This is a genomic window from Microbacterium hydrocarbonoxydans, assembly GCF_023715885.1.
Classification (GTDB): Bacteria; Actinomycetota; Actinomycetes; order Actinomycetales; family Microbacteriaceae; genus Microbacterium; species Microbacterium hydrocarbonoxydans_C.
In genome coordinates, this window is sequence record NZ_JAMBOY010000005.1 from 170,675 (window position 1) to 268,719 (window position 98,045).

A 98,045-nucleotide genomic window follows, 5' to 3' on the forward strand; every position below is an offset into this window, starting at 1 on the left:
CGCCGGCCGGAAGCGGCGCAGCGCCGACTCCGGGGATTCCGGACACCCAGGCCCCTCCCGCCGCGGGCGTCACGATGCGCTCGGCCAGACCGAGCTCGGTCACCAGCGCCCGCACGTGCCCGCCACGCGTGGCATAGCTCTCGGCACCCGCGTCCAGCACCACACCGTCGAGCTCCGCCCGGCGGATCGCGCCGCCGACCGCATCCGACGCCTCCAACAGCGTGACGCGCATGCCGACCTTGACGCACTCGCGGGCCGCGATGAGTCCGCCGACGCCGCCGCCGATCACGACGACATGGCGGTGCGATGCGCGTTCGGCCAGTTCCGCGGGTTCGGGATGGGGTGTCTGATCCGAGGGGGCGGGCTCGTGGCTCATGCCTTCAATCCTCCCACCGCCGCCTGAGCGACCCGTCCGCGAGGGCCGTGGATTCACGCCTCGGCCGGTGCGACCTCACCCCGCCCTGATCCGCGCTTGCGGATCTCGCGCAGCACGATCTGCTCCGGGCACACGGTCGAGAGGAAGTCGCCGACCGACAGTGCGAGCCGTTCGCCGACCAGCGAGTAGAGGATGCGGTTCGCGTCGCGCCGTTCGGTGACGAGGCCCGCCTGACGCAGCACCGAGAGGTGCCGCGAGATGGTGGGACCGCTGGCCGAGAATCGCGAGGCGATCTCGCCGGCCGCGAGCTCGCCTTCCTTCAGATCCTGCAGGATCTGTCGGCGCGTCGGGTGTGCCAGCGCGGCGAAGATGTCGGACGCGCTATCTGTCATGGTTGCAATATAGCACTCCTGCTAGATAGTGTTTAGCCCAAGAGCTAATGAGCGAAGGAGTGCATCATGCGAGTCGCCATCACAGGAGGCACCGGATTCGTCGGACGCCACCTCGCCGAGCGCCTGCCGGACGCGGTCGTCGTGTCTCGTCGCACCGGAGTCGAGATCGACGACGTCGATGCTCTCGCGGCGGCGTTCGCAGGGTGCGAGGTCGTCGCCCACTGCGCCGGGATCAACCGGGAGATCGGCGATCAGACGTTCCGTCGCGTGCACGTCGACGGCACCCGCGCGGTGGTCGAAGGCGCTCGACGGGCGGGCGTGCGCCGCATCGTGATGGTGAGCTTCCTCCGGGCCCGCCCGGACTGCGGCTCCGGGTACCACGAGACGAAATGGGAGGCGGAGGAGATCATCCGCGGATCCGGCATCCCGCACACGATCCTCAAGTTCGGGATGATCTACGGCCCCGGTGATCACATGGTCGATCACGTCACGCGAGCCGTGCGGAGCCTGCCGATGTTCTGGACAGTCGGATTCCGGGAGCGCACGGCTCGTCCCGTGCCGCTCGACGACGCCGTCGATGTGCTCACGGCCGCCATCGAGGGCCGCATCGCGGAGCCGACCGTCGCCGTGATGGGCGCCGACGAGGTGACGCTCGGCGAAGCCATCCGTCGTATCGCCCGCGTCGCGGGACGACGACCGGCGTACGTACCCGTCCCGCCGTGGATGATCCGGATCCTCGCGCAGCTCGTCGAATGGGTCATGGTCGTGCCGCTCGTCGCCAAGGCGCAGGCGCGGATGCTGACAGAGGGCGTGAGCGAGGCGGCACCGCCCGCGCCCGAGCTGCCCCCCGACATCCGCCCCTCCCGCTCCTTCACCGACGAGCGGATCCGCGCGGCCATGCCCGACGGGCGCTTCACGCTCGACGACCTGCGGATCGTCCGCCGGCTGCGCGGCTCTGCTCGAGCGACGAGCTAGCGTCGCGATCAGAGCGAGTGGGCGAGCTCCACGATGCGGGTGAGCTGGTCGGGATCGGTCTCCGGCGGCACCCCGTGTCCGAGGTTCAGGATGTGGCCGCGCGCAGCGCGACCGCGCTCGACCACGTCGCGGACGTGCGCCTCGAGCACCGGCCACGGCGCCGACAGGAGAGCAGGATCGATGTTGCCCTGCAGCGAGGTGTCGGACCCGACCAGTGCGGCCGCCTCGTCCAACGGCATCCGCCAGTCGACGCCCACCCCGTCGGCGATGCCGCCGAGGCGCATGTCAGCGAGGAACGGACCGGTGCCGACGCCGAAATGGATGGTCGGGATGCCGATGCCATCCAGCGCGGTGCGTGAGTGCGGGGCCACGAAGGCGAGGTAGTCGGCGCGGCTCAACGAACCGGCCCAGGAGTCGAAGAGCTGGACGACGGAGGCCCCGGCGTCGCGCTGGACTTCGAGGAACCGGCGGGAGACGCGGGCCAGCCAGCCCGCGAGGCGGTTCCAGGCATCGGGATCGGCGTGCATCATCGCCCTGGCTCGCAGGTGCTCCTTCGACGGTCCGCCCTCGACGAGGTAGGCGGCGAGGGTGAAGGGTGCTCCGGCGAAGCCGATCAGGGGCGTCTCGCCCAGTTCGGAGGTGACGATGCGGACCGCCTCGGCGACGGCGTCGCCGTCGAGTGACGCCGGGTCGATCGCGGTGATGCGGTCGACGTCAGCCGCGGTTCGGATGGGGTTCGCGAAGACCGGGCCACGACCGGGCTCGATCTCGACGTCGACACCGGCGAGGCGCAGCGGGATCACGATGTCGCTGAAGAACACAGCCGCGTCGACGCCGTGTCGACGCACCGGCTGGAGCGTGATCTCGGCGGCGAGGTCGGGCGTGAGGCAGGCGTCGAGCATCCTCGTCCCCACCCGGAGTTCGCGGTACTCGGGGAGCGACCGACCCGCCTGCCGCATGAACCAGACGGGGGTGCGATCGGGGCGGGGACCGGTGAGGGCGCGCACCAGGGGGGCGTCGGAGAGGGCCATGCATCCATCCTCCCATCCCCTGCGACGGCCGACCTGTGCGCGGGGAGGGGTAGACTGATGAGGTGCTGCTGTGTGTCACGGCGAGTCACAAGACCGCCTCCTTCGAACTGCTCGAACGCTTGAGCCGCACCCCCGACGACGTCGCCTCCACCGTGGTGGACACTGCGTCGTGCGTGCAGGGTGCGGTCGTCCTCGCGACGTGCAACCGGTTCGAGGCGTACGTGGAGATGGACGAGCCCGTCACGGCGGCCGGCGCCATCGGCGTCGAGGCCGTGCTCGAAGCGGTCGAGTCGGCCACCGGCATCAGCACCTCCGAACTCGACGGCGCCTACGAGGTGCACTCGGGACGCCGCGTCGCCGAGCACCTCTTCTCCGTCGCCTCCGGGCTCGAATCGGTCGTGTCCGGCGAGGGCGAGATCGCCGGCCAGGTCCGCCGGGCTCTCAAGGCCGCCCGCAAGGAGGGGACCACCTCCCCCGAGCTGGAGCGCCTCTTCCAGCGAGCGAGCCAGGCCCAGCGCAAGGTCAAGAACGTCACAGCGCTCGGCCGCGCCGGCCGATCGCTCGTGCGTCTGGCTCTCGAGCTCGCCGACAGTCGTATCGCCGACTGGTCGGCCGAGCGCGTGCTGCTCGTCGGAACCGGCGCCTACGCCGCCGTCACCCTCGCCACGCTTCGCGAGCGCGGCGCCGTCGACATCTCCGTCTACTCGCCCTCCGGCCGTGCGGAGAAGTTCGCCGCAAAGCACGGCATCCGGCCCGTCGCTGCGGCCGACTACGCACGCACCGCTGCGCACTCGAGCCTGCTCATCACCTGCACCACGGCGACCGAGCCCGTGCTGACGCCCGCGCACCTGCAGGCGCCGGCAGGTATGGCCGCAGCCGGTTGCCCGGTCGGCTCGCACAGCCAGTTGGTCATCGACCTCGGCATGCCGCGGAATGTCGACCCCGCCGTCGCCTCGCTCGAGGGCGTGGCACTGCTCGACCTCGAGACCATCAGCCTGCACGCGCCTCTGGAGGAACTGCAGGCGACGGATGCCGCGCGCACCGTCGTCCGCGAAGCCGCCGACACGTTCCACGTCGTCGGCAGTCGGCAGAGCGTGACGCCGTCGGTCATCGCCCTGCGGTCGCACATCTTCGCTCTGCTCGACTCCGAGATCGAACGCGCCCGCGCCCGCGGAGACGAAGACGGCAAAGTCGAGCAGGCGCTCCGCCACCTCACCGGAGTGCTGCTGCACACGCCGACCGCTCGGGCGCACGAACTCGCCGCGTCGGGCCGCGCGGACGACTTCGCGGTCGCTCTCGAAACGCTGTACGGCATCGAGCCGGTGCAGCCCGCGCAATCGGCGTTCGACGACGACGCGGCAACCGCCTGACCGCTTCTGCACAGAGTCCGCTTTCGCGGATTCTCCACAGCCGGCGCGCTCGCGCGCCGTTCGAGGTCTCGCGCCATCCGGATGCTTCATATCGTCGCACCCATGACAAGCGCGGCCGATCCGCGCAGACTGGGAGGATGCTCGTGTCGCCGGACCTGATCGGGATCATCGTCTCCCTCGCCGCTTTCTGCGCGACCGTGCTCGGCAGCGTCCGCATCATGCTCGCGCGGCAGACAGCCGCTCTCGAAGATCGCTTCAACCGCATCGACGGACGGTTCGAGAAGGTCGACGGCTGGTTCGAGAAGATCGACGCGCGGTTCGAGAAGATCGACGCGCGGTTCGAGAAGGTCGACGAGCGGTTCGAGAAGATCGACGCGCGGTTCCTGCATCTCGAGGAGAAGTTCGACGACAGGTTCGTGCGCATCGAGGAGGAACTCTCCCAGGTGAAGGTGGCGATCGCTCGTCTCGAAGGCCCCCTTCCCCGACTGCAGAGACTCTGACCGGGCTACTCGGCGAGCTTCGGATCGCCCTGCCACACTGGAACCATGGCTCTTCACATCACCGGAGACACCGCCGCCGACGCTCTCCTCACCGACAACCCCCTCGCCCTGCTCGTCGGCATGCTGCTCGACCAGCAGGTGCCGATGGAGACCGCCTTCGCCGGTCCCCTCAAGATCGAGCAGCGCACGGGCGCGGCGGATGCCGCCTCGATCGCGCACATGGACCCCGACGAGTTCCTGGAGGCCTTCAAGGCGACGCCCGCCGTGCACCGCTTCCCCGGTTCGATGGCGACGCGGGTGCAGACCCTGTGTCAGGACCTCGTCGACAACTGGGGCGGCGACGCGGCGGCACTGTGGACCGAGGGAGACCCCGACGGCCCGGAAGTGCTGAAGCGGCTGAAGGCCCTGCCCGGATTCGGCGAGCAGAAGGCCAAGATCTTCCTGGCGCTGCTCGGAAAGCAGTACGGCTTCACCGGAGCGGGATGGCGCGAAGCCGCAGGCGCCTACGGTGAGGACGGCTCTTTCCGCAGCGTCGCCGACATCGTCTCACCCGAGTCGCTGGCCAAGGTCCGTGAGCACAAGAAGGCCATGAAGGCCGCCGCCAAGGCGGCCAAGCAATGAAACCCACGGGCGACGATGTCGCCGGACTGATCGCGCGAGCGAAGCCGGCGATCCGGCGACGGGATGCCGAGACTCTCACCGCCCTCATGCGGGAGGTTTCGGGACGAGAACCGCAGACCTGGGGCACGATCATCGGGTTCGGCTCCTGCCACTACCGCTACCCCACCGGGACGCAGGGCGACAGCGGGCTCCTCGGCTTCGCACCGAGGGCGGGAGCGACGACGATCTATCTGTTCGAAGGCACCGACGCCCATGCCGAGGCGCTGAGCGCGCTCGGGCCGCACACGACCGGTGCAAGCTGCCTCTACATCAAGGACCTGGAGGCGATCGATCTGGACGTCCTGCGCGGCATCCTGGAACGCTCGCTCGCATGGATGGAGGCGGGCGGCTCGACCCAGGCGCAGATCATCGTCACGGGTTAGCCCGAGAGGAACGGTCGGCTCGGACGGCGATCCATCGCCCTCAGCGCAGCACCTCCACCAGCGCCACCCACGACACGACGACGGCCGACACCACGGCCAGGACGCAGCCGACGGCGGCGAGGTACATGCCGCTGGGATGCTGCCACAGCACGGCTGCGCCCGCAGCGAGATACGCGACGATCGGCAGGAATCCGACGACGTATTTGAGCGGCTTCGCACGATCGGCTGGGCTCGGATCGCGCGCGATGAGCCAGGTGGCGTTCGCCTGGAACGCGGCGGCGATCAGCGTCGCGATGATGGTGAGTGCGCCGAACCAGGTGTCGTCTATTCCCGGCACGAGCCCGAGAGCCGACACAGAGAGGGCGAGGAGCAGGGCAGCGATGCCCGCGAGAAGCCGCGCCGTCAGCGTTCGCGACGTGACGATCTCCGAGATGTTGACGCTCGCTGCGACGATGACGAGGCCTGCGAGAGCGGCGGTGGCGCCGACCATCGCGACGTGGAACTCGCTCCACTGCTCGATCACGGACATGGGGTCAGCATAGAACCCCCTCGCATCCGCGGACGCGAGGGGGTTCGTCGACTCCGAGGAACGGCGGGCGAGTCAGGCGCCCTTGAGTCGAGCGGCCAGGTAGTCGTGCAGCTCGTCGATGCCGACGCGCTCCTGAGCCATGGTGTCGCGGTCGCGCACGGTCACGGCCCTGTCGTCGAGCGAGTCGAAGTCGACGGTGACGCAGAAGGGCGTGCCGATCTCGTCCTGACGACGGTAGCGGCGGCCGATCGCGCCGGCGTCGTCGAAGTCGACGGCCCACGAGCCGCGCAACGTGTCGGCGACCTCACGTGCGAGGGGCGACAGGCGCTCGTTGCGGCTCAGCGGCAGCACCGCAGCCTTGACGGGAGCGAGACGCGGGTCGAGCTTCAGGACCGTGCGGACATCGGTGCCGCCCTTGGCGTTGGGCACCTGCTCCTCGACGTAGGCGTCGACGAGGAAGGCCATCATGGCGCGGGTCAGACCGAACGACGGCTCGATCACGAAGGGCGTGTAGCGCTCGCCCGACGCCTGATCGAAGTACGTCAGGCTCTGACCCGACGCCTCGCTGTGGCTCGACAGGTCGTAGTCGGTGCGGTTGGCGACGCCCATGAGCTCGCCCCACTCCTTGCCCTGGAAGCCGAAGCGGTACTCGACGTCGATCGTCCCGGCCGAGTAGTGCGCGCGGTCCTCCTCCGGCACGTCGAACTGGCGCATGTTCTCGGGGTCGATGCCGAGGTCGATGAACCAGTTCCAGCATGCCTCGACCCAGTGGTCGAACCACTGCGGCGCCTCGGCCGGAGGGGTGAAGAACTCGATCTCCATCTGCTCGAACTCGCGCGTGCGGAAGATGAAGTTTCCCGGCGTGATCTCGTTGCGGAACGCCTTGCCGACCTGGCCTATGCCGAACGGCGGCTTCTTGCGGCTCGCCGTCAGCACGTTCGAGAAGTTCACGAAGATGCCCTGCGCGGTCTCCGGACGCAGGTAGTACAGGCCCGACTCGTCGTCGACGACGCCGAGGTAGGTCTTCACGAGCCCCGAGAAGTCCTTCGGCTCGGTGTACTGACCCTTGGTGCCGCAGTTCGGGCAGGGGACGTCGGCGAGGCCGTTCTCGGCCTTGCGACCCTTGCGCGCTTCGAAGTCCTCGATGAGGTTGTCGGCGCGGAAGCGCTTGTGGCAGTGCAGGCACTCGACAAGCGGGTCACTGAACGTCGCGACGTGACCAGACGCCTCCCACACGCGCTTGGGCAGGATGATGCTCGAGTCGAGACCGACCATGTCGCCGCGTCCGCGCACGAACGTCTGCCACCACTGCCGGCGGATGTTCTCCTTGAGCTCCGTGCCGAGGGGTCCGTAGTCCCAGGCCGACCGCGAGCCGCCGTAGATCTCACCCGCCTGGAAGACGAACCCGCGGTGGCGGGCAAGGGCGATGACCTTGTCGAGACGGGACTGTTCGGCCACGGTGGCTCCAATGGTCGGATGCGGTGGAGAAAGCCCGTGAGCACGGGCACTCCAATCTTATCCGCGCCGGATTATGCCCGTGTGAACAGGTACCCGCGCTCCACGTCGAAGCCCGCGATCTGCAGGCCGCTGCCGAGCAGCCCCTCCATCTGCGCTCGCAGTCGCGTGCGCCACTCGTGGGCGGCGGCGGGGTCGGAGTCACGCATCGCCTCGATGTCGGTCGGGATCTCGAGCGTCTCGACCACGAGCTCGGATGCCGGCGGCTTGGCGATGTCGGCGAGCGCCCACTCCACGTCGAGGCGGTCGCTCTCGTCTCCGGCATCCCCTCCGCCGAAGATCCCGTACCGGTTCACCGAGTAACCGGTCACCCGGGCGCCGAGCACGGAGAGGAAGAAGTGCGCGTTTCGCGCGACGAGCGGGTCGTAGGTCCAGGTGATGCGGCCGACGTCGCGCGAGAACGCCCACTGTCGCTGGTGCTCCTTGAGCTCCCGCCCCCAGCCGCGTCCGCGGTACTCGGGCAGGAGAGCCGTGATGTGCGAGTGCATCGCGCGGCGTGCCGGGGCGCCGAAGAACGCGATCGACGCACCGACCATCCGCTCCTCGCCGCCCTCTCCGTCGAAGAGTCCGACGACGTAGTTGCCGGACTGCTGCAGCGCGCGCAGCGTCCCGGCGTCGATGACGCGCTCGGGGCCGCGGATGGAATCCAGCAGGCTCTGCGCGTCGATGATGAGTTCTACGGTGTCGAGGTCACGGATGGTTCGCACGCCACCAGTCTGCCCCTCTCCGGCGCGATAGCGGAATCCGACGCCCGGGGGAAGACGCTGCCGAGGCCTCGGCCCCGGGCGTACCGTAGGGGAATGGCGACACGAGACACGGCGACGACGGCGTCCGACACCCGGTTCTTCGGCCAGCCGTGGGCGCTGGTTCACATCTTCGGCGTGGAGATGTGGGAGCGCTTCAGCTTCTACGGCATGCAGGGCATCCTGCTCATCTACCTCTACTTCTCCGTCACCGAGGGCGGGCTCGGATTGTCGAAGGCGGTCGCCGGCGGAATCGTCGGCGCGTACGGCGGCTCCGTCTACCTGGCGACGATCCTGGGGGCGTGGATCGCCGACCGCATGCTCGGCTCTGAGCGCGTGCTGTTCCTCAGTGCGATCGTGATCGTCGCCGGCCACGTGGCTCTCGCGCTCCTGCCCGGCTTCCTGGGTGTCGGCGTCGGTCTCGTGCTCGTCGCCCTCGGCTCCGGCGGACTCAAGGCCAACGCGACCTCGGTGGTCGGCACGCTCTACAGCGCCGACGACGTCCGTCGCGACGCCGGTTTCTCGCTGTTCTATCTCGGCATCAACCTCGGCGCGTTCCTCGGACCGATCCTCACCGGCATCCTGCAGTCGACCCTCGGCTTCCACTACGGGTTCGGTCTCGCGGCGATCGGCATGACGCTCGGGCTCGTGCAGTACTCCTTCGGACGCAAGGCCCTGCCCGACGAGGCGCGGCGCGTACCCAACCCGCTCCCGCGTCGCCGCTACCCGCTCGTGGCGGTCATCGCTGTGGCGGCGGTCGTCGCCGTCGCGGCGCTCGTGCTGCTCGGGGTCATCAAGGCCGACAACCTCTCGACGATCGTCATCATCGGCACGGTCGTCGCAGCGATCGCCTACTTCGCCGTCATCCTCGGCAGCCGCCGGATCGACGCCACCGAGCGCTCGCGGGTCTGGGCCTTCCTGCCGCTGTTCATCACGAGCGTCGCATTCTGGTCGCTCTACCAGCAGCAGTTCACGGTGCTCACGGTGTACTCCGACGAGCGCCTCGACCGGAACCTCTTCGGCTTCGAGATGCCCGTGTCGTGGGTGCAGTCGATCAACCCGGTCTTCATCATCATCCTGTCCGGAATCTTCGCGGCGATCTGGACCCGGCTCGGGAAGCGCCAGCCGTCGACGCCGGTCAAATTCGCCTTCGGCGCGATGATCATGGGCGCCGCGTTCCTGCTGTTCCTGTTCTTCGCGAACGGCAGCGCGAACTCCACGCCGCTGCTCGCGATCGTCGGCATCCTGCTCGTCTTCACCATCGCCGAGCTGCTCATCTCGCCGGTCGGGCTGTCGGTGACCACGAAGCTCGCGCCGAAGGTCTTCCACACGCAGATGGTGGCGCTGTTCTTCCTCTCGGTCGCGCTGGGCACGGCGATCTCGGGGTGGCTCGTGCGCTTCTACGATCCGAAGAACGAGGTGCCCTACTTCTCGATCCTCGGTCTGATCGCCATCGCCGTCGGCGCAGGGCTGCTGCTGTCGGTCAAACCGGTGCTGAAGCTCATGAAGGGCGTCAGCTGAGAGCATCCGTCCGGGCGATCGGGTCCGGGTGGCCAACACCGCCGATAGCCTGAAGGGATGGGAGAGACCGACGATCGCGCGCGCAGGAGACTCTCCCGAAAGGTTCCGCGCTGGGCGATCGTCGCAGTGCTGGCCTTCGCCGGTCTCTGCTCGTCATTCATGTTCACGCTCGTCGTGCCCCTCCAGGCGGAACTCCCCCGCCTGCTGAACGCCTCGCGCGAGGACACCACCTGGGTGGTCACCATCACCCTCCTCGTCGCCGCGGTCGCGACGCCGATCTCCGGACGCCTCGGCGACATGTACGGCAAGCGTCGGGTCGTGATCGTGCTGCTCGGTCTGCTCATCGTCGGCTCGCTGATCGCCGCCCTCTCCGGCTCGATCGTCGGCGTCATCATCGGCCGGGCGCTGCAGGGCGCCGTCACCGGAGTCGTCCCGCTCGGCATCGCGATCATGCGCGACGTGCTGCCGCCGGAGCGCCTCGGCACGGCCGTCGCACTCATGAGCGCGACCATGGGCGTCGGAGGCGCGATCGGGATGCCGGTCGCCGCACTGCTCGCAGAGAACGCCGACTGGCACTGGCTGTTCTGGCTCGCCGCCGGACTCGGCGCCGTCGGTCTCGTGCTCGTGCTGCTCGCCATCCCCGAGGACGTGCTGCGTTTCCCGGGCCGCCTCGACGTGCTCGGCGCCATCGGGCTCGCGATCGGCCTCACCGGCATCCTGCTCTTCGTCTCCCGCGGCGCCGAATGGGGCTGGACGGCCCCGCTGACTCTCGCGAGCATCATCGGCGGCGTCGCCGTGCTGCTGACCTGGGGCTGGTACCAGCTGCGCACAGATGACCCACTGCTCGACCTGCGCGTGGCCGCCCGTCCCGCCGTGCTGTTCACGAACATCGCCGCCATCGGCATGGGCTTCGCGCTGTTCGCCTCGAACGTCACCTTCCCGCAGCTGCTCGAGATGCCGGTCGCGACAGGGTCGGGCTTCGGCCTCGACATGGTGTCGGCGGCGCTCGTGGTCATGCCGGCGGGTCTCGTGATGATGGTCATCTCGCCGCTGTCCGGGTGGCTCGAACGCACCGTCGGACCCCGGCCGCTCTTCACGGTCGGCGCGGTGGCGATCGTGCTCGCCTACGTGTTCGTGCTGCTGTGGTCGAGCGAGGTCTGGCACATCCTCGTGGCCAACCTCCTGATCGGCGTCGGAATCGGCTTCACGTTCGCCGCGATGCCGATGATCATCATGCGCTCCGTGCCTGCGAACGAGACCGGCGCCTCGAACGGTCTCAACGCGCTCTTCCGCTCGGTGGGAACATCGAGCGCCTCCGCGGTCATGGGCGGCGTGCTCGCGGCGATGAGCGTCGACGTCGGTGGGGTGGCGGTGCCCGCCCGCGACGCGTTCGCCGTCTGCTTCTGGCTCGCGATCGCGGCCGGCATCGTCGCGGTCGTGCTGTCGCTGTTCATCCCGCGGCAGCGTGCGACCGAGCAGCACCCGTCGCTTCCGGGTTGATGCCCGAGGGCGGACGGAGTCCCGCTGCGCGTCGCAGCGTTCGCGTCACAGCACCCGCGGGTCGGGGTCACCGGAGCGCGGCGGGCGCAGACGCGTCGGGATCGGCCAGGGCAGCACGTACTGCTGCGTCGGGGGACGGTTGACGTCGCCGAAGTCGTCGATCTTGACCACGATGCGACCGGGTGCGGCCCCGTCGTCTGGCGTGACCTCGAGGATGCGCACCCGCAGCGGTCCGCCCGCCTCGTCGTCGAGCACCCAGGGATCGGCGAGCCAGGCGATCCCCCGGTCGTCGAGAGCAGCCTCGGCGTCGAGCCAATCGGTCGGGTCGGAGCACACCCGACCGAGCACGTCGACAGCGACCCAGGCGTCGCCGGAGGGGCGGATCCAGCCCAGCAGCTCGCCGTCGTCTCGGCGATGCGGGGTCCAGTCGGTGCGCGGCATCCCTCGATGCTAGCGAACCGGTGTCGCCGGGCGCCGGTCGTGCCGGCGGGGGCTAGTGCGTATACTCCATGAGCTCGACCCCGAGCACGCGGAAGGCGTCGTGCGCCCGCAGCCGGTGGGTGATCGAGAGGTCGTCGAAGCACACGATCAGCGAGTAGGCGACGCCCGCGCGCGGGCCCGCGAGCACGCCGGCCTCGGCACGCACACCGCGGTCGCGGCCGGTCTTGTTGATGAACAGCAGGCCGTGCGCGTCGTGGTCGTGGGCGAACGGATCGAGGCCGGTAGAGGCAGCGACCAGGCTGAGGTCCTGGTTGAGGCTGAGCCACTCCGACACCTGAGCGCTCACGGGCGCCCCGACGACCTGCGAGTTCACGAGCGCCGAGAAGAGGCCCGCGAACTCCCTGGCCGAGCCGACCGCGACCTGCGGGGCGTCGTCGGGGCCGCGTTCGTCGCGGAACCGGTCGAGAAGCGCCGTACGGCGCAGGCCGAGGTCCTCGATGCGCTGCCGCACACGGTCATGGCCGACGCGGGTGAGCAGCGCGTTGACGGCGATGGGGTCGCCGGCCGTCGCCGCGAGCACCGCGAGGTCTTCGAGCGGCAGCGCAGGGGCGTGCAGATGACGCCACACCCCCGAGGTCGAGACCGAATCGACCGCCGACCGGTCGACGATCTCGAGCGGGTCGAGCGCACCCGACTCGAACGCCGCAGCGACCTCGATCAGCAGCGGGACGACTCCGAGACCCGCGACCGGCATCGTGACGTGATCGTCGCCGGCCAGCACGTGCACATGACTGTCGAGATCGACGACGTGCACCGAGACCTGGGCGCCCGCGTCCGCGAGCTGCTCCAGTGCCCGGAGCGTCGACGTGAACGAACGGCGCCCCTCGGCAGCGCGCCGCGGCAGGCGGCGTCCCGCTCGCTGGGAGCGGCGCAGCGAGGCCAGAGGAGGCCCATCGAGAGGCTCGGGAGCGCCCACGCGTGATCCTTACAGGGGGTCGGATTGGCGGGATGCCGGGGGCTCGCGGCCTACGGCACGGATATCGTAACCCCCGGGGGTGAGGATGCCCTACAGACGACGATGATCGGTCACGAGAACGTCACATGCCGGACGGCAGGGCACCCCCTCCCGGGGCGATCCGGTCGCGCGGAGCCGCACGACGTGGAAGTCACCAGATGGTGACGCGGGAGTCCTCCGGCAGCCACAGCGCGTCATTCTCCGTCACGCCGAACGCCTGGTAGAACGCGTCGATGTTGCGCACGATCTGGTTGCAGCGGAACTCGTTGGGCGAGTGCGGGTCGATCGTCAGCAGTCGCAGCGTCTCGGCCTCACGGCTCTTCTGCTGCCACACCTGCGCCCAGGACAGCAGCAGCCGCTGCACCCCGGTGAGACCGTCGATGACCGGTGCCTCGGCTCCGCCCAGCGACAGCTCGTAGGCCTTGAGCGCGATGCCGAGACCGCCGAGATCGCCGATGTTCTCGCCGATGGTCAGGGCCCCGTTCACGTGGTGCTCCGCGTCGAGGCCCTCGGGCACCAGCTCGTCGTACTGCGAGATCAGCGCCGCGGTGCGCTCCTCGAATGCCGCGCGGTCGGCATCCGTCCACCAGTCCTCGAGCTTGCCGTCTCCGCCGTACCGGCTGCCCTGGTCGTCGAAGCCGTGGCCGATCTCGTGTCCGATCACGGCACCGATCCCGCCGTAGTTCGCCGCCGCATCGCGCGAGGCGTCGAAGAACGGGTACTGCAGGATCGCCGCCGGGAACACGATCTCGTTCATGAGCGGGTTGTAGTACGCGTTGACCATCTGCGGCGGCATGTACCACTCGGTCCGATCGATGGGTGCACCGACCTTGTCGACGTTGCGGTCGTGTTCGAAGATCGCCGCGCGGCGGACGTTGCCGAGCAGGTCGTCGCGATCGATCGTCAGCGTCGAGTAGTCGCGCCACACCTCGGGGTGACCGATCTTCGGAGTGAAGGCGTCGAGCTTCGCGAGAGCGCGCTCGCGCGTCTCCGCCGTCATCCACTCGAGGTCGGTGATGCTCTGCCGGTACGCCTCGATGAGGTTCGCGACGAGCTCGTCCATCGCCGCCTTCGCCGTCGGCGGGTAGTGCCGCTCGACGTAGACCTTGCCGATCGCCTCGCCCAGCGCCCCCTCCGTGACCGAGACGCCGCGCTTCCACCGCTCGCGGATCGTCGGTACGCCGGTGAGCTCGGTGCCGTAGAAGGAGAAGTTCTCCTGCACGATCTCATCCGTCAGGTACGGCGCGGCGGCGTGCACGACCTGGGCGCGCAGCCAGGCCTTCCAGTCGTCGAGGCGGTCGGCGGTGAGCAGCGTGCCCAGTCCCTCGAGGAAGCTGGGCTGGTAGACGACGGCCTCCGCGAACGCGTCGGGGTTGGTCGGTGCCACGGCCTCGCGCCAGGGCGTGAGGTCGACGCCCACCAGCGACTGGATCTCGTCCCAGGTCTTGAGGTTGTAGGTGGCGACCGCGTCGCGGCTTCGGACGTTGTCCCAGTGGTGCGCGGCGACCTCGCCCTCGAGGGCGATGGAGCGTTCGGCCTGCGTCGCGGCATCCGCGACCCCGGCCAGGGCGAGCAGACGCTCGAGGTGAGCGCGGTAGGCCGCGCGCGTTCCCTCGAAGGTGTCGAGACGGTAGTAGCTCTCGTCGGGCAGCGAGAGCCCCGACTGCACGAGGAACGGCACGTACCGCTCGGGGTTGCCGGGATCGGGCTCGATGTAGAGGCCGATCAGGTGGGCGCGCCCGTCGCGGTCGTACGCGCCGACGGTGCGGAGGAATGCCGAGACGTCATCGATCGCGTCGATCTCGGCGAGCGTGGCGGCCAGAGGCGAGACACCGGCCGCGGCGATGCGCTCGGTGTCCATGAAGCTCGCGAAGAGATCGCCGATCTTCCGGGCGAGGGTGCCCTCCTCGGCATCCTGAGACTCTTCGATGATGGTGCGGACGTCTTTCTCGGCCTGCTCGGCGAGGAGATGGAACGAGCCCCACCGCGCCTTGTCGCCGGGGATCTCGGTGCGCGCGAGCCACGCTCCGTTGACGTGGCGGTACAGATCGTCCTGCGGACGGATGTCGGAGCTGAACTCGGAGGTCTCAAGGCCAGAGGGAAGCACGTCGGTCATGCGACCAGCCTATGCGGGCCGCCGACATCGGCGGCGGGCACGTCGTTCAGTCGGGCCGATCAGCCTTCCGACGAAGGCGGAACCGGCGCCGACGCGGCTCGTCGGATGCGGGCGCGGATGCTGTGGCGGAGCGTGCTGCGCGGCGCTCGCGCCACGCCGCGACCTCGGCATCGACGTCGCGCGGGGCCGTGACCACGGGCGGGCCGCCCTGCAGCTGGCGGCGAGCCTCGATAACCCTCCGGTTGAAGTCCTCGAGCACGGAGCGCACGTCGTCCTCGCGTCCGAGCAGATCGAGCTGGGCGTCGAGCTCGCGATCCTCGGTGCGCAGCATGATCGCGGGTGGGCCGAGCCCCGTGAGGTTCTCGGTCTCGATCTTGCGACGGATCCACCAGTCCGGATCGTGGTGCGCCCCCAGCCCCTCGATCGGCTTGCCCGCACCGGGCAGGTCGTCGAAATCGCCGCGGCGGATCGCGACCTGGATCGCCGACTCGATGAACGCCGCCCGGTCGACAGCCGCGGCTGCGCCGGGAGTCGTGGCGACCCGGGACTCCTCGTCCCCCTCGTCGGCCTGCCTCTGCGCGCGGTACCTCGCCGCGGCCTCGCGTGGATCGGTCATGGCGCACCTCCGTGCCTCCGGTCCTCTCCACCCTAGAACGCGGAGCACGCGCTCGGGCCGGGCGTCGGTGGCACCCCATAGGCTCGGAGGATGACCGGGCGCACCCTCAACCGCGAGATCCTGCGGCTCGCGGTTCCGGCGCTCGGGGCGCTGATCGCCGAGCCCGCCTTCCTCATCGTGGACGCCGCGCTCGTCGGCCACCTCGGGACCACACCGCTCGCCGGTCTCGGCATCGCCGGGGCCGTGCTGCAGACGATCGTCGGCCTCATGGTGTTCCTCGCCTACTCCACGACGCCTGCCGTCGCTCGGCACTTCGGCGCCGGCCGTCCCGGCGACGCCGTCTCGGTCGGCGTGAACGGCATGTGGCTCGCACTCGCTCTGGGCGCGGTGCTCGCCGCCGCGGGTGCTGCGTCGTCCCCCTGGCTCGTGTCGCTGTTCGGTGCGAGCGAGGCCGTCTCCGAGCAGGCAGGCGCGTACCTCGTCGTATCCATGTGGGGTCTCCCCGCGATGCTGATCGTGTTCGCCGCGACCGGCCTGCTGCGCGGGATGCAGGACACGGTGACGCCCCTCTGGATCGCCGGCCTCGGCTTCGGCGCCAACGCGCTGCTCAACGTCGTGTTCATCTACGGTCTCGGCTGGGGCATCGCCGGGTCGGCCGCCGGTACCGTCGTGGCCCAGTGGGGCATGGTCGGCGCGTACGCGCTGGTCGTCCGACGGCTGGCCGCGAAGCATCGGGCGTCGCTGCGCGTGCAGCGCGAGGGTCTCGGACGCACGGCGCGCTCGGGCGGCTGGCTGTTCCTGCGCACCGTGAGCCTGCGCGTCGCGCTGCTCGCGACGGTCGCCGTGGCGACCGGAATCGGCACGTCGGAGCTCGCGGGCTGGCAGATCGTCTTCACGATCTTCTCCGCAGCCGCGTTCGCCCTCGATGCCCTGGCCATCGCCGCGCAGGCCCTCATCGGCAAGGAGCTGGGCGCGGGCGACGAGCAGCAGGTGCACCGGGTCCTGCAGCGCACGGTCGCGTGGGGCGTGTGGTTCGGCGTGATCGTCGGCGCGGTCATCGCGGCGCTCTCGGGGGTGCTGGGCATCGTGTTCACGGGCGACACGGCGATCGCGACCCTGGTGCAGCCGGCGCTGCTCGTGCTCGCGGTGGCGCAGCCCATCGCCGGAGTGGTGTTCGTGCTCGACGGCGTGCTGATGGGGGCGGACGACGCCCGATACCTCGCGATCGCCGGCGGGCTGAACCTCGTGCCCTTCCTCCCTGCCCTCTGGATCATCGCCGCGACCGGAGTGAGCGGCGCGGCCGGGCTGATCTGGCTGGCCGTCGCGTTCTTCGGGGTCTACCTCCTGGCACGTCTGGCCACGCTGGGATGGCGCGTGCGCTCCGGGGGTTGGGTGTCTGCGGGCGCCTGAGCGCAGCATCTCCTCCTGCACATGTCCGCCGCGCACAGCGCCTTCCACACTCCCCGAAGTTTTCCGGGATACAGCGTCCGCACGGCTCGCGCCGCCCCGCATCATCGAGGGACACTGAAGGGATGCTGGGGATGAACGAACCACAGGTGTGGACACTGATCGGCGTCTTCGCGGCGGGGATGTGCGGCACGATCACTCTGATCGTGACGATGTTCGCGCGCATCATGAAGACGGAGTTCGCGAGCGTGCGGAACGAGTTCGCGAGCGTGCGGAACGAGTTCGCGAGCGAGTTCGCGAACGTGCGCACCGAGATCGCGAGCGTGCGCACGGAGATGACTCTCGGCTTCGAGGCCGTTCGCGCGGAATTCCGTGCCGTGCACGGCCGCATCGACACCCTGGATCGCGACGTCAACGCGATCTACCGCCACCTCTTCGGCATCGACCGCAGCTGACCGAGGTCGCCGTCGCCGAGGCCGGGGTCGCCGCTCAGACCGCGTGCCTGCGGCACCACTCGTACATGATCACGGCGGCCGCGGCACTGGCGTTGATGGAGCGCGTCGAGCCGTACTGAGTGATCTCGACGTGAGCGGATGCCGCGGCGAGCGCCTCGTCGGAGAGTCCAGGGCCCTCCTGCCCGAACAGCAGCACGCACCGCGAGGGCAGGTCGGCACGGTCGACCGGCACAGCGCCGTCCACGTTGTCGACCGCGATGATCGGCAGCTCCTGCGTGCGCGCCCATTCGGTGAAGCCCTCCACGTCGTCGTGGTGCACCACATGCTGGTAGCGGTCGGTCACCATGGCGCCGCGCTTGTTCCAGCGTCGGCGGCCGATGATGTGCACCGTGTCGGCCAGGAACGCGTTCGCGCTGCGCACGATCGACCCGATGTTCATGTCGTGCTGCCAGTTCTCGATGGCGACGTGGAACGGGTGCCGACGGGTGTCGAGGTCGGCGACGATGGCCTCCAGGCGCCAGTAGCGGTACCGGTCGATGACGTTCCGGGTGTCGCCGGCGGCGAGCAGGTCGGGATCGTACTGCTCACCCTGCGGCCATGCACCCTCTCCGCCGGGCCAGGGGCCGACGCCGTAGCCCGGCTGGGGCGACGCCCCGTCGTCGGCCGATCCGCGCGGCGCGGGGTGCTCGGAGAGGGGCTGCACGTCCATCACGCCAGGGTATCCCCGCGCTACCGAGTCGATATTTAGGGGCGCCGAAATATCCGCTACGATTTCGGCATGCCTAAAAATGACGTCCTCGAGACGCCGTCGTCGCGCGTGGCCCCGTCCCGCAGCCTGTGGCTGCTGGGCCCCGCCCTCGTCGCCGGAGTCGCGTATCTCGATCCGGGCAACGTCGCGAGCAACATGACCGCAGGTGCCCAATACGGGTACCTGCTCGTCTGGATCGTGGTCGTGGGCAACGTCATGGCCTGGCTCATCCAGTACCTCTCGGCGAAGCTGGGCGTGGTGACCGGGCAGAGCCTGCCCGAGGTGATCGGCACGCGGATGCGACGCGCCTGGGCCCGCCGCGCGTACTGGCTGCAGGCTGAGCTCGTCGCCATGGCCACCGACCTCGCCGAGGTCATCGGCGGAGCCGTCGCCCTCAATCTGCTGTTCGACGTCCCGCTGCTGCTCGGCGGCCTCATCACAGGCGCGGTCTCGATGGTCCTGCTCGGCGTGCAGAGTCGGCGCGGTGCCCGTCCGTTCGAGTTCGTCATCATCGGCCTCATGGCCATCATCACGGTGGGCTTCGTAGCCGGCCTGTTCATCGCTCCTCCCGACGGCGCGGCCGTGGTCGGCGGTCTCGTTCCCCGCTTCGAGGACACGGGCTCGGTGCTCCTCGCCGCCTCCATCCTCGGGGCGACGATCATGCCGCACGCGATCTACGCCCACTCGTCGCTCACCCGCGACCGCTTCGGCTCCGCCACCGCGCACGCGCCGACCGAGGCGGCGCGCACCGAGAGCTCGCGCATCCGTCGTCTGCTCACCGCGACCCGGTGGGACGTCTCGATCGCGATGCTCATCGCAGGGTCGGTGAACCTCAGCATCCTGCTGCTCGCGGCGGCGAATCTCGCCGGCGTCGAGGGGACCGATTCACTCGAAGGAGCGCACGCCGCGCTCGCCGCCGGTCTCGGCCCCGTCGTCGCGACGTTCTTCGCGGTCGGCCTCCTCGCCTCGGGCCTGGCATCGACGTCGGTGGGCGCGTACGCCGGCGCCGAGATCATGCACGGACTGCTGCGCGTGCGGATCCCGCTCCTCGCCCGACGGCTGGTGACGCTGATCCCCGCCCTGGTGATCCTGGGTGCCGGAGTCGACCCGACTCTCGCGCTCGTGCTGAGCCAGGTCGTACTGTCCTTCGGCATCCCGTTCGCGCTCATCCCGCTCGTGGCACTGACCGCCCAGAAGCGCACGCTCGGCGCGTGGGCGAACCGGGGGTGGACGACCGCCGCCGGGGTGATCGCCTCCGTGCTCCTGATCGCGCTCAACGGCGCACTGCTCTGGCTGGTTCTCACAGGAGCTTGAGCCGCCGACCGTGCAGAGCGCTCTGCCGGCTCGCCGCCGACGATTAGGCTCGATGACATGTCTGCCGATTCCGCGCGCCGCACCGTTCGCATCCTCACCTGGATCGGGCTCGCGACCGGCGTCATCAGCGGCCTGCTCGTCGCCTTCCCGAAGGCGCTGCCCGTCGGCGGCCCGTGGGTGCAGCTGGCGCTCGGCGTCGCGACGCTCGTCCTCGCCTTCCGCGCGCGCAAGACCGGCATCGCCGAGGTCGAGGGCTTCGACGGACGGCTCTCGCTGTTCGCGGCCCTGCTCGGGTTCCTCGTGGTCTTCTTCGCGGGTCAGGTGGCCTTCGGCATCCTCGTCGCGGTCGCCAATCCCTGACCTCTGAGCGCCCGAACGGCCTCGCCTAAGCTGGAGCGGTGGCATCCCCGGCAGCAGACGACTACCTGAAGACGGTCTACGCGCACACCGAGTGGCAGGACGCGCCGATCACGCCGTCGGTGCTCGCCGCGAAGCTCGGCATCGCGCCGTCGTCGGTCACGGAGATGGTGAAGAAGCTCGCCGCCGCCGGTCTCGTCTCCCACGTGCCCTACGGGGCGGTGCGATTGACGGATGCCGGAACCCGGCGCGCGCTCGCCATGGTGCGGCGTCACCGACTGATCGAGACGTGGCTCGTACAGGAGTTCGGCTACGGCTGGGACGAGGTGCACGACGAGGCCGAGGTGCTCGAGCACACGATCAGCGACCGCCTGCTCGAGGGCATCGACGAGCGCCTCGGGCGCCCGCGGTTCGACCCCCACGGCGACGCGATCCCGGATGCGGATGGCAACGTCGACCGGGAGCCGTTCGTGCTGCTCGCGGACGCCCCGGCCGGTCACACCGGTCGAGTCCTGCGCGTCGACGACCGCGACCCCGAGCTGCTGCGCGCCCTCGATGCTCTCGGTCTGGTCGTCGCCGCGACGGTCGAGACGACGGCCTCCGGAATCCGCCTCGACGGCGCGGACGTCGAGCTCCCCGATGGAGCAGCCGACGTCGTCTGGCTGACCGCCTAGACCGGTTCGGGCAGCCCGCAGGCTGTCACCTCGCGGCAACACTCGCCCAATAGGCTGTGCACATGGGACACCGCGACGACATCGAGTGCTGGCTGACCGACATGGACGGCGTGCTCGTGCACGAGAACACCGCCATTCCCGGCGCGTCCGAGCTGCTCGCCGGATGGGAGCAGAACGAGATCCCGTACCTGGTCCTCACGAACAACTCGATCTTCACGGCGCGCGACCTGTCCGCCCGGCTCCGGGCCAGCGGCCTCGTCGTGCCGGAGGAGCGCATCTGGACCTCGGCTCTCGCCACGGCGGACTTCCTCAAGCAGCAGCTGCCCGGTGGGTCGGCGTTCGTCATCGGCGAGGCGGGCATCCTCACCGCCCTGCACGAGGCCGGCTTCATCATGACGGAGACGACCCCTGACTTCGTCGTGGTCGGCGAGACGCGCAACTACTCCTTCGAGGCCATCACGAAGGCCATCCGTCACATCATCAACGGCTCGCGCTTCATCGTCACGAACCCCGACGCGACCGGGCCGTCGGCCGACGGCGTGCTTCCGGCGACCGGCGCCATCGCGGCGCTCATCACCAAGGCGACGGGCAAGGAACCCTACGTCGTCGGCAAGCCCAACCCGATGATGTTCCGGTCGGCGCTGAACAAGATCGGCGCCCACTCGAAGAAGACCGGCATGATCGGCGATCGCATGGACACCGACATCGTCGCAGGCATCGAGGCCGGCCTGCACACGGTGCTCGTGATGACCGGCATCAGCGACGAGGCCGAGATCGAGAAGTACCCGTTCCGCCCCGACGAGGTCGTCGACTCGGTCGCCGACCTGCTGCCCACCGTCACCGAGTCGATCCCGACGCTCGACGAGGACTGACGTGGGCGCGCTCGACGACGGCGAACGGATCTCGGCGGCGGATGCCGCGGCCTGGCGCGCGTGGCTCGAGCAGAACCACGACCGCACGGCGGGCGTCTGGCTGCTGAGCGTGCGAGGCCGCTCGACGGGGGTCGGCTATGACGACGCCGTCCGGCAGGCGCTGTGCTTCGGCTGGATCGACGGCCCGGTGCGCACCTTCGACGACACGACCGTCGGACAGTGGTTCAGTCCACGCCGACGAGGCAGCGGATGGGCGGCGACGAACAAGGCCCGCATCGCCGAGCTCGAAGCGACGGGGCAGATGGCGGCGGCGGGGATCCGCGTGCTCGAGGCCGCACGCGCCGACGGGTCGTGGACCGTGCTCGACGGCCCCGAGGCGGGCATCGAGCCGCCGGAGCTCGCGGCGGCTCTGGATGCCGTGCCAGCCGCGCGCGACAATTGGGACGCGTTCCCGAAGTCCGTGAAGAAGTTCGGCCTCACGCACATCGCGATGGCGAAGCGACCGGAGACCCGCGCAGCGCGCATCGCCAAGATCGTCGCGGACGCGGCGGAGGGAAGGCGCCCGTGAACCAGTCCGACCTGCTCTTCCTGACCATCATCGCGATCATGTCGACGTCGCTCATCGTCCTCGTCGTGCAGCTCGTGCGCTCCCGCCGCCGCGGACCCGACGGCGGCGAAGGCGACGGCCGCGCCGGCTGGTGGGAAGGCCCCTGGGACGACGACGACCGCAAGCGCTGACCCGGCGGTCGCACGACTCAGCCCAGCGTGAGACTCCGCACGGACTCCACCGGCTCCGGCATCCGCAGCGGACCCCGTCCGGGCGTGATCGTGCCGAGGATGCGTGCCCCGCGCGCTCCCGTGCCGCCCGGCGTCACCGCAGGCACGCCGTGCATCGTGCACCATCCGATGAGGGCGAACAGGATCGCCTCCTTGCTGTCGACGGGCGCGCCGAGTTCGTCGGCGAGCACGACCTCGACACCCGGGAGCGCGTCGCGGAGCCCCTGCAGCAGGAGAGGGTTGTGGCAGCCGCCGCCGGAGACGGCGAGGAAGCTGATACCCACGGCGCGCACGTCCTGCGCGACCGTGCGCACCGTGAGCTCCGTGAGTGTGCGCACGAGGTCGGGGCCTGAGATCTCGCGCCCCTGCCGGCGTGCCTCGTCGACGTGGGCGCGCACGTATTCGAGGTGGAAGTGCTCCTTGCCCGTGCTCTTCGGCGCCGGAAGCGCGTAGTACGGGTCGGCGAGCAACGCGGCGAGCAGTGGATGGTCGACCGTTCCCGTTCGCGCGATCGCGGCATCCGCGTCGTAGCCGCGCGGGTCGAGTCCCTCGGCGACGACGACCGCGTCGACGAGCGCGTTGGCGGGTCCGATGTCGTAGGCGACGAGACCATCGGGTCCGACCACGGTCATGTTCGCGATGCCTCCGAGGTTCACGGCTGCCGAGACACCCGCACGGTCCCGGAGCAGCAGCTCGTCGAGGAACGACACCAGCGGGGCGCCGTGACCGCCGACGGTGATGTCGCGGACGCGGACGTCCGACACGACCGGAGCACCGACGCGCTCCGCGATCCAGGCCGCCTGGCCGAGCTGCAGGGTGCCGAGCGCATGGTCGCCATCCACCCAGTGGTAGACCGTCTGGCCGTGCGTGCACACGGCGTCGACTCCGCCGACCGCCTCGGATGCGGTTGCGGCGACCTCGGCGAACGCCTGGCCGATCAACGTGTCGAGCTCGCACACTTCGGCCAGCGTGGTCTGCGCGGGAGGGAGGGCGGCGACGAGGCGGGCGCGCAGCGCGGACTCGTACGGGACGCTGTCCTCGTGGAGCACGATGCCGTGCAGAGCGCCCGCCTCCTCACGGAAATCGACGACGGCCACGTCGATGCCGTCGTGCGAGGTGCCGGAGAGCAGTCCGAGTACGCGCATGAGTGTCCTTCCCGCGGCATTGGTTGATCCGAGCCTACGCGGAATTTGTTAAGGATGTAGACGGAACGTCACGGCCTCTCCTGCACATGCCTGGCTCATCATGGGTTCCTCCCCTGCTCGGTCAGGTGAGCCATGGGGCCGCACCGGCGGTCGGCGGGTGCCAGCTAGCATTCTGCGAAACCCGTCAGAGCCTCGTCAGAATAGGAGCATGTTCGTGTCCGCAGAGATCATCGCGGTCGTGCTCAGCGCGGTCGGCATCGTGGTGACACTTGGCACGAGCATGTTCATCGGCTTCGCCTGGTGCGTGCGTCGGACGGATGCGGTCGAACGGAGGCTCAACGACCGGATCGACGAGGTCGAGCGCAAGCTCAGCGCGCGGATCGACGAGGTCGAGCGCAAGCTCAGCGCGCGGATCGACGAGGTCGAGCGCAAACTCAATGACCGGATCGACGACGTCGAGCGCAAGCTCAGCGCGCGGATCGACGAGGTCGAGAGAAGTCTCACCGACCGGATCGACGCGGTGGGACACGAGACCACAGAGGTGAAGGTCGCCGTCGCCCGCCTCGAAGGTCCGGTGCCGCGCCTGCTCACCCGCACCCGCTGACCGGCGCTCCGAGTGCGCGAGTGCGTCAGCGCAGCACGAGCGCGGCGGCTCCGATCAGCGGCCCCTCGTCGCCCAGCCCCGACCGCACCACGCGGGTGCGACGGGAGTACTCGTGCGCGGCGCTCGCTGTCAGAGCCGCCTGCACCAGATCGATGTAGTCGGCCGACACTCGGGAGAACCCGCCGCCGATCGCGACGACATCGAGGTCGACCAGGGTGGCCGCGTCGGCCAGCGCCTGCCCGACGGCCGTGGCCGACCGTTCGATCGCCGCCCGAGCGACCGCGACACCCGCCGCAGCATCCTTGGCGAGATCCTCGCCGGTCGACCCCGTCCAGCCCTGCTGCTGCGCCCACGCGGCACTGGCCGGTCCGGAGGCGATCTCCTCGAGCGTGAGCCCGCCCTCGCGGCGAACCTGGCCGAGGTGCCCGGCGTTGCCGGTCGCCCCCGGGATGTATGCGCCGCCCACGACGAAACCGCCGCCGACACCCGTCGACACGACGATCGACAGCGACGCTCCGGCACCCTGTGTCGCCCCGAGCCACGACTCCGCGAGCGCGAGGGCGCCCCCGTCGTGGCCGAGCACCGTTCGCACGTCGACTCCGCGGATCGCGGATGCCGCAGTGTGCACGGATGCCGCGAGGCCGTAGCCACGCGCGAGCGGCATGTTAACGGGCAGGATCGCGCCGGCGGCGCGGTCGATGGGTCCGGCGCTGCCGACACCGGCGCCGACGAGCTCGGCATCCGCCGGCAGCGGCGCGAGGGCGTGCGAGACGACCGCGGCGACCGCGAGGTCGAGCGAGGCGAAGGTCGCTTCACGACCGGTGGGCTGGCGGCTGCGGCTGCCGTCGACGAGGGTGCCGTCCTCGCGGACGAGGGCGGCCTCCATCTTCGTGCCGCCGATGTCGACGGCGAGCGCGTAGCGGGTCACTGGGGGTCGAGCCCGAGGTCGTCGAGGTCGAAGGCGGCTCGCCATTCGAGCCCCTCGGCTTCGATGGCTGCCTGTGCACCGGTCTTGCGGTCGACGATCACGGCGACAGCGACGACCTCGGCGCCCGCCTTGCGAAGGGCTTCGACCGCCTTGAGCGCGGACTGCCCGGTCGTGGACGTGTCTTCGAGCACGACGACGCGCTTGCCCTTCACGTCGGCACCCTCGATCTGACGGCCTCGGCCGTGGTCCTTCGGCTCCTTGCGCACGACGAAGGCGTCGAGGGGACGATCCGTCGTGACAGAGGCGTGCAGCACCGAGTTCGCGATCGGATCGGCACCAAGGGTCAGCCCGCCGACGGCTGCGACGTCGAGATCGGCGACGAGGTCGAGCATGATCCGTCCGATGGCCGGCGCGGCGCGGTGGTCGAGCGTGAGCTTGCGCATGTCGACGTAGTACGTCGCCTTCTTGCCGCTGGAGAGGGTGAAATCGCCGTGGAACACCGCCTCGTCGGTGATGAGATCGAGGAGTGTCTGGCGGTCTGCGTCGAGTGCGGTCACGGCATCCAGTGTAGGAGGCACGCCCTAGGCTTGACGCATGCGCTTGGCCACCTGGAACGTCAACTCCATCCGCACCCGCGTCACCCGCACCGTCGAGTTCGCCGTCAGAGAAGACATCGACGTGCTGGCGATGCAGGAGATCAAGTGCAAGCCGGAGCAGTTCCCCTACGGCCCGTTCGAAGAGGCCGGGTATCACGTCGAGGTACACGGACTCAATCAGTGGAACGGCGTCGCGATCGCCAGTCGCCTGCCGATCACGGACGTGCGCACCTCCTTCGACGGGATGCCGGGCTTCGCTAAGGGGCACGAGGGACCGGATGCTCCGCTCGAGGCCCGAGCGCTCGGCGTGCTCGTCGACGGCGTACGCGTGTGGAGCCTGTACGTGCCCAACGGCCGTGCGCTCGGAGATCCGCACTACGCCTACAAGCTGCACTGGCTCGAGGAGCTCAAGAAGTCGACGGCCGCCGAACTCGCCGCGAACCCCGATCTGCCGCTCGCGCTGGTCGGCGACTTCAACATCATCCCGTTCGCCGAGGACAACGGCGACCCCGACATCGTCGAGGGCGTCTCCACGCATGTCTCCCCGCCTGAGCGCGCGGCGTTCTTGGCTCTCGCCGACGCCGGTGTGAGCGACGTCGTTCGGCCGCTGCTGCCCGAGGGGTACACGTACTGGGACTACCAGCGCCTCAAATTCCCCCGCAACGAGGGCATTCGCATCGACTTCATCCTCGGCTCGAAGACGCTGGCCGATGCGGTCACCGGCGCGGCGATCCACCGAGAGGAGCGCAAGGGCGAGCAGCCCAGCGACCACGTGCCCGTCGTCGTCGAGCTCGACGGCGGCCGTCTCGGAACGGGAGCCGCTCACGACGACGACGACCTCCCGATGATCTTCTCCTGACGATCGTGTGACCGTGCGCCTCATCGCGACCGATCTCGACGGCACGCTGCTCACGTCCGCCTCGGAGGTGAGCGCACGCACGAGGGCGGCTCTCGATGCGGCGCGGGAGCGCGGTATCCACGTCGTCCCTGTGACCGCCCGGCAGCCCATCGGTCTGCGGGCGATCGCGTCCGGCGCCGGCTTCGACGGCTGGGCGCTGTGCAGCAACGGGGCGTATGCGACGCACCTCACCGAGGGCGGGATGCTGTTCGCCGAGGAGCTGCCGGCCGAGACGATCCGGACGCTGGCTCAGGCGCTGGGCGACAGCATCCCCGATCTGCTGTTCGCGAGCGTACGCGAGGGCGGGGAGTCGTTCGTGGCGCAGCACGGCTACGCAGCGATCGCCGACCTGTCGGATCACAAGCGCGACCCGTCGACGATGGGGGGCGTCGACCTCGCCGAGGTGCTCGACGCTCCGAGCCTGAAACTCGTGATCCGGCATCCGGAACTCGCTCCCGCTGCCGTCTTCGATGCCCTGCGGGGCCTCGGACTGTCCGGCTTCGAGGTCACGCTGTCCGGCGCCCCGTTCGTCGAGGTCATGGCCGAGGGCGTCACCAAGGCGACGGGACTCGCGCGGCTCTGCGAGCACCTCGCGATCGACCGCGCCGATGTCGTGGCTTTCGGCGATGCGCTGAACGACGTCGAGATGCTGCGCTGGGCCGGTCACGGCGTCGCGATGGCGAACGCCCAGGATGCTGTGAAGGATGTCGCCGACGAGACGACCGCCTCGAACGACCACGACGGCGTCGCCCGGGTGATCGAGCGGATGCTCTCGTCACCCTGAGGTTCTACTCCTCTGCGCCCGCCGTCGCCGTGACCGTCATCGTGGCGCGGGCGAGCGTCACACTCGACGCGAAGAACTGCAGCAGCGGCGACGTCACACGCTGGTCCGCGGGGAACTCCGGCACATCCACGGCGGTGACCGTGATCCGGTACTCGTGGGTGCCGCTCGGCGGGGCCGCACCGATGAACCGGGCGAGGCCGGAATCGTTGGGAACCTGCACCGCTCCGGCGGGGAGACCGGCGCCATCCTCGGTGCCCGCGTTCTCGGGCAACGACGTCACGTGGGCGGGAATGTTCGCGACGGTCCAGTGCCAGAATCCTGAGCCGGTCGGAGCATCGGGGTCGTACACGCTGACGATGAAGCTGTCGGTCTCCTCCGGGAACCCCGCCCAGCTGAGCTGAGGCGACACGTCCCCGCCGCCCGGCACGCCGAAGAGACCCGACCGCTGCGGCAGCGCCAGTTCTTCGCCCTCGTCGACCGTTTCGCTCGTCAGCTCGAACGACGGGACCGGGACGGCCGACGCATCCGTCGCCGCCGACTCGCTGGGACGATCCGCGGGCGGCGTGACAGCACCCGGCGCCGCACAGCCGCCCAGGAGGAGGAGACCCGCGACGCTGAGCGTCGCTGCGAACCGGGGCACGACGCGCGTCGTGGGGATGGAAGTGAATGCCATGGGAGAGCTCCTTGATCGAGTGATCCCGGAGAGTGTCTTCCGGGGACGATCGAGACAACCCGTCATCGCACCGCGGCTCTTCCATATACCGATATAGGACGTTTCGGTTCGCGATTCAGTCCTCGAACGTGTCGACCGCTGGCGTCCGGTCGGTGCGACCGTAGCGGAGGAGCGTCACGCCCTCGGCATCCGTGACCGGGGGCTCGAGCAGCTCGAGCACCGAGGGCAGGGCGTCGTCGCGGAACACCTTCTTGCCGGCCCCGAGCAGGATCGGGTACACCCAGAGGTTGAGCTGGTCGAACAGCCCCTCCGCGAGGAGGGTGTGCACGAAGTCGATGCTGCCGATCACGTGCACCTCGTGGTGGCGGGCGCGCAGCTCGGCGATCTCGCTCGCCAGGTCGGATCCGACCCGGGAGCTGCCCTGCCACTCCAGTGGGAGGTCGGCGTCACGGGTCGCGACGTACTTCGGGACGCGGTCGAACAGTCGCCCGATCTCGCCGGAGGGGCCGTCGGTGTGCTGCGGCCAGTACGCGGCGAAGATGTCGTACGTGCGGCGACCGAGCAGCAGGGCGTCCAAGCCCGCCATGCCCTTCGCGACCTCGACGCCCATTCCCGACGCCGGGTAGCCGGCCTGCCAGCCGCTGAAGGCGAAGCCGCCCGACGTGTCCTCCCCCACGCCGCCCGGGCCCTGGGCCACGCCGTCGAGAGTCGAGAAGAGGTCGATGAGAATGCGTCCGGTCATGATGGTGCTCCTTTGCACGAGGGAAGAGCGGAACTATACGGTGAGGGCTGCGCCGAGCGGCGCGATGTGGAACGTGCGCGCGAACGACTCGAGGTTCGAGACGTCGCCGCGTACGACGGCGAGCACGTCCTGCGCGATCGCTTCATCCGGCGTGATCTCGCCGGCGATCACGCGACGGATGCCGGGGCCGGCGACGATCACGGCATCCGGTTCTCCCTCCGGCTGACGTCCGTCGACGGGTGGCCCGGGCGGAGCAGGTGGCGCGATCTGCGCGACGACGAGATCACCGCCGCGCACCGAAGCGCGGAGCGCGACCTCCCCGACGTGCAGCTCGTACTCGGCGTCGTCCGCGGCATCCGCCTGGAACGCCGTGCGCAGGGCCATGGTGAGCGAGTCGGGCGTGATGACGTCGCCTTCCCCCGGATCTCCCATCGTCTGGAAGCCCCAACGCCCAAGCGCGAGGACGACGGACTCGAGCGCCTGCCCGTACGGGGTGAGCTCGTAGGCGAGACCGCGCCGCAGCGGGATGCGGCGTACGACGCCGCCGTCCTGCAGTTCCGTGAGCCGGGAGGACAGGATGTTGGTGGGAATGCGCGGCAGGCCCTGCTTGAGGTCGGTGTACCGACGGGGTCCGACGAGCAGGTCGCGGACGATGAGCAGCGCCCACCGCTCGCCGATCAGCTCGACGGCCGTCGTGACCCCGCAGTACTGGCCGTAGCTGCGCGCCGCCATCAGGATGCGGCGTTCTGCTCCGCGGCGTGATCGGCCACGTGGTCGGGGCCGTTCTCGGCGGCCTCCGGGGTCATGTAGAGGAAGCCGAGCGAGTTGCCGTCGGGGTCGTCGAGGTCGCGCGAGTACATGAAGCCGTAGTCCTGGGCGGGCCGCGGCTCGACGCCGCCGGCGGCGAGACCCTTCTCGAGGATGGCGTCGACCTCGTCGCGCGAGTCGCGGCTGAACGAGACCGAGACCTGCACGACCTCGTTCGGGTCGGCGATCGGCTTGTCGGTGAAGGTCTGGAAGAACTCGCGCTTCAAGACCATGAAGTAGATGTCCTTCGACCAGACGACGCACGCGGCGTTCTCGTCGGTGAAGTTCGGGTTGATCTCGCAGCCGAGAGCCGTGTAGAACGCCTTGGCACGCTCGAGGTCGGTGGTGGGCAGGTTGACGAAGACACTGGTCACGATGACTCCTTTGTCGTGGGTGATGATGCTCGATGCTTGCAAAAAGCAAGCATGGTTGTCAAGAGCAACTCAGCTGTCGCGAGAGCGTCGCGTCCCCACGGCCGCCAGCACACCGGCGCCGGCCGTGAGAACGGCCACCACGCCGAGCCCGACTCCGTGAACGGATGCCGTCGCCACGGCTCCCGCGACCAACGGGCCGCCCGCGTCACCGAGCTCGCGACCCAGCTCCGCGCTGCCCATCGTGCGCCCCATGCGCTCGGGCGGGGTGGAGGCGGCGAGGTGCGAGAACGCGACGGGCGTCGCCGTCCCCACCCCGAGTCCGACGAGCAGGGCCGTCGCGATCAGCGCGGCGGGATGATGTGTGATCGCCGACAGCGCGATGCCGACCGCGATGAGCAGCAGCCCGCCGACGGTGCCGCCGCGCACCGAGATCCGGCCTCGGTCGTGCGCCGAGCCCACCAGGGGCTGTGCCACGCTCGACGCGACAGCCAGCACCGTGACGATCGCCATGCTCCACACGGTGTCGAGCCCGGCCTGCCGACCGAGCAGCGGCAGGAACCCGACCGCCACGGCGAGCGCCCCGGTGGTCGCCGCCAGCACAAGGGTCGGCACGAGGAAACCGGGAGCGACGAGCTCGCGTCCGAGGTCGAGGAGCGTCACGCGCTTGCGGGGCAGCACGGGAACGTGCGGCACGGAGACGGCGACCCACGCCGCGGCGCCGAGACCCAGCGCGGCGAGCGCCCAGAACAGCGCGGGGAGCCCGCCCCACACGACGAGCACGGCTCCGAGCAGCGGACCGAGGGCGTAGCCCAGGCTCTTCCATGAGCCGTAGCGGCCGAAGTGCTTTCCGCGCGTGGCGTCGTCGGTCAGCCGCGCGACAGCCGCGGACGACGAGGGCGAGAAGGCCGAGGCCGCCGCGCCCTGTCCGAAGCGCCCGATCACCAGCCCGACCATCCCCGGCACCACAGCGCCCACCACCGAGAACGCCGCGAAGGCGAGCAGACCGCCGATGATCACGGGCCGAACGCCGACGCGATCGCTCAGCGCACCGAACAGCGGCTTGAGCAGTACCTCGGCCAGGTCGTACAGCGCAAGCGTGAACCCGAAGGCCAGGAGCGTCCACCCGATGTCGTCGGTCTCCGCGCCGAGTGCGGCGGCGATGCCGTGCGCGCCGAAGGCCGTGGTGAAACCCGCGAGGTACAGGGGAGCGAGGCGCGGCGCGGAGGTCACGCTCGATTGTCGCAGGCCGGACGGGATCCGTCGTGCGGGGGATGCCGCGGCATCCGTCCGCCCGTACGGTGGGAGGATGCCCGCCGCGACGTTCACACGCACGCCGAGCGCCCGCGAACAGCGCGCCGATCTCGTGCTCGCCGCGATCATGTTCGTCGGCGCCGTCCTCAGCGGGGCACTGTCGACGATCTCCGAGATCTACGGCGACACCCGCGCCGAGCCGTGGACCGCCCTCGTGTACGCGGCGGTCATCACCGTGCCACTCGCTTTCCGTCGGCGTTTCCCGGCTCCCGTGGCCGTGGTCGTGTGCGTGGCCTACTTCACCGCGGTCTCCCTGCAGGTACCCGAGATCTACGTCGGCAACATCGCCATGTTCGTGGCGCTGTACACGGTCGGCGCGTGGATGAACGAGCGCAGGGCGGCGATGATCGTGCGCGTCGCGATCATCGTCGGCATGTTCGTCTGGTTGCTCATCACGATGTACCGCGAGGCGATCGCGCAGGCCGATGAGGCCGAGGTCGCCGCCGGTCTGATGTCTCCGTACGTCGCCTTCATGCTCATCCAGGTGCTGCTCAACGTGCTCTACTTCGGCGGCGCCTACTACTTCGGGGACCGCTCGTGGAACGCCGCGCAGGCCCGCGAGATCCTCGAGCTGCGCACGGCCGAACTCGAACGCGAGCGCGAGGTCACCGCCGCGCAGGCCGTGGCGCTCGACCGGGTGCGCATCGCGCGCGAGCTGCACGACGTCGTCGCCCACCACGTGTCGGTGATGGGCGTGCAGGCCGGCGCCGCGCGGCTCGTGATCGACCAGGATCCGGAGAAGGCGCGCGGCATCCTGTCCGGCATCGAGGGGTCGGCGCGCGATGCGATCCATGAGCTGCGGCAGCTGCTCGAGACCCTGCGCACCCCCGGAGGCGACAGCGCCGAGCCGGCGTCGACCGTCACGCTCGACGACATCGCCGACCTTGCCCGGGCGTCGTCAGAGGCCGGGCTGCGCACCGACTACGCCGTGATCGGCGACCCGGTCGCGGTGCCGTCGGTCGTCGCCGTGAACCTCTATCGCATCGCGCAGGAGTCGCTGACGAACGCCCGCCGGCACGCGGGCGTCGGCGCCACCGCCGACGTCAGGGTCCGCTACGACGCGGACGCCGTCGAGGTCGAGGTCGTCAACACCGGGCGGGCGGTCGCCGCCCTCCGCCCCGGACTCGGCCAGCTCGGGATGCGGGAGCGCGCCGCCGCATCGGGCGGCACCCTCGAGGTCGCGCCGCGCAGCACCGGCGGCCTGCGCGTGCGGGCGCGGGTGCCGCTCGACGGCCCGGTCGCGAACCTCGATCAGGCCGCCGCCATCGATCGGAAGGACGCTCAGACATGACCTCGGATCAGACCCGCGTGCTGCTCGTCGATGACCACGCGATGCTGCGCGCCGGCTTCCGCACCATCCTCGACAGCCAGCCCGACATCACGGTGGTGGGCGAGGCGTCGACCGGCGCCGACGCGATCGCGCAGGTCAGGGCGCTGCGGCCCGACGTCATCACGATGGACGTGCAGATGCCCGACATGGACGGCATCGAGGCGACCCGCCGCATCGTCGCCGACCCGACCATCGCGGCCGCCATCGCGATCATCACCACCTTCGATCGCGACGACTACCTGTATCAGGCGCTGGATGCCGGGGCGAGCGGCTTCCTGCTCAAGAACGCCGGAGCGGAGGATCTCATCGCCGCGGTCCGGGCATTGGCCGCCGGAGACGGCATGCTCGCGCCGGAGGTGACGAGGCGCGTACTCGCACGGTTCGCCACGGCATCCGACTCCCCGCGGTCCGTCGACGCCGCCGGTCTGCGCCCCGCGTCCTCGGCGCCGGCCACAGCGGCACCTGCTCTCAGCGAGCCGCTCACCGACCGGGAGGCGGAGGTCCTCTCGCTGCTCGCCGACGCCCGCACCAACTCCGAGATCGCGAGCGCGCTGTTCATCGGCGAGGCGACCGTGAAGACGCACGTCTCGCGCATCCTGCAGAAGCTCGGCGCCAGGGACCGCGTGCAGGCGGTCGTCCTCGCCTACCGCCTCGGGCTCGCCTGACGCGCCCGGCGCGCCTGTGCGCCCGGTCCGACCCGAGGTGCTCGGGGCGCCTCGCGGCATCCCGCTACTCTCGGAGTGTGCTCGCCCGCCCGCCTCGATCCGACCAGCCCGGGTCCACCCTGGCCCGACCGGTCCTCGCCGGAATCGTCACGGCGCTCGTCGGCTTCACGAGCTCCTTCGCGGTCGTGCTCACCGGGCTCGCCGCAGTCGGCGCATCCCCCGCCGAGGCGGCGAGCGGATTGCTCGCCCTCTGCCTCACGATGGGCCTCGCGTGCATCGTGCTTGCCTGGCGCTACCGCATGCCGATCACCGCCGCCTGGTCGACGCCCGGCGCAGCACTCCTCGCGGCGACCGGCGCCGTCGAGGGCGGCTGGCCCGCGGCGGTCGGCGCGTTCCTCGTCGCCGCGGCGCTCATCCTGCTCACGGCGCTCTGGCCGGCGCTCGGTGCGCTGATCGCCCGGATCCCGCCGTCCATCGCCCAGGCCATGCTCGCCGGCGTACTGCTGCCGCTGTGTCTCGCGCCCATCACCGGACTCGTCGCCGATCCCTGGGGAGTCATCCCGGTCGTGGTGACCTGGCTCGTCTTCGCCCGTCTCGCCCCCCGGTGGGCCGTGCCGCTCGCCTTCGTCGCCGCGGCCGTCGTCGTGGCCATCTCGCTCGTGCAGTCCGGTGCGCCCGTGGATGCCGGCCTGCTGCTCCCTCGCGTCGAGCTCACCGCTCCCGTCTTCACGGTGGGCGCCCTGGTCGGCATCGCGCTGCCGCTGTTCATCGTCACGATGGCCTCGCAGAACGTGCCCGGCGTCGCGATCATGCGCAGCTTCGGCTACGAGGTGCCATGGCGGCCGGCCATGCTCGTGACCGGCGTCGGCACCGCGGCGGCCGCTGCCGCGGGCGGACACGCGATCAACCTCGCCGCGATCAGCGCTGCGCTCGCGGCATCTCCCGAGGCCGACCCCGATCGCGGGCGCCGATGGATCGCCGGGGTGTCGACGGGCGCGTCGTACCTCGTGCTCGGCGCGTTCTCGGCGGCGTTCGCCGCGCTCGTGCTCCTCGCGCCGGATGCCGTGATCCCCGCCGTCGCCGGGCTCGCCCTCTTCGGGGCGTTCGGCTCTTCGGTGCAACAGGCCATCGACGATCCCGGCGAGCGCATCCCCGCCGTGGTCACGTTCCTCGTCGCGGCATCCGGTATCGCCGTACTCGGGGTGAGCGCGGCGTTCTGGGCGCTCGTCGCCGGACTCCTCGTGCGCGGAGCGCTGCACATCGGGCGCCGCGGCCCGGCAGGTTAGCGTGGACGCGTGACCCTTCCGCCGCCCGCCGCCCCGTCGCCGCGCACCCCGGCCGGGTTCTTCGACGCCCGGGCCCTGACGGAGCCGGTGAACCCCGCAGAGATCGACGCGTTCGCCCGCGCGCACCGACGGGCGAATCCGACGACCGCCGGACAGATCGTCACGTGGGTGTTCGTGATCATGGCGCTGCTGCTGATCGTGCCGGTGGCCGGCGTGCTGCTGCTGGGGATCGGGTACGCGATCGGCAGGGACGGCGGCGTGCTGCTCGGCGGTCTCGTCGGTCTGCTCCTGTTCGGCGGTCTCATCGTCGGCGTGATCGCGCTCGTGCGGCGCGCGAACCGGCAGCGCACGCTCACCCGCTTCCGGCTGTCTCGCTTCGCCGCCGCGAACGCGATGACCTACCTCGACCGGATCGACGCACCGCCGCTGCCCGGGCTGATCTTCCAAGCCGGGTCGGGCCGGATGTCGACCGACGTCCTACGCGGCACCGCGCCCCGGTTCGTCGAGTTCGGCAATTACCAGTACACGACGAGCAACGGCAAGCAGAGCCAGACGCATCGGTGGGGGTACGTCGCGGTGAAGCTCGACGTGCCGCTGCCGAACATCCTGCTCGACGCCCTGGGCAACAACACCCTCGGCAGCAGCCTCGCGGGGGCGTTCCGCCGCGACCAGCGACTCTCGCTCGAGGGCGACTTCGACCGCTACTTCTCGCTGTACTGCCCCGAGGGGTATGAGGTCGACGCGCTCTATCTGTTCACCCCCGACGTGATGGCGCGCTTCGTCGACCATGCGGCCGAGCTCGACGTCGAGATCGTCGACGACTGGCTCTTCCTCTACACGAAGCGCGAGGCGTCGACGCTCGATCCCGCCACCTGGGCGTGGCTGTTCGGAGCTGTCGGCGCGCTGCTCGTGAAGCTGGATCAGTGGGCTCGCTGGCGCGACGAGCGGCTGCGCGGGCAGGCGGCGCCGGCAGGGCCGGCAGGGTCGGCGGGGTCGGTCATGCCGTCTTCGCAGGTTCCCGGCGCACCCGCCCTCCCGTTCACCGCTCCGGCGATCGTGCTCACCCCTCCGCCGGTCGGCGTCGCACCGCCCGGCCGGCGCCTGCGGCGGCGCAGCCCGTGGATCGTCGTGGGCATCGTGCTCGGCGCGGTGTTCCTCGTCACGACGGCGCCGTTCGCCCTCGGCATCCTCGTGATGCTGACCTCGCGGTGAGCGCGCCGCTTCTCGGGTGGAGGATGGCGTCCGCCGCGCGGTGGACCGGCGCCGCCGGCTCCCCACGACGATCCGCCGCACGGGGGATGCCGCGTCCCACACCCCCGCCCTAGCGTGAAGGCATGACAGGACAGCTCGCACTCACCGGCATCACCAAGAGCTACGGCTCTCGGCGCGTGCTCGACGACGTCTCGTTCGAGGTGGCCCCCGGCCGCCTGACGGGTTTCGTCGGCGGCAACGGCGCAGGCAAGACCACCACCATGCGGATCGTCCTCGGGCTGCTCTCCGCCGACGGAGGCACCGTGGCCCTCGACGGACAGTCGCTCACCGGGGACCAGCGCAGCCGCTTCGGCTACATGCCGGAGGAACGAGGGCTCTACCCCAAGATGAAGGTGCTGGAGCAGATCGTGTACCTCGCCCGGCTGCACGGCTTCAGCAAGCCGGATGCCACGGCCCGCGCGACCGCGCTGCTCACCGAACTGGGACTCGAGGAGCGCCTGAACGACACCATCGAGTCGCTGTCGCTCGGCAACCAGCAGCGCGCGCAGATCGCCGCCGCCCTCGTGCACGACCCCGAGGTCCTGATCCTCGACGAGCCGTTCTCGGGACTCGACCCGCTCGCCGTCGACGTCGTCGCGTCGGTGCTGCAGTCGTCCGCGGCCAAGGGAGCGTCGATCCTGTTCTCGTCGCACCAGCTCGACGTGGTCGAGCGGCTGTGCGACGACCTCGTGATCCTCGCGGGCGGGCAGATCCGTGCGGCGGGCTCCCGCGACGGCCTGCGGACCGAGCACGCCGGCAACCGCTACGAGCTCGTCTCCTCCGGGGATGCCGGGTGGCTGCGCGCCGAACCGGGCGTCACCGTCGTCGACTTCGAGGGCGGCTACGCCCTGTTCGACGCCGACGGCCCCGAGACCGCGCAGCGCGTGCTGCGCACCGCCGTCGAGCGCGGCGACGTCGCGAGCTTCGCGCCGAAGCATCCCTCCCTCGCCCAGATCTTCAAGGAGGTCATCCAGTGAGCACGCCAGCCCCCTTCCGCCGCCCCGCCCGGTCGAGCACCCAGGCCTCGATGATCTGGCTCGTCGCCGAACGCGAGATCGGCTCGAAACTGCGGAGCAAGGCCTTCCTGATCTCCACCGGCGTGCTGCTGCTCATCGCGCTCGCCGGCATCGTGATCGGCGGCTTCGCGAGCAAGAACGCCGCCGCGGAGTCCATGCCCGTCGCCGTGACGTCCGAGACGGCATCCGTCGTGTCGGCCCTGCCGAACGTCGAGGCCACCGAGGTCGCCGACACCGCAGCCGCCGAGGAGCTGCTCCGCTCCGAGAAGGTCGACGCGGCGGTCGTTCCCGGCGAGGGCGCGACCGGACTCACCGTGATCGCCCTCAAGGACGCCCCGAGCGGACTCGTGTCGGCGCTGTCGCAGGCGCCCGAGGTGCAGATCCTCGAGCCGGCGACCACGAACCCGCTGCTGCGGTACTTCATCGCCATCGCGTTCGGTATCGTGTTCATGGGCGCAGCGGCGACGTTCGGCGGCACGATCGCGCAGAGCGTGGTGGAAGAGAAGCAGACCCGCGTGGTCGAGATCCTGCTGTCGACGATCTCGTCGCGCACCCTGCTCGCCGGCAAGGTCATCGGCAACACGATCCTCGCGATGGGGCAGATCCTCGCGCTCGCGGCGATCGCCACGATAGGGCTCACGGCCACGGGTCAGAGCGAGGTGCTCGCGACGCTCGGGGCCCCGATCATCTGGTTCGCGGTGTTCTTCCTCTTCGGGTTCATCCTGCTCGCATCGATGTTCGCCGCTGCGGCCTCGATGGTGTCGCGTCAGGAGGACATCGGATCGACGACGACCCCGATCACGATGCTCATCATGGCGCCGTACGTGCTGGTGATCGTGTTCAACGACAACCCGTTGGTGCTCACGATCATGTCGTACGTGCCGTTCTCGGCGCCCGTAGGCATGCCGATGCGCCTGTTCGTCGGGGAGGCGCAGTGGTGGGAGCCCCTGCTGAGCCTCGTGATCCTGCTCGCGAGCTGCGTGGCGGCGATCGCCGTCGGCGCGAAGATCTACGAGAACTCGCTGCTGCGCATGGGCACCCGGGTCAAGCTGGGCGAAGCGCTGCGCGGCTGAGCATCCGCTCCTGCGCTGCTGCGTCGACGCCCCTGCCCATTTGCCGAGACCTTCCCCGCGCCGAGACCTACCCCGCGCCGAGATCCCCTGCGCCGAAGCCCACCACCCCCGTCGAGACCCACCACCCCCGACGTCTGCGGTGGTGGGTCTCGGCGCTCCCGGTGGGTCTCGGCGGGAGAAGAGCGCGGCGTCAGGGGGGTGTCAGGGGGTGGGCGTCAGAGCACGCCCTCGGAGAGCGTCGTCGGGTTGCCGAAGCGGTGGTTCGTGATCGACACGGCCTGCTCGTGCAGGAACGGCAGCATCTCGACCCGGCCGGCGCCGGTCACGGCGTGCGACCACACGGCCATGTCAGGGGTTCCGCCCAGAGCCTCGAACAGCGCCGCGGCGTCGCCGCCGACGAGACGCACGCGACGCCAGCTGTGCTCGGACTTGGCGGCGGCCTTGGCGTAGCGCTTCACCCATGCCGCGTCCTTGTCGCTCGACACGGTCACACCGGCAGCGCGGAGCGCCTTCTCCACGCGGGAGGGCAGTGCAGCGGCCGACACCGTGAACGGGCTGCCGCTGCGCAGGGCGGCGGCGATCACCCGGATGCCGTCGGCGAGCGTCGCACCTTCGGCGATGCGCACGTCGACCTCGACCGGACGGTACCGGAACACGTTGCGCTCGACACCGAGACCGGACTTGTCGGAGGTGACGCCGAACTCGGAGGTCCAGGCGCGCTCGTCGGAGGCGGCTGCGCGGTGCAGCCACTCGATCTCGACCGCGTCGAGATCGGCCGCGGCGGCGCTCAGCACCGACTCGACCACGGGCGCGGTGGCCGCGCCCGGAGCGGCGGCGGGCAGCTCGGCCGGAGCCCAGTCGCCGAGACCGAACAGATAGTTGGGTCCACCGGCCTTCGCGCCGGCGCCGACGGCCGAGCGCTTCCAGCCGCCGAACGGCTGCCGCTGCACGATCGCCCCGGTGATGCCGCGGTTCACGTAGAGGTTGCCCGCCTCGACCCGGTCGATCCAGGTGGCGACCTCGTCCGAGTCGAGCGAGTGGATGCCGGCGGTCAATCCGTAGTCCACGGCGTTCTGCAGGCGGATGGCCTCGTCGAAGTCCTTCGCGCGCATGATGCCGAGCACCGGACCGAAGAACTCCGTCATATGCGTGGTCGACCCGGGCGCGACGCCGGTCTTCACACCCGGCGTCCACTGCCGCCCCTCGGCGTCGAGCCGCTTCGGCTCGACGAGCCACCGCTCACCCTTGTCGAGCGTCGTGAGCGCGGTGAGCAGCTTGCCGTTCGCCGGCTCGATGATCGGGCCCATCTGTGTCGCCGGGTCCTCGGGCAGGCCGACGCGCATCGAAGTCACCGCGTCGACGAGCTGGCGCTCGAAGCGCGCGGAGTCGGCGACCGACCCGACGAGGATCGCGAGCGATGCGGCCGAGCACTTCTGCCCCGCGTGCCCGAAAGCGCTGCGGGCGACGTCGGCGGCGGCGAGGTCGAGGTCGGCCGACGGGGTCACGATGATCGCGTTCTTGCCGCTCGTCTCGGCGAGCAGCGGCAGATCGGAGCGGAACGAGCGGAACAGCTGCGCCGTCTCGTACGCACCCGTGAGGATCACCCGGTCGACCGCAGGGCTCGCCACGAGCTGTGTGCCGAGGTCGCGGTTCGCCAGGTCGACGAGAGCGAGCAGCTCACGGGGCACCCCGGCCGCCCACAGGGCCTCGACCATGACGGCGCCGCAGCGCTGGGTGAGCTTGGCCGGCTTGATGATGACGCCGGAGCCCGAGGCGAGGCCGGCGAGTACGCCGCCTGCGGGGATCGCCACGGGGAAGTTCCACGGCGGGGTCACGACCGTGACCTTCGACGGCACGAACTCGGCCCCCGTGATGTCCTCGAGGTCGAGCGCCCGCTCTGCGTAGTAGTGCGCGAAGTCGATGGCCTCGCTGACCTCGGGGTCGGCCTCGGCAATGGTCTTGCCCGCCTCGTGCGCCATGATCTCGATGAGTTGAGCACGACGGGCGGAGAGCTCGTCGCCGGCACGGTGCAGGATCTCGGCGCGCTCGGATGCCGGGCGCGCGGCCCACTCCTCGGCGGCGCTCTGCACGGTGGCGAAGACCCCGTCGAGCTGCGCCTCTGCCTCGACGCGCGCGGCGGCGATCGCGTCCAGACCGAGGGTCGAGCCGATCGACCGCTTCAGGATCTCGCGGCCCCACGCGCGGTTCGCGGCGATCGCCGGGTCGGTGTCGGGCTGGTTGTGGAAGCCCGTCGTCACGGCATCCGTCCGCTCTTCGGCCGCGCGGTTCTGCACGCGGTTCGGCGACGGCACCGCCGGGTCTGCCACGAGCGCGGCGAGAGAGCGCTCGAAGCGCTCGCGCTCGCGGGTGAGCAGCTGCGGGTTCGAGGCGAGCTCGAACACGGCCGACATGAAGTTCTCGGGGCTGGCGTTCTCTTCGAGGCGGCGCACGAGGTAGGCGATCGCGACGTCGAACTCCGCCGGATTCACGACCGGCGTGTAGAGCAGCAGGCGGCCGACGTCCTTGCGGACGGCCTCGGCCTGACCGGTCGCCATGCCGAGCAGCATCTCGTACTCGACGGCCTCCGTCACGCCGCGGGACTTCGCGAGCAGCCAGGTGTACGCGATGTCGAAGAGGTTGTGGCCCGCGACGCCGATGCGCACGGCATTCAGTCGTTCCGGCGTCATGGCCCAGTCGAGCACGCGCTTGTAGTTGGTGTCGGAGTCCTGCTTGGTGCCGTAGGTGGCGAGCGGCCAGTCGTGGATCTTCGAGTCGACCTCCTCCATCGCGAGGTTCGCGCCCTTGACGACGCGCACCTTGATCGGGGCGCCGCCCTTCGCACGGCGCACGGCGGCCCATTCCTGCAGACGCTGCATCGCGGCGAGCGCGTCCGGCAGGTAGGCCTGCAGCACGATGCCGGCCTCGAGGCCTTCGAGACCCGGCTGGTCGAGGATGCTGGTGAACGCCGCGATGGTCAGGTCGAGGTCCCGGTACTCCTCCATGTCGAGGTTGATGAACTTCGCCTTACCCTTGGCCTCCGCGTCGGCGGCGAGGCGGTAGAGCGGGGTCAGCTTCTCGACGACGTCGGCGACGGCCTCGTCGAAGGACCACATCGACAGCTGGCTGACGACACTCGAGACCTTGATCGACACGTAGTCGACGTCTTTGCGCGCGAGGAAGTCGTAGGTGCCCTGCAGACGGCGGCCGGCCTCGCGCTCGCCGAGCACCGCCTCGCCGAGGAGGTTGAGATTCAGTCGGTTGCCGGTCTTGCGCAGCTTCGCGATCGCAGGACCGAGCTTCGAGGGCGTCGCGTCGAGCACGAGGTGTCCGACCATGGCCCGCAGCACGCGGCGTGAGATCGGCACGACCACACCGGGAAGCTTCGGGGCGAAGAACCCGCCGGCCTTGATCGCGGCGCGCAGGTATCCGGGCAGCAGCGTCGGGGTGATGTCGGAGAGCTCGGCCAGTGTGCGGCCGGCGACGCCGAGGTCTTCGGGGCGCATGACGCCGTCGACGAAGCCCACCGTGAAGGCGAGGCCGTTCGGGTCCTTCAGCACCTCGGAGAGACGCTGGGCGGCCGGCTCGACGGGGTGAGTCTCGCTCTCGGCGAGCCAGCGCTGCACGAGCGCGGCGACCTCTTCGGTGCTCGGGGTGGTGGCGGTGTCGGCGGCGACAGTCATCGGGGACCTTCCAGGGGGATCGCGCGTCCGGGTGCGCGCGGCTCGATCATTCTCAGACGGCGCAGTAGGCTACGTCTATCAACCGATTCGAGTGCTGACCGTTCACCCTGGCTGAACGATCACCGATGACGCGAAGAGACCGGATGCTGGACGTCAACCGCCTGCGGATGCTCGTGGAGCTGTCGCGCCTCGGTACCCTCTCGGCCGTCGCCGACGCCCTCTCCTACAGCAAGGCGACGGTGTCGCAGCAGCTCGCCGCGCTCGAGCGCGAGGTGGGCGTCGCGCTGCTGCGCCGGGTCGGCCGCGGAGTCCAGTTCACCCCGCAGGGCACCGTGCTCGTGACGGAGGCCATCGGCATCCTCGACCGCCTGGAGCAGGCCGAGGTCGCGGTCGCCGAGTCGCTCACGGAGGTCACGGGGACCGTGCATCTCGCGGTGTTCCAGTCGACGGCACACTCTCTGCTCCCCGGAGCGCTCGCGGCGCTGCGTGCCGAGCACCCGTCCCTCCGGGTCGAGGTCACCGAGAGCGACCCCGAGACCGGTCTCGTCGGCGTCTCGAGCCGGGACTTCGATCTGATCCTCGCCGAGCAGTACCCCGGCCGCACGCGCCCCCTGCACTCCGACCTCGATCGGGTCGCGCTCGCCCACGACGCCATCGCGCTCGCCAGACGGCCGGGCAGCCCGTCGGAAGCGGATGCCGTCGCGGCACTGTGGTCGACGCGTGACGAGCCCTGGGTGCTCGAACCCGCCGGCACGGCGTCGCGCGCGTGGGCCGAACAGCTCTGCCGCACCGCGGGTTTCGAGCCGGACGTGCGGTTCGAGGTCGCCGACCTCACCGCGCACGTGCGCCTCATCCGAGCCGGGCTCGCGGTGGGACTGCTGCCCGAGCTCGTGTGGGCGGGCGAGACACCGACCGTCGACCTGTCACCCCTTCCCGACGAACCCCGGCGCGAGATCTTCTCCTCGGCGCGGCGGGTCTCAGCGGCCTCCCCGTCGATCCGCGCGGTGCGGCGGGCGCTCGCGTCGACGGCATCCAGCAATCTGCTGGACTGACCGGGGCCGATACCGCGGCTGCGCGGCATCCGAGGCATCGTGCGACATCCTCGGCCGTCACAGAACGTCACGGGAATATGCGGACGCATGCAGTCGTTGGCACCCTCGTACACGGACGACGGAGTCCGGATCCGACTCCTGTTGAAAGGCACTTCCGTGAGCACTCCCGTGATCGACCGCACCGCCCCCACCGAGCACCCCGTCCTCGAGGTGCTCGCCGGCCGCTGGAGCCCCCGCGCCTACGACGCGCAGAACGACATCGACGAGGCCAAGCTCGCGACCGCCCTCGAGGCAGCGCGCTGGAGCCCTTCCGCCAACAACTCGCAGCCCTGGCGCTTCATCGTCGCCCGTCGCGGCACCGCCCTGCACGCTCAGGTCGTCGACTCGCTCGTCGGCTTCAACCAGACCTGGGCGCGCAACGCCGCCGTGCTCGTCGTCGCGATCGCCGAGACCGCGACGGCCGACGGCACGCCCCTCACCCACGCCTTCTACGACCTCGGCCAGGCCGTCGCGCACTTCTCGGTGCAGGCTCACCACGACGGTCTCGTCGTGCACCAGATGAGCGGGTTCGACCCCGAGGTCGTGCGCGAGTTCGCCGACCTCGAGGAGCGCTTCGTGCCGGCCACCGTCTTCGCGGTCGGCGAGTTCGGCGATGTCGAGTCGCTGCCCGAGGTGCTGCAGGAGCGCGAAGTCGCCCCGCGCATTCGTCGCCCGATCGACGAGACGGTCATCCTCAGCGCCTGAGCGAAGTCCCGTCTCGTCGTTTCCGCCGCCGCACACGCGCGTCGAGACCCCACACCCGCGCCGAAACCCCATCCGAGCTACGTAGCTCAGATGGGGTTTCGGCGTTTCCGTAAGGTCTCGGCGGAAAGCGCGAGCAGGACACGCAGGATATGGATGCCGCGTCAGCGCCCGATGGCGCGGCGGCGCACTGCCTCGAGCAGCTCGAGATCGATCTCGACGTGATGCTGCGCGATCCGCCCGGCATCCTCCGCCCGCCCGTCGACGATCGCGTCGACCAGCTCCGAGTGCTCCCTCGCGGCACGCTCCTCCATCGCCGGGCGACTGTCGGAATCGCCCCACAGATGGGCCGGCGCCACGATCGTGAAGCGTCGCTCGTGCTCGCGCACCACCTCCGACAGGGTGTCGTTGTGCGCCGCGGCGATGATGGCGAGGTGCAGCAGGCTGTCGGCGTGCTGGCGCGCCGCGCCCGTCTCCGCCTCGGAGAAGTCGTCGAGTCGCGCACGCATCAGGACGATGTCGTCCTCCGTGCGATTCACCGCCGCGAGTCGCGCGATCGCGCCGTGCAGATGGGTGCCGGCGATCGCGGCATCGACGAGCTGCGGCCACTGCTCCTCGAGCCAGCGCGTCACGGCCGCCGCCTCCGACGTCGGCCATTCCTCCCGCACGAAGGATCCGCCGGTGCGGCCCCGCTGCTTCTCGAGGATGCCGCGGGCGACCAGACGTTCGAGCGCTGCCCGCGTCGTGGTTCGGCCGACGCCGAGCGACACGGCGAGGTCGCGCTCGGCCGGCAGCCGCGTCCCGGGCAGGAACTCTCCGATCGCCACGGCCGTCACCAGCCGGTCGGTGATGCGGTCGATCAGGGTGTCGTCGGTCTCCGTCATATCGGTTCCAGTGTTACATCGATGTGAAATCACGACGGAATGGTTTACTCACAGACCATTTAGGTCCACGATGTCCTCATGCATCGTCGCGAATCCACTGCCCCGTTCCGTGATGGTTTCACCTGGTACCGGGTCACCGAGCCCGATGAGCCTCGGGACCTCGCCCCGCTCTTCGTCCTGCACGGCGGTCCTGGCATGGCGCACGACTACGTCCGCGCTCTCGAGGCTCTCGCCGACCTGACCGGGCGAACGGTCGTCCACTACGACCAGATCGGCTGCGGGCGCAGCTCCCACCACCCCGATGCGCCCGTGGAGCACTGGACGCCGGCACTCTTCGTCGACGAGTTCCATGCGCTGCGCGCCCATCTCGGCATCGACGAGTATCACGTGCTCGGTCAGTCGTGGGGAGGAATGCTCGGCGCCGAGATCGCGGTGCGGCAGCCCGACGGCATCCTCAGCCTGCTGATCTGCAACTCCCCCGCATCCATGCCGCTGTGGACGAGCGAGGCCGCGCGGCTGCGTGCGGAGCTGCCGGTGGCGGCGCGCGAGGCGCTCGACCGGCACGAGACCGACGGCACGATCGACCACCCCGATTACCTCGCGGCGACCCAGGTGTTCTATGAGCGTCACGTGTGCCGCGTCGTGCCCACGCCGCAGGACTTCGTCGACAGCGAGGCGCAGATGCTCGACGACCCGACGGTCTACCACACCATGAACGGCCCGAACGAGTTCCACGTGGTCGGCACCCTGCGCGACTGGTCGGTCGTCGACCGTCTCGAACAGGTGCTGTCCCCCACCCTCGTGGTCGCCGGCGAGTTCGACGAGGCCACCCCCGCGACGTGGCAGCCGTTCGTCGACCGCATCCCGAACGTGCGCTCTCACGTCTTCCCCGGCGCAAGCCACTGCGTCCACCTCGAACAGCCCCGCGAGTTCCTCCGCGTCGTCGCGGACTTCCTCGCAGACCACCCGTGACCCGACAGGAGAGACGATGACCACCACCGCATCCGGAGACCAGCCGAGGCTGGAATCGTTCGGCTACAGGCAGGAGCTCAAGCGCTCCGTCTCGACCGTCGACCTCGTCGTCTACGGCCTCGTCTTCATGGTGCCGATCGCGCCCTGGGCGATCTTCGGCGTCGTCTTCAACGAGTCGAAGGGCATGGTGCCCCTCGTCTACCTCGTCGGCCTGATCGCGATGATCTTCACCGCCCTCGGCTACGCGCAGATGGCGAAGTCGTTCCCGCTCGCCGGTTCCGTGTTCTCCTACGTGGGTCGGGGTACGCATCCCGTGGCCGGATTCTTCGCCGGGTGGTCGATCCTGCTCGACTATCTGCTCGTGCCGACCCTGCTCTACGTGTTCGCGGCCTCCTCGATGCGCGGCATCTTCCCCGACTCACCCGAGTGGCTGTGGGCCATCCTCTGCGTAGCCGTCAACACGGTCATCAACGTGCTCGGCATCGGCTCGATCACCGTCGCGAACCGCATCTTCCTGGCGATCGAGCTGGTCTTCGTCGCGATCTTCGTCGTGATCGCCGTCTCCGCCCTCACCGGCGACACCATCGCCGGCTCGTCCTTCTCGCTCGCGCAACTGTGGGACCCGGCCAAGGTCGACCCGCCGCTGATCGCCGCCGCGCTGTCGATCGCGGTGCTCAGCTTCCTCGGTTTCGACGGCATCTCGACCCTGTCGGAGGAGACGACCGGCAGGAGGAACCCGGCCGGTCGGGCGATGGTCATCGCGCTCTTCATCGTCGCCACCCTGTTCATCCTGCAGACCTGGCTCGCCAGCGCTCTGGCCGCCGGCACGATCGCCTTCGATGAGGACACGGTCAACAACGCGTTCTTCTCCATCGTCGCGCAGGCTGCGGGCAGCGGATGGGCGACCGCGTTCCTCGCCGTCAACGTCGTCGCCGTCGGCATCGCGAACGCGATCGCCGCGCAGGCCGCCACGTCGCGCCTGCTGTACTCGATGAGCCGCGACCGACAGCTGCCGCGGTTCTTCTCGAAGATCAACGCGCGTCAGGTACCGGTGTACGCGATCCTGGTGGTCAGCGCCCTGAGCGTCGTCCTCGTGCTGTTCTTCGTGGGACAGATCGGAGTGATCTCGTCGCTGGTCAACTTCGGAGCCCTGTTCGGATTCCTCCTGCTGCACGTCGCCGTCTTCTGGCACTACATCGTCCGCAAGCGCTCGACCAACTGGCTGCTGCACCTCGTCGTGCCGCTGTGCGGGTTCCTCATCATCGGGTACGTGCTGGTCAACGCCTCCGTCGAGGCGAAGGTCGGCGGAGTGATCTGGCTCGCCGTCGGTGTCATCGTGTTCGTCATCTTCCGCATCCGCAACGGCGCGAATCCCGAGATACTGTCGGAGCACGCGGCCACGAGCGAAGGGAAGACGGAATGACCGGCATCGACCACTTCCTCGGCAAGGAGCTCGGCCGCCCGGGATTCCGTGCCGACGTCGATCCGGTGCTGCGCATCGCGGCCGGTACCGGGGAGCGGATCGGCTTCGAGACGGATGACGCGGTCTACCGCGAGCTCCACGATCACGGCGACCTCGGCGCCCTGACGGCGCCGATCAACCCCGTCACCGGTCCCGTTCGGGTCGAGGGCGCACACCCCGGCGACGCGCTCGCGGTGACCGTCCACGAGATCCGCCTGAAGGAGTGCGGATGGTCGGTGAGCCTCCCCGGCACGGGCGCACTGCGTCACCGCATGGGAGACGCGGTGCTCACCCGGCGCATCACGATCGACGAAGCGGGCGTGCACCTCACGGATCGTCACCTGGTCGCTCCGCGGCCGATGATCGGATGCATCGGCACGGCACCGGCATCCGGCGTTAACTCGACCGTCATGCCCACCACCGCGCTCGGCGGGAACATGGACGTCACCGAGGTCGCGCCCGGCTCGACCGTCTACCTCCCGGTCGAGGTCGAGGGCGCCCTGCTGTCGATCGGCGACATCCACGCGATCATGAGCGAGGGCGAGTCGTCGTTCGTCGCGATCGAGGCGGAGGGCATCGCCGTGGTGAGCGTCGACGTGATCCCGGGGCTCGCGCTGCGGGCTCCGCGCATCGAGACGCCGGACTCGTGGCTGTTCGTCGGACTCGGCGATCCCGTGCAGGAGAGCATCACGCGCGGCTATGAAGACGCCTACGATTTCCTCGTCGGCGACCACGGGTGGGACCGGATGGATGCGTTCGCGGTGATGAGCGCCCTCGTCGACTCGAAGCTGGGCGGACCGACGGGGTCGAGCGATCCCGACCCGCTGCATCCGTTCGCGGCGGTCGGGGCAGTGACGCTGCACCGCGTGCCGAAGTCGGTTCTGTAGCCGCGCCACGCTCCCGTCGCGATTTGTCAGGAACACTGCGCGGCTGCTGCGACCTAGACTCGTCGGCATGGCAATTCTGCGCAGGATCAAGTCGGTCGAGCAGTCCATGGCCGAGACTCACGACGAGAAGCGCTCGCTCAAGCGCTCCCTCGGCGTCTGGGACCTCGCCGTCATGGGCGTCGCGGTGGCCGTCGGCGCCGGCATCTTCTCGGTGGGCGCCGAGGCGTCGGCGAGGCACGCCGGCCCCGCGGTGATCATCTCGTTCGTGATCGCCGCGGTCGTGTGCGGCCTGGCGATCCTCTGCTACGCGGAGTTCGCGTCATCCATTCCCGTGGCGGGATCCGCCTACACGTTCACCTACTCGACGCTGGGCGAGTTCCTCGCCTGGATCATCGGCTGGGACCTCATCCTCGAGATGCTGATGGCCTCGGCCGTCATCGCGAAGTACTGGGGCGTGTACCTCGGCGACGCGGTGTCGCTGTTCGACCTCGACATCCCCATGACGCTGCAGCTCGGGCCACTCGCCTTCGACTGGGGTCCCGTCGTCATCGTCGCGATCTTCACGACGCTCCTCGCGCTCGGCACCCGACTGTCGAGCCGGGTGAACAGCGTGTTCACGGTCATCAAGGTCGCGATCGTGCTGTTCGTCATCGTGGTCGGCTTCTTCTTCGTCAACGGCGCGAACTACACCCCGTTCGTCCCGCCGGCACAGGAGGGCGCCGCATCCGAGAGCGCCTGGACGCAGTCGCTGTTCTCGTTCCTCACCGGCGCCGACCCGACGCTGTACGGCGTGTTCGGCATCCTCTCCGGCGCCGCGCTCGTGTTCTTCGCGTTCATCGGCTTCGACGTCGTCGCGACGAGCGCGGAGGAGACCAAGGACCCGAAGCGCACGGTGCCCCGCGGCATCATGCTCGGACTCGTCATCGTCACGGTGCTCTACGTGCTCGTCGCCATCGTCATCACGGGCATGGTGTCGTACACCGAGCTCGCGAAGCTCGACGAGCCGTCGCTGTCGAGCGCGTTCGAGCTGGTCGGCGCGACCTGGGCCGCTCAGGTGATCGCGATCGGCAGCCTGGTCGGACTCACGACCGTCGTGATGGTGTTGCTCATGGGTCTCGCCCGCGTCGTGTTCGCGATGAGCCGCGACGGCCTGCTCCCCCGCTCGCTGAGCGTCACCGACGCCAAGCGCGGCACGCCCGTGCGCATCCAGCTCATCGTCGGCGTGATCATCGCGATCATCGCGGGCTTCACCGACGTGCAGGTGCTGGGCGACATGATCAACATCGGCACCCTGTCGGCCTTCGTGCTTGTGAGCATCGGCGTGCCGATCCTGCGCAAGTCCCGCCCCGACCTCGAGCGCCCGTTCACGGTGCCGCTGTCGCCGTGGCTTCCCTGGATCTCGGCGATCGCCTGCTTCTGGCTCATGTTGAACCTGAGCACCGAGACCTGGGTGCGGTTCGGCGTCTGGCTGCTGGTCGGCATCGTGATCTACTTCGCGTACTCCCGGCGCCACTCGATCATCGGTCAGGAGCTCGAACGCGACGCGATCACGGCGCGCGGCACCCGCCTCTGACCCAGGGCGCCGCTCACCCCGGGCGCCCCACCCCGGGCGCCTCACGCAGAGAAGGAGATCTCACGCAACGAAGGAGGATCCACAGGATCCGGTCCTTCGCAGCGTGAGATCTCCTTCGCCGCGCGCGCGACGTGCGGCCTCAGTCGTCGAGCAGTTCCGCCTCGATCACGTCGTCGTCGTCCCCCTCGGGGGTCGGCTCCGGGGTCGCGGCCGTGAGCACGAGCCCCGACCCGTCGGCAGACACGTCGACTCGAACCGTGTCGCCGTCGTGCACGCCGCCCGAGAGCAGCGCCGTGGCGAGCTTGTTCTGCACCTCGGTCTGGATGAGCCGCCGCAGCGGGCGCGCACCGAACACCGGGTCGTAGCCGCGCTCCGCGAGCCACGACCGCGCATCCGGCGTGACCGCGAGCGAGAGCCGGCGGTCGTGCAGCCGGTCGTGCAGCTGGTCGACCGAGAGCTCGACGATCTGCGCGAGGTCGTCCTCGCTCAGCGCCTGGAACATCACGACGTCGTCGAGACGGTTCAGGAACTCCGGTCGGAACGCCTGCCGCACGAGAGCCATCACCTGGTCGCGCTTCTCGTCTGGCGACAGCGTCGGATCGATGAGGATCGGCGAGCCGAGGTTCGACGTGAGGATCAGGATGACGTTCGAGAAGTCGACCGTGCGCCCCTGGCCGTCGGTCAGCCGACCGTCGTCGAGCACCTGCAGCAGCACGTCGAAGACCTCGGGATGCGCCTTCTCGACCTCGTCGAGCAGCACGACGCTGTATGGACGACGCCGCACGGCCTCGGTGAGCTGACCGCCCTGCTCGTACCCGACGTACCCGGGAGGGGCGCCGACGAGCCGCGACACCGAGTGCTTCTCGCCGTACTCCGACATGTCGATGCGCACCATGGCGCGCTCATCGTCGAAGAGGAAGTCGGCGAGCGCCTTCGCGAGCTCGGTCTTGCCGACACCGGTCGGGCCGAGGAACAGGAAGGATCCCGTCGGGCGACCGGGGTCGCTGATGCCCGCGCGGGAGCGGCGCACGGCATCCGACACCGCCTTCACGGCGTCCTTCTGACCGATCAGGCGACGACCGAGCTCTCCTTCGAGGTGCAGCAGCCGCTCGCTCTCGCCCTGCAGCAGACGTCCGACCGGGATGCCGGTCCACGCCGCGATCACGGCGGCGATGTCCTCGTCGGTGACCTGCTCGTTGACCATCCGTCCCTCGGTCGACACCGTCTGCTCGGCCTGCTCGGCCTCGGCTATCTCGCGCTCGAGGCGCTTGATGGTCTCGTACTCGAGCTTCGAGGCACGCGTGTAGTCGGCCTCGCGCATCGCGAGGTCGCGCTGGGTGACGGCGTCGTCGAGCTGCTTCTTGAGCTCTCCGACCCGATTGAGTCCCTGGCGCTCGCGCGCCCACCGCGCCTCGAGCTCGGCGAGCTGGGCCTCCATGCCGACGAGCTGCTCGCGCAGCGCGCCGAGGCGCTCCTTGGACGCGGCGTCCTTCTCGCGTTTGAGCGCGAGCTCCTCGAGCTTCATGCGGTCGACCTGGCGCTTGAGCTGGTCGATCTCGACCGGCGACGAGTCGATCTCCATCTTGAGCCGCGACATCGACTCGTCGATGAGGTCGATCGCCTTGTCCGGCAGCTGCCGCGCGGGCAGGTAGCGGTTCGACAGCGCGGCGGCCGCCACGAGGGCGCTGTCGGAGATCGTGACCCCGTGATGCGCCTCGTACCGCCCCTTGAGCCCGCGCAGGATCGCGATGGTGTCCTCGACAGAGGGCTCGCCGACGTACACCTGCTGGAAGCGGCGCTCGAGCGCCGCATCCTTCTCGATGAACTCGCGGTACTCGTTGAGCGTGGTGGCGCCGATCAGGCGCAGCTCGCCGCGGGCGAGCATGGGCTTGAGCATGTTCGAGGCCGCGACGGATCCCTCGCCGCCGCCCGCGCCCATGAGCACGTGCAGCTCGTCGATGAACGTGATGACGCGGCCGTCGGACTCGGTGATCTCCTTGAGCACGCTCTTCAGGCGCTCCTCGAACTGACCGCGGTACATGGCACCGGCCACGAGCGCCGAGATGTCGAGCGAGACCAGTTCCTTGTCCTTGAGCGACTCGGCGACGTCACCGGCGACGATGCGCTGCGCGAGGCCCTCCACGACGGCGGTCTTGCCGACGCCCGGCTCGCCGATGAGCACCGGGTTGTTCTTCGTGCGCCGGGTGAGCACCTGGCTCACGCGTCGGATCTCGCTGTCGCGGCCGATCACGGGGTCGAGCTTGCCCTGGCGGGCGCGGTCGGTGAGGTTGATCCCGAACTGCTCGAGGGCGGACTGCTGTTCGTCGTTCTGCGGGGTGCTCTGTGGGCCTGGCATCTGTTCCTCCTGAGGAGACTCCTTGTCGTCGCGTGCCCCATCCAGAAAGTTGAGTGGGGATGACTCAAGTTTAGCGCACCGCGACGGCGGCGTCCAGGATCGCCCGTGCGACCTGGCGTTTCGTTCCCGCCGCTGACGCCACGACGGCCCCCTCGCCGCCCACGATCTCGACGGCGTTGTGCGCGACTTCGAATCCGTGCCCGGCGTCGGCGAGGTTCACGGCGAGAAGCTCGACGCCCTTGCGCTCCCGCTTCCGGCGCGCCCGATCGAGCCGTTCCTCGGGATCCTCCGAGGTCTCCGCGGCGAACGCGACGATCACCTGTCCCGTCGGAGCTCGCCCGGCCGCGCGCGCCTCTGCGAGCGCGGCGACCACGTCCTCCGTCTCGACCAGCTCGATCCGACCCAGCCCGCCGAGCTCCTTCGTGAGCTTCTGGTCGGAGGCCTCCGTCGGTCGGTAGTCCGCCACGGCGGCCGCCATCACGACGACGTCCGCCGCGACCGCGGCATACTTCATGGCGTCCGCCATCTGCGCTGCCGTGCCGACGTGCACGACCTCGAGCTGCGGATGCCGCGCCACGGCGAGCACGTCGTCGGAGACGTTCGCGGCGACCAGCGTCACGGTCGCGCCCCGGGCGGCGGCCTCTGCGGCGATGGCTGCGCCCTGCCTCCCGCTGGAGCGGTTGCCGAGGAAGCGGACCGGATCGATGGGCTCGCGCGTACCGCCCGCCGAGACGACGACGTTCAGCCCGTCGAGGTCGCGCGGTGCGCGGACGTCGAGCACCGCAGTGAAGATCTGCTCGGGCTCGGCCATCCGCCCGGGCCCGCTGTCGCCGCCGGCGAGCTCACCCTCCGCCGGGCCCACCAGATGGAGGCCGCGGCCGACGAGGGTCGCGATGTTCGCCTGCGTCGCGGCGTTGCGCCACATCTCGGCGTGCATCGCGGGCGCGAGCAGCACCGGCGCCTCGGTCGCGAGCAGCGTGGTGCCGAGGAGGTCGTCGGCGATGCCCGCCGCGATCTTGGCGATCGAGTTCGCGGTGGCGGGGGCGACGACGACGAGGTCGGCGTTCTGCCCGAGCGCGACGTGCCGGACGCGCGCGACGTCGTCGTGGACGCTCGTCGTGACCGGATGCCGACTGATCGCCTCCCACGTCGGCAGACCGACGAAGCGCAGCGCATCGTCCGTCGGCACGACCGTGACGTCGTGCCCGGCTTTCGTGAGCAGCCGCACGAGATGCACGGTCTTGTAGGCGGCGATTCCTCCGGTGACTCCGACGACGATGTTCACGGTTCGATTCTGCCCCACGGGATCAGTCAGACGGCGGGCATCCCCGAACCCCGACCTAGACTGGCACCGTGTGCACGGTGGTGATCGATGTGGCGGATGCCGCGAACGCCCGCCTCCTCGCGGTGCGCGACGAGGACCCGGAACGGGCGTGGGACGCCCCCGGCGAATGGTGGCCGGAGAAGTATCCCGGCGTCTCCGGCATCCGCGACCGACGCGCGGGCGGTGCCTGGCTGGCGGTGAACCCCGCGGAGCGACGACTGGCCGTGCTCCTCAATCGCGCCGACGTGGCCGAGCTTCCCGACGAGCTCGCGCGGTCACGCGGCTCGCTGGCGTTGGAGTCGGTCATGGGCCGCTCTCCCGAGGCGCCGCTGCCGATGCACGGCTTCAACCTGCTCGAGGTAAGCCCTGACGGCTCGCACCTGCTGAGCTGGGACGGCGTCGAGTTGCGCGAGACCGCGATCGATCCGGGCATCCACATGGTCGCCCACGACGACCTCGACGATCCGGAGACGCCGCGCATCGCGACGTGGCTGCCCGAGTTCCGCGCGCTGGGTCCGGCGGCCGACAGCGCCGACTGGGCCGCGGAATGGACGGCGCTGCTCGGGGTGTCCGCCCGGCTCGACCCGGAGGACGACCGGGCGATCATCCGCGACAACAGACCCTACGGATTCCCCACGCAGTCACTGCTGTACTCGACGGCGACGGTGACACCGGAGGGCGTCGAGCTCGACTATCGGGCGCTGCCGAGTCCCGGCCACTGGGAGTAGCCGGGAGCATCGCGCCCTTTCCGGTCAGGCCGCCGACGGCTCCGGATCGGCGCACGAGAAGCGCGCGCGGTACGCGGTCGGCGTCGTGCCGAGCACGCGGGCGAAGTTCTGTCGAAGCACGGCGGCCGAACCGAACCCGGATTCCTCGGCGATGCGGTCGAGGGGCAGATCGCTGCGCTCCAGCATCCGCTGCGCATGCAGCACCCGCTGTCGAGCAAGCCACGCGGCGGGCGTCGCCCCGTACTCGGCCTTGAAGCGACGGGCGAAGGTGCGCGGTGACATCAATGCACGAGCGGCGAGCTGGTCGACGCCGAGGTCTTCGGCGAGGTGCTCGACCGCCCAGTCGGCGACCGCAGCGAGCGAGTCGTTGGGCACCACCGGGATGGGGCGGTCGATGAACTGCGCCTGACCGCCGTCCCGCTGCGGGGGGACGACCATGCGGCGGGCGATGCGGTTGGTGAGCTCGGCGCCGAGCTCCAGACGCAGCAGATGCAGACAGGCGTCGATCCCGGCGGCCGTGCCTGCGCTCGTGATGATGTGTCCGTCCTGCACGAAGAGCACGTCGGGGTCGATGTCGATCTGCGGATACATGTCGGCCATCACGTCGGAATAGCGCCAGTGCGTGGTGGCCCGGCGACCGTCGAGCACGCCCGCCGCCGCGAGGATGAAGGAGCCGCTGCAAACGGTCAGGACCCAGGCGTCGCGCGCGACGGCGTCGCGAGCGAGATCGATGAGCCGCGGATCGATGGATGTCCACGACGACGCGGGCACCGGGCAGAAGACGACGAGGTCGGCCTCGTACGCGAACGACAGATCGTGTTCGACGTTGACCGAGAATCCCATCGTCGATGCCACGGCGCCCGGCTGTGGCGCGACGACGCGGAAGTCGAAGTTGGGCACTCCCGAGTCCGTGCGGTCGAGCCCGAACGCCTCGCAGGCGACCCCGAACTCGAACGGCGAGAACCCGTCGTGGATCACGCAGGCGACGGTCTTCATGGCGACTCCTCGAGTTGGCAGTAATCGTACGGATCAAGTCTATTCTGCCACTCGTGGCGGATCAAGACCGGTCGTAGCGTTTCTGCCATGTTCACTCTCCTCGCACTCCTCGCTCTCGTCATCTGGGCGGTGATCGCCACCGTCGTGGAACTGCGTGGTGACGGGTACCGTCACCAGCCGACCGACTGGCGACAGGTCGCCGGCCGCGACGCCATCGACGACGCGCACTCCGGTCACGCCTATCGTTGACCACTCGGCGTGCGCGGCGTCCCATCCGATGCGCCGCAGGGCTACGCTCGTGACCATGAGCGAGCCGCAGCAGCAGCCACCCCCGCCCACGCAGGGAACTCCCCCGCACCCGCAGGGTGAGCACTACCCGCAGCCGGGGCAACCCCAGGGCCGGCCGGGACCCGCTCAGCAGTACGGTCATCCCGGTCAGCCGTACGGCCAGCCGAATCAGGCCGCGACATACCCGGGAAGCGCGGCATCGACCGCTTCCCCCGCACTCGCAGGCGGTGGGCTCGGACGCGTGGCCTTCATCGTCGCACTCGTCTCGCTCGCCAGCGGGGTGCTCGTCGCGCTGAGCCTGCCGATCCTCATCAGCGCGGTCGATTTCAGCGCCGCGCTGTACGGAGCATTCGCCGCGGTGGGCAACGGGCTGGTGCTGATCGTTGCCATCGCCGCGCTGATCCTCGGGATCGTCGCCGTGCGACGTCCCGGGCGGCAGCTCCTCGCCGGAATCGCGATCGGCATCGCCGCGTCGGAGATCCTCGGCATCCTCATGTCGTGGGTGTCGAACCTCGCGCTCACTCTGACCTACCGCTGACCCGGGAGCCCTCCATGTCCGATCCGTATCAGCAGAATCCACAGGCTCCCCGACCCGGAGCGCAGCCGCCAGGGCAGCCCCACGGCTATCCGCCCGAGAGTCACCGGTATCCGCCGTACCAGGGCCAGCAGCACCAGGGCCAGCTGTACCAGAGCCAGGGCTACCCCACTGCCGCTTCGGCGCCCCGCACCATGGCCGGCGCACTCGGACGCATCGCGTTCATCGTCGCGCTGGTGGCACTCGGCATCCGTCTCTTCTCGACGCTGCTCTCGCCGTTCCTGTACACCGGCGACTACTACAGCGTGTGGATGGGCCTGACGAGCGTGATCGGGTTCATCGTGTTCCTCGCCGACGCGGGAGCGCTGGCGGTCGGGATCGTCGCCCTGCGCCGCTCGGGCCCGTATCTGCAGGCCGCGATCGCGGTCGGTCTCGCGGGAGCATCCTTCGTGGGATACCTCGCAACCGGCCTCTCCGGGGTGTTCTCCTGGCTGGCCTATTGAGCGAGCACGCGCTCGTACACCTCGATCATCGCGGCGGTCCGCGAGGACTGCCGGAAGGCCTCGGCCACCTCGCGTGACGGAACGGGGGCGATCCCGGCAGCAATGTCGGATGCCGCGCGCTGCAGTGTCTCGACCAGTCCGGCGCGCCGCTGCGCCTCCGTGCCGGCCGCGCCGGGGACGGCCCAGAGCCCGCCTCCGAGCTCCGCGGCGATGTCGGGATCGCTGATGATCGACGGCGTACCGAGGGTCGCGGCCTCGAAGGGCGTCATGCCCTGCGTCTCGAAGCCGATCGACGTCTGCACGAGCGCATCAGCCGCGGCGATCCGCGCGAGCGTCTGCGGATAGCTGAGCCGGCCGACGAAGCGGACGTGCGGAACGCCCCCGACGATCTTCTCGGCGGCGCCGCGCTGCGCCCCGCCGCCGATGACCTCCAGGTCGGCCTCGACGCCCGAGTCCACGAACGCCTCGAGGAACGGCAGCAGGCGCTTCTCCGGGCTCATCCGACCGAGCCACACGAACCGAGGGCGTCCCGGCTCGCGGTGCGCGGGCGCGGTGTCGAGGGTCTGCTCGCGGATGTCGTCGTCGATGCCGTTCCAGACGACGTCGACGGGCGAGAAGACGCCGTGCTCTTCGAGCCGACGAGCGAAGTGGGTCGACGGCGCAGTCACGGCATCCGCTCCGCTGGCGAGTCCGCGCAGGAACGCCCAGCCGTCCGACCCGCCGACGGGTTCGGCGACTCCGCGCAGGGCGACCCGCCGCCACGCGTTGAGCACCGCGAGAACGGGGCGATGCAGCGGGGTCACGGCGGCGATGCCGACGTCGACGCGGTTGTGCATGGTGTGCACGACCGGGATGCCGTGACGAGCTGCGAAACGGTGTCCGATGAAGGCGCCCCAGAAGTCGGCCTGCACGTGCACGAGGTCGACCGGCGGACGCCGCGTGAGGGCGCGGTCGAGCGTGCGGTCGGTCGCGCGGCCCGGCCACGACATCGAGTACTCGCGGTCGACGGTGATCGGGATCGACGGGAGGTCGACGTTCGCGGGGTCGGGCGTGCGCGCGGCGCGGGGGCCGTGCATGCGCGGCGCGACGACCGTGACGGTGTGCCCCGCGCGTTCGAGGAACTCGCGCTGCAGCCGCATCGACACCTGGGCGCCGCCGAGGGAGTCCAGGTGCTGATCGCCGAAGAAGACGACGTGCATGACGGGCCGCTACTGCGGCAGCGGCTCGTCGCGGTACAGCGCCTCGAAGGTGTCGAGGGTGCGGTTGATGTCGTGGATGACGACGCCGTCGAGAGACGCCTGCTGCATCCGCTCGTACTCGGCCCGGTCGGAGGTGAGGACGTCGGTGAGGCGCGCCGCGAGAGCATCCGCGTTGCCCGGCTCGAAGAGGTAGCCGTTCTCGCCGTCGTGCACGAGGTGCGGGAGGGCGACCGCATCGGCGGCGACGATCGGCAGCGCCGAGGCCATGGCCTCCATGGTCGCGATCGACTGCAGCTCGGCGATCGAGGCGATCGTGAAGACCGACGCCCGCGACAGGAGGGCCCGCAGCTCCTCATCGGTCGTGCGGCCGTGGAAGGTGACGCGGTCGGCGAGGCCGAGCTGCCCGGTGAGATTCTCGAGCTGCTTGCGCTGGTCTCCGCCGCCCACGATGTCGAACGTGACGTCGAGCGCCGGGTCGAGCTTGGTCATCGCCTGCAGGATGACCTCGACCTGCTTCTCGGCGGTGAGACGACCCACGAAGACGATGCGGTTCTTCTCGCGGGGGCCGATCACCGGGGTGTACTGGGTGCGGTCGATACCGCAGCTGACCGGGATGACGTCGTGCACCGCGACGGTGCGCTCGAGGAAGTCGGCGGCGCGTCGCGTCGGCGTCGTGATCGCGCGGGTCAGGCCGAAGGTGCGCTTGGCGTCGGCCCACGCGAAGCGCAGCACGAGGTCGTCGATGAACTTCGGCATCGTGGTGTGGTCGAGGATGTTCTCGGCCATCACATGGTTGGTCGCGATCACCGGGATGCCGCGCTGGTGCGCGATGCGGGCGAGGCCGCGGCCGATCACGATGTGCGACTGGATGTGCACGACGTCGGGCTGCACCGCATCGAGCACCTTGCGGGCATAGTGCTTGGAGCGCCACGGCCACACGAAGCGCAGCCAGTCGTGCGGCGCCCAGCGCACCGACGGGAGGCGGTGCACGGTCATCGGCTCACCTTCGATCACCTCGGTGCGTGCCGGGGTGCGCCGATAGGCCTGGTTGGGGGCGACGACGTGCACGTCGTCACCGCGCTGCACGAGCCCCGCGGCGAGGCGCTCGGCGAATCGCGCCGCTCCGTTGATGTCGGGCGAGAAGGTGTCGCAGCCGATCAGGATGCGCAGCGGACGCGACCCGTTCGTGGGGGCAGCGGCGGATGCGGCGTCGGAAGCGCTCGTCGGATCGGAGGGAGAGGAAGACATTCTGCCTATCGGTCTGGCGGCCAGGAAGCCCGATCTGGGCGGTGGCCACTCTACCCGAGGGGTCTGATCGCGCCGCCGAGGCGGGCCGGGCGAGGGCGGATGGGATGCCACGGCCGGCCTGCGCCTGCACAGGTTCACCCCGTACCGTGGGGTCATGCGACTGACAGCCGACGCCGACCCGCAGCTGTGGATCCCCGTGACCGACTCCCTCGGGTGGAAGGGGCGCCGTCACCGCAAGGCCGCCATCAGGATGCTGCTCGGCCAGGCGAACGCCGCGCTCGGGGCGAGCGAGCGCCCCGGGTCCCGCTTCGGGGCGTGGGCGATGAGCCAGGCGGCGCCGATGCTCATGCGCCGAGCCGACGGCCGTGTTCTCGTGTGGACGTGGAAGGCGGATCCCGAGCTCGTCGTGGCGATGGCGACGGTGCAGGTGCTGACACCGGACGTCCGGATCGCCCGGGCGTCGATGCCGATGGACTACGACGACACGCAGTCGTTCTCGAGCCGGTGGCTGGGCGCCGGTGAGAAGCTCGTCGTCGCGATGCCGCCGTCGCCCGCGACACCGCCCTTCGCCACCTACACGTGGGACACGGGCACTCATCTCATCACCGTCACGGCGGTCTGCAGCGACCGCGAGCGGTTCGGAACGCTCGACGGCTCGCTCGACGACCTCGCGCGCAGCGTGCGGATCGCGGACGAGCTCACCGGGGGCGAGTCGCCGGAGGTGCTCCGTCTCGGACCGGCGTGAGCCGCTCGCATATCGTGAAGTAAGGTAATCATGTAGTAGACTCACGGACATGGAGCCGCTACTCGTCGACCGCCTGCTTCTCATCGGCGAGTTGTTCCAGAAGGACATGGAGCGAGCGTTCGCCGGCACCGACCTCACCACGGCCCGCGTGCACCTGCTCTGGACGGTGCACCACAATGGCCCGTCCACGCAGCAGACGCTCGCCCGGTTGTGCGGGGTCTCGCCGCGGAACATCACCGGGCTCGTCGATGCCCTCGTGGGCTCGGAGCATGTGCGACGGACGCCGCATCCGAGCGATCGACGTGCGGTGCTCGTGGAACTCACGGAATCGGCGCGCGACCTCATGGCGCGGATGCAGCGGGAGCATGCCGAGCTGAACGAATCGCTGTTGCGCGCCGTGGCCCCGGGCGATCGCGCGGCGGTCGCCCGGGGCCTCGCGGCGATCAGCTCCCACCTCGAGACGCTCGTCACGGACGCGGCGGCCGCTGAGGGATCTCGGGACGGAGGTGCGGGATGACCTCGCACGCCTCGCAGCTGACTCCGCCCACTCGGCTCGCCCGCGTCGGCATCCTGCTGCGTCGTGCGCTCATCAGCGAGATCCGGGTGTACACGAGTATCGCTCGCGCCGTCGCCCGCCGTCCGGCGATCGCGCCTGGCGCGACCGGGGTGGCGTTCCATCGCCCGGTGTTGACCCTGCTGTTCATCTTCATCGGATTGTCGGCGGTGGAGATCCCGATCATCGACCTGATCGTCCACCAGTGGCCGGCGGTGCGCATCACGATGCTGGTCCTCGGGATCTGGGGCGTCACCTGGATGCTGGGACTGCTCTGCGCGATGCTGATGCGACCGCACACGGTCGGTCCGGAGGGGGTTCGCGTGCGGGGCGGCCTGGAACTCGTCGTACTCCTGCGCTGGGACGACATCCGATCGGTGGCGATCTCGCGTCGCGTGGATGAGCCGAAGCAGCCCCGAGTGATCGGAACGGAGTACGCCGAGCGCGTGCAGTCGGAGACCAACATCGAGATCGAGTTGGAGCGAGAGGTGGCGATCCGTCTTCCCGGCGCACACCCTCGCGGCGGAATCCATTCCGTCGATCGTGTGCGGCTGTGGGCGGACGACCCGAAGCTCTTCCTCGACGCAGCCCGGCCCTTCCTGCTCGAAGCATCCTGACGACAAGACGAGTGGCCGGCGCACACGCATCATGCCGACCTGGCCAGTGGTGGAGCGCTGTGGGTGGGGGTGTGCCATCGTCGGGTGGGGTCCCACCAGGCGGGTCCGCGGACCTGGGGGACGCCGTTGTTCATGCGGATCTCCCACCCGGAGGTGGGGAGGGAGCGGTGGTGCCACCAGCACAACGGGACGCCGTTGTCGGTGGAGGTCGGCCCGCCGCGGGCGTGTTCGGTGACGTGGTGGATCTCGCACCACGCCGCCGGAACATGACAGCCGGGGATGAGGCATTCGGTGTCGCGGGCGATGATCGCCCGCCGCTGATGCACGGTGAACACCCGGTCCGTGACGGTGATCCCCACGATCCTTCCCTGATCGACCACCACCCGTTGGATCACCCCGGAGCACGCCGTGTGCGCGGCCGCCGTGGTGGGGATCGTGGCATCCGACCCGGGCAGCCGCGCCCGCCCGGTGTTCCCCGCTAGGTCTGTCGCATCGACCGTCACGACCAGCGTCGGCGCGGCCCCACCCAGGGACGGCATGTCCTGGTGTCGGGCCGCGATCCCCACCGCCGCCGCGAACGCGTCATGACGTCTCTGGGCGTGCGTGCGGGAATCGACCACCGCACGCGGATCAGAGTTCCACGGATCCAGCGGGACGGCATCACCCGACTCGGCACCAGCACCATTCGCCGTGTTCCCGTCCTCGCCCGGCGACGGGGTGAACCTCACCCCGGTCGGGTGGGGTGGGCCGTCGACTTTCGGGTTGAGCATCGCATCCAGTACCGCCTGCAGCTGCGCTGCCGCATCCGGGAGCAGGTGCCCGGTGATCCGGTGCAGACCCTGGTGCAGGCGCCCGATCGTCAGGCCGCGACGCTGGAGTGCGTACTGGTCGTCCAGCTCGGGGCCGTCCGGGTCCAACACCACCGCGATCTGCTGCGCCACCCGCCCCAGATCCTCCGGCAACACCCCCGGACCCCGCGCCGGTTCCCCCGACACACCTGTGCTCTCATCGTCCTCGTCTTCGAGGTCACCAGCGTCGTCCTCGTCGTGACGGCCGCGGGCGGTATCGGCGAGGAACGCATCCGCCGCCAACCGCTCTTCCGCCCCGATCCGGTCATGAATCCGCTCCACCGGGCCCGTCGCCGCCACCACCCCCGCCACCCCGATCACCCCGTCCAACAGGGCGTCCCGCACCGCCGGCCACCGCGCCGGCAACCACTCCCCCGACACCAGGCTCGACTCCCGCCGCACCAGCCCCGCCGCCTTCACCACCCGCCCCGCACCGGCCCCATCGACCAGCAGGGCGCGCTGCACCAACTCCTGCGCGCTGCGACACCCCGCCCCGTGCGCAAGATCGACCGGGTTCGTCGACCCGAGCGTCTCCACCACCACCGCCTCCACCCGCCGCAACACCGCACCCGCCGCCTGCAACACCCGCACCCGATCCGTGTCAGACAACCCCGCCAGGGTGTCGTCGGACAGCACCGCATCCAGGTCGCACGCGACCTGAGCGAGTACGTCGGCGGGGTGGGTCATACCCTCATCCAACCCCGGGCCACCGACATTCACGCGGGTGAAACCACCAGAAACGGACCAGGTCAGAGGCGTATTCCAAAACACCGGAACACGGTGCGAACGGCGAGGGGAGAAGGCCTCAACGAACCAGAGACCTCACCGCGTTTCGTCTCGCTCCGCTCGCTCAACGACCCGACACGAAACCACATTTCGTCTCGCTCCGCTAGCCCAACGACCGATGGGGTGGGTTTCGTCTCGCTCCGCTCACTCAACGACCGGAACCCCACCACGTTTCGTCTCGCTCCGCTCGCTCAACGACCCTCGAAGGAGGTCCGTTCGCGCAACGACCCGGGATCGGAGCAACAACGGAGGGTAGACCTCGGGCTAGGCGAGTCCGCGCTCGTCGAGCCACCGCTTCGCCACCAGCACCGGGGCCCGCACGAGCCAGGCGTCGGCGATGAGCTCCGCGAGGCGGTCGCGATCGATCGCATCCAGCCGCACGAGAAGCCCGGAGTAGCCGTCGAAATGCGGGATCGAGAAGAGGATGCCGGGCTCGGCCGCGAGTAAAGCCTCTTTCTCCGCCAGACTGCCGACCCGCACGGCGAGCACCGGGCCCTCCGGCCACGCGGCTCCGAGCGCGGCAAGCTGCCGCAGGTCGGCCGCGCGGGGACCACGGATCCACGCGATCTGGCCGCTCGACAACCGCCACGCCGGCTCCCCGGTGTGGCCGCCCACCCGCTCGGTCACACCGGGGAGCGCGAGCGCGATCGCTCGCACGTCGTCGATGGTCGCCATGTCGCCATCGTCCTCCCGCAGAGCGGTCGCCACAACAGCCCGTCACACACGCACGCGTGAAGCTCACACACGCGTGCGGGGAGACGGCTCAGCGCGCGATGCGCAGCGTCCGCACCTCGAACGGTCGCAGCGACAGCTCGCCACCCACGCGAGCATCCTCCAGCGGATCCTCGATGAGCGACACCTCGCGGATCTCAGCGTGCTCGAACCCGACGGTCAGCGACCCCGTCGTTCGGCGACCCAGCGCCTCGTAGAGCCGAACGATCACGTCGCCCGACCCGTCGTCGGCGAGTTTGACGCCCGAGACGACGATGCCCTCTCCCTGCACCGACACGAGCGGCTCCACCTCGCGCGCACCGCGCACGACCGTCGGCACGGAGTTCAGCGCGATGCCCTCAGCGGTGGCGATCTCGGCATCCGCTCCGATCACGAACCCGATCTCGATCTGATGCGGCCCGTGATCCGTGTCGGGATCCGGGAACCGCGGCGCCCGCAACAGCGACAGGCGCACGGTCGTGGTGACGGCATCACCCTCGACATCGCGCGACGTGTCGTAACCGTAGATCGAGTCGTTGACGAGCGCGACCCCGAAGTCCTGCTCGCGCACGAGCACGAAACGGTGCATCGACGCCTCGAACTTCGCAGCCTCCCAGCTGGTGTTCGTGTGTGTGACGCGCGCCTGGTAGCCGAACTGCGTCTCGGCCTCGGTGTGCGACGCCTGCACGTCGAGCGGGAAGGCGAGCTTCAGCAGCTTCTCGGTCTCGTGCCAGTCGACATCGTTGCGCAGGTGCACGGTGCGCGACCCCGGGGCCAGCACGATGGTCTGCTCGATGCGGGACTGCGAGAACTCGCGCACCACCCGCACCACGGCTGCGCCGTCGACGACGGACGCCGAGATCGACGCCGCCTCGGTCAGGTCGGTGACGCTGTTGCGGTAGTAGCGGTCGATGTCCCACGCGTCCCACATGTTGGGGAAGTCCTGGTGCAGTTGGAAGAGGTTCGCGGCACGTCCCTCGGCGACGGCCTCTCGTCCTGTGGCCTTGTCGACCGCCGACACGATCAGGCCCTCACCCGATACGAGCACCGACACGAGGTCGTTCTCCAGGCGCCAGCCGCCGGCCTCCTCCGTGAGCGACGTCGGGGCGGCAACCGGTTCGGCGACCCAGGCCGCACCGAGCGCGCGACCCGAGCCTGCGCCGACGGAGCTCGGCGTGAACCGCAGCTCGCGATCGCCCTCGCCCGCGAGCGACCGCCGCGCGGCATCCGCGATGTCCTGCGCATCCGAGAGCACGCCGGTCAGCACCTCGACGGCCTCGCGATGCACCCAGGCGATCGAGGTGCCGGGGAGGATGTCGTGGAACTCGTGCAGCAGCACGGTCTCCCACAGCCGGTCGATCTCGCCCTTCGGGTACGCGGCGCCGGTGCGCACGGCATCCGTGGCCGCCCAGAGCTCCGCCTCGACGAGCGCGTGCTCCGCCCAGCGGTGCAGCGCCTTCGTCGCGTGCTGGCTGGTGAGCGTGCCGCGGTGCAGCTCGAGGTAGAGCTCGCCGACCCAGACCGCGGGGTTCGCGATCTCGGCGCGCGCCTTCTCGAAGAAGGAGTCAGGATGCTCCCACTCGACGCGCGCGCTGCCCTCGAGGTCGCGCAGGCGCTCAGCCTTGCCGGTCATCTCACGTGTCGTGCCGCCACCGCCGTCACCCCAGCCGACCGGGGCGATCGACCGCGACGAGACGCGGTTCTCCTTGAACTGACGGGAGGCCTTCGCGACCTCCATGCCGCTCAACTGCGAGTTGTAGGTGTCCATCGACGGGAAGTGCGTGAACATCCGCGAGCCGTCGATGCCCTCCCACAGGAAGCTGTGGTGCGGGAACACGTTCTGCTGGTTCCAGGAGATCTTCTGCGTGAAGAACCACGCGAATCCGGCGCGACGCATGAGCTGCGGCAGCGCGGGCGAGTATCCGAAGCTGTCGGGGAGCCAGACGCCCCTCGATCGGATGCCGAACTCGCGCTCAAAGAATCGCTGACCGTATGCGAACTGACGCACCAGCGACTCGCCCGACGGCATGACGGTGTCGGACTCGACCCACATGCCGCCGAGCGGCAGGAAGCGCCCGTCTGCGACGGCGGCCTTGACGCGCTCCCACACCTCGGGGCGGTGCTGCTTGAGCCACGCGTACTGCTGCGCGCTCGACATGCCGTACTGGAACTCGGGCTGCTCCTCGATCAGCGAGGTCATCGACGAGGTCGTACGCGCGACCTTGCGGATCGTCTCGCGCACCGGCCACAGCCAGGCGGAGTCGATGTGCGCGTGGCCGATCGCCGAGATCTGGTGCGCGCTCGCCTCGGCCGGCGCGGCGAGGACGCCTTCGAGACGGGCGCGGGCGTCGGATGCCGTCTCTGCGATGCGCTGCAGGTCGAGCACGTCGAGCGCGTCATCCATCGCCTGCAGGATGCGCATGCGCCGCGGCGATGTCGGCGCGAGTTCGGCCTGCAGCTCGTACAGCACTTCGAGATCGAGGGAGAGGTCGAACACCTCCTGCTCGAAGACGGCCAGGTCCATCCGCCGCGAGCGGTACAGCCGCTCCTTCGAGGAGGTGCGGATGTCGCCCTCCTGCGTGGGCAGGAAGGGGTGGTAGTCGAGGAGCACCGGGTTCGCGGCCGCCTCGAGGTACAGCTCCACGGGCTCGTCGCCCCGGGCGGTCTGCGCGATCGGGACCCACTGGTTGCGCGGGTTGATGCTCTTCACGGGAGAGCCGTCGGGGCGGTAGACGAGCGCCTCGCACTGGAACCCGGGCATGTTGATGTCGAAACCGAGGTCGATCACGGCCTCGACCCGGCGGCCGGCCCACTCCGCCGGCACGCTGCCGGTGAGGCGGAACCAGGTGGTGCCCCAAGCCGGACCCCACATCTCGCCGACCGCGGCCGGCTCGAAGTCGAGGGCGAGTCCCTCGGTCGGGGCGATCGGCTCCCCGGGCAGTTCGTGCTGTGCGATCTCCAGCGGCACGGAGGCCGAGTGGATGGCGGGTCGGATCCGCTCTTCCAGGACGCGCTTGACGCGGCCGACGGTGAGCGAGGTGTCGTCATGCATTGGGTCAGTCTCCGAGCTCGACGGTGAGAGGGGGCGGGGTGACGGCGAGGGGGAATGCGCTGCCGTCCGACGATGCTATCGGATTTACTAAAGCGATCTAGCATCCGTGTCCTTCCGGTGTCGCCACTTCTTCCTGCGGGCTAAACCGATCAAGTAGGGTGAGGGACTATGAGCCCGGCGAAACGCGTCACGATCGCCGATATCGCGCGCATGGCCGGCGTCTCGCCCGGCGCGGTCTCGTTCGCCCTCAACGGCCGTCCGGGCGTGAGCGAGGAGACGCGGCAGCGCATCCTGGCGATCGTCGAGGAGAACGGCTGGCAGCCCAGCTCCGCGGCGCGTGCCCTCGTCGGCGCCCGCGCGAACACGGTCGGTTTCGCCCTCGCGCGCCCCGCCCGCTCCCTCGGCTCCGAGGCGTTCTTCACCGACCTCATCGCCGGCATCGAGTCGCGACTCTCCGAGAGCAAGGTCAGTCTGCAGCTGCGGCTCGTCAGCGGCATCGCGGAGGAGATGGAGGTGCACCGGCAGTGGCGCTCGTCCAATCAGGTCGACGGCATCATCCTCATCGACCCCCGCGACGACGACCCCCGCGGCGAGCGCATCACCGCTCTCGACGCCCGCGCCGTCATGATCGGCTCGAAGCCGTCGCCCGAGGGCGCGGTGCCCAGCGTGTGGATCGGCGACGACGCGGTGGCGGAATCCCTCTTCTCGTACCTCGCGGCTCTCGGCCACGAGCGCATCGCCTACGTGGCGGGGCCTGCCGAGCTCGAGCACACGCGACTGCGTGCCGAGGTGCTCGAGCGGATGACCGCCGACGGGATCGCGGGCGAGGTCATCACGACCGACTTCTCCCCCGCGCGGTCGTCGGCCGTGACGCGCACACTCCTCGCCCGGCGGCAGCGCCCGACCGCGATCGTGTACGACAACGACGTCATGGCCGTGGCCGGACTCCGGGTCGCCCAGGAGATGGGCCGCCGCGTGCCGCGCGATGTCTCGCTCGCGTCGTTCGACGACTCCGTCATCGCCGGGCTCATCAACCCGTCGATCACCGCGATGACGCGTGACACGTTCGAACTCGGCGAACGCGCCGCCACCCTGCTGCTGCAGCAGATCGAGGCGGGCGCGAACCTGCCGAGCGTCGAGGGGCCGACGCCGACGCTCACGGTGCGCGAGAGCACGGCTCCGCCGGCGCCCACGAACTGACCGGGCGATCGCCTCAGGCCTGCACGACGGTGTTCACCGAGCCGTAGCGCTCCACCCCGCTCGCGGCGAGATCGGGACGGATCAGATGCCGGATGCCGCGGGCGTCGAGCGCCGCCGCATCGAGTGCGTCGACCGACGTGACCAGAGCGGGGTCCAGTCCGCTCGTGCAGGCGTCCACCCACGCCTGGAACACCGCGCCGCCGGGGCTGAGGGCGGCCCTGCTCACCGGCACCTCGCGTTCGTCGACCTCGACGACGATCGCGGTGTCGCGCGTCGGCGCCGCGGTGCGCCGGCGCAGCTCGGGGATGAGCTCGGCGAGGCGACGGCCGATCGGCTTCGCCGCGCCCGCCTGATCGACGAGTCCGAGGGAGTACTCCAGCTCGGGGAAGTCGCCGAGCTCGCGGCTCACGTCGTGCGAGCACCACCAGGTGATGCCCCACAGGTTCTCGGTGCGCGCCGCCGAGCGCACCGTCGCCTCGAGGAACCCGGGCATCTCGTCGTCTGCCAGACAGTTCGAGGGCGCCCCGACCTCCTGCAGCCAGATCGGTCGATCGCCGTCGGTCGCGAACGCGCGGGAGAGCTCGATGAGGTATTCCGCGTGCCGGTCGGAGGCCACGGATCGCCCGCCGTACCGCTGCGCGGTGCCGTTGAAGATCCAGGAGTGGATGGTCGTCATGGCGCCGAGGCGCGACGCGTGCGCAGGCGTGAAGCCGTGCCCGTCCATGTACCAGACGGCGTCGTACTCGCTGTGCACATGCGGCAGGCCGGGGGCCGCCTGCTCGGCGGCCGACAGCAGGGCCTCGATCCATCCCCCCGCCTCGTCCTGCGTCACCGGCCAGGGCGACGGGTGGGTATGCGCGGAGAACTGGTTGACCTCGTTGCCGAGGGTCAACCCGAGGAAGTTGGGGGCGTCGCCGAGCGCACGACCCAGGCGGTCGACGAGCGCGACCTGACCGTCGAGCGCCCTGGCGTCGGTGAACATGTTCTTGTCGTGCCACGTGAACAGCCACGACGGCACGAAGTCGAAGCTCGACAGGTGCCCCTGGATGACGTCGACGCTCGCGTCCATCCCGAACTCCGCGGCGATGTCGACCATCGCCCGCACGTCGTCGACGGCCTTGGCGCGGATGAACGTGCGGTTCGGCTGCAGCACCGTCCACAGCGGGAACACCCGGACGTGATCCAGCCCGAGCTCGGCGAGCGCCGCGAAGTCGCGACGCACGTCGTCGGGGGTGAAGTCCAGCCAGGAGTGCATCCAGTCCTTCGACGGCGTGTAATTCGCCCCGAACCTCAGGGGAGCATCGAGGGCGCCGCGCTGCGTCATGAATCCGGACCTTTCCGACGGTGTCCTCCGGCGAGGACGGGATCGGACCACTATAACGCTTGAGCAACATCGCGCATACCATCGCCTGAGTGACGGCATGCGACCGCTAGAGCAAGCCTTGACACGCGACGTTTCGGATGGTTTTATCTGCTAAAGCGCTGTAGTCCGATGACTGGACCCGCGCCCTATCGCCCGCCTCGAGGAAGAAGCACGATGAGAGTTCCGACACGCATTGCCACGGTGGCAGCCTTCAGCATCGGCGTCCTGGCGCTGACGAGTTGCACGGGAGGCGGGGGCGGCGGGAGCGATTCCGGCCCGATCGACACCTCCGGGGAGCTGAGCGGAACCATCCAGTTCCAGACCTGGTCGCTCAAGAACGAGAAGTTCACCCCGTATTTCGAGGACATCATCGACGCGTTCGAGGAGGAGCACCCCGACGTCACTGTCGAGTGGCTCGACCAGCCGGGCGACGGCTACCAGGAGAAGATCCTCAGCCAGGCCAACGCCGACACCCTGCCCGACGTGCTGAACCTGCCGCCGGACATCGCCTACCCGCTCGTCGCCGCCGGCAAGCTCCTCGATGTCAACGAAGCCGATGCCGACCTGAAGGACGCGTACAACACCGGCGCGTGGGAGTCGTACAGCCAGTACCCGGGCGTCGACGGCACCTACGGCCTCCCCTGGTACCTCTCCAGCGACGCCTCGTGGTGGAACCTCGCGCAGCTCGCGCCCTACGGCGTCACGGAGGACAACCTGCCCACCACGGTCGACGAACTGCTCACCCTCGCGAAGGACGTCGCGTCGGAGTCGGGCGGCAAGGTGCAGCTGCTGTCGTCGATCCCCGCGCTCGACACGTTCACATCGGCCGGCATGGAGGTCATCGACGACGAGGGCGAGTTCGTCTTCAACACCGACGAGGCCGCAGAGATCATCCAGGCCTACGCCGACGCGTACGCCGCCGGTGCGATGCCCGCCGAAGCCCTGACCGGCGACTACGGCGGGAACGCCGAGGCGTACATCCAGGAGAAGGTCGCCTTCACCACCGGCGGCACCGGCTTCACCACGGACCTGCAGAAGGACGCCCCGGCGCTCCTCGAGAACACGGTCGCGACGCCGCGCCTCGGCATCCCTCCCCTGTACGTGCAGGGGCTGAACGTCTCGGCCGACTCCGACAACAAGTCGGCGGCTCTCGCGTTCGCCGAGTTCGTGACGAACGAGGAGAACCAGATCGCGTTCTCGTCGCTCGCCGTCGGCACCGCGCCGGGCACCGCCTCGGGCGGTGACACCGTGGTCGAGAACATCTCATCGTCGGTCACCGACCCGAAGCAGCTCGCCGCGATCGACACGGTGTTCACCGCGATGCAGGATGCCAAGGCGATCCCGTTCCAGTGGACGTCCGACATGGCAACGTACATGACTCAGCAGATCGCGCTCGCCATCAACGGCGAAGCAGATCCGAAGACGCAGCTCGACAAGATCGTCGAGTACGCCAACGCGAACCGGGTGGACCAGTAAGCATGAGTGCGGACACCGGCATCCGGAAACGGGTAGGCGGAATCACCTCGCATCGGTGGTTCACGCCCTGGCTCCTGCTCGCCCCCGCCGTGATCTGGGTGCTGGTGTTCGCACTCTGGCCGTTCCTCAACACCGTCGTCCTGAGCTTCACCGACGCCAAACCGCTGCGCACGCCCGAGTTCGTCGGCGGCGCGAACTACGAGCGCATGTTCGGCGACGAGATGTTCTGGAACGCCCTCACCACATGCCTCATCTACGTGGTGGTGTGCGTGCCGCTGCTGACGATCCTGCCGCTGCTGCTCGCCCTGCTCGTGCAGAAGAAGCTGCCGGGCATCTCGTTCTTCCGCACCACCTTCTACTTCCCGGTGATCGCGTCCGTCGTGGTCGTCGCCCTGATCTGGACCTGGCTGTTCGACAGCCGCGGCATCATCAACCAGACGCTCGAGTTCCTGGGTGTCGTCGACAAGCCGGTGGCGTTCCTCGTCGACCGCTGGCTGCTGCTCGGCTGCGCCATCCTGCTCACGGTGTGGAAGGGCCTCGGCTATTACATGGTCGTCTACCTCGCCGCGCTCGGGAACGTCGGCAAGGAGCTGCACGAGGCGGCGATGCTCGACGGCGCCGGGTCCTTCCGCCGGTTCCTGTCTGTGACGATCCCCTCGGTGCGCGGCGCGATGCTGCTCATCTCGGTGCTCATCGCGGTCTCGGCCATGCGGGTCTTCGCCGAGCTCGACGTGCTGTCGAAGAGCACCGGCGGCCCGGGCGGCTACGACATATCGCTCGTGATGCTGATCCGCCAGGTCGGGTCGGGCCTCAACGGCAACATCGGCTACGCCTCCGCGATCAGCGTGGCGCTGTTCCTCCTCACCCTCATCCCGCTCGCCGCGATCGCCTTCATGAATCGCGAGAAGAAGGCGAAGGTCTCCGCATGAGCATCCTGGCCCGGCCCCGCACCGAAGACGAGCGCACGGCAGACGATGCCGCGCCGCCGTCGCGCGAGCGCATCTTCCGCCGCCGTGGTTCGGGAGACTTCAGCAAGCCGACGCTCGGCGGGCTGATCGGCCGGTACGCCCTGCTCGTGTTCGTGCTGTTCCTCGTGATCGGCCCGTTCGTGTGGCAGCTGTCCACCTCATTCAAGGGGCCGCAGGAGAACATCTACTCCTTCCCGCCGAACCTCATCCCCCGTGAGCCCACGCTCGGCCACTACGCGACCGTCGCCGACATCGTGCCGGTCTACCTCTACGCCTGGCACTCGCTGCTCGTGTCGGTCGGCACCGTGATCAGCAACGTCGTGCTGGCGACCTTCGCGGGCTACGCACTGGGGTGCATGCGCTTCCGCGGCAAGTGGATCGTCATGGGCATCCTGCTGTCGACCCTGCTCTTCCCCGGCGAGGTCACCGTGACGAGCAACTTCCTCACCATCCGCGCGCTCGGCCTCGCCGACACCCTGTGGGGCGTGTTCCTGCCCGGAGCGATCAGCGCCATGAACGTGCTGCTCGTCGCGACCGCGTGCCGCATGATCCCCAAGGACGTGCTCGACGCGGCGACGGTCGACGGTGCGACGACCTGGCAGCGCATCCGCCACATCGTGTGGCCGAACATCCGAGGCATGGTCTCGGTGGTGGCGATCTTCGCCTTCATCGGCGCGTGGGACGACTACCTCTGGCCGCTCATCGTGCTGTCCGACCCGTCGAAGTACACGCTCACGGTCGGCATGGCCTACCTGAACAGCAGCTTCTCCGTGGACCCGCGGCTCATCGCCGCGGGCACCATGATCGCCCTCGTGCCCATCGTGATCATGTTCTCGTTCACGCAGCGCTTCTTCTTCAAGGGCGTGCAGGAGGGGGCGGTCAAGGGGTGAGCTCCCCGCAGCTCACCCCGGACCGCGGGCCGGTCGACCCGCCGTCCTCGCGACCGCTGTCGGGAGTGCTCCCCGCACCGGTCTTCGCGTTCAGTTTCGACCCGGCCGGTGGCGAGAAGCGCGTCGACATGCCCGACGTCGACGCGATCACGATCACGATCACCGAGGACACGGTCCTGCACTGGGCCTTCTACGCCGACGGAGCGGATGCCGCGCTCGCGCCGCACGCCGCGCTCGCCGTGTCGGTCGACGTGCGGCTCGACGACGGCAGCCGCCTCGCCGACGACTCCGCGGTGCGCGACCGCTACGGCTTCGCGGTCACCCCGGAGGCGCAGTTCGCCGCGCGCTGGAGCATGCCCGAGCAGTGGAACGCCGACACCGTCTCGCTCGCTCCGCTCGCCGGGCGACGCGGCACGGTCGAGGTCGTGCTCGGCGCGGAATCGCTCGTCGGCAGCGAGGCTCTGCCCGCGCGGGTGACCGGATTCGTCCAGGTGCTCGTCGAGGAGCGCGTCGCCGCGGCCTCCGATCTCCCTCCGGTCGAACGGGTCGACACGCGTCGTGGCACGCACTCGGGTGACCGCTTCTCACGCGGCAACACGATCCCGGCGGTGGCGCGCCCGCACGGCTTCACCTTCGTGACCCCGGCGACCGACGCCGCCGACGCACGCTGGCCGTACCGCCCGTTCGTGCACGACGACCCGCAGGGCCGACGCCTGGAGGCGCTGCAGTTCTCGCACCAGCCGAGCCCGTGGATCGGCGATCGCTCGGTGCTGCAGCTCATGCCGTTCTCCGGTGCCCCGGCGTCGCAGCACGCCACCCGCCGTCGCTGGATCGTCGCCGGGTCGGAACGCGCGAGGCCGCACGAGTACACCGCCGAGCTCGCCGACGGGCACGGCAGCCGCATCCGCGCCGAGATGACGGCGACCGTGCACGGGGCCGCATTCCGCGTCCGCAGCGGCGACGCCGATGAGCGCGTGGGGTTCGTGATCGACCAGCTGACCGACGAGGGACGCCTCGACGAGATGGATGCCGACGGCTTCAGAGGCTGGATCCCCGAGGGCTCCGAGGAGTGGGGCAACGCGCCGCGCTGCTACTTCGCCGGCCGGGTGGTCGAGGGCGCGGCCGAGCGCGGGCGCCTCGACGACGCCGATCGCGGACGGGTCGCAGGCTTCGTCGCTAGTCGCGGATCGCTCGAGGTGCGCGTGGCCGTGTCGTTCCTGTCGATCGAGCAGGCCGAGCGCGCTCTCGCCCTCGAGCTCGACTGCGCGATGGGGTTCGACGAGCTGCGCGGCGAGGCCGCGGCATCCTGGAACCGGCTGCTCGGCCGCGTGACCATCCCACCCCAATCCGACGCCGACGCACCGTATCGCGCGCTCGCCGACGAGGAGGTCCGGGCGCGGATCGCCGCCGCCCTGCACCGCATGCACCTGTATCCGAACACGGCCGCCGAAGAGACCGGATCTGCCGACGCCACTGCGTCCGCCTTCGCCGACGTATTCACAGCGCGCGAGCCGTTCGGCGAGACGCGCACGAGCGCGCCGGTCGTCTCGGGTGAGCTCGTCGTCAACAACGGCTACTGGGACACGTATCGCACCGAATGGCCGGGCCTCGCGCTGCTCGATCCGGCGCTCGCCGGGCGACTGCTCGACGGACAGCTCGCGCAGTACCGCCGTGGTGGATGGATGGCGCGGTGGAGCGCGCCGGGGTACGTCGACAGCATGGTGGGCACGTCGAGCGACCAGATCTTCGCGGATGCCGCGCGCTGGGGCGTCGGGTTCGATCGACGCGCGGCGTTCGAGAGCGGCTGGCGCAACGCGTGCGAGCCCGGGCCGGACGCGCGTCGCGGCCGGAAGGGCATCGACCGGGGTCGGTTCACGGGGTACATCTCATCCGCCGTGCCGGAGGGCATGAGCTGGAGCATCGAGAACGCCGTCAGCGACGCCGCCCTCGGCCACCTCGCCGCGCAGCTCGCGTCCGACCCGCAGACGTCGACGACGGATGCCGCGCGCTACCGCGCCTTCGCCCGCTACTTCGCGAACCGTGCGCTGTCGTACCGCGCGCTGTTCGACCCCGAGACACGGTTCTTCCGCGGCCGCGACGACCGGGGAGCGTTCTCGTCCGAGCCCTTCGACCCGCGCACCTGGGGCGGCGACAACATCGAGACGAACGCCTGGGGCATGTCGGTCGGCGCGGTGCACGACGGCGACGGACTGGCCGACCTCTACGGCGGTCGGGCCGGACTGCGGCAGCACCTCGACGCGCTGTTCGCCGAGACCGAGACCGCCGATGAGCGGTTCGGCGGGGCGTACGGCACCGTGATCCACGAGCAGAGGGAGGCCCGCGCTGTGCGCGCCGGTATGTGCGGCATCTCCAATCAGCCGGCGCACCACATCCCCCTCATGTACGCGTTCACGGATCAGCCGTGGCGGGCGGCCGAGATCGTGCACGAGCTGGCCGCGCGCCTGTTCGCCGGCGCGCATATCGGGCAGGGCTTTCCCGGCGACGAGGACAACGGCGAGATGAGCGCGTGGTGGCTGTGGGCCGCGCTCGGACTCTATCCGCTCGAACTCGCCTCGGGAGTGCTGCGCATCGGCTCGCCGCTGCTCGACGACGTCCGCATCGACCGCGGCGACGGGTCGACCCTGCGCATCCGGTCCCACCGCAGCTCGCGGGGCGCGCACGTGCTGCGTGAGGCCCGGCTCGACGGCATCCCACTCGCCACAGCCGAGCTGCCCGTCGACGCCCTGGCCGGCTCCGCCCCCGCCGACATCGTGCTGGATTTCGTGTTCGACGACGATCCCGAGAGCTGGCTCGGAGAGATCACGGAGACGGATGCCGCGCCGTGGCGCCCCGACCTCACGGCGATCGAGGGTGTGCCGCTCGCGTCGGAGGGCGTCCGCCACGCGGAGCGCGCGTTCGACGACGGCGACCCGGGCGGCGCCGACGGGGTCGCGCTGCACCCGGGCGAGTGGATCGGCTGGCGATTCGCCGAGGCGCGGGCGGTCAGTGACGTCTCGGTCACGACGGTGGCCGCGGCATCCTCGACCGCGCTCGTCTGGGAGGCCGCGACGACGAGCGGCTGGGAGCGGATCGCCGTCACCGCCGAGACGGAGCTCCCACCCGACCGCACGACGCCCTTCACCCTCGCCGCACGCACCGTGACCTCGGCGCTCCGCGTGCGGGCGGAGGCCGAGGTCACCGTGCGTCAGCTCGAGCTCTTCGATCTGGGCTGACGGGCTGGAGCCCGCTCAGTGCGGGGCGTACACCGTCGCCTCGCCCTTGATCGCCTCGGTGATGCCGGAGAGCAGCGACGACTGGTTCGTCGCGGTGAGGTTGTACGCGACGTAGACGCCGTAGCCGTCGGCTGCCGTGCGCTGGGCGAAGTCCGTCGCGGTCGTCGCGCTCACGGTCGAGAGGTCGACGGCCGCGGCGCCGATGCGCGAACGGTCGTCGAGCCCGGGGACCGTGGGAGCGTCGTAGGTCGGGTAGTACGGGTTCCACGCATAGTCGAGCGTCGCGCTCACGTCGAAGGCCCCGAAGTCCGTCGTCGTGTACGACGGTCCGATCGCGTACAGCGTGATGAGCTTGTCGGGTCCGAGGCGGTCGCGCAGGGCCGACGCCACCCACCCGAACGACTGGGCGTTCGGCTGCGGCGTGCCGTTCGCGCCGTACTGGCTCCACTCGTCGTCGAAGTCGATGCCGTCGAGTCCGTAGGTGGTCACGGCGTCGGCGAGCTGGGCGGCGAAGGCGTCGGCCTCGGCGTACGTCGAGAAGTTCGCGAAGCCGGCGCCCTGGTGGTTGCCGAGCACCGAGAGCAGCACCTTTGTGCCCTGCTCCTGCAGCGGACGGATCTGGTTCTCGGCATCCTGCAGCGTCTCGGTGACGCGCTCGTTGAAGTGCAGGTACGCCTTCTCGCCGTCGTAGTTGATGTTGGCGGCGAAGATCATCGCGAGGTCGACGGCCGGGGCGCCCGAATCGGCGAGCTGGTAATCGGCGACGTTCGCTAAATCGTTCGAGTTCACCTCGACGTAGACCGCGAGATTCGCGTCGGTGCCTGGAGCCTCGTCTGCTGCGGCCGACGAGGCGGCCACACCTCCGACAGCAGCGATAGCGAGCGCAGCGGATGCCGCGAGGCATTGCCGGATCAGGGAATGACGGGGGTTCGGCTGACTCATGGTGGAGCTTCTCCTTCGGCGTCGTTGTCGATCTCGCGCCGCGTCGATGCGGCGTGCCGATGACTATATCGCTTAAGCGAGAGGCTCGAAAGGGGGTCGCGCACGCGGCGAGAGAGGGGCGGGTGCCGCAGCATCCGCCCCTCCCGTCTCGTTCAGATCGTCGCGATCCGCTCAGATGTTCACGTCGCCCACGAGGTTCACCTTGATCCCCATCCCCGCGAACATCGCGGCCTTGGCGATGAGAGCCTTGTCGGCGGTCTCCGCATCGGGAGCGTAGACGGTCTGCGCGTGGTTGGCCTTGTGGCGGGCCATGAACTGGTCGCGCGAGATGCCGTGCAGCACGACGTGCGCGATCGGCCACTCGGGATTCGTGTCTTCCTTACGGCGCCGCGTCTCCTCCTCGGGCAGTTCGACGACCGAGCCGCGGAAGATGTCGGCCTGCAGCATGCCGTCGGCGATGAACACCCGCGACAGCACGACCTCGCCCGGCTTCGAGACGCCGTTGATCGTGGCGCCGCCCGCGGGGAAGAACACGTGTCCCTGCCGCCACCCCTCGGCGTTCTGCCAGCCGCCGAGATGCGAGGCGGGAACGGATCCCGAGATCTCGTAGACCCACACGAACTGCCCGTCGTACTCCTCGCCCCAGCGCACGTCGTGCAGGGTGTTGTCCGGTACGAGCCCCATCGCACGCCACACCCGGTCGGTCACGAGCGCGTCGACCGCGACACCCTCGTCCGCCTCGTTGAAGTGCGGGAACGCGCGCCCCTCGTGCAACACCCGCGAGCCGTCGCGGGAGGTGACCGGCGGGCGCTCGGTCGAGTTGAGGATGCCCTCGGCGAGATCGGAGGCGGGTACGAGGTCCTTGAGGCCCTGCTGATACTGGATGCCGACGGCGTCCAGTCCGAAATCGTCGGCGATGCGGAGAGCGGCGATGTACATCTTCAGCTGCCACTGCACCTGCTCGCGGGTGAGCTCGGTCGCGGCGTCCTCGCCGTACCGGAAGGTCATGCCGCGGTCGATGAGCCAGTCGTAGGCGGCGTCGGCCTCGGCATCCGTCACCCGCAGCATCTCGGCGTACAACGCCGACTGCGACAGGCGCTCCTTGTAGATGCCGGTCTTGTTGAGCAGCTCGTCGTCGAAGATCGCGTTGTACATGCCCATGCAGCCCTCGTCGAAGACGCCGATGATGGCCTTCTCCGCGAGCAGCTCGGCGGCGAGCGCTTCGCCCAGCTGCTTCTCGGGACTGTCGGGCAGCGCGGGCAGCGGCCGCACGTGCGAGGCATCGTGGGTGATGGTGCCGGTCTCGGTCCACTCGCGGATGCCGTCGCGGAACCAGTCGTCGGTGAAGTCGACCGACCAGATCGTCGAGTACGGCTTGTCCATCTTGGTCAGGCCCGCGTTCAGGCCGAGCAGGCCGACGAGACCGGGCCAGTCACCCGCGAAGTTCGCGACCGTGAGGATCGGGCCTTCGTGCGTGCGGAGCCCCGCGAGCACGTGGTGCGAGTACTGCCACACGGCCTCGGCGACGATGAGCGGGGCGTCGACGGGGATGTTCTTGAACACCTCGAGGCCCATGCGCTGGCTCGAGATGAAGCCGTGGCCGGTCTCGGGATCGACGTCGTTCGCGCGGATCACGGTCCAGCCCAGGTCGCTCAGCACACCGGTCACACCGGCTTCGAGCTCGACCTGGGACGGCCAGCCGGCGGTGTTCGCCGACTCGCGCAGATCGCCGGAGGCGATGAGGTACGCGGTCTTCGGGGCGGATGCCGGGCGCGATGCCGGTGCGGGCAGGGTGTAGGTGGTCATGATGCCTCTCGGGTGGTGCGGGTGGTGGTGCTGTCGCCTGTGCTGTCGAGACGGCCGCGGCGGGTCATCCCGGCGCTTCCCTCTGGACGGCCGCGAGCTCGTGCGCGACGTCCGCTGTCTCGCGGTATAGGCGGACGTAGCGGTCGAACAACTCGTCGTAGACCTCGCGGCGCGACTCGTCGGGGCGGATCGTCTCGGTCACCGGATTCCATGCGGTGATGTCGGGAGCCGCGCCGTCGGCCGTCGCGACCGCGGCGAGGAAGGCGGCGCCGTAACTCGCGCCGATCGTCGTCGCCGGCACCTCCTGCACGAGGCCCGTGACGTCGGAGACGATCTGCAGCCACAGCCGCCCCTGCGTCCCGCCGCCGACCGCGACGATGCGGCGGATGTCCGCACCGGCTGCACGCATCGTTTCGACGTTGTGTCGCACACCGAGGGCGGTCGCCTCGAGGGCGGCGCGGTAGAGGTCGCCGCGGGTGTGGGCGAGCGTCAGCCCGGCGATGATGCCCCGGGCATCCGGGTCCTGGATGGGGGTGCGCTCGCCCGCGAAGTACGGGAGCATGAGCAATCCGCGCGCCCCGGCACCGGATTCGGTCGCCTCGGCGAGCAGCTGCGGGTAGTCGGCGCCGGTGAGGTCCTTGAGCCATGCGGTGAGGGCGCCCGAGGTGGAGAGACCGCCCGCCAGGTTCCTCGTGCCGGCGAAGGCACCGGCCGTGGTCCACATCGAGGGCGTGCGCAGCGTCTCCTCGCCCGTCGCGACGAGGAACATGGTCGTCCCGTACATGAGCATGAGGTCGCCGATCTCGTGCGCCCCGACGCTGACGGCCTCGGTCCATGCGTCGATCGTGCCGGCGATCACGGGAGTGCCTTCAAGGATGCCGGTGGCATCCGCAGCGGCTCGCGTGACGCCGCCTGCGACGCCGCCGGCCCAGAGCAGCGGCGGCTGCTCGATTCCGGGCGCGTACCGCTGCCACCACTCGTCGTGCCACGCCTCGCGCTCGATGTCGTAGAGCGGCGACGTCTGACTCGCGGACTGGTGGTCGAGCACGTAGGCGCCGGTCAGGCGGCGGGCGAGCCACGAGGCCGGCATGTAGACGCGGCGAGCGCGCTGCCAGGTATCCGGTTCCTCCTCGGCCACCCAGACGAGCTTCGGCCCCCCGGCCTGCGAGGTCAGCGTCGATCCGCCGATGCGCGTGATCTCAGGCTCGCCCAGCTCGGCCGTCATCCGTTCGATCTGCGCCGTCGCGCGGGTATCGACCCCGTAGAGGATCGCCGGGCGGACCGGGCGATCGTCATCGTCGGCGAGGAGGATGCAGGGACCCATGCCACTCACGCCGATGCCGACGATCTCGGCATCGGGAGCTTCGGCGAGGAGCTCGCGGGCGATCGCGACGAACTCGTCCCACCACACGTCGCCGTCCATCTCGACCCACCCGGCGCGGGGGCGGGAGACCTCGTGCGACCGGGTCGCGGTGGCGATGATCGCGCCGTCGGCATCCACCAGCACGCCCTTGCTGCTGGATGTACCGATGTCCACCCCGAGGGTGCAGCGCATGGCGTCCTCCTTGAAACCCCGACTGGTGATCGTGCAATCCTTCGCCACGTTGCGCGAAATCGATTTCAGACTACACGCGCGCTCGGTTGTCCTGCACCGCGGTTGCCGATTGACGACCTCTCCACACGCCGCGAGGGAAGCGCGCGGCTGACGACGTCGACGACCGGAATACCGTGACAATCTGGGCTTTCACTCGCAGAATGGAGCCGTGGAGATGACCGAACCTCAGACGTGGACCGTGATCGGCGTGTTCGCCGCGATGATGCTCGGCGGGATGACCCTCATGACCTCCCAGTTCAGCCGGGTGATCCGCGCCGAGGTCGGCGGCCTCCGCAGCGAGATGCTCGGCGAGCTCCACGGGTTCCGCGGCGAGTTGAACGGATTCCGCGGCGAGGTCAATGGGCGCCTCGACGTCATCGAGAGCCGCCTCACCCGCGTCGAGTCGAAGGTCGACGACCTCGACACCGAGCTGACCAATCTGGCGACGCGCTTCTGGAAGTCGCAGTAGCCGGAGATCTCCGGCGCGGAGATCAGTCGCGACCGCCCCTGGCCGGCTGGACCTCGCTGCGCAGCACCACGGTCCGCGCGGGCTGCGTGTCGCCGCCGATGCGCTCGAGAAGCATGCGCGCCGCCGTGACACCCATGTGCCGAGCGGGGAGCCTCACCACCGTGACCGCACTCGGCGAGAGGGTCGTGAACGGCAGCGATCCGATCACGGCGACCCCCACGCGCGGCGGGGTGAGCCCGCGTTCCGTCAGCACCTGGATCGCGCCGACGCCGATGAGATTGTTGCCGGCGACCACGGCATCCGGCGGCTGGGGCAGCGCGAGCAGCTCCTCCATCGCCGCGCGGCCTCCCTCCACGCGAAAGGATGCGAACCGCGCGAGCTCGTCGACGTCGAGGTCGGGTTTCACGCCCGTCAGCGCCGCCCGCCACCCGGCGGCTCGCTCGGCCGCGGTGTCGATGTGCTCGGGGCCGCCGATATAGGCGATGCGCCGGTATCCGGCGTCCCACAGCTCCTTCGCTGCCGACATCCCCGCCGCCCGGTTCGCCATCACGACGCCGTCGACGTCGTAGGCCGTACCGCGGTCGACCGCGACGACCGGACGTCCGGTGGCGAGGATCGGGTCCAGTCTGCTGCTCTCGTCGGCGGTCGCGATGATGACGCCCGACATGTGCTCGGCGATCGCGATGCGCAGGTACGTCGCCTCCTTCTCGATCTGCGAGTCGGAGTTGCACAGCACCACCGAGTAGCCGGCCTCGGACGCGACATCCTCGACGCCGCGAGCCATCTCGGTGAAGTACGGGTTCTCGATGTCCGGGATCACGAGAGCGATCACCTCGGAGCTCTGTCGCCGCAGCGACCGCGCCATCCGGTTGGGCGTGAAACTCAGCTTCGCCGCCGCGTCGCGCACCGCGGCCACCTTGTCGTCCGACACGCTCGTGCCGTTGAAGACGCGCGAGACCGTGGCGGGAGACACTCCGGCGAGTTCCGCGACGTCGTAGATGGTGGCCATTCGAACCTCAGGACAGTGACCCGATGTGCCGGATCTGAAGCAACAGTAGCGCGGTGCGTCCGGCGTCCGGTCGCGCGAAGGGGCGGACCGACCACGTCGACCCGCCCCTCCGACAGCATCCGCTCAGCCGGCTGTGGCGTTCTCGTACGCGCGCATCGCGGCCTGCTGCGCGTCGGCGAGAGCCTCCTCCGGCTCCTTGTCGCCGAGCAGCGCGGCGGTGATCGCGTTGTTGAGCTCGTTCTGTATCTCCTGCCCGGCGGGCGAGGACCCGAACGACTGACCGTACCCGACGACGTCGTAGAACGTCGAGATGACCTGGTCGAAGCCGGCGTTGCCGGTCTCGGTCACGAACTGGTCGCGGATCGCCTGGTCGGACGCCGGCGAGCCCGTGAACAGGCCGGTGTTGAGCCCGCCGTCGTCCGTCAGCGTCTGCGCGCGGGCCTCCCCCGCCGCCATCCACGCGTCGTCCGAGGTGAGGTTCACCATCCACGCGCACGCCGCCGCCGGGTTCTTCGCGCCGACCGGCACCACGAACGCCGTGCCGGATGCGACCGAGAACGGCTCGCCGTCCTTGTCGCGGAACGGCACGGCCTCGATGTCGATCTGATCCGCGTACGGTCCGAGTACGTTCGGGTACCACTGCGCGTTGACCTGCGCGCCGACCTGGCCCGCCACGTACTGGTTGTTGTCGCCGAAGGTGTCGAACGAGTCGGTGAAGCTCTTCACCGCGGCGAAGCCGCCCTGCGCGTCGGTGATCTGCTTCAGCAGTTCGATGCCCGCGAGGTTGCTCGGGTCGTCGAGCGTCGGCGCCCCGTCTTCGTCGTTGAGCTGTCCGCCCATCGCGAGGATCCAGAGCCCACCCTGCCCGGTCGGGACGGGGTCGAAGCCGAGGCGCGACGGCACGCCGCCCGATTCCTGGTAGATCTTGCCGATCGCCTCGATCAGACCGTCGGGGTTCGACGTGTCGAACTGATCGGGTGTGACGCCCGCCTCGGCGAGCACCCTCTTGTTCACGATGATGGCCGGCGGCTGATAGAACTGCGGCACGGCCCAGACCTCGTCGTCGTACGTGACGTCGTCGACCACGAACGGGTACCAGTGGTCGCGGGGATCGACGTCCTGCGCGGCGAAGCATTCGTCGAGCGGCATGATCAGCCCCTGCGCGGCGTAGGTCGTGACGTAGCGGCGGTCCATCTGCACCACGTCCGGTACGTCGCCGCTCGCGATGCGGGTGGTGAACTTCTGCGCGTCGAACGCCGTCGCGTCGAGGTCCACCTCGACCTCGCCGAGCTGCTCGGCCGCGTAGTCGACACGGGACTGCCCCACGTCGTCGGCGTTCTCGAAGCCCCACGCGTTGAGGGTGCCCGCGGGCTCGGCGTCGAAGTCGGCATCCGCGCCGCCCTCGCCCGCACCTCCTCCGCTGCAGCCCGCGAGCACGATGGCGGATGCCGCGGCCATGGCGGCGAATCCCAGGATGCGCTTGCGCATGTCATTCCTTCTTTCGGTTGCTGTGTGTCGTCGTATCGGTCGATGGACGTGTGGTCACGGTCAGCCCTTCCGCCCCTGCGTGGCGACGCCCTCGATGAAGTAGCGCTGCCCGAAGGCGAAGAGGATGAGCATCGGCAGGGTCACGATCAGGGACGCCACCATGACGTACTGATAGTCGCCGTGACCGCCGGCCGTCGGGCTGTACTTCGTCATGGCGTAGGCGATGCCGAGCGGGGCCGTGAACTCGTCGACGGAGCCCGCGTTCAGGTAGATGAGGGCCGCCTGGAGGTTGTTCCAGCTCGCCTGGAACTCGAACAGGAACACGATGATGAACGACGGGATCGACAGCGGCATCGCGATCCGCCAGAACAGGCCCCAGTAGCTGGCCCCGTCGAGACGCGCGGCTTCGAAGAGCTCGCGGGGCAGCCCCAGGAAGAACTGCCGTTGCAGGAAGATGTAGAACGCGGATCCGAAGAGGTTCATGCCCCACAGGGGCACCCACGTGCCCAGCATCCCCGTCTCCTTCCAGATCAGGTAGATCGGGATCATCGTGACGGCGCCGGGCAGCATCATTGTGGCCAGGACCAGCCCGAAGAGCATCCCGCGGCCGGGGAACTTGAAGTACGCGAACCCGAAGGCGACGATCGAGCTCGAGATCGCGACGGTGCCTGCGGCGAGGAGGGCGATAGCGATGCTGTTCCACATCCAGCTGAGGAGGGGGAGCTGGTTCCAGACCTCGATGTAGTTCTCGGGGATGAACGTCTTGGGGATGAGCGAGTTGTCGAAGACCTCGCCTCGGGGCTTGAAACTCGCCGCCAGGAGCCACACGAACGGATAGAGGAACAGGAGGCCGAACCCGATGAGGATGACGGCGAGGACGATCCGCACTGCGAGAATCTTCGGCTGCGACACCGCGCGACGCAAGCGCGACCGCTTCGGCACCGTGACGGCGCGAGTCTCGCTCTCGAGGATGGGCTCGGCGGCGGGAGGCAGCTGCCGCAGTGAAGACGACATCAACGGTCTCCCTCGTAGTAGACGAATCGGTTGCCGACCTTCACCTGGATGACCGTGATGATCATGATGATGACGAACAGCAGCCAGGCCATCGCCGCGGCGAAGCCGAAGTTGAACTGGCGGAAGGCCTGTTGGAAGAGGTAGATCGCGTAGAAGAGCGACGCTTCGGGCGACGAATTGCTCTGATCTCGCCAGAACAGCAGGTAGGCCTGATCGAAGATCTGGAAGGCGGCGATCGACAGCACGATGACGTTGAAGAACATCGCGCCGGAGATCATCGGGAGCGTGATCGAGAAGAAGCGTCGGACCGCCCCCGCGCCGTCGATCGACGCGACCTCGTAGAGCTCGGTCGGCACATTCTTCAGCGCGGCGAGGAAGATCACCATCGTGCCGGCCACGGTCCACAGGGTCATGATGACGATGCTCGGCTTCACCCACGCCGGGTCGACGAGCCACTGCGGACCCTGGATGCCGAAGAGGCGCAGGAACTGGTTGATCGCGCCGGAGTTGCCGTTCAGCAGCAGGAAGAACACCGCGGCGGTCGCGACCGCCGGGGTCATCTTCGGCAGGTAGTAGAGCGTGCGGAAGATGCCCGCTCCCCGGCCGACGCGGTTGAGCAGCAGCGCGAGGACGAGCGCGAAGATGATCTCGAGCGGCACCGCCATGACCACGTAGAACAGCGTGTTGGCGAGCGCAACGCCGACCCGCGGGTCTTCGAACAGCTGCTCGTAATTGGCAGTGCCGATGGGGCGGGCGGTATTGGTCGCGAGGTTGTAGTTGCTGAACGAGATGTACAGGCTGTACGCCATGGCTCCTGCCGTGAAGATCAGGAACCCGATGATCCACGGCGAGATGAAGAGGTATCCGGCCAGCGCTTCGCGCTTGTTGTAGTGCTGCTTCAGTGCAGGACTGCGGCCGTGGCGACGGGTGCCGCGCTCCCGACTGCGGGCGCGCGACGGGGAGGATACTGACATGGGCGTGAATCTAGAAGCGGTTCTCCCTTTTCCGCGCGGGGCTTGCTTCTTCTCGCACAGTGTGATTCCGACCCTCCTGCCCGTCGATCCGCGTCGTACTCCGTAGACTCGCCGGATGGGCGACGCGCGACCCGACGCGCGTCGAGGGAGGGACGACGGCCACAGTGAGGGCACGAGCGGTCTTCGGCGTGCTGCGCCTCGCCGCGGCGAGCGTGTGCATCGTCGCCCTCGTTCATCGGATGTTCTGGGGGCTCAGCTCTGCGACGATCGCCGGAGAGAACTTCTTCGCCTATCTCACGGTGCAGTCGAACTGCGCACTGGTCGGCGTGCTCCTCGTCGGCGCGGTGCTGGCGTTCCGGAGGACGACGGACCCGCGATGGTTCACGGTCTCGCTCGCACTCGTGCTCACCTGGACGATCACGGCCGGCCTTGCGTTCGCGCTGATCGTCTGGCAGGCCGGACTCCGCGGCATCCGCGTCGACGTGCCGTGGTCGGATCAGGTGCTCCACTTCTACCTGCCTGCATGCACCGCCGTCGCCTGGGTGCTCACACCCGGCCACCGCGGTGTGCCGTGGTGGGTGGTGCCGACCGCTCTCGCCTTCCCGCTCGCCTGGGGCGGCGTGACCCTGTGGCGGGGGCCGATCGTCGGCTGGTACCCCTACTACTTCCTCGATCCACGACAGGTGTCGGGGCCGCCGGAGTTCCTCATCACGAGCGGAATCGCGCTGGCGATCTTCGCGGCGGTGGCGTCGGTCATCGTGCTCGTGAGCCGGATGCGCCGACGGGGACACGACCGACCTCCGGTCTGACCCGCGCCTGCGCGGTCAGGGCGTCGCGAGGAACGGTGCGAGCGAGGCGATGGCCGCCTCGAGCGCCTTCTGGTCGTCGAGCTCTGCGAACTCGCCTGCCGCGTCACCGCCGAGGATGCCGACCACGACACTCTCCCCGGTCTCGGCCGAGAGATCGAACCATGTGCGGATCAGCGCGTCACCACCCACGACATGCCACACCGTCGGCACGGCGGCGTCGGGATCCTCGGGGGCGGTGGCGGCGAACGGAGATTCGTCGAACCGCATCCAGACCGTCTCGATCCGACCCATGCCGATTTCGGCGATCGCACCGCGCTGCGCGAAGGGCAGCGCGGGGGCGAACTCCAGGCCCTTTCCCTGCAGCACTCCGAGCGGGACCGTGATGACGGCCCTGTCGAACGAGAGCGACTCTCCCGTGGCGATCCTCAGGCTGAGACCGGCGTCGTCGTAGGCGACGCGAGAGATCGGAGACGAGAGGCTCACCTTCGCGCCGTCCAGCAAGTCGTCGACGATCGCGCCGAGGTCGCCGAGGGGAGCGATGAGCTCTGACGGGGGCAGAGCGGGCGGGAACCAGGTCGACGCCTCGCCGGCATCGGAGCCGGAGAAAGCCGCCACCGTGGCGAGCAGTGCGACGACGCCGGGATCCTCGAGATCCACGCCGGCCTCGGATAGGGCGTCGACGAGGGCGATGTCGGTCGGCTGCTGCTGTCCTGCGGCGATCGCCGCCTGCACGGGTTCGGTCGACACCGGCTCGATGCCTCCCTCCGCCGATCGCCAGAGCGGAGTACCGAGCGTCGTCGAACGGATGTCGAGGCGGGTGAGCAGCGCGGCCATCTCGCTGTCGGCGGAGGCGAGGAGCCACCCGCCCAGCTGCGCGGGAACAGGCCACTGCTTCTCGTCGACCACGGACTGCACCCGCCCGCCGACCCGGTCGCGTGCTTCGAAGACCGTGACCTCATGACCGGCTTCGACGAGCCGCGACGCTGCTGCCGCGCCGGCCAGTCCCGCGCCGATCACCGCGATCCGCTCACCGTCGCCTGCCAGCCGGAGAAGGTCGTCGGCAGCTCGGTCGCCCGACCGGAGGGCCGCATCGATCGTGCCCGGCGCCTCGGCGTCGGTCGCCTCACCGGCGAAGAACAAGCGGTCGTCGACGGGGACGGCCAGCGCCTCGCGAGCGCTCTGCTGCGTGCCGGCGGGCGTGTAGCTCGCTGCTCCCCGCGAGAACGGGTCGCTCGTCCACGCGCTGCGTACGAACGCGGAGGGCGTGATCGCACCTGCGGTGGGCGTGGGCGTCGGCGTCCGGGTGGGCGTGGGAGTGGGCGCCGGCTCAGGCGTGCAGGAGGAGAGAATCACTCCCAGGACGCCGGCGCCGGCGCCGATCAGCAGAGTGCGACGCGTCATCCTCATCGTGTCGCAACGATACCGCGCCCGCTGCGTCGCCGTCTGCCGACCCGAGGAGGTCAGCGGATCACGAGTTCCGGGGTGATGAGCGCGTGCGCCTCACCGGACTCCACCCGCCGTGGGGAGACCACGTCGCCGGTCGGCCCCATGAGGAGCTGCAGCACGGCCTCCGCGACGTCCTCGGGTCGCTGCTCGACGCTGGAGAATCCGAGCGCCTCGGCCGTGGGCGTGTTGTCGAATCCGATCACGGGTATCCTGACCCCGGCGTCGGCGAGCGCGAGCAGAGCGCCGACGGCGAGCGCATCGCTCGCGCAGACGATGGCGTCGGCTCGAGCGTCGTCGCTCAGGACGGCGGCGACGGCGTGCCGCGCACCCTGCACGGAATCCTCCGACACGATGCGGGTGCCCTGCGCCCCGGCCCCGTCGATCGCCTCCCGCCATCCGCGTTCCCGGTCGTCACCCGTCCCGGAGCCCGACGGCCAGCCGAGGAAGCTCACGAATGCTCCGCGTTGCAGCGCGTGCTCGGTCGCCGCGCGCGTGCCCGCCGCGCCGTCGACGTCGACCCACAGATGCGTGGGGTCGGCGATATCGTCGTCGCCCCAGGGTCGGCCGAAGGAGATGAAGGGCAGGCCCACGGCATCCAGCCTTCCCACCCGCTGGTCATCGCGCACGGTGCCCGTGATGATCGCGGCGTCGATCTCCGACCCCTCCCAGAGCTCTGCGAGCCGGGCGAGCTCCTCCTCCGGGGTGCGGGCCGCGTAGACCAGCATGCGCATCCCTCGCTCGCTGGAGCGGTCGGTGATCGCGTGGACGAACCGGTCGAGCACGACGCCGGAGACCCCGCCGAGGTACGGATCGAGGCGGATGCCGATGGTCGAGCTCCGCCGCAGGCGCAGCCTGCGGGCCGCCGCATGCCGGCGATACCCGAGCTCGTCGATCGACGCGAGCACGCGCTCCCGGGTCGCGGGCTTCACGATATCGGGCGTGTTCAGCACGTTCGACACGGTCTGCCGGGAGACGCCGGCGTGCGCAGCGACGTCCTCGACCGTCGGAGCCTTCGCCATCCCAAACCTCGATCCCGCGGGCTTGACACGTCCAGTCCGCGCGACCTAGCGTATGGCATGCGTAGTTTGATCGTTCAAATTTCTGCGCGAGACGCCCTCATCAAAGGAGAGAGAGACATGACACGGCACAACACACGCGCCCTCCTCGGCACCGGGGCGGTGCTGCTCACCAGCACGCTCGTGCTCACGGGATGCGGCTCCGGCTTCTCCGGCGACGAGCCGGCGGGAGACTCCGAGGGGCTCACCTCCTCCGACGACGCGCTCACCGTGCTGATCGGGTCGTCGGGCGACGCCGAGACCGAGGCCGTGCAGTCGGCGCTCGACGCCTGGTCGGAGGAGTCGGGCACCGACGTCGAGCTCCAGGTGGCGAGCGATCTCGCACAGGAGCTGTCGCAGGGCTTCGCGGCCGGCGAACCCGCCGACCTCTTCTACCTCGCGCCCGAGCAGATGGCGGGCTACGCGTCGAACGGCTCGCTCCAGGCGTACGGCGACGAACTCGCCAACAAGGACGACTTCTACCCGTCGCTGGTCGAGAACTTCACGCTCGACGGCACGTTCTACTGCGCGCCGAAGGACTTCTCCACGCTCGCGCTCGTGATCAACACGCAGATGTGGACGGAGGCCGGACTCACCGACGCCGACCTGCCGAAGACGTGGGACGACCTCGCATCGGTCGCCCAGAAGCTCACCACCCCGGAGCACGTGGGGCTCGCGTTCGGCGCCGAGTACCAGCGGGTCGGCACGTTCATGGCACAGGCCGGCGGCGGACTCGTCGACGACGGAACCGCGATCGCCGACGATCAGGCGAACGTCGACGCGCTCGACTACGTCAAGACGCACCTCGGCGACGGCTCCTTCGCCTTCGCGAAGGACATCGGCGCGGGCTGGGGCGGCGAGGCGCTCGGCAAGGGACTCGCGGCGATGGTGATCGAGGGCAACTGGATCACGGGCGCGATGGCGAACGACTTCAGCTCGGTCGACTACACCGTCGCGGAGCTTCCGGAGGGCCCCGGCGGCCAGGGCACCCTGCAGTTCACGAACTGCTGGGGCATGGCGGCCGACAGCCCCAACCAGCAGGCCGCGCTCGACCTCGTCGAGTACCTGACGAGCGCCGACAGCCAGCTGGCGTTCTCGAAGGCCTTCGGCCCGATGCCGTCGATCACCTCGGCCGCCGACCAGTGGACGAGCGACAACCCCGACCTCGCACCGTTCCTCGCCGGTGCGGAAGACGCGCAGTTCCCGCCGAACCAGGACGGAGCGGCCGATGTGATCGCGGACTTCAACGCGCAGATCGAGTCGCTGAAGACGGGTGACCCCGCGCAGATCCTCGGGACCGTGCAGTCGAACCTCGAAGCGATCGTCGAGTAATCATGGCGGTGCAGGCCACGCCTCGCCGCGGAGGGGCCTCCGGGCTCCGCCGCGGCGAGGCCGCAGCCGGATGGCTCTTCACGGCGCCGGTGATCGTCATCCTCGGGGTTTTCCTGCTCGTTCCCGTGCTCATGGCCCTCTGGGTGAGCATGTCGGACTGGGCGGGGCGCGGCAGCCCCCTCTCGCCGTCGGTGTCGTTCGTGGGCGTCGAGAACTACTCCGCGGTGCTCGCCGACGGCGGTCTCGCGACCAAGGACTTCGGCACCGCCCTGCGCAACAACGCCTGGTACGTGCTGCTCGTCGTCCCCCTGCAGACCGCCATTGCCCTCTTCCTCGCGGTCTTGGTGAACCGCGCCGTGCTGCGCGGCCGCGGATTCTTCCGCACCGCCTACTACTTCCCCTCCGTCACCAGCTCCGTGGCGATCACCGTGCTGTGGCTGTTCCTGTTCTCGGCGAGCGGCGCGGTGAACAGCGTGCTCGCCTGGTTCGGCGTCAACGGTCCGAACTGGTTCAACGACCCCCGCGGCATCCTGCACCTCGCTCTCAGCGGAGTCGGGGTCGACGCCGGCCCCGCCGCGCTGACCGGTGGCGGCATGCTCGGCATCTCCTGGTGGGAGTGGCTCGCCGGACCCTCGATCGCGATGAGCGCGTACATCCTCATGGCGATCTTCACGACCTCCGGCACGTTCATGCTGCTGTTCCTCGCCGGCCTGCAGAACCTCGGCGCCGACGTCGACGAGGCCGCCATGATGGACGGCGCGAACGGCTGGCAGCGGTTCTGGCGCGTCACGCTCCCCCAGCTGCGCCCGACGCTGTTCACCGTGCTGACCCTCGGCCTCATCGGATGCTGGCAGGTGTTCGACCAGATCTACACGGGCACGCGCGGCGCCCCGAGCAAGACCACGCTCACGCCCGCCTACCAGTCGTACAAGACCGCCTTCACGGACCAGGAGTGGGGCCAGGGCGCGGCGATCGCCTTCATCCTCTTCGTCATCATCGTCGTGTTCACGCTCCTGCAGCGCTGGGTCCTGCGCGACCGGCCGGTGTCGCGCCGTCGGATCCGCGCCTACGAGATCACGACGAAGGGAGGTGCGTCATGAGGCTCTCCTCGAAGCAGCTCACCTGGCAGATCGTGCTGTACGCGGTGCTGATCGTGCTCGCGCTGATCTACATCTACCCGTTCCTCATCCAGGTGTTCACGAGCTTCAAGACCGACGAGGATGCCGCCTCCTCGGGCGTGAATCTCCTCCCGGAGTCGTGGACCTTCGCGGCCTACGAGCGCCTGTTCGCGAACTCCGACTTCCCGTCCTGGTTCGTCAACAGCGCGATCGTGACGATCTTCGTGACCGCCGGTCGCGTGTTCTTCAACTCTCTCGCCGGCTACGCGCTCGCCCGTCTGCGGTTCCGTGGTCGCGGAGTCGTGTTCGCCGCACTCGTGGCCGTCATGTCGGTGCCGACCGTCGTGCTGCTGATCCCGAAGTTCCTCGTGATCAATCAGCTGGGCATCTTCAACTCCTACGCGGGCATGATCCTGCCGCTGCTCGTGGACGCGGCCGGCGTCTTCATCATGAAGAACTTCTTCGAGTCGATCCCGGTGTCGGTCGAGGAGCAGGCCCGCATCGACGGCGCCGGCACGTTCCGCATGTTCTGGTCCGTCGTGCTGCCCATGGCGACCCCTGCCCTCATCACCATCGTGATCCTGTCGTTCCAGGGCTCGTGGAACGAGCTCAGCCACTTCATCGTGTCGACCAACGATCCCGCCCTGACGACCCTGACGAAGGGCGTCGCGTCCCTCGCGAGCGGGCAGCTCAGTCAGGGCACCCAGTACCCGCTCAAGCTGGCGGCGGCGCTCATCATGACGATCCCCGTCGCCGTGATGTTCTTCGTCTTCCAGCGCCGAATCATGAATTCCACCGAAGGAGCCGTCAAGGAATGACCGACCGCCCTCACCTCCAGCCCCTGCTCGACGACGCCGTCATCGTGCTCGACGCCCCCACCCAGGTCTGGTCCGATCGCGCAGGGCGGATCGGGACCGCACCGATCCACGGGGTGTTCCACGGCGACGTCCGGCACATCGCCGGGATCGACATCTCGGTGCGCGGAACAGCTCTCGAGTCGATCGGATACTCGTCGCCGACACCGCGGCACGTGCGCTTCACCGACCTGCTGCGCGGACTCGATGACGCGGGGGCCGACCCCAAGGTGCGGCTCGACAGGGATCGCACGGTGACGGCCGGTCGGTTCGCGGAGACGCTGCGGTTCTCCTCGCACCTCGAGGATGCCGTCGAGGTCGCCGTCGAGGTGCGCGTGCGACCCGATTTCGCTCCGATGCAACTCGTCAAGGCGGGCGAGGACGGGGGTCAGGACTGGACGTGGGACGGCGAGCGCTGCCGCTCGGGCGAGGCGTCGTTCGCTCTCTCGGCTCGGGGCGCCGAGGTGTCGACGGACGGGCGCGATCTGGTCGTCGCCTGGCGTGCGACCATTTCCGCGCGCGGTGCCGTCGAGCTGTCGTGGGAGGCCGACCTCGACGACTCGAGCCTTGTGGTCACCACGCCGGCGCGCGCCGCCGACACTCGCCATGTCGGCACGGGCGCCGATCCTCGCGCCGCCCGCTGGCTCGACCGCGCGACCGCCGATCTCGACGCGCTGCGCCTCGCGCTCCCCGACCACCCGGCTGACGCCTTCTACGCTGCGGGCGCCCCGTGGTTCTTCACGCTGTTCGGGCGCGACTCGATCTGGGCGGCGCGACTGGCCCTCGCATCCGACCCCGCGATCGCGGGTTCGACCCTGCGGGTGCTCGCGCGGCTGCAGGGGACTGCGGTGAATCCGCACACGGCCGAGGCGCCCGGCAAGATCGCGCACGAGCTGCGCAGCGCCGAGCTCTCACTGCCGGGCGAGGGCGTGCTCCTGCCGCCGCTGTACTACGGCACGGTCGACGCCACGCCCCTGTGGGTGTGCCTGCTCGCCGACGCGCGGGACGCGGGGATGCCGGAGCATGACCTGCGTGAGCTCGTTCCCGCCCTGCGGGCCGCCCTGGACTGGATGGTCGTGCACGGCGACGCCTCGGGCAGCGGGTTCATCGACTACGCCGACGAGACCGGCCACGGCCTGGCGAATCAGGGGTGGAAGGACTCGGGCGACTCGATCCAGTGGCGCGACGGACGGCTCGCCGAGGGCCCGATCGCCCTCAGCGAGGTGCAGGGCTACGCCTACGAGGCTGCGGTTCGTGGGGCGGCGCTGCTCGACGAGCTGGGCGAGCCGGGCGGCGACGCCCTGCGCTCGTGGGCTGCGGACCTGCGTACGCGGTTCCGCGCAGCCTATTGGGTGACGACGCCCGAGGGCCGGTACCCGGCCATCGCGCTCGACGCCCATGGCGCCGCGGTCGACACCCTCACCAGCAACATCGGCCACCTCATCGGGACCGGTCTGCTCGACGCCGACGAGGAGCGCGCGTGCGCGGAATTGCTCCTCGGCACGTCGATGTCGAGCGGCTACGGCATCCGCACGATGTCGACGGATGCCGCAGGCTACTGGCCGCTCAGCTATCACGGCGGCAGCGTCTGGACGCACGACACCGCGATCGCCGTGCACGGGATGCGGCGGGCCGGTCTCGTGGACGAGGCCCGGCACGTCGCCGGCCAGCTGCTCGATCTGGCGGAGGGCTTCGACTACCGCGTTCCCGAGCTGCATTCCGGTGAGCCACGCGTCGCCGGAGGCGCTCCGGTGCCGTATCCCGCCGCGTGCCGCCCGCAGGCCTGGTCGGCTGCGGCGGCGGTCGTGACCGCCGCGGCGCTGCGCTGACGGGCGGGGTCGTCGTCAGCGGACGGCGATCCCGTCCTTCCAGACGCGGTCCACCAGGGGCACGCCCGGGCGGTAGGCGAGGTGGATGCGCGTCGGTGCCTTCAGCAGCACGAGGTCGGCCCGAGCTCCCGGGGCGATGATCCCGACGTCGTCGCGCCGCAGCGCCCTCGCGCCGCCCGCTGTCGCGGACCACACCGCCTCGGCCGGGGTCATGCCCATGTCGCGGACCGCGAGGGCGACGCAGAACGGCATCGACGAGGTGAAGCTCGACCCCGGGTTCGTGTCGCACGCGAGCGCGACTGTCACGCCCGCGTCGATCAGCCGCCGGGCGTCCGGGTACGGCTGGCGCGTCGAGAACTCGACCCCCGGCAGCAGGGTGAGGACGGTGTCGGAGGCGGCGAGCGCGGCGACGTCGGCGTCCGTCAGGTAGGTGCCGTGATCGACCGAGGCCGCACCGAGCTCGACCGCGAGCCGCACGCCGTCGCCCGGTCCGAGCTGGCTCGCATGCAGGCGGGGTCGCAGCCCGCGCGCGATCCCCGCGTCGAGGATGCGGCGCGACTGCGCGACCGTGAACGCACCCGTCTCGCAGAACACGTCGATCCACCGCGAGTACGGGGCACAGGCGTCGAGCATGTCGCCGCAGACGAGGTCGACGTACCCCTCGGAATCGTCGGCGTATTCTGCAGGGACGACGTGCGCCCCCAGGAACGTCACCTCGGGCGTCACCTCTGCGGCCAGGCGCACGAGTCGCTCCTCGTCGGCGACCGAGAGGCCGTAGCCGCTCTTGATCTCGACCGTGGTGGTGCCCTGCCCGAGCATCTCGTCGAGGAACCCGCGCAGGCGCGCGCGAAGCTCGTCGTCGGTGGCGGCGCGCGTGGCCGCGACGGTGGAGCGGATGCCGCCGGCGGCGTACCGCTGCCCGGCCATGCGCGCCTCGAATTCGGCTGCTCGGTCCCCTCCGAACACGAGGTGGCTGTGGCTGTCGACGAAGCCGGGGATCACGGCCCGCCCCTCGGCGTCGACGACCTCGTCGGCATCCGGCGCGTCGTGCGGCGAGCCGACCCAGGCGATCCGGTCGCCCTCGACCAGCACCGCCGCGTCGCGCATCGTGCCGCACGGGTCGCCTGCGCGTCCTGATCCGCTGACGTCGTCCCGATCCGCCGACGCATCCGCCGAATCAGACCGCAGATCGGGGCCGCGTCCGCGAATCGGGTCTGCCGGCGAGCCGACGTTGGTCGTCAGCTCCCCGATGCCGGTGATCAGCGTCGTGTTCACAGCATCGGCACCGTCAGGCCGCGATCGCGGGCGATGTCTCGGGCGTGCTCGTATCCGGCATCCACGTGCCGCATGACGCCGGTGCCGGGGTCATTTGTCAGCACGCGCTCGAGCTTCTCTGCGGCGAGCGCGGAGCCGTCGGCGACCGTGACCTGACCGGCGTGGATCGACCGGCCGATGCCGACTCCCCCGCCGTGATGCAGCGACACCCACGATGCGCCGGACGCGGTGTTCAGCAGGGCGTTGAGCAGCGGCCAGTCGGCGATCGCGTCGGAGCCGTCCTTCATCCCTTCGGTCTCGCGATACGGGGAGGCGACGGAGCCGGAGTCGAGGTGGTCGCGACCGATCACGATCGGCGCCGAGAGCTCCCCGGAGGCCACCATCTCGTTGAACTTCAGGCCGGCGAGGTGCCGCTCCTTGTAGCCCAGCCAGCAGATCCTCGCCGGAAGCCCCTCGAAGTGGACCTTCTCGCCCGCCTTCTCCAGCCAGCGATGCAGCGCGGCGTCCTCCGGGAACAGCTCGGCGATCGCGCGGTCGGTCCTGCGGATGTCCTCCGGGTCACCCGAGAGGGCGGCCCAGCGGAACGGGCCCCGCCCCTCCTCGAACTGGGGGCGGATGTACGCGGGCACGAACCCCGGGAAGTCGAAAGCCCGCTCGAAGCCGCCCAGCTGCGCCTCCGCCCGGATCGAGTTGCCGTAGTCGAACACCGCGGCACCGGCATCCTGGAACCCCACCATCGCCGCGACGTGCGCGGCCATGGACTCGCGGGAGCGACGCGTGAACTCCTCGGGGTCGCGCGCGGCCTCCGCCCTCCAGTCGGCGATCGAGACGCCGACGGGAAGGTAGGCGAGCGGGTCGTGCGCACTCGTCTGGTCTGTGACGATGTCGATCGCCACGCCGCGTCGCAGCAGCTCGGGGAACACCTCGGCCGCATTGCCCACGATGCCGACCGACAGGGCCTCACCCGCTTGCTTCGCGGCGGTGACGCGGGCCACGGCGGCGTCGAGCTCGGTGGTGTACTCGTCGAGGTAGCCGTGATCGACGCGTCGTGCGAGGCGGGTCTCGTCGACGTCGACGATCAGGACCACTCCCTCGTTCATGGTCACGGCGAGCGGCTGCGCGCCGCCCATGCCCCCGGCACCGCCCGTGAGGGTCAGCGTGCCCTGCAGCGAATCACGACCGAGCGAGCGGGCGACGGCGGCGAAGGTCTCGTACGTCCCCTGCAGGATGCCCTGCGTGCCGATGTAGATCCATGATCCGGCGGTCATCTGTCCGTACATGGTGAGTCCGAGCTGCTCGAGCCGCCGGAACTCCGGCCAGGTCGCCCAGTCGCCGACGAGGTTCGAGTTCGCGATCAGCACCCGTGGCGCCCACTCGTGGGTACGGAACACGCCGACCGGCTTGCCGGACTGCACGAGCAGGGTCTCATCGGGCTCGAGCTCGTCGAGGGTGCGCACGATCGCGTCGTAGGCCTCCCAGCTGCGAGCCGCACGCCCGGTCCCGCCGTAGACGACGAGATCCTCCGGATGCTCGGCCACCTCGGGGTCGAGGTTGTTCATCAGCATCCGCTTCGCCGCCTCCGCGCCCCAGCTCTTGGCCGTGCGCTGGTCACCGCGCGGCGCGCGGATCGCGCGGTCGGATTCGGTGGCGGTCGTGGTGGTGGTCGTGTCACTCATGGGCATGCTCCTTCGCGATGCGGGCCACGGCGCCGGACTGCACCAGCGCGGTCACGGCCTCCATGTCGGGTGAGAGGTAGTGGTCTGGTCCCGGCCCGGCGGCGACGGTGCGCACGAGGTCTCGCACCGCCCCGGTCGCCGGCCCGGCCTGGAGCGGTGCGCGCAGGTCGAGGGCCCGCGCACCGGTGAGGATCTCGATGGCGAGTACGCGGCCGAGCCCGTCGATCGCTCGACGCAGCTTGCGCGCGGCCGCCCATCCCATCGACACGTGGTCCTCCTGCATCGCCGACGACGGGATGGAATCGACGGATGCCGGCACCGCGAGCCGCTTCAGTTCGGAGACGATGCCGGCGGCGGCGTACTGCGCGATCATGAGTCCGGAGTCCACCCCGACCTCGTGGGCGAGGAACGGCGGGAGCCCATGACTGCGAGCGGGGTCGAGAGCCCGGTCGGTGCGGCGCTCCGACACCGAGGCGACATCGGCGACCGAGATGGCGAGGAAGTCGAGCACGGCGGCGACCGGAGCTCCGTGGAAGTTGCCGTTCGACTCGATCCGCCCGTCGAGGGTGATGACGGGGTTGTCGATCACGCTCATCAGCTCGCGGTCGGCGATGAGCGTCGCGTGCGCCATGGTGTCGCGAGCGGCGCCGTGCACCTGCGGCGAGCAGCGCAGCGAGTAGGCGTCCTGCACCCGGCCGTCCTCCGGCCCCTTGTGGCTGTGCACCAGCGGCGAGTCGCTGAGGAACGAGCGCAGATTGCGGGCGGACTCGGCCTGCCCGAACTGCGGCCGCAGCATCATGAGGTCCGCGGCGAAGACGGCATCCGTCCCGAGCTGGGACTCGATCGACATCGCAGCGGCGATGTCGGCCGTCAACATCAGCGCATCGAGGTCGTGCAGCGCGAGCGAGAGCATGGCCAGCATCCCGTCGGTGCCGTTGATGAGGGCGAGACCCTCTTTCTCGACGAGCGTGACGGGCGCGATCCCTGCGGCGGCGAGGGCTTCGGATGCTGGGACGAGGTCGCCGTCGGCGGTGCGGACGTCACCCTCGCCCATCGCCGCGAGTGCGATGTGCGCGAGCGGCGCGAGGTCGCCGGAGCAGCCGAGCGAGCCGTACTCACGGACGACCGGCGCGATCCCCGCGTTGAGCAGAGCGGCGTAGGTCTCCACCACGACGGGGCGCACCCCCGTGCGCCCAGACGCCAGCGTCTGCAGACGGAGGAGCTGTAGGCCGCGCACGACCTCGCGCTCGACCTCGGTGCCTGTGCCCGCAGCATGGGAGCGGATCAGGCTGGCCTGCAGCTGACGACGACGATCGGCTGCGATGAACGTCGTCGCGAGAGCGCCGAAGCCCGTCGACACCCCGTAGTGCGGATTCGGATCGGCGGCGAGTCCGTCGACAACCGCTCGAGTCTGCCGCACCCGGTCGAGGGCTTCTGGCGCGAGGACGACGGCCGCTTCGTTCCGGGCGACAGCGACGACGTCGGGGATCGTGAGCGGGGCGGCGCCCACGACGACGGAGGAGGAAGAGCGCATGGTTCGATTCCACACCCGCGCCGTGGCGTCAGAGAGCGCTCCATGGCATCCTGTGTCTGTGATCTCAGACATGTCGGGCGGACGCGAGCGCGGCTCTGGTGCGCAGGTGCCGGCGGCCGACAACACACTGCGGATGCTGCGCTATCTCGCCGGACGACCGGCGCCGGTGGCCGCCTCAGCGATCGCGCGGGACCTCGCTCTTCCCCGCTCCACGGTCTACCACCTGCTCACCACGCTCGCCGAGCACGGCTTCGTCCTGCACCTCGCCGAGGAGCGCCGGTGGGGTCTCGGCACCTCGGCGTTCGAGCTCGCGGGCGGCTACGCGAGGCAGCAGCCCCTCGCCCGTCTCGGCCGCCCTCTCGTCGCCGCGCTGTCCGACCGCCTGGGCGAGAGCGCGCATCTCGCTGTCATGAGCGGGGGCGACGTCCTCTACATCGTGGAGGAGCGAGCGCCGCGGCGCCCCGCGCTCGTCACGGACGTCGGGGTTCGGCTTCCCGCACACCTCACCGCGTCGGGCCGCGCGATGCTCGCCGCACTCCCCCGGGAGCAGGTGCGCGCGCTGTACCCGAGCGCCTCGGCGTTTCCCGACCGCACCGGACTCGGACCTCGTACACCACGCGAGCTCCGCGAGGTCCTGCGCACCGTGCGCGCGCGCGGCTATGCGACGGAGGACAGCGAGATCGCCGACGGGCTGCGCAGCGTCGGCGCGGTCGTTCGCGACCACGCCGAGTGGCCGATCGCAGCCGTCGCCGTCACCTGGGCGGATCCCGCGCTCGATGAGGGCGTGCTGGCGGAGGCCGTGCGGGAGACCGCAGCGGTGCTCGAGTCGCGCCTGCACTGATGCGCGGTACGCCGTGGAGCGCGACGACCGCGTTAACGCAGAGAAGCCACCCAACTCTGGGTGGCTTCTCTGTCTAAAAGGAGTCCGGCGGTGTCCTACTCTCCCACAGGGTCCCCCCTGCAGTACCATCGGCGCTGTGAGGCTTAGCTTCCGGGTTCGGAATGTAACCGGGCGTTTCCCTCACGCTATGGCCGCCGAAACACTATTGATGTTTCAATCGTTGCATAACGACATAAGTCTTAGTTATGCGGTTCTCGACCGTACATCGAGAACCACTCAGTGGACGCAAGCACCAACGAACGGTGTGTTATCAAGTCATCGGCTTATTAGTACCAGTCAG

The 98,045-nt window shown here is 69.8% G+C and carries 91 protein-coding genes and 1 rRNA gene (1 of these 92 cut by a window edge); 49 read left to right on the forward strand and 43 right to left on the reverse strand.

The window, feature by feature from the left end; all coding sequences use genetic code 11:
• Together M3195_RS14115 and M3195_RS14120 are read right to left on the reverse strand one after the other, a co-directional pair.
• A protein-coding gene (locus tag M3195_RS14115; RefSeq protein WP_251588541.1) for a protoporphyrinogen/coproporphyrinogen oxidase crosses the window boundary here: on the reverse strand, positions 1 to 376 show its start. It extends 1,133 nt beyond the left edge of the window; only the first 376 of its 1,509 coding nucleotides appear in the window; the start codon lies at positions 374 to 376; its stop codon lies beyond the left edge, outside the window.
• A 53-nt stretch (positions 377 to 429) separates the two neighbouring features.
• A complete protein-coding gene (locus tag M3195_RS14120; RefSeq protein ID WP_251588542.1) occupies positions 430 to 768 on the reverse strand; it encodes a metalloregulator ArsR/SmtB family transcription factor in 339 nt (112 codons plus the stop codon).
• A 66-nt stretch (positions 769 to 834) separates the two neighbouring features.
• Here M3195_RS14120 and M3195_RS14125 point away from each other — a divergent pair, with 66 nt between their 5' ends.
• Positions 835 to 1,743 (forward strand): NAD(P)H-binding protein, encoded by a 909-nt coding sequence (locus M3195_RS14125; RefSeq protein ID WP_251588543.1) that lies wholly within the window; start codon positions 835 to 837, stop codon positions 1,741 to 1,743.
• A gap of 8 nt (positions 1,744 to 1,751) precedes the next feature.
• Here M3195_RS14125 and hemE read toward each other — a convergent pair whose 3' ends face one another.
• Positions 1,752 to 2,774, reverse strand: coding sequence for a uroporphyrinogen decarboxylase (gene hemE, locus M3195_RS14130; protein ID WP_251588544.1), 1,023 nt, complete (start codon positions 2,772 to 2,774; stop codon positions 1,752 to 1,754).
• A 62-nt stretch (positions 2,775 to 2,836) separates the two neighbouring features.
• On the opposite strand from hemE, the gene M3195_RS14135 reads away from it, so the two are divergent.
• The 4 genes from M3195_RS14135 to M3195_RS14150 all read left to right on the forward strand — a co-directional run bounded on the left by M3195_RS14135 (position 2,837) and on the right by M3195_RS14150 (position 5,687).
• Positions 2,837 to 4,144 (forward strand): glutamyl-tRNA reductase, encoded by a 1,308-nt coding sequence (locus M3195_RS14135; protein ID WP_251588546.1) that lies wholly within the window; start codon positions 2,837 to 2,839, stop codon positions 4,142 to 4,144.
• Positions 4,145 to 4,281: 137 nt separating this feature from the next.
• Complete coding sequence (locus M3195_RS14140; RefSeq protein WP_251588547.1) at positions 4,282 to 4,644, forward strand: response regulator; 363 nt, start codon at positions 4,282 to 4,284, stop codon at positions 4,642 to 4,644.
• A 45-nt stretch (positions 4,645 to 4,689) separates the two neighbouring features.
• Complete coding sequence (locus M3195_RS14145; protein WP_251588549.1) at positions 4,690 to 5,265, forward strand: HhH-GPD-type base excision DNA repair protein; 576 nt, start codon at positions 4,690 to 4,692, stop codon at positions 5,263 to 5,265.
• Entirely contained in the window at positions 5,262 to 5,687 is a 426-nt protein-coding gene (locus tag M3195_RS14150) for a DUF1801 domain-containing protein (protein ID WP_251588550.1), read from the forward strand. The genes M3195_RS14145 and M3195_RS14150 overlap by 4 nt, the downstream gene beginning before the upstream one ends.
• A gap of 40 nt (positions 5,688 to 5,727) precedes the next feature.
• On the opposite strand, the gene M3195_RS14155 is transcribed toward M3195_RS14150, so the two are convergent.
• The 3 genes from M3195_RS14155 to M3195_RS14165 form a co-directional block, all read right to left on the reverse strand.
• Positions 5,728 to 6,216, reverse strand: a complete 489-nt coding sequence (locus M3195_RS14155; protein WP_251588551.1) for a hypothetical protein — start codon at positions 6,214 to 6,216, stop codon at positions 5,728 to 5,730.
• Positions 6,217 to 6,288: 72 nt separating this feature from the next.
• Positions 6,289 to 7,674 (reverse strand): glycine--tRNA ligase, encoded by a 1,386-nt coding sequence (locus tag M3195_RS14160; protein WP_251588552.1) that lies wholly within the window; start codon positions 7,672 to 7,674, stop codon positions 6,289 to 6,291.
• A 71-nt stretch (positions 7,675 to 7,745) separates the two neighbouring features.
• Positions 7,746 to 8,438 (reverse strand): GNAT family N-acetyltransferase, encoded by a 693-nt coding sequence (locus M3195_RS14165; RefSeq protein WP_251588553.1) that lies wholly within the window; start codon positions 8,436 to 8,438, stop codon positions 7,746 to 7,748.
• 93 nt (positions 8,439 to 8,531) lie between these two features.
• On the opposite strand from M3195_RS14165, the gene M3195_RS14170 reads away from it, so the two are divergent.
• On the forward strand, positions 8,532 to 9,995 hold the full coding sequence (locus tag M3195_RS14170; RefSeq protein WP_251588554.1) for a peptide MFS transporter: 1,464 nt from the start codon (positions 8,532 to 8,534) through the stop codon (positions 9,993 to 9,995).
• 57 nt (positions 9,996 to 10,052) lie between these two features.
• Complete coding sequence (locus M3195_RS14175) at positions 10,053 to 11,495, forward strand: MFS transporter (RefSeq protein ID WP_251588556.1); 1,443 nt, start codon at positions 10,053 to 10,055, stop codon at positions 11,493 to 11,495.
• 45 nt (positions 11,496 to 11,540) lie between these two features.
• On the opposite strand, the gene M3195_RS14180 is transcribed toward M3195_RS14175, so the two are convergent.
• The 4 genes from M3195_RS14180 to M3195_RS14195 form a co-directional block, all read right to left on the reverse strand.
• A complete protein-coding gene (locus tag M3195_RS14180; protein WP_251588558.1) occupies positions 11,541 to 11,936 on the reverse strand; it encodes a hypothetical protein in 396 nt (131 codons plus the stop codon).
• Positions 11,937 to 11,988: 52 nt separating this feature from the next.
• Positions 11,989 to 12,912: a serine hydrolase gene (locus tag M3195_RS14185; RefSeq protein WP_251588560.1), complete on the reverse strand. Its 924-nt coding sequence runs from the start codon at positions 12,910 to 12,912 to the stop codon at positions 11,989 to 11,991.
• Between the two features lie 190 nt (positions 12,913 to 13,102).
• The gene (locus M3195_RS14190; protein WP_251588561.1) at positions 13,103 to 15,067 is read right to left on the reverse strand and encodes a M13 family metallopeptidase; all 1,965 of its coding nucleotides are present in this window, start codon (positions 15,065 to 15,067) and stop codon (positions 13,103 to 13,105) included.
• Between the two features lie 46 nt (positions 15,068 to 15,113).
• Positions 15,114 to 15,683 carry a DnaJ family domain-containing protein gene (locus M3195_RS14195; protein ID WP_251588562.1) on the reverse strand — a complete coding sequence of 190 codons (570 nt, stop codon included), beginning with the start codon at positions 15,681 to 15,683 and terminating at the stop codon, positions 15,114 to 15,116.
• 90 nt (positions 15,684 to 15,773) lie between these two features.
• Here M3195_RS14195 and M3195_RS14200 point away from each other — a divergent pair, with 90 nt between their 5' ends.
• Together M3195_RS14200 and M3195_RS14205 are read left to right on the forward strand one after the other, a co-directional pair.
• Positions 15,774 to 17,093, forward strand: a complete 1,320-nt coding sequence (locus tag M3195_RS14200; RefSeq protein WP_251588563.1) for an MATE family efflux transporter — start codon at positions 15,774 to 15,776, stop codon at positions 17,091 to 17,093.
• A gap of 131 nt (positions 17,094 to 17,224) precedes the next feature.
• Positions 17,225 to 17,545 (forward strand): hypothetical protein, encoded by a 321-nt coding sequence (locus M3195_RS14205; RefSeq protein ID WP_251588564.1) that lies wholly within the window; start codon positions 17,225 to 17,227, stop codon positions 17,543 to 17,545.
• 34 nt (positions 17,546 to 17,579) lie between these two features.
• On the opposite strand, the gene M3195_RS14210 is transcribed toward M3195_RS14205, so the two are convergent.
• Positions 17,580 to 18,254 carry a TrmH family RNA methyltransferase gene (locus M3195_RS14210; RefSeq protein ID WP_251588565.1) on the reverse strand — a complete coding sequence of 225 codons (675 nt, stop codon included), beginning with the start codon at positions 18,252 to 18,254 and terminating at the stop codon, positions 17,580 to 17,582.
• Between the two features lie 69 nt (positions 18,255 to 18,323).
• On the opposite strand from M3195_RS14210, the gene M3195_RS14215 reads away from it, so the two are divergent.
• The 6 genes from M3195_RS14215 to M3195_RS14240 all read left to right on the forward strand — a co-directional run bounded on the left by M3195_RS14215 (position 18,324) and on the right by M3195_RS14240 (position 22,248).
• Positions 18,324 to 19,607: an Nramp family divalent metal transporter gene (locus tag M3195_RS14215; RefSeq protein ID WP_251588566.1), complete on the forward strand. Its 1,284-nt coding sequence runs from the start codon at positions 18,324 to 18,326 to the stop codon at positions 19,605 to 19,607.
• A 57-nt stretch (positions 19,608 to 19,664) separates the two neighbouring features.
• Positions 19,665 to 19,967 carry a hypothetical protein gene (locus M3195_RS14220; protein WP_251588568.1) on the forward strand — a complete coding sequence of 101 codons (303 nt, stop codon included), beginning with the start codon at positions 19,665 to 19,667 and terminating at the stop codon, positions 19,965 to 19,967.
• Positions 19,968 to 20,005: 38 nt separating this feature from the next.
• Positions 20,006 to 20,638, forward strand: coding sequence for a metal-dependent transcriptional regulator (locus M3195_RS14225; protein ID WP_251588569.1), 633 nt, complete (start codon positions 20,006 to 20,008; stop codon positions 20,636 to 20,638).
• Between the two features lie 62 nt (positions 20,639 to 20,700).
• Positions 20,701 to 21,510, forward strand: coding sequence for an HAD-IIA family hydrolase (locus tag M3195_RS14230; RefSeq protein ID WP_251588570.1), 810 nt, complete (start codon positions 20,701 to 20,703; stop codon positions 21,508 to 21,510).
• Between the two features lies 1 nt (position 21,511).
• Positions 21,512 to 22,078, forward strand: a complete 567-nt coding sequence (locus M3195_RS17145; protein ID WP_251588571.1) for a YdeI/OmpD-associated family protein — start codon at positions 21,512 to 21,514, stop codon at positions 22,076 to 22,078.
• The gene (locus M3195_RS14240) at positions 22,075 to 22,248 is read left to right on the forward strand and encodes a hypothetical protein (protein WP_251588572.1); all 174 of its coding nucleotides are present in this window, start codon (positions 22,075 to 22,077) and stop codon (positions 22,246 to 22,248) included. Before M3195_RS17145 ends, M3195_RS14240 begins: the two co-directional genes overlap by 4 nt.
• 17 nt (positions 22,249 to 22,265) lie before the next feature.
• Here M3195_RS14240 and M3195_RS14245 read toward each other — a convergent pair whose 3' ends face one another.
• Entirely contained in the window at positions 22,266 to 23,432 is a 1,167-nt protein-coding gene (locus M3195_RS14245; protein ID WP_251588573.1) for an anhydro-N-acetylmuramic acid kinase, read from the reverse strand.
• Positions 23,433 to 23,640: 208 nt separating this feature from the next.
• Here M3195_RS14245 and M3195_RS14250 point away from each other — a divergent pair, with 208 nt between their 5' ends.
• Entirely contained in the window at positions 23,641 to 24,036 is a 396-nt protein-coding gene (locus tag M3195_RS14250) for an apolipoprotein A1/A4/E family protein (protein ID WP_251588575.1), read from the forward strand.
• A gap of 25 nt (positions 24,037 to 24,061) precedes the next feature.
• Here the strand turns inward: M3195_RS14250 and M3195_RS14255 are convergent, their stop codons facing one another.
• Together M3195_RS14255 and pyrE are read right to left on the reverse strand one after the other, a co-directional pair.
• Complete coding sequence (locus M3195_RS14255; protein WP_251588577.1) at positions 24,062 to 24,964, reverse strand: ROK family protein; 903 nt, start codon at positions 24,962 to 24,964, stop codon at positions 24,062 to 24,064.
• Complete coding sequence (gene pyrE / locus M3195_RS14260) at positions 24,961 to 25,521, reverse strand: orotate phosphoribosyltransferase (RefSeq protein ID WP_251588578.1); 561 nt, start codon at positions 25,519 to 25,521, stop codon at positions 24,961 to 24,963. The genes M3195_RS14255 and pyrE overlap by 4 nt, the downstream gene beginning before the upstream one ends.
• Positions 25,522 to 25,558: 37 nt before the next feature.
• On the opposite strand from pyrE, the gene M3195_RS14265 reads away from it, so the two are divergent.
• Both M3195_RS14265 and M3195_RS14270 read left to right on the forward strand, forming a co-directional pair.
• Positions 25,559 to 26,419 carry an exodeoxyribonuclease III gene (locus M3195_RS14265; protein WP_251588580.1) on the forward strand — a complete coding sequence of 287 codons (861 nt, stop codon included), beginning with the start codon at positions 25,559 to 25,561 and terminating at the stop codon, positions 26,417 to 26,419.
• A 13-nt stretch (positions 26,420 to 26,432) separates the two neighbouring features.
• A complete protein-coding gene (locus M3195_RS14270; protein ID WP_251588581.1) occupies positions 26,433 to 27,242 on the forward strand; it encodes a Cof-type HAD-IIB family hydrolase in 810 nt (269 codons plus the stop codon).
• 4 nt (positions 27,243 to 27,246) lie between these two features.
• On the opposite strand, the gene M3195_RS14275 is transcribed toward M3195_RS14270, so the two are convergent.
• The 5 genes from M3195_RS14275 to M3195_RS14295 all read right to left on the reverse strand — a co-directional run bounded on the left by M3195_RS14275 (position 27,247) and on the right by M3195_RS14295 (position 31,068).
• Positions 27,247 to 27,915 carry a YbhB/YbcL family Raf kinase inhibitor-like protein gene (locus tag M3195_RS14275; RefSeq protein WP_251588582.1) on the reverse strand — a complete coding sequence of 223 codons (669 nt, stop codon included), beginning with the start codon at positions 27,913 to 27,915 and terminating at the stop codon, positions 27,247 to 27,249.
• A 115-nt stretch (positions 27,916 to 28,030) separates the two neighbouring features.
• The gene (locus M3195_RS14280; protein WP_251588583.1) at positions 28,031 to 28,657 is read right to left on the reverse strand and encodes a dihydrofolate reductase family protein; all 627 of its coding nucleotides are present in this window, start codon (positions 28,655 to 28,657) and stop codon (positions 28,031 to 28,033) included.
• A gap of 33 nt (positions 28,658 to 28,690) precedes the next feature.
• A complete protein-coding gene (locus M3195_RS14285; RefSeq protein WP_251588584.1) occupies positions 28,691 to 29,389 on the reverse strand; it encodes a winged helix-turn-helix transcriptional regulator in 699 nt (232 codons plus the stop codon).
• A complete protein-coding gene (locus tag M3195_RS14290; protein WP_251588585.1) occupies positions 29,389 to 29,838 on the reverse strand; it encodes a VOC family protein in 450 nt (149 codons plus the stop codon). Before M3195_RS14290 ends, M3195_RS14285 begins: the two co-directional genes overlap by 1 nt.
• A 69-nt stretch (positions 29,839 to 29,907) precedes the next feature.
• Positions 29,908 to 31,068, reverse strand: coding sequence for an MFS transporter (locus tag M3195_RS14295; RefSeq protein ID WP_251588586.1), 1,161 nt, complete (start codon positions 31,066 to 31,068; stop codon positions 29,908 to 29,910).
• A gap of 76 nt (positions 31,069 to 31,144) precedes the next feature.
• Between M3195_RS14295 and M3195_RS14300 the strand changes: the two genes are divergently transcribed.
• The 6 genes from M3195_RS14300 (at position 31,145) to M3195_RS14325 (ending at position 37,770) form a co-directional block, all read left to right on the forward strand.
• Positions 31,145 to 32,440, forward strand: coding sequence for a sensor histidine kinase (locus tag M3195_RS14300; RefSeq protein WP_251588588.1), 1,296 nt, complete (start codon positions 31,145 to 31,147; stop codon positions 32,438 to 32,440).
• Positions 32,437 to 33,144 carry a response regulator gene (locus M3195_RS14305; protein ID WP_251588589.1) on the forward strand — a complete coding sequence of 236 codons (708 nt, stop codon included), beginning with the start codon at positions 32,437 to 32,439 and terminating at the stop codon, positions 33,142 to 33,144. The genes M3195_RS14300 and M3195_RS14305 overlap by 4 nt, the downstream gene beginning before the upstream one ends.
• A 77-nt stretch (positions 33,145 to 33,221) precedes the next feature.
• Entirely contained in the window at positions 33,222 to 34,430 is a 1,209-nt protein-coding gene (locus M3195_RS14310; protein WP_251588590.1) for a benzoate/H(+) symporter BenE family transporter, read from the forward strand.
• 9 nt (positions 34,431 to 34,439) lie between these two features.
• On the forward strand, positions 34,440 to 35,642 hold the full coding sequence (locus M3195_RS14315) for a hypothetical protein (RefSeq protein WP_251588591.1): 1,203 nt from the start codon (positions 34,440 to 34,442) through the stop codon (positions 35,640 to 35,642).
• Positions 35,643 to 35,764: 122 nt separating this feature from the next.
• The gene (locus tag M3195_RS14320) at positions 35,765 to 36,658 is read left to right on the forward strand and encodes an ABC transporter ATP-binding protein (RefSeq protein ID WP_251588592.1); all 894 of its coding nucleotides are present in this window, start codon (positions 35,765 to 35,767) and stop codon (positions 36,656 to 36,658) included.
• A complete protein-coding gene (locus M3195_RS14325) occupies positions 36,655 to 37,770 on the forward strand; it encodes an ABC transporter permease (protein WP_374209328.1) in 1,116 nt (371 codons plus the stop codon). Before M3195_RS14320 ends, M3195_RS14325 begins: the two co-directional genes overlap by 4 nt.
• A gap of 215 nt (positions 37,771 to 37,985) precedes the next feature.
• Here the strand turns inward: M3195_RS14325 and M3195_RS14330 are convergent, their stop codons facing one another.
• Positions 37,986 to 41,450 carry a bifunctional proline dehydrogenase/L-glutamate gamma-semialdehyde dehydrogenase gene (locus tag M3195_RS14330; protein WP_251588593.1) on the reverse strand — a complete coding sequence of 1,155 codons (3,465 nt, stop codon included), beginning with the start codon at positions 41,448 to 41,450 and terminating at the stop codon, positions 37,986 to 37,988.
• A gap of 143 nt (positions 41,451 to 41,593) precedes the next feature.
• Here M3195_RS14330 and M3195_RS14335 point away from each other — a divergent pair, with 143 nt between their 5' ends.
• Together M3195_RS14335 and M3195_RS14340 are read left to right on the forward strand one after the other, a co-directional pair.
• Positions 41,594 to 42,502 (forward strand): LysR substrate-binding domain-containing protein, encoded by a 909-nt coding sequence (locus M3195_RS14335; RefSeq protein ID WP_251588660.1) that lies wholly within the window; start codon positions 41,594 to 41,596, stop codon positions 42,500 to 42,502.
• 156 nt (positions 42,503 to 42,658) lie between these two features.
• Positions 42,659 to 43,246 (forward strand): nitroreductase family protein, encoded by a 588-nt coding sequence (locus M3195_RS14340; RefSeq protein WP_251588594.1) that lies wholly within the window; start codon positions 42,659 to 42,661, stop codon positions 43,244 to 43,246.
• 161 nt (positions 43,247 to 43,407) lie between these two features.
• Here the strand turns inward: M3195_RS14340 and M3195_RS14345 are convergent, their stop codons facing one another.
• The gene (locus M3195_RS14345; protein WP_251588595.1) at positions 43,408 to 44,127 is read right to left on the reverse strand and encodes a FadR/GntR family transcriptional regulator; all 720 of its coding nucleotides are present in this window, start codon (positions 44,125 to 44,127) and stop codon (positions 43,408 to 43,410) included.
• Between the two features lie 78 nt (positions 44,128 to 44,205).
• Between M3195_RS14345 and M3195_RS14350 the strand changes: the two genes are divergently transcribed.
• The 4 genes from M3195_RS14350 (at position 44,206) to M3195_RS14365 (ending at position 49,021) form a co-directional block, all read left to right on the forward strand.
• Positions 44,206 to 45,099, forward strand: coding sequence for a proline iminopeptidase-family hydrolase (locus M3195_RS14350; protein ID WP_251588597.1), 894 nt, complete (start codon positions 44,206 to 44,208; stop codon positions 45,097 to 45,099).
• A 16-nt stretch (positions 45,100 to 45,115) separates the two neighbouring features.
• Positions 45,116 to 46,522, forward strand: a complete 1,407-nt coding sequence (locus M3195_RS14355) for an APC family permease (protein WP_251588598.1) — start codon at positions 45,116 to 45,118, stop codon at positions 46,520 to 46,522.
• Positions 46,519 to 47,448: an acetamidase/formamidase family protein gene (locus M3195_RS14360; RefSeq protein ID WP_251588599.1), complete on the forward strand. Its 930-nt coding sequence runs from the start codon at positions 46,519 to 46,521 to the stop codon at positions 47,446 to 47,448. Before M3195_RS14355 ends, M3195_RS14360 begins: the two co-directional genes overlap by 4 nt.
• A 67-nt stretch (positions 47,449 to 47,515) precedes the next feature.
• Positions 47,516 to 49,021: an amino acid permease gene (locus M3195_RS14365; protein ID WP_251588600.1), complete on the forward strand. Its 1,506-nt coding sequence runs from the start codon at positions 47,516 to 47,518 to the stop codon at positions 49,019 to 49,021.
• Between the two features lie 139 nt (positions 49,022 to 49,160).
• Here the strand turns inward: M3195_RS14365 and M3195_RS14370 are convergent, their stop codons facing one another.
• Together M3195_RS14370 and coaBC are read right to left on the reverse strand one after the other, a co-directional pair.
• The gene (locus tag M3195_RS14370) at positions 49,161 to 51,377 is read right to left on the reverse strand and encodes an ATP-dependent Clp protease ATP-binding subunit (RefSeq protein WP_251588601.1); all 2,217 of its coding nucleotides are present in this window, start codon (positions 51,375 to 51,377) and stop codon (positions 49,161 to 49,163) included.
• A gap of 70 nt (positions 51,378 to 51,447) precedes the next feature.
• Positions 51,448 to 52,662, reverse strand: coding sequence for a bifunctional phosphopantothenoylcysteine decarboxylase/phosphopantothenate--cysteine ligase CoaBC (coaBC, locus tag M3195_RS14375; protein WP_251588602.1), 1,215 nt, complete (start codon positions 52,660 to 52,662; stop codon positions 51,448 to 51,450).
• A 68-nt stretch (positions 52,663 to 52,730) separates the two neighbouring features.
• Between coaBC and M3195_RS14380 the strand changes: the two genes are divergently transcribed.
• Positions 52,731 to 53,429, forward strand: a complete 699-nt coding sequence (locus tag M3195_RS14380; protein WP_251588603.1) for an NRDE family protein — start codon at positions 52,731 to 52,733, stop codon at positions 53,427 to 53,429.
• Between the two features lie 24 nt (positions 53,430 to 53,453).
• On the opposite strand, the gene M3195_RS14385 is transcribed toward M3195_RS14380, so the two are convergent.
• Positions 53,454 to 54,425 carry a helix-turn-helix domain-containing protein gene (locus M3195_RS14385; RefSeq protein ID WP_251588604.1) on the reverse strand — a complete coding sequence of 324 codons (972 nt, stop codon included), beginning with the start codon at positions 54,423 to 54,425 and terminating at the stop codon, positions 53,454 to 53,456.
• Between the two features lie 87 nt (positions 54,426 to 54,512).
• Here M3195_RS14385 and M3195_RS14390 point away from each other — a divergent pair, with 87 nt between their 5' ends.
• From M3195_RS14390 to M3195_RS14400, 3 genes are read left to right on the forward strand one after another with little or no spacing between them, the layout of a single operon-like run.
• Positions 54,513 to 54,674 (forward strand): hypothetical protein, encoded by a 162-nt coding sequence (locus M3195_RS14390; RefSeq protein WP_251588606.1) that lies wholly within the window; start codon positions 54,513 to 54,515, stop codon positions 54,672 to 54,674.
• A 55-nt stretch (positions 54,675 to 54,729) separates the two neighbouring features.
• On the forward strand, positions 54,730 to 55,251 hold the full coding sequence (locus tag M3195_RS14395; RefSeq protein ID WP_251588607.1) for a hypothetical protein: 522 nt from the start codon (positions 54,730 to 54,732) through the stop codon (positions 55,249 to 55,251).
• A gap of 14 nt (positions 55,252 to 55,265) precedes the next feature.
• Complete coding sequence (locus tag M3195_RS14400) at positions 55,266 to 55,751, forward strand: hypothetical protein (RefSeq protein WP_251588608.1); 486 nt, start codon at positions 55,266 to 55,268, stop codon at positions 55,749 to 55,751.
• Here the strand turns inward: M3195_RS14400 and M3195_RS14405 are convergent.
• Together M3195_RS14405 and M3195_RS14410 are read right to left on the reverse strand one after the other, a co-directional pair.
• The gene (locus M3195_RS14405) at positions 55,745 to 56,950 is read right to left on the reverse strand and encodes a glycosyltransferase (protein WP_251588609.1); all 1,206 of its coding nucleotides are present in this window, start codon (positions 56,948 to 56,950) and stop codon (positions 55,745 to 55,747) included. The genes M3195_RS14400 and M3195_RS14405 overlap by 7 nt on opposite strands.
• 9 nt (positions 56,951 to 56,959) lie before the next feature.
• Entirely contained in the window at positions 56,960 to 58,198 is a 1,239-nt protein-coding gene (locus M3195_RS14410) for a glycosyltransferase (RefSeq protein WP_251588610.1), read from the reverse strand.
• A gap of 154 nt (positions 58,199 to 58,352) precedes the next feature.
• On the opposite strand from M3195_RS14410, the gene M3195_RS14415 reads away from it, so the two are divergent.
• Genes M3195_RS14415 through M3195_RS14425 form a run of 3 tightly spaced genes read left to right on the forward strand, consistent with a single transcriptional unit; the run spans position 58,353 to position 60,113 of the window.
• Positions 58,353 to 58,943 carry a hypothetical protein gene (locus M3195_RS14415; RefSeq protein ID WP_251588611.1) on the forward strand — a complete coding sequence of 197 codons (591 nt, stop codon included), beginning with the start codon at positions 58,353 to 58,355 and terminating at the stop codon, positions 58,941 to 58,943.
• A gap of 49 nt (positions 58,944 to 58,992) precedes the next feature.
• The gene (locus M3195_RS14420) at positions 58,993 to 59,460 is read left to right on the forward strand and encodes a MarR family winged helix-turn-helix transcriptional regulator (protein ID WP_251588612.1); all 468 of its coding nucleotides are present in this window, start codon (positions 58,993 to 58,995) and stop codon (positions 59,458 to 59,460) included.
• Complete coding sequence (locus M3195_RS14425) at positions 59,457 to 60,113, forward strand: hypothetical protein (RefSeq protein ID WP_251588614.1); 657 nt, start codon at positions 59,457 to 59,459, stop codon at positions 60,111 to 60,113. Before M3195_RS14420 ends, M3195_RS14425 begins: the two co-directional genes overlap by 4 nt.
• A gap of 29 nt (positions 60,114 to 60,142) precedes the next feature.
• On the opposite strand, the gene M3195_RS14430 is transcribed toward M3195_RS14425, so the two are convergent.
• The 3 genes from M3195_RS14430 to M3195_RS14440 form a co-directional block, all read right to left on the reverse strand.
• A complete protein-coding gene (locus tag M3195_RS14430) occupies positions 60,143 to 61,648 on the reverse strand; it encodes an HNH endonuclease signature motif containing protein (protein ID WP_285886030.1) in 1,506 nt (501 codons plus the stop codon).
• Positions 61,649 to 62,011: 363 nt separating this feature from the next.
• A complete protein-coding gene (locus M3195_RS14435) occupies positions 62,012 to 62,422 on the reverse strand; it encodes an MmcQ/YjbR family DNA-binding protein (protein ID WP_251588615.1) in 411 nt (136 codons plus the stop codon).
• A gap of 88 nt (positions 62,423 to 62,510) precedes the next feature.
• A complete protein-coding gene (locus M3195_RS14440; RefSeq protein ID WP_251588617.1) occupies positions 62,511 to 65,510 on the reverse strand; it encodes an alpha-mannosidase in 3,000 nt (999 codons plus the stop codon).
• A gap of 168 nt (positions 65,511 to 65,678) precedes the next feature.
• On the opposite strand from M3195_RS14440, the gene M3195_RS14445 reads away from it, so the two are divergent.
• Complete coding sequence (locus M3195_RS14445) at positions 65,679 to 66,710, forward strand: LacI family DNA-binding transcriptional regulator (protein ID WP_251588620.1); 1,032 nt, start codon at positions 65,679 to 65,681, stop codon at positions 66,708 to 66,710.
• 13 nt (positions 66,711 to 66,723) lie between these two features.
• Here the strand turns inward: M3195_RS14445 and M3195_RS14450 are convergent, their stop codons facing one another.
• The gene (locus M3195_RS14450) at positions 66,724 to 68,034 is read right to left on the reverse strand and encodes a glycoside hydrolase 5 family protein (RefSeq protein ID WP_251588622.1); all 1,311 of its coding nucleotides are present in this window, start codon (positions 68,032 to 68,034) and stop codon (positions 66,724 to 66,726) included.
• Between the two features lie 213 nt (positions 68,035 to 68,247).
• Between M3195_RS14450 and M3195_RS14455 the strand changes: the two genes are divergently transcribed.
• From M3195_RS14455 to M3195_RS14470, 4 genes are read left to right on the forward strand one after another with little or no spacing between them, the layout of a single operon-like run.
• Positions 68,248 to 69,549: an ABC transporter substrate-binding protein gene (locus M3195_RS14455; RefSeq protein ID WP_251588624.1), complete on the forward strand. Its 1,302-nt coding sequence runs from the start codon at positions 68,248 to 68,250 to the stop codon at positions 69,547 to 69,549.
• Between the two features lie 2 nt (positions 69,550 to 69,551).
• The gene (locus M3195_RS14460; RefSeq protein WP_251588625.1) at positions 69,552 to 70,478 is read left to right on the forward strand and encodes a carbohydrate ABC transporter permease; all 927 of its coding nucleotides are present in this window, start codon (positions 69,552 to 69,554) and stop codon (positions 70,476 to 70,478) included.
• Complete coding sequence (locus M3195_RS14465) at positions 70,475 to 71,407, forward strand: carbohydrate ABC transporter permease (RefSeq protein ID WP_251588626.1); 933 nt, start codon at positions 70,475 to 70,477, stop codon at positions 71,405 to 71,407. Before M3195_RS14460 ends, M3195_RS14465 begins: the two co-directional genes overlap by 4 nt.
• A complete protein-coding gene (locus M3195_RS14470) occupies positions 71,404 to 74,640 on the forward strand; it encodes a GH92 family glycosyl hydrolase (RefSeq protein ID WP_251588627.1) in 3,237 nt (1,078 codons plus the stop codon). Before M3195_RS14465 ends, M3195_RS14470 begins: the two co-directional genes overlap by 4 nt.
• 15 nt (positions 74,641 to 74,655) lie before the next feature.
• Here the strand turns inward: M3195_RS14470 and M3195_RS14475 are convergent, their stop codons facing one another.
• From M3195_RS14475 to M3195_RS14485, 3 genes are all read right to left on the reverse strand, one after another.
• Complete coding sequence (locus M3195_RS14475) at positions 74,656 to 75,582, reverse strand: endo-beta-N-acetylglucosaminidase H (protein WP_251588628.1); 927 nt, start codon at positions 75,580 to 75,582, stop codon at positions 74,656 to 74,658.
• A gap of 171 nt (positions 75,583 to 75,753) precedes the next feature.
• Positions 75,754 to 77,388: a fucose isomerase gene (locus M3195_RS14480; protein ID WP_251588629.1), complete on the reverse strand. Its 1,635-nt coding sequence runs from the start codon at positions 77,386 to 77,388 to the stop codon at positions 75,754 to 75,756.
• Between the two features lie 64 nt (positions 77,389 to 77,452).
• On the reverse strand, positions 77,453 to 78,943 hold the full coding sequence (locus M3195_RS14485) for an FGGY-family carbohydrate kinase (RefSeq protein WP_251588630.1): 1,491 nt from the start codon (positions 78,941 to 78,943) through the stop codon (positions 77,453 to 77,455).
• Positions 78,944 to 79,157: 214 nt separating this feature from the next.
• Between M3195_RS14485 and M3195_RS14490 the strand changes: the two genes are divergently transcribed.
• Entirely contained in the window at positions 79,158 to 79,451 is a 294-nt protein-coding gene (locus tag M3195_RS14490) for a hypothetical protein (protein ID WP_251588662.1), read from the forward strand.
• 22 nt (positions 79,452 to 79,473) lie between these two features.
• Here the strand turns inward: M3195_RS14490 and M3195_RS14495 are convergent, their stop codons facing one another.
• From M3195_RS14495 to M3195_RS14510, 4 genes are all read right to left on the reverse strand, one after another.
• Positions 79,474 to 80,460 (reverse strand): LacI family DNA-binding transcriptional regulator, encoded by a 987-nt coding sequence (locus tag M3195_RS14495; RefSeq protein WP_251588632.1) that lies wholly within the window; start codon positions 80,458 to 80,460, stop codon positions 79,474 to 79,476.
• A 123-nt stretch (positions 80,461 to 80,583) separates the two neighbouring features.
• Complete coding sequence (locus M3195_RS14500; RefSeq protein ID WP_251588633.1) at positions 80,584 to 81,948, reverse strand: extracellular solute-binding protein; 1,365 nt, start codon at positions 81,946 to 81,948, stop codon at positions 80,584 to 80,586.
• A gap of 60 nt (positions 81,949 to 82,008) precedes the next feature.
• Positions 82,009 to 82,962, reverse strand: coding sequence for a carbohydrate ABC transporter permease (locus M3195_RS14505; RefSeq protein WP_251588634.1), 954 nt, complete (start codon positions 82,960 to 82,962; stop codon positions 82,009 to 82,011).
• Positions 82,962 to 83,936: a carbohydrate ABC transporter permease gene (locus tag M3195_RS14510; protein WP_251588635.1), complete on the reverse strand. Its 975-nt coding sequence runs from the start codon at positions 83,934 to 83,936 to the stop codon at positions 82,962 to 82,964. Before M3195_RS14510 ends, M3195_RS14505 begins: the two co-directional genes overlap by 1 nt.
• A 164-nt stretch (positions 83,937 to 84,100) precedes the next feature.
• Between M3195_RS14510 and M3195_RS14515 the strand changes: the two genes are divergently transcribed.
• A complete protein-coding gene (locus tag M3195_RS14515) occupies positions 84,101 to 84,745 on the forward strand; it encodes a Pr6Pr family membrane protein (RefSeq protein ID WP_251588636.1) in 645 nt (214 codons plus the stop codon).
• A 15-nt stretch (positions 84,746 to 84,760) separates the two neighbouring features.
• On the opposite strand, the gene M3195_RS14520 is transcribed toward M3195_RS14515, so the two are convergent.
• Together M3195_RS14520 and M3195_RS14525 are read right to left on the reverse strand one after the other, a co-directional pair.
• Positions 84,761 to 86,146 carry a flavin monoamine oxidase family protein gene (locus M3195_RS14520; RefSeq protein ID WP_251588637.1) on the reverse strand — a complete coding sequence of 462 codons (1,386 nt, stop codon included), beginning with the start codon at positions 86,144 to 86,146 and terminating at the stop codon, positions 84,761 to 84,763.
• 59 nt (positions 86,147 to 86,205) lie between these two features.
• The gene (locus M3195_RS14525) at positions 86,206 to 87,210 is read right to left on the reverse strand and encodes a LacI family DNA-binding transcriptional regulator (RefSeq protein WP_251588639.1); all 1,005 of its coding nucleotides are present in this window, start codon (positions 87,208 to 87,210) and stop codon (positions 86,206 to 86,208) included.
• A gap of 117 nt (positions 87,211 to 87,327) precedes the next feature.
• On the opposite strand from M3195_RS14525, the gene M3195_RS14530 reads away from it, so the two are divergent.
• From M3195_RS14530 to M3195_RS14545, 4 genes are read left to right on the forward strand one after another with little or no spacing between them, the layout of a single operon-like run.
• Complete coding sequence (locus M3195_RS14530; protein ID WP_251588641.1) at positions 87,328 to 88,578, forward strand: sugar ABC transporter substrate-binding protein; 1,251 nt, start codon at positions 87,328 to 87,330, stop codon at positions 88,576 to 88,578.
• Between the two features lie 2 nt (positions 88,579 to 88,580).
• Positions 88,581 to 89,678, forward strand: coding sequence for a carbohydrate ABC transporter permease (locus M3195_RS14535; RefSeq protein ID WP_251588643.1), 1,098 nt, complete (start codon positions 88,581 to 88,583; stop codon positions 89,676 to 89,678).
• Positions 89,675 to 90,514 carry a carbohydrate ABC transporter permease gene (locus M3195_RS14540; RefSeq protein ID WP_251588646.1) on the forward strand — a complete coding sequence of 280 codons (840 nt, stop codon included), beginning with the start codon at positions 89,675 to 89,677 and terminating at the stop codon, positions 90,512 to 90,514. Before M3195_RS14535 ends, M3195_RS14540 begins: the two co-directional genes overlap by 4 nt.
• A complete protein-coding gene (locus tag M3195_RS14545) occupies positions 90,511 to 92,379 on the forward strand; it encodes a glycogen debranching N-terminal domain-containing protein (RefSeq protein WP_251588647.1) in 1,869 nt (622 codons plus the stop codon). The genes M3195_RS14540 and M3195_RS14545 overlap by 4 nt, the downstream gene beginning before the upstream one ends.
• Positions 92,380 to 92,394: 15 nt before the next feature.
• Here the strand turns inward: M3195_RS14545 and hutI are convergent, their stop codons facing one another.
• From hutI to hutH, 3 genes are read right to left on the reverse strand one after another with little or no spacing between them, the layout of a single operon-like run.
• On the reverse strand, positions 92,395 to 93,654 hold the full coding sequence (hutI, locus tag M3195_RS14550; RefSeq protein ID WP_251588650.1) for an imidazolonepropionase: 1,260 nt from the start codon (positions 93,652 to 93,654) through the stop codon (positions 92,395 to 92,397).
• A complete protein-coding gene (hutU, locus tag M3195_RS14555) occupies positions 93,651 to 95,330 on the reverse strand; it encodes a urocanate hydratase (protein WP_251588652.1) in 1,680 nt (559 codons plus the stop codon). Before hutU ends, hutI begins: the two co-directional genes overlap by 4 nt.
• Positions 95,323 to 96,864, reverse strand: coding sequence for a histidine ammonia-lyase (gene hutH / locus M3195_RS14560; RefSeq protein WP_251588653.1), 1,542 nt, complete (start codon positions 96,862 to 96,864; stop codon positions 95,323 to 95,325). The genes hutU and hutH overlap by 8 nt, the downstream gene beginning before the upstream one ends.
• 70 nt (positions 96,865 to 96,934) lie before the next feature.
• Between hutH and M3195_RS14565 the strand changes: the two genes are divergently transcribed.
• Positions 96,935 to 97,705 carry an IclR family transcriptional regulator gene (locus M3195_RS14565; RefSeq protein WP_251588664.1) on the forward strand — a complete coding sequence of 257 codons (771 nt, stop codon included), beginning with the start codon at positions 96,935 to 96,937 and terminating at the stop codon, positions 97,703 to 97,705.
• Between the two features lie 82 nt (positions 97,706 to 97,787).
• Here the strand turns inward: M3195_RS14565 and rrf are convergent.
• Positions 97,788 to 97,904: ribosomal RNA gene (gene rrf / locus M3195_RS14570) — 5S ribosomal RNA — on the reverse strand.
• Between the last annotated feature and the right edge of the window lie 141 nt (positions 97,905 to 98,045).

What these genes read in the sequence shown, in the direction of transcription:
- M3195_RS14120 (WP_251588542.1), bottom strand. Translation starts at nt 768, where the DNA reads ATGACAGATAGCGCGTCCGACATCTTCGCCGCGCTGGCACACCCGACG.
- M3195_RS14125 (WP_251588543.1), top strand. Translation starts at nt 835, where the DNA reads ATGCGAGTCGCCATCACAGGAGGCACCGGATTCGTCGGACGCCACCTC.
- hemE (WP_251588544.1), bottom strand. Translation starts at nt 2,774, where the DNA reads ATGGCCCTCTCCGACGCCCCCCTGGTGCGCGCCCTCACCGGTCCCCGC.
- M3195_RS14140 (WP_251588547.1), top strand. Translation starts at nt 4,282, where the DNA reads ATGCTCGTGTCGCCGGACCTGATCGGGATCATCGTCTCCCTCGCCGCT.
- M3195_RS14145 (WP_251588549.1), top strand. Translation starts at nt 4,690, where the DNA reads ATGGCTCTTCACATCACCGGAGACACCGCCGCCGACGCTCTCCTCACC.
- M3195_RS14150 (WP_251588550.1), top strand. Translation starts at nt 5,262, where the DNA reads ATGAAACCCACGGGCGACGATGTCGCCGGACTGATCGCGCGAGCGAAG.
- M3195_RS14155 (WP_251588551.1), bottom strand. Translation starts at nt 6,216, where the DNA reads ATGTCCGTGATCGAGCAGTGGAGCGAGTTCCACGTCGCGATGGTCGGC.
- M3195_RS14170 (WP_251588554.1), top strand. Translation starts at nt 8,532, where the DNA reads ATGGCGACACGAGACACGGCGACGACGGCGTCCGACACCCGGTTCTTC.
- M3195_RS14175 (WP_251588556.1), top strand. Translation starts at nt 10,053, where the DNA reads ATGGGAGAGACCGACGATCGCGCGCGCAGGAGACTCTCCCGAAAGGTT.
- M3195_RS14180 (WP_251588558.1), bottom strand. Translation starts at nt 11,936, where the DNA reads ATGCCGCGCACCGACTGGACCCCGCATCGCCGAGACGACGGCGAGCTG.
- M3195_RS14190 (WP_251588561.1), bottom strand. Translation starts at nt 15,067, where the DNA reads ATGACCGACGTGCTTCCCTCTGGCCTTGAGACCTCCGAGTTCAGCTCC.
- M3195_RS14195 (WP_251588562.1), bottom strand. Translation starts at nt 15,683, where the DNA reads ATGACCGATCCACGCGAGGCCGCGGCGAGGTACCGCGCGCAGAGGCAG.
- M3195_RS14200 (WP_251588563.1), top strand. Translation starts at nt 15,774, where the DNA reads ATGACCGGGCGCACCCTCAACCGCGAGATCCTGCGGCTCGCGGTTCCG.
- M3195_RS14205 (WP_251588564.1), top strand. Translation starts at nt 17,225, where the DNA reads ATGAACGAACCACAGGTGTGGACACTGATCGGCGTCTTCGCGGCGGGG.
- M3195_RS14210 (WP_251588565.1), bottom strand. Translation starts at nt 18,254, where the DNA reads ATGGACGTGCAGCCCCTCTCCGAGCACCCCGCGCCGCGCGGATCGGCC.
- M3195_RS14215 (WP_251588566.1), top strand. Translation starts at nt 18,324, where the DNA reads ATGCCTAAAAATGACGTCCTCGAGACGCCGTCGTCGCGCGTGGCCCCG.
- M3195_RS14220 (WP_251588568.1), top strand. Translation starts at nt 19,665, where the DNA reads ATGTCTGCCGATTCCGCGCGCCGCACCGTTCGCATCCTCACCTGGATC.
- M3195_RS14230 (WP_251588570.1), top strand. Translation starts at nt 20,701, where the DNA reads ATGGGACACCGCGACGACATCGAGTGCTGGCTGACCGACATGGACGGC.
- M3195_RS14245 (WP_251588573.1), bottom strand. Translation starts at nt 23,432, where the DNA reads ATGCGCGTACTCGGACTGCTCTCCGGCACCTCGCACGACGGCATCGAC.
- M3195_RS14250 (WP_251588575.1), top strand. Translation starts at nt 23,641, where the DNA reads ATGTTCGTGTCCGCAGAGATCATCGCGGTCGTGCTCAGCGCGGTCGGC.
- M3195_RS14265 (WP_251588580.1), top strand. Translation starts at nt 25,559, where the DNA reads ATGCGCTTGGCCACCTGGAACGTCAACTCCATCCGCACCCGCGTCACC.
- M3195_RS14275 (WP_251588582.1), bottom strand. Translation starts at nt 27,915, where the DNA reads ATGGCATTCACTTCCATCCCCACGACGCGCGTCGTGCCCCGGTTCGCA.
- M3195_RS14280 (WP_251588583.1), bottom strand. Translation starts at nt 28,657, where the DNA reads ATGACCGGACGCATTCTCATCGACCTCTTCTCGACTCTCGACGGCGTG.
- M3195_RS14285 (WP_251588584.1), bottom strand. Translation starts at nt 29,389, where the DNA reads ATGGCGGCGCGCAGCTACGGCCAGTACTGCGGGGTCACGACGGCCGTC.
- M3195_RS14300 (WP_251588588.1), top strand. Translation starts at nt 31,145, where the DNA reads ATGCCCGCCGCGACGTTCACACGCACGCCGAGCGCCCGCGAACAGCGC.
- M3195_RS14305 (WP_251588589.1), top strand. Translation starts at nt 32,437, where the DNA reads ATGACCTCGGATCAGACCCGCGTGCTGCTCGTCGATGACCACGCGATG.
- M3195_RS14320 (WP_251588592.1), top strand. Translation starts at nt 35,765, where the DNA reads ATGACAGGACAGCTCGCACTCACCGGCATCACCAAGAGCTACGGCTCT.
- M3195_RS14330 (WP_251588593.1), bottom strand. Translation starts at nt 41,450, where the DNA reads ATGACTGTCGCCGCCGACACCGCCACCACCCCGAGCACCGAAGAGGTC.
- M3195_RS14335 (WP_251588660.1), top strand. Translation starts at nt 41,594, where the DNA reads ATGCTGGACGTCAACCGCCTGCGGATGCTCGTGGAGCTGTCGCGCCTC.
- M3195_RS14345 (WP_251588595.1), bottom strand. Translation starts at nt 44,127, where the DNA reads ATGACGGAGACCGACGACACCCTGATCGACCGCATCACCGACCGGCTG.
- M3195_RS14350 (WP_251588597.1), top strand. Translation starts at nt 44,206, where the DNA reads ATGCATCGTCGCGAATCCACTGCCCCGTTCCGTGATGGTTTCACCTGG.
- M3195_RS14355 (WP_251588598.1), top strand. Translation starts at nt 45,116, where the DNA reads ATGACCACCACCGCATCCGGAGACCAGCCGAGGCTGGAATCGTTCGGC.
- M3195_RS14360 (WP_251588599.1), top strand. Translation starts at nt 46,519, where the DNA reads ATGACCGGCATCGACCACTTCCTCGGCAAGGAGCTCGGCCGCCCGGGA.
- M3195_RS14365 (WP_251588600.1), top strand. Translation starts at nt 47,516, where the DNA reads ATGGCAATTCTGCGCAGGATCAAGTCGGTCGAGCAGTCCATGGCCGAG.
- M3195_RS14370 (WP_251588601.1), bottom strand. Translation starts at nt 51,377, where the DNA reads ATGCCAGGCCCACAGAGCACCCCGCAGAACGACGAACAGCAGTCCGCC.
- M3195_RS14385 (WP_251588604.1), bottom strand. Translation starts at nt 54,425, where the DNA reads ATGAAGACCGTCGCCTGCGTGATCCACGACGGGTTCTCGCCGTTCGAG.
- M3195_RS14390 (WP_251588606.1), top strand. Translation starts at nt 54,513, where the DNA reads ATGTTCACTCTCCTCGCACTCCTCGCTCTCGTCATCTGGGCGGTGATC.
- M3195_RS14395 (WP_251588607.1), top strand. Translation starts at nt 54,730, where the DNA reads ATGAGCGAGCCGCAGCAGCAGCCACCCCCGCCCACGCAGGGAACTCCC.
- M3195_RS14400 (WP_251588608.1), top strand. Translation starts at nt 55,266, where the DNA reads ATGTCCGATCCGTATCAGCAGAATCCACAGGCTCCCCGACCCGGAGCG.
- M3195_RS14405 (WP_251588609.1), bottom strand. Translation starts at nt 56,950, where the DNA reads ATGCACGTCGTCTTCTTCGGCGATCAGCACCTGGACTCCCTCGGCGGC.
- M3195_RS14410 (WP_251588610.1), bottom strand. Translation starts at nt 58,198, where the DNA reads ATGTCTTCCTCTCCCTCCGATCCGACGAGCGCTTCCGACGCCGCATCC.
- M3195_RS14415 (WP_251588611.1), top strand. Translation starts at nt 58,353, where the DNA reads ATGCGACTGACAGCCGACGCCGACCCGCAGCTGTGGATCCCCGTGACC.
- M3195_RS14420 (WP_251588612.1), top strand. Translation starts at nt 58,993, where the DNA reads ATGGAGCCGCTACTCGTCGACCGCCTGCTTCTCATCGGCGAGTTGTTC.
- M3195_RS14425 (WP_251588614.1), top strand. Translation starts at nt 59,457, where the DNA reads ATGACCTCGCACGCCTCGCAGCTGACTCCGCCCACTCGGCTCGCCCGC.
- M3195_RS14430 (WP_285886030.1), bottom strand. Translation starts at nt 61,648, where the DNA reads ATGACCCACCCCGCCGACGTACTCGCTCAGGTCGCGTGCGACCTGGAT.
- M3195_RS14435 (WP_251588615.1), bottom strand. Translation starts at nt 62,422, where the DNA reads ATGGCGACCATCGACGACGTGCGAGCGATCGCGCTCGCGCTCCCCGGT.
- M3195_RS14440 (WP_251588617.1), bottom strand. Translation starts at nt 65,510, where the DNA reads ATGCATGACGACACCTCGCTCACCGTCGGCCGCGTCAAGCGCGTCCTG.
- M3195_RS14445 (WP_251588620.1), top strand. Translation starts at nt 65,679, where the DNA reads ATGAGCCCGGCGAAACGCGTCACGATCGCCGATATCGCGCGCATGGCC.
- M3195_RS14450 (WP_251588622.1), bottom strand. Translation starts at nt 68,034, where the DNA reads ATGACGCAGCGCGGCGCCCTCGATGCTCCCCTGAGGTTCGGGGCGAAT.
- M3195_RS14455 (WP_251588624.1), top strand. Translation starts at nt 68,248, where the DNA reads ATGAGAGTTCCGACACGCATTGCCACGGTGGCAGCCTTCAGCATCGGC.
- M3195_RS14460 (WP_251588625.1), top strand. Translation starts at nt 69,552, where the DNA reads ATGAGTGCGGACACCGGCATCCGGAAACGGGTAGGCGGAATCACCTCG.
- M3195_RS14465 (WP_251588626.1), top strand. Translation starts at nt 70,475, where the DNA reads ATGAGCATCCTGGCCCGGCCCCGCACCGAAGACGAGCGCACGGCAGAC.
- M3195_RS14475 (WP_251588628.1), bottom strand. Translation starts at nt 75,582, where the DNA reads ATGAGTCAGCCGAACCCCCGTCATTCCCTGATCCGGCAATGCCTCGCG.
- M3195_RS14480 (WP_251588629.1), bottom strand. Translation starts at nt 77,388, where the DNA reads ATGACCACCTACACCCTGCCCGCACCGGCATCGCGCCCGGCATCCGCC.
- M3195_RS14485 (WP_251588630.1), bottom strand. Translation starts at nt 78,943, where the DNA reads ATGCGCTGCACCCTCGGGGTGGACATCGGTACATCCAGCAGCAAGGGC.
- M3195_RS14490 (WP_251588662.1), top strand. Translation starts at nt 79,158, where the DNA reads ATGACCGAACCTCAGACGTGGACCGTGATCGGCGTGTTCGCCGCGATG.
- M3195_RS14495 (WP_251588632.1), bottom strand. Translation starts at nt 80,460, where the DNA reads ATGGCCACCATCTACGACGTCGCGGAACTCGCCGGAGTGTCTCCCGCC.
- M3195_RS14500 (WP_251588633.1), bottom strand. Translation starts at nt 81,948, where the DNA reads ATGCGCAAGCGCATCCTGGGATTCGCCGCCATGGCCGCGGCATCCGCC.
- M3195_RS14505 (WP_251588634.1), bottom strand. Translation starts at nt 82,962, where the DNA reads ATGTCGTCTTCACTGCGGCAGCTGCCTCCCGCCGCCGAGCCCATCCTC.
- M3195_RS14510 (WP_251588635.1), bottom strand. Translation starts at nt 83,936, where the DNA reads ATGTCAGTATCCTCCCCGTCGCGCGCCCGCAGTCGGGAGCGCGGCACC.
- M3195_RS14520 (WP_251588637.1), bottom strand. Translation starts at nt 86,146, where the DNA reads ATGACGCGTCGCACTCTGCTGATCGGCGCCGGCGCCGGCGTCCTGGGA.
- M3195_RS14525 (WP_251588639.1), bottom strand. Translation starts at nt 87,210, where the DNA reads ATGGCGAAGGCTCCGACGGTCGAGGACGTCGCTGCGCACGCCGGCGTC.
- M3195_RS14530 (WP_251588641.1), top strand. Translation starts at nt 87,328, where the DNA reads ATGACACGGCACAACACACGCGCCCTCCTCGGCACCGGGGCGGTGCTG.
- M3195_RS14535 (WP_251588643.1), top strand. Translation starts at nt 88,581, where the DNA reads ATGGCGGTGCAGGCCACGCCTCGCCGCGGAGGGGCCTCCGGGCTCCGC.
- M3195_RS14540 (WP_251588646.1), top strand. Translation starts at nt 89,675, where the DNA reads ATGAGGCTCTCCTCGAAGCAGCTCACCTGGCAGATCGTGCTGTACGCG.
- M3195_RS14545 (WP_251588647.1), top strand. Translation starts at nt 90,511, where the DNA reads ATGACCGACCGCCCTCACCTCCAGCCCCTGCTCGACGACGCCGTCATC.
- hutU (WP_251588652.1), bottom strand. Translation starts at nt 95,330, where the DNA reads ATGAGTGACACGACCACCACCACGACCGCCACCGAATCCGACCGCGCG.
- hutH (WP_251588653.1), bottom strand. Translation starts at nt 96,864, where the DNA reads ATGCGCTCTTCCTCCTCCGTCGTCGTGGGCGCCGCCCCGCTCACGATC.
- M3195_RS14565 (WP_251588664.1), top strand. Translation starts at nt 96,935, where the DNA reads ATGTCGGGCGGACGCGAGCGCGGCTCTGGTGCGCAGGTGCCGGCGGCC.